The 111,975-nt window shown below is 64.1% G+C and carries 113 protein-coding genes, 1 tRNA gene, 1 pseudogene and 1 riboswitch (1 of these 116 only partly in view); of the genes and pseudogenes, 60 read left to right on the top strand and 55 right to left on the bottom strand.

Features of this window, described 5'->3' with window-relative positions:
- A protein-coding gene (locus CHB97_RS14930) for a regulatory protein RecX (protein WP_244559554.1) crosses the window boundary here: on the top strand, positions 1 to 22 show its 3' end. It extends 572 nt beyond the left edge of the window; only the last 22 of its 594 coding nucleotides appear in the window; its start codon lies off the left edge, out of view; its stop codon occupies positions 20 to 22.
- 4 nt (positions 23 to 26) lie between these two features.
- Here CHB97_RS14930 and ccmI read toward each other — a convergent pair whose 3' ends face one another.
- From ccmI to CHB97_RS14890, 8 genes are all read right to left on the bottom strand, one after another.
- On the bottom strand, positions 27 to 1,457 hold the full coding sequence (gene ccmI, locus CHB97_RS14925) for a c-type cytochrome biogenesis protein CcmI (protein ID WP_089288778.1): 1,431 nt from the start codon (positions 1,455 to 1,457) through the stop codon (positions 27 to 29).
- Positions 1,454 to 1,933 (bottom strand): cytochrome c-type biogenesis protein, encoded by a 480-nt coding sequence (locus CHB97_RS14920; RefSeq protein ID WP_256387127.1) that lies wholly within the window; start codon positions 1,931 to 1,933, stop codon positions 1,454 to 1,456. Before CHB97_RS14920 ends, ccmI begins: the two co-directional genes overlap by 4 nt.
- A 152-nt stretch (positions 1,934 to 2,085) precedes the next feature.
- On the bottom strand, positions 2,086 to 2,628 hold the full coding sequence (locus CHB97_RS14915; RefSeq protein WP_089288776.1) for a DsbE family thiol:disulfide interchange protein: 543 nt from the start codon (positions 2,626 to 2,628) through the stop codon (positions 2,086 to 2,088).
- A 15-nt stretch (positions 2,629 to 2,643) separates the two neighbouring features.
- Complete coding sequence (locus CHB97_RS14910) at positions 2,644 to 4,632, bottom strand: heme lyase CcmF/NrfE family subunit (protein WP_089288775.1); 1,989 nt, start codon at positions 4,630 to 4,632, stop codon at positions 2,644 to 2,646.
- Between the two features lie 107 nt (positions 4,633 to 4,739).
- A complete protein-coding gene (ccmE, locus tag CHB97_RS14905; protein ID WP_089288866.1) occupies positions 4,740 to 5,213 on the bottom strand; it encodes a cytochrome c maturation protein CcmE in 474 nt (157 codons plus the stop codon).
- A gap of 2 nt (positions 5,214 to 5,215) precedes the next feature.
- Complete coding sequence (ccmD, locus tag CHB97_RS14900) at positions 5,216 to 5,518, bottom strand: heme exporter protein CcmD (protein ID WP_244559553.1); 303 nt, start codon at positions 5,516 to 5,518, stop codon at positions 5,216 to 5,218.
- 13 nt (positions 5,519 to 5,531) lie between these two features.
- The gene (locus CHB97_RS14895; RefSeq protein ID WP_089288773.1) at positions 5,532 to 6,257 is read right to left on the bottom strand and encodes a heme ABC transporter permease; all 726 of its coding nucleotides are present in this window, start codon (positions 6,255 to 6,257) and stop codon (positions 5,532 to 5,534) included.
- A 90-nt stretch (positions 6,258 to 6,347) separates the two neighbouring features.
- Positions 6,348 to 7,139, bottom strand: a complete 792-nt coding sequence (locus CHB97_RS14890; protein WP_143270938.1) for a ComF family protein — start codon at positions 7,137 to 7,139, stop codon at positions 6,348 to 6,350.
- An 88-nt stretch (positions 7,140 to 7,227) separates the two neighbouring features.
- Here CHB97_RS14890 and CHB97_RS14885 point away from each other — a divergent pair, with 88 nt between their 5' ends.
- Positions 7,228 to 8,154 carry a methyltransferase domain-containing protein gene (locus tag CHB97_RS14885; RefSeq protein WP_089288772.1) on the top strand — a complete coding sequence of 309 codons (927 nt, stop codon included), beginning with the start codon at positions 7,228 to 7,230 and terminating at the stop codon, positions 8,152 to 8,154.
- Positions 8,155 to 8,161: 7 nt separating this feature from the next.
- Here CHB97_RS14885 and CHB97_RS14880 read toward each other — a convergent pair whose 3' ends face one another.
- Positions 8,162 to 8,536 (bottom strand): hypothetical protein, encoded by a 375-nt coding sequence (locus CHB97_RS14880; RefSeq protein WP_089288771.1) that lies wholly within the window; start codon positions 8,534 to 8,536, stop codon positions 8,162 to 8,164.
- 165 nt (positions 8,537 to 8,701) lie between these two features.
- On the opposite strand from CHB97_RS14880, the gene CHB97_RS14875 reads away from it, so the two are divergent.
- From CHB97_RS14875 to CHB97_RS25970, 3 genes are all read left to right on the top strand, one after another.
- Positions 8,702 to 8,908, top strand: coding sequence for a hypothetical protein (locus CHB97_RS14875; protein ID WP_089288770.1), 207 nt, complete (start codon positions 8,702 to 8,704; stop codon positions 8,906 to 8,908).
- 127 nt (positions 8,909 to 9,035) lie between these two features.
- A tRNA-Arg gene (locus CHB97_RS14870) sits at positions 9,036 to 9,112 on the top strand.
- A gap of 184 nt (positions 9,113 to 9,296) precedes the next feature.
- Entirely contained in the window at positions 9,297 to 9,968 is a 672-nt protein-coding gene (locus CHB97_RS25970) for a hypothetical protein (RefSeq protein ID WP_089288769.1), read from the top strand.
- A gap of 110 nt (positions 9,969 to 10,078) precedes the next feature.
- Here the strand turns inward: CHB97_RS25970 and CHB97_RS14860 are convergent, their stop codons facing one another.
- The gene (locus CHB97_RS14860) at positions 10,079 to 10,501 is read right to left on the bottom strand and encodes a MucR family transcriptional regulator (RefSeq protein WP_089288768.1); all 423 of its coding nucleotides are present in this window, start codon (positions 10,499 to 10,501) and stop codon (positions 10,079 to 10,081) included.
- Positions 10,502 to 10,597: 96 nt separating this feature from the next.
- Here CHB97_RS14860 and CHB97_RS14855 point away from each other — a divergent pair, with 96 nt between their 5' ends.
- Positions 10,598 to 10,846 carry a sulfurtransferase TusA family protein gene (locus tag CHB97_RS14855; RefSeq protein WP_089288767.1) on the top strand — a complete coding sequence of 83 codons (249 nt, stop codon included), beginning with the start codon at positions 10,598 to 10,600 and terminating at the stop codon, positions 10,844 to 10,846.
- Here CHB97_RS14855 and CHB97_RS14850 read toward each other — a convergent pair.
- Together CHB97_RS14850 and tsaB are read right to left on the bottom strand one after the other, a co-directional pair.
- Positions 10,843 to 11,349, bottom strand: a complete 507-nt coding sequence (locus CHB97_RS14850) for a GNAT family N-acetyltransferase (RefSeq protein WP_160105884.1) — start codon at positions 11,347 to 11,349, stop codon at positions 10,843 to 10,845. The two genes, CHB97_RS14855 and CHB97_RS14850, sit on opposite strands and share 4 nt — an antisense overlap.
- A gap of 1 nt (position 11,350) precedes the next feature.
- Positions 11,351 to 12,037, bottom strand: a complete 687-nt coding sequence (gene tsaB / locus CHB97_RS14845; protein WP_089288864.1) for a tRNA (adenosine(37)-N6)-threonylcarbamoyltransferase complex dimerization subunit type 1 TsaB — start codon at positions 12,035 to 12,037, stop codon at positions 11,351 to 11,353.
- Between the two features lie 128 nt (positions 12,038 to 12,165).
- Here tsaB and ddpX point away from each other — a divergent pair, with 128 nt between their 5' ends.
- Positions 12,166 to 12,717, top strand: a complete 552-nt coding sequence (gene ddpX, locus CHB97_RS14840; RefSeq protein ID WP_089288765.1) for a D-alanyl-D-alanine dipeptidase — start codon at positions 12,166 to 12,168, stop codon at positions 12,715 to 12,717.
- A gap of 226 nt (positions 12,718 to 12,943) precedes the next feature.
- Here ddpX and CHB97_RS14835 read toward each other — a convergent pair whose 3' ends face one another.
- The 5 genes from CHB97_RS14835 to hemE form a co-directional block, all read right to left on the bottom strand.
- Positions 12,944 to 13,534, bottom strand: coding sequence for a malonic semialdehyde reductase (locus CHB97_RS14835; protein ID WP_089288764.1), 591 nt, complete (start codon positions 13,532 to 13,534; stop codon positions 12,944 to 12,946).
- A 106-nt stretch (positions 13,535 to 13,640) separates the two neighbouring features.
- The gene (locus CHB97_RS14830; protein ID WP_160105882.1) at positions 13,641 to 14,735 is read right to left on the bottom strand and encodes a glucosaminidase domain-containing protein; all 1,095 of its coding nucleotides are present in this window, start codon (positions 14,733 to 14,735) and stop codon (positions 13,641 to 13,643) included.
- Between the two features lie 294 nt (positions 14,736 to 15,029).
- Positions 15,030 to 15,584, bottom strand: coding sequence for a NifU family protein (locus CHB97_RS14825; RefSeq protein WP_089288762.1), 555 nt, complete (start codon positions 15,582 to 15,584; stop codon positions 15,030 to 15,032).
- 85 nt (positions 15,585 to 15,669) lie between these two features.
- Entirely contained in the window at positions 15,670 to 16,719 is a 1,050-nt protein-coding gene (locus tag CHB97_RS14820) for a hypothetical protein (protein ID WP_089288761.1), read from the bottom strand.
- Positions 16,720 to 16,744: 25 nt separating this feature from the next.
- Positions 16,745 to 17,791 carry a uroporphyrinogen decarboxylase gene (hemE, locus tag CHB97_RS14815; RefSeq protein ID WP_089288760.1) on the bottom strand — a complete coding sequence of 349 codons (1,047 nt, stop codon included), beginning with the start codon at positions 17,789 to 17,791 and terminating at the stop codon, positions 16,745 to 16,747.
- A gap of 540 nt (positions 17,792 to 18,331) precedes the next feature.
- Here hemE and CHB97_RS14810 point away from each other — a divergent pair.
- From CHB97_RS14810 to dnaQ, 5 genes are read left to right on the top strand one after another with little or no spacing between them, the layout of a single operon-like run.
- The gene (locus tag CHB97_RS14810; RefSeq protein ID WP_089288863.1) at positions 18,332 to 19,213 is read left to right on the top strand and encodes a pyruvate, water dikinase regulatory protein; all 882 of its coding nucleotides are present in this window, start codon (positions 18,332 to 18,334) and stop codon (positions 19,211 to 19,213) included.
- Entirely contained in the window at positions 19,213 to 19,827 is a 615-nt protein-coding gene (locus CHB97_RS14805) for a nucleoside triphosphate pyrophosphatase (protein WP_089288759.1), read from the top strand. The genes CHB97_RS14810 and CHB97_RS14805 overlap by 1 nt, the downstream gene beginning before the upstream one ends.
- A gap of 13 nt (positions 19,828 to 19,840) precedes the next feature.
- Positions 19,841 to 20,689, top strand: coding sequence for a shikimate dehydrogenase (locus tag CHB97_RS14800; protein ID WP_089288758.1), 849 nt, complete (start codon positions 19,841 to 19,843; stop codon positions 20,687 to 20,689).
- Positions 20,686 to 21,360, top strand: a complete 675-nt coding sequence (coaE, locus tag CHB97_RS14795) for a dephospho-CoA kinase (RefSeq protein WP_089288757.1) — start codon at positions 20,686 to 20,688, stop codon at positions 21,358 to 21,360. The genes CHB97_RS14800 and coaE overlap by 4 nt, the downstream gene beginning before the upstream one ends.
- Positions 21,353 to 22,033 carry a DNA polymerase III subunit epsilon gene (gene dnaQ / locus CHB97_RS14790; RefSeq protein WP_089288756.1) on the top strand — a complete coding sequence of 227 codons (681 nt, stop codon included), beginning with the start codon at positions 21,353 to 21,355 and terminating at the stop codon, positions 22,031 to 22,033. The genes coaE and dnaQ overlap by 8 nt, the downstream gene beginning before the upstream one ends.
- A 53-nt stretch (positions 22,034 to 22,086) precedes the next feature.
- Here the strand turns inward: dnaQ and CHB97_RS14785 are convergent, their stop codons facing one another.
- The 3 genes from CHB97_RS14785 to CHB97_RS14775 form a co-directional block, all read right to left on the bottom strand.
- Positions 22,087 to 23,061 (bottom strand): quinone oxidoreductase, encoded by a 975-nt coding sequence (locus CHB97_RS14785; RefSeq protein ID WP_200819956.1) that lies wholly within the window; start codon positions 23,059 to 23,061, stop codon positions 22,087 to 22,089.
- Between the two features lie 109 nt (positions 23,062 to 23,170).
- On the bottom strand, positions 23,171 to 23,866 hold the full coding sequence (locus tag CHB97_RS14780; RefSeq protein WP_089288754.1) for a dienelactone hydrolase family protein: 696 nt from the start codon (positions 23,864 to 23,866) through the stop codon (positions 23,171 to 23,173).
- A gap of 71 nt (positions 23,867 to 23,937) precedes the next feature.
- Complete coding sequence (locus tag CHB97_RS14775; protein ID WP_089288753.1) at positions 23,938 to 25,980, bottom strand: thioredoxin domain-containing protein; 2,043 nt, start codon at positions 25,978 to 25,980, stop codon at positions 23,938 to 23,940.
- Between the two features lie 185 nt (positions 25,981 to 26,165).
- Here CHB97_RS14775 and CHB97_RS14770 point away from each other — a divergent pair, with 185 nt between their 5' ends.
- The 8 genes from CHB97_RS14770 (at position 26,166) to CHB97_RS14735 (ending at position 33,008) form a co-directional block, all read left to right on the top strand.
- Positions 26,166 to 26,426, top strand: a complete 261-nt coding sequence (locus tag CHB97_RS14770; protein WP_089288752.1) for a DUF6489 family protein — start codon at positions 26,166 to 26,168, stop codon at positions 26,424 to 26,426.
- Positions 26,423 to 26,791: a ferredoxin gene (locus CHB97_RS14765; RefSeq protein WP_089288751.1), complete on the top strand. Its 369-nt coding sequence runs from the start codon at positions 26,423 to 26,425 to the stop codon at positions 26,789 to 26,791. Before CHB97_RS14770 ends, CHB97_RS14765 begins: the two co-directional genes overlap by 4 nt.
- 46 nt (positions 26,792 to 26,837) lie before the next feature.
- Positions 26,838 to 28,154 carry a tRNA uridine-5-carboxymethylaminomethyl(34) synthesis GTPase MnmE gene (gene mnmE / locus CHB97_RS14760; protein WP_089288750.1) on the top strand — a complete coding sequence of 439 codons (1,317 nt, stop codon included), beginning with the start codon at positions 26,838 to 26,840 and terminating at the stop codon, positions 28,152 to 28,154.
- Between the two features lie 82 nt (positions 28,155 to 28,236).
- Positions 28,237 to 30,096 carry a tRNA uridine-5-carboxymethylaminomethyl(34) synthesis enzyme MnmG gene (gene mnmG / locus CHB97_RS14755; RefSeq protein WP_089288749.1) on the top strand — a complete coding sequence of 620 codons (1,860 nt, stop codon included), beginning with the start codon at positions 28,237 to 28,239 and terminating at the stop codon, positions 30,094 to 30,096.
- 66 nt (positions 30,097 to 30,162) lie between these two features.
- Positions 30,163 to 30,768: a 16S rRNA (guanine(527)-N(7))-methyltransferase RsmG gene (rsmG, locus tag CHB97_RS14750; RefSeq protein WP_089288748.1), complete on the top strand. Its 606-nt coding sequence runs from the start codon at positions 30,163 to 30,165 to the stop codon at positions 30,766 to 30,768.
- A gap of 45 nt (positions 30,769 to 30,813) precedes the next feature.
- On the top strand, positions 30,814 to 31,623 hold the full coding sequence (locus CHB97_RS14745) for a ParA family protein (protein ID WP_089288747.1): 810 nt from the start codon (positions 30,814 to 30,816) through the stop codon (positions 31,621 to 31,623).
- A complete protein-coding gene (locus CHB97_RS14740) occupies positions 31,616 to 32,512 on the top strand; it encodes a ParB/RepB/Spo0J family partition protein (protein WP_089288746.1) in 897 nt (298 codons plus the stop codon). Before CHB97_RS14745 ends, CHB97_RS14740 begins: the two co-directional genes overlap by 8 nt.
- A 70-nt stretch (positions 32,513 to 32,582) precedes the next feature.
- Positions 32,583 to 33,008 (top strand): nuclear transport factor 2 family protein, encoded by a 426-nt coding sequence (locus tag CHB97_RS14735; RefSeq protein WP_089288745.1) that lies wholly within the window; start codon positions 32,583 to 32,585, stop codon positions 33,006 to 33,008.
- A 9-nt stretch (positions 33,009 to 33,017) separates the two neighbouring features.
- Here the strand turns inward: CHB97_RS14735 and lnt are convergent, their stop codons facing one another.
- The 3 genes from lnt to CHB97_RS14720 form a co-directional block, all read right to left on the bottom strand.
- Complete coding sequence (gene lnt / locus CHB97_RS14730; protein ID WP_089288744.1) at positions 33,018 to 34,610, bottom strand: apolipoprotein N-acyltransferase; 1,593 nt, start codon at positions 34,608 to 34,610, stop codon at positions 33,018 to 33,020.
- Positions 34,611 to 34,692: 82 nt separating this feature from the next.
- A complete protein-coding gene (locus CHB97_RS14725) occupies positions 34,693 to 35,376 on the bottom strand; it encodes an HAD family phosphatase (protein WP_244559552.1) in 684 nt (227 codons plus the stop codon).
- A gap of 49 nt (positions 35,377 to 35,425) precedes the next feature.
- Complete coding sequence (locus CHB97_RS14720) at positions 35,426 to 37,000, bottom strand: diguanylate cyclase (protein ID WP_244559551.1); 1,575 nt, start codon at positions 36,998 to 37,000, stop codon at positions 35,426 to 35,428.
- Between the two features lie 284 nt (positions 37,001 to 37,284).
- Here CHB97_RS14720 and CHB97_RS14715 point away from each other — a divergent pair, with 284 nt between their 5' ends.
- The 3 genes from CHB97_RS14715 (at position 37,285) to rlmN (ending at position 41,321) form a co-directional block, all read left to right on the top strand.
- The gene (locus tag CHB97_RS14715; protein ID WP_244559550.1) at positions 37,285 to 39,519 is read left to right on the top strand and encodes a S9 family peptidase; all 2,235 of its coding nucleotides are present in this window, start codon (positions 37,285 to 37,287) and stop codon (positions 39,517 to 39,519) included.
- Complete coding sequence (locus CHB97_RS14710; RefSeq protein WP_089288741.1) at positions 39,516 to 40,016, top strand: hypothetical protein; 501 nt, start codon at positions 39,516 to 39,518, stop codon at positions 40,014 to 40,016. The genes CHB97_RS14715 and CHB97_RS14710 overlap by 4 nt, the downstream gene beginning before the upstream one ends.
- 105 nt (positions 40,017 to 40,121) lie before the next feature.
- Complete coding sequence (gene rlmN / locus CHB97_RS14705; RefSeq protein WP_089288740.1) at positions 40,122 to 41,321, top strand: 23S rRNA (adenine(2503)-C(2))-methyltransferase RlmN; 1,200 nt, start codon at positions 40,122 to 40,124, stop codon at positions 41,319 to 41,321.
- A 35-nt stretch (positions 41,322 to 41,356) separates the two neighbouring features.
- On the opposite strand, the gene CHB97_RS14700 is transcribed toward rlmN, so the two are convergent.
- Both CHB97_RS14700 and pip read right to left on the bottom strand, forming a co-directional pair.
- The gene (locus CHB97_RS14700; protein ID WP_089288739.1) at positions 41,357 to 42,412 is read right to left on the bottom strand and encodes a hypothetical protein; all 1,056 of its coding nucleotides are present in this window, start codon (positions 42,410 to 42,412) and stop codon (positions 41,357 to 41,359) included.
- 256 nt (positions 42,413 to 42,668) lie between these two features.
- Entirely contained in the window at positions 42,669 to 43,619 is a 951-nt protein-coding gene (pip, locus tag CHB97_RS14695) for a prolyl aminopeptidase (protein ID WP_089288738.1), read from the bottom strand.
- Positions 43,620 to 43,821: 202 nt separating this feature from the next.
- On the opposite strand from pip, the gene CHB97_RS14690 reads away from it, so the two are divergent.
- On the top strand, positions 43,822 to 44,067 hold the full coding sequence (locus CHB97_RS14690; RefSeq protein WP_089288737.1) for a hypothetical protein: 246 nt from the start codon (positions 43,822 to 43,824) through the stop codon (positions 44,065 to 44,067).
- A gap of 358 nt (positions 44,068 to 44,425) precedes the next feature.
- On the top strand, positions 44,426 to 44,818 hold the full coding sequence (locus CHB97_RS14685; protein ID WP_089288736.1) for a MarR family winged helix-turn-helix transcriptional regulator: 393 nt from the start codon (positions 44,426 to 44,428) through the stop codon (positions 44,816 to 44,818).
- A 264-nt stretch (positions 44,819 to 45,082) separates the two neighbouring features.
- Here the strand turns inward: CHB97_RS14685 and CHB97_RS14680 are convergent, their stop codons facing one another.
- Genes CHB97_RS14680 through CHB97_RS14670 form a run of 3 tightly spaced genes read right to left on the bottom strand, consistent with a single transcriptional unit; the run spans position 45,083 to position 48,413 of the window.
- Positions 45,083 to 45,733 carry a TetR/AcrR family transcriptional regulator gene (locus tag CHB97_RS14680; RefSeq protein WP_089288735.1) on the bottom strand — a complete coding sequence of 217 codons (651 nt, stop codon included), beginning with the start codon at positions 45,731 to 45,733 and terminating at the stop codon, positions 45,083 to 45,085.
- Between the two features lies 1 nt (position 45,734).
- On the bottom strand, positions 45,735 to 47,321 hold the full coding sequence (locus CHB97_RS14675; protein WP_089288734.1) for a DHA2 family efflux MFS transporter permease subunit: 1,587 nt from the start codon (positions 47,319 to 47,321) through the stop codon (positions 45,735 to 45,737).
- Between the two features lie 3 nt (positions 47,322 to 47,324).
- Positions 47,325 to 48,413, bottom strand: a complete 1,089-nt coding sequence (locus CHB97_RS14670) for an HlyD family secretion protein (protein WP_089288733.1) — start codon at positions 48,411 to 48,413, stop codon at positions 47,325 to 47,327.
- A gap of 236 nt (positions 48,414 to 48,649) precedes the next feature.
- Here CHB97_RS14670 and CHB97_RS14665 point away from each other — a divergent pair, with 236 nt between their 5' ends.
- Positions 48,650 to 49,102 carry a hypothetical protein gene (locus CHB97_RS14665; RefSeq protein ID WP_089288732.1) on the top strand — a complete coding sequence of 151 codons (453 nt, stop codon included), beginning with the start codon at positions 48,650 to 48,652 and terminating at the stop codon, positions 49,100 to 49,102.
- Between the two features lie 93 nt (positions 49,103 to 49,195).
- Entirely contained in the window at positions 49,196 to 50,569 is a 1,374-nt protein-coding gene (locus tag CHB97_RS14660) for a hypothetical protein (RefSeq protein WP_143270921.1), read from the top strand.
- 33 nt (positions 50,570 to 50,602) lie between these two features.
- Here the strand turns inward: CHB97_RS14660 and CHB97_RS14655 are convergent, their stop codons facing one another.
- The 8 genes from CHB97_RS14655 to secB all read right to left on the bottom strand — a co-directional run bounded on the left by CHB97_RS14655 (position 50,603) and on the right by secB (position 57,861).
- On the bottom strand, positions 50,603 to 51,538 hold the full coding sequence (locus CHB97_RS14655; RefSeq protein WP_089288730.1) for a hemolysin family protein: 936 nt from the start codon (positions 51,536 to 51,538) through the stop codon (positions 50,603 to 50,605).
- Between the two features lie 8 nt (positions 51,539 to 51,546).
- Positions 51,547 to 52,245: an rRNA maturation RNase YbeY gene (ybeY, locus tag CHB97_RS14650; protein WP_089288729.1), complete on the bottom strand. Its 699-nt coding sequence runs from the start codon at positions 52,243 to 52,245 to the stop codon at positions 51,547 to 51,549.
- Positions 52,242 to 53,270 (bottom strand): PhoH family protein, encoded by a 1,029-nt coding sequence (locus tag CHB97_RS14645; RefSeq protein ID WP_244559549.1) that lies wholly within the window; start codon positions 53,268 to 53,270, stop codon positions 52,242 to 52,244. Before CHB97_RS14645 ends, ybeY begins: the two co-directional genes overlap by 4 nt.
- Positions 53,267 to 54,652 (bottom strand): tRNA (N6-isopentenyl adenosine(37)-C2)-methylthiotransferase MiaB, encoded by a 1,386-nt coding sequence (gene miaB / locus CHB97_RS14640; protein WP_089288860.1) that lies wholly within the window; start codon positions 54,650 to 54,652, stop codon positions 53,267 to 53,269. Before miaB ends, CHB97_RS14645 begins: the two co-directional genes overlap by 4 nt.
- A 184-nt stretch (positions 54,653 to 54,836) precedes the next feature.
- Positions 54,837 to 55,592, bottom strand: a complete 756-nt coding sequence (locus CHB97_RS14635; RefSeq protein WP_089288728.1) for an SDR family NAD(P)-dependent oxidoreductase — start codon at positions 55,590 to 55,592, stop codon at positions 54,837 to 54,839.
- A 63-nt stretch (positions 55,593 to 55,655) separates the two neighbouring features.
- Positions 55,656 to 56,657: a GNAT family N-acetyltransferase gene (locus CHB97_RS26420; RefSeq protein ID WP_160105880.1), complete on the bottom strand. Its 1,002-nt coding sequence runs from the start codon at positions 56,655 to 56,657 to the stop codon at positions 55,656 to 55,658.
- A gap of 10 nt (positions 56,658 to 56,667) precedes the next feature.
- Complete coding sequence (locus tag CHB97_RS14625) at positions 56,668 to 57,243, bottom strand: XRE family transcriptional regulator (protein ID WP_089288727.1); 576 nt, start codon at positions 57,241 to 57,243, stop codon at positions 56,668 to 56,670.
- A 117-nt stretch (positions 57,244 to 57,360) separates the two neighbouring features.
- A complete protein-coding gene (gene secB, locus CHB97_RS14620) occupies positions 57,361 to 57,861 on the bottom strand; it encodes a protein-export chaperone SecB (protein ID WP_089288726.1) in 501 nt (166 codons plus the stop codon).
- A gap of 129 nt (positions 57,862 to 57,990) precedes the next feature.
- A riboswitch (SAM riboswitch) is annotated at positions 57,991 to 58,069 on the top strand.
- A gap of 87 nt (positions 58,070 to 58,156) precedes the next feature.
- Between secB and metZ the strand changes: the two genes are divergently transcribed.
- Positions 58,157 to 59,359: an O-succinylhomoserine sulfhydrylase gene (gene metZ, locus CHB97_RS14615; protein WP_089288725.1), complete on the top strand. Its 1,203-nt coding sequence runs from the start codon at positions 58,157 to 58,159 to the stop codon at positions 59,357 to 59,359.
- Between the two features lie 150 nt (positions 59,360 to 59,509).
- Here metZ and CHB97_RS14610 read toward each other — a convergent pair whose 3' ends face one another.
- The 4 genes from CHB97_RS14610 to CHB97_RS14595 all read right to left on the bottom strand — a co-directional run bounded on the left by CHB97_RS14610 (position 59,510) and on the right by CHB97_RS14595 (position 62,801).
- Entirely contained in the window at positions 59,510 to 59,866 is a 357-nt protein-coding gene (locus CHB97_RS14610) for a hypothetical protein (RefSeq protein WP_089288724.1), read from the bottom strand.
- 81 nt (positions 59,867 to 59,947) lie between these two features.
- Positions 59,948 to 61,132: an MFS transporter gene (locus CHB97_RS14605; RefSeq protein ID WP_089288723.1), complete on the bottom strand. Its 1,185-nt coding sequence runs from the start codon at positions 61,130 to 61,132 to the stop codon at positions 59,948 to 59,950.
- A 90-nt stretch (positions 61,133 to 61,222) separates the two neighbouring features.
- On the bottom strand, positions 61,223 to 62,281 hold the full coding sequence (locus tag CHB97_RS14600; RefSeq protein WP_200819955.1) for a 2-dehydropantoate 2-reductase: 1,059 nt from the start codon (positions 62,279 to 62,281) through the stop codon (positions 61,223 to 61,225).
- Positions 62,259 to 62,801, bottom strand: coding sequence for a DUF962 domain-containing protein (locus CHB97_RS14595; RefSeq protein WP_089288722.1), 543 nt, complete (start codon positions 62,799 to 62,801; stop codon positions 62,259 to 62,261). The genes CHB97_RS14600 and CHB97_RS14595 overlap by 23 nt, the downstream gene beginning before the upstream one ends.
- Before the next feature lie 115 nt (positions 62,802 to 62,916).
- Here CHB97_RS14595 and CHB97_RS14590 point away from each other — a divergent pair, with 115 nt between their 5' ends.
- Complete coding sequence (locus CHB97_RS14590) at positions 62,917 to 63,540, top strand: TetR/AcrR family transcriptional regulator (protein ID WP_160105878.1); 624 nt, start codon at positions 62,917 to 62,919, stop codon at positions 63,538 to 63,540.
- 83 nt (positions 63,541 to 63,623) lie between these two features.
- On the opposite strand, the gene CHB97_RS14585 is transcribed toward CHB97_RS14590, so the two are convergent.
- The gene (locus CHB97_RS14585) at positions 63,624 to 64,214 is read right to left on the bottom strand and encodes a bifunctional 2-polyprenyl-6-hydroxyphenol methylase/3-demethylubiquinol 3-O-methyltransferase UbiG (RefSeq protein WP_200819954.1); all 591 of its coding nucleotides are present in this window, start codon (positions 64,212 to 64,214) and stop codon (positions 63,624 to 63,626) included.
- 79 nt (positions 64,215 to 64,293) lie between these two features.
- Between CHB97_RS14585 and CHB97_RS14580 the strand changes: the two genes are divergently transcribed.
- The 11 genes from CHB97_RS14580 to CHB97_RS26830 all read left to right on the top strand — a co-directional run bounded on the left by CHB97_RS14580 (position 64,294) and on the right by CHB97_RS26830 (position 76,902).
- Entirely contained in the window at positions 64,294 to 64,902 is a 609-nt protein-coding gene (locus CHB97_RS14580) for a hypothetical protein (protein ID WP_089288719.1), read from the top strand.
- A gap of 105 nt (positions 64,903 to 65,007) precedes the next feature.
- Positions 65,008 to 65,484, top strand: coding sequence for a DUF1178 family protein (locus CHB97_RS14575; protein WP_089288858.1), 477 nt, complete (start codon positions 65,008 to 65,010; stop codon positions 65,482 to 65,484).
- 458 nt (positions 65,485 to 65,942) lie between these two features.
- Positions 65,943 to 66,212: a 30S ribosomal protein S15 gene (rpsO, locus tag CHB97_RS14570; protein ID WP_089288718.1), complete on the top strand. Its 270-nt coding sequence runs from the start codon at positions 65,943 to 65,945 to the stop codon at positions 66,210 to 66,212.
- A 391-nt stretch (positions 66,213 to 66,603) separates the two neighbouring features.
- On the top strand, positions 66,604 to 68,727 hold the full coding sequence (pnp, locus tag CHB97_RS14565; protein WP_089288717.1) for a polyribonucleotide nucleotidyltransferase: 2,124 nt from the start codon (positions 66,604 to 66,606) through the stop codon (positions 68,725 to 68,727).
- A 139-nt stretch (positions 68,728 to 68,866) separates the two neighbouring features.
- A complete protein-coding gene (locus tag CHB97_RS14560) occupies positions 68,867 to 70,015 on the top strand; it encodes an AAA family ATPase (protein ID WP_160105876.1) in 1,149 nt (382 codons plus the stop codon).
- Positions 70,012 to 70,587, top strand: coding sequence for a hypothetical protein (locus tag CHB97_RS14555; protein ID WP_089288715.1), 576 nt, complete (start codon positions 70,012 to 70,014; stop codon positions 70,585 to 70,587). The genes CHB97_RS14560 and CHB97_RS14555 overlap by 4 nt, the downstream gene beginning before the upstream one ends.
- Before the next feature lie 153 nt (positions 70,588 to 70,740).
- A complete protein-coding gene (gene ppa / locus CHB97_RS14550; RefSeq protein WP_089288714.1) occupies positions 70,741 to 71,274 on the top strand; it encodes an inorganic diphosphatase in 534 nt (177 codons plus the stop codon).
- Positions 71,275 to 71,650: 376 nt separating this feature from the next.
- Positions 71,651 to 74,785, top strand: a complete 3,135-nt coding sequence (locus CHB97_RS14545) for a M10 family metallopeptidase C-terminal domain-containing protein (RefSeq protein ID WP_089288713.1) — start codon at positions 71,651 to 71,653, stop codon at positions 74,783 to 74,785.
- Between the two features lie 82 nt (positions 74,786 to 74,867).
- Positions 74,868 to 76,079, top strand: coding sequence for a DUF2157 domain-containing protein (locus tag CHB97_RS14540; RefSeq protein ID WP_160105874.1), 1,212 nt, complete (start codon positions 74,868 to 74,870; stop codon positions 76,077 to 76,079).
- A complete protein-coding gene (locus CHB97_RS14535; RefSeq protein WP_089288711.1) occupies positions 76,076 to 76,582 on the top strand; it encodes a GDYXXLXY domain-containing protein in 507 nt (168 codons plus the stop codon). The genes CHB97_RS14540 and CHB97_RS14535 overlap by 4 nt, the downstream gene beginning before the upstream one ends.
- Positions 76,579 to 76,902: a putative quinol monooxygenase gene (locus CHB97_RS26830; protein ID WP_089288710.1), complete on the top strand. Its 324-nt coding sequence runs from the start codon at positions 76,579 to 76,581 to the stop codon at positions 76,900 to 76,902. The genes CHB97_RS14535 and CHB97_RS26830 overlap by 4 nt, the downstream gene beginning before the upstream one ends.
- Before the next feature lie 247 nt (positions 76,903 to 77,149).
- Here the strand turns inward: CHB97_RS26830 and CHB97_RS27095 are convergent.
- The 6 genes and pseudogenes from CHB97_RS27095 to CHB97_RS14500 all read right to left on the bottom strand — a co-directional run.
- Positions 77,150 to 77,602, bottom strand: a pseudogene (locus tag CHB97_RS27095) (RluA family pseudouridine synthase); the annotation flags it as partial.
- 239 nt (positions 77,603 to 77,841) lie between these two features.
- Positions 77,842 to 78,030 (bottom strand): hypothetical protein, encoded by a 189-nt coding sequence (locus tag CHB97_RS14520; RefSeq protein ID WP_089288708.1) that lies wholly within the window; start codon positions 78,028 to 78,030, stop codon positions 77,842 to 77,844.
- A 79-nt stretch (positions 78,031 to 78,109) separates the two neighbouring features.
- Positions 78,110 to 78,550, bottom strand: a complete 441-nt coding sequence (locus tag CHB97_RS14515; RefSeq protein ID WP_089288707.1) for a hypothetical protein — start codon at positions 78,548 to 78,550, stop codon at positions 78,110 to 78,112.
- Positions 78,551 to 78,641: 91 nt separating this feature from the next.
- Positions 78,642 to 79,616, bottom strand: coding sequence for an Hsp33 family molecular chaperone HslO (locus CHB97_RS14510; protein WP_089288706.1), 975 nt, complete (start codon positions 79,614 to 79,616; stop codon positions 78,642 to 78,644).
- Positions 79,613 to 80,530, bottom strand: coding sequence for an ornithine carbamoyltransferase (argF, locus tag CHB97_RS14505; RefSeq protein WP_200819953.1), 918 nt, complete (start codon positions 80,528 to 80,530; stop codon positions 79,613 to 79,615). The genes CHB97_RS14510 and argF overlap by 4 nt, the downstream gene beginning before the upstream one ends.
- Positions 80,527 to 81,696 carry an aspartate aminotransferase family protein gene (locus CHB97_RS14500; RefSeq protein ID WP_089288704.1) on the bottom strand — a complete coding sequence of 390 codons (1,170 nt, stop codon included), beginning with the start codon at positions 81,694 to 81,696 and terminating at the stop codon, positions 80,527 to 80,529. The genes argF and CHB97_RS14500 overlap by 4 nt, the downstream gene beginning before the upstream one ends.
- A gap of 329 nt (positions 81,697 to 82,025) precedes the next feature.
- Here CHB97_RS14500 and CHB97_RS14495 point away from each other — a divergent pair, with 329 nt between their 5' ends.
- The 9 genes from CHB97_RS14495 to CHB97_RS14455 all read left to right on the top strand — a co-directional run bounded on the left by CHB97_RS14495 (position 82,026) and on the right by CHB97_RS14455 (position 91,101).
- Positions 82,026 to 82,445 carry a polymer-forming cytoskeletal protein gene (locus tag CHB97_RS14495; protein WP_089288703.1) on the top strand — a complete coding sequence of 140 codons (420 nt, stop codon included), beginning with the start codon at positions 82,026 to 82,028 and terminating at the stop codon, positions 82,443 to 82,445.
- Between the two features lie 139 nt (positions 82,446 to 82,584).
- Positions 82,585 to 84,096: a pentapeptide repeat-containing protein gene (locus tag CHB97_RS14490; RefSeq protein WP_089288702.1), complete on the top strand. Its 1,512-nt coding sequence runs from the start codon at positions 82,585 to 82,587 to the stop codon at positions 84,094 to 84,096.
- A 10-nt stretch (positions 84,097 to 84,106) separates the two neighbouring features.
- On the top strand, positions 84,107 to 84,850 hold the full coding sequence (locus CHB97_RS14485) for a DUF599 domain-containing protein (RefSeq protein WP_089367453.1): 744 nt from the start codon (positions 84,107 to 84,109) through the stop codon (positions 84,848 to 84,850).
- 278 nt (positions 84,851 to 85,128) lie between these two features.
- The gene (gene murJ, locus CHB97_RS14480) at positions 85,129 to 86,700 is read left to right on the top strand and encodes a murein biosynthesis integral membrane protein MurJ (RefSeq protein ID WP_089288700.1); all 1,572 of its coding nucleotides are present in this window, start codon (positions 85,129 to 85,131) and stop codon (positions 86,698 to 86,700) included.
- Positions 86,701 to 86,801: 101 nt separating this feature from the next.
- Positions 86,802 to 87,803, top strand: coding sequence for a tryptophan--tRNA ligase (trpS, locus tag CHB97_RS14475; protein WP_089288699.1), 1,002 nt, complete (start codon positions 86,802 to 86,804; stop codon positions 87,801 to 87,803).
- Between the two features lie 272 nt (positions 87,804 to 88,075).
- The gene (locus CHB97_RS14470) at positions 88,076 to 88,693 is read left to right on the top strand and encodes a hypothetical protein (RefSeq protein WP_089288698.1); all 618 of its coding nucleotides are present in this window, start codon (positions 88,076 to 88,078) and stop codon (positions 88,691 to 88,693) included.
- A gap of 92 nt (positions 88,694 to 88,785) precedes the next feature.
- On the top strand, positions 88,786 to 89,703 hold the full coding sequence (locus tag CHB97_RS14465) for a sulfite exporter TauE/SafE family protein (RefSeq protein ID WP_089288697.1): 918 nt from the start codon (positions 88,786 to 88,788) through the stop codon (positions 89,701 to 89,703).
- Entirely contained in the window at positions 89,703 to 90,467 is a 765-nt protein-coding gene (locus CHB97_RS14460) for a TIGR02186 family protein (protein ID WP_244559548.1), read from the top strand. Before CHB97_RS14465 ends, CHB97_RS14460 begins: the two co-directional genes overlap by 1 nt.
- A 157-nt stretch (positions 90,468 to 90,624) precedes the next feature.
- Positions 90,625 to 91,101 (top strand): universal stress protein, encoded by a 477-nt coding sequence (locus CHB97_RS14455; RefSeq protein WP_089288696.1) that lies wholly within the window; start codon positions 90,625 to 90,627, stop codon positions 91,099 to 91,101.
- Here the strand turns inward: CHB97_RS14455 and CHB97_RS14450 are convergent.
- From CHB97_RS14450 to CHB97_RS14435, 4 genes are all read right to left on the bottom strand, one after another.
- On the bottom strand, positions 91,094 to 91,882 hold the full coding sequence (locus tag CHB97_RS14450) for an SGNH/GDSL hydrolase family protein (RefSeq protein ID WP_089288856.1): 789 nt from the start codon (positions 91,880 to 91,882) through the stop codon (positions 91,094 to 91,096). The genes CHB97_RS14455 and CHB97_RS14450 overlap by 8 nt on opposite strands.
- A gap of 104 nt (positions 91,883 to 91,986) precedes the next feature.
- Entirely contained in the window at positions 91,987 to 94,851 is a 2,865-nt protein-coding gene (locus CHB97_RS14445) for a [protein-PII] uridylyltransferase (protein ID WP_089288855.1), read from the bottom strand.
- Positions 94,852 to 95,015: 164 nt separating this feature from the next.
- Positions 95,016 to 95,549 carry a hypothetical protein gene (locus CHB97_RS14440; RefSeq protein ID WP_089288695.1) on the bottom strand — a complete coding sequence of 178 codons (534 nt, stop codon included), beginning with the start codon at positions 95,547 to 95,549 and terminating at the stop codon, positions 95,016 to 95,018.
- A 133-nt stretch (positions 95,550 to 95,682) separates the two neighbouring features.
- A complete protein-coding gene (locus tag CHB97_RS14435) occupies positions 95,683 to 95,967 on the bottom strand; it encodes a BolA family transcriptional regulator (protein ID WP_089288694.1) in 285 nt (94 codons plus the stop codon).
- 79 nt (positions 95,968 to 96,046) lie between these two features.
- On the opposite strand from CHB97_RS14435, the gene CHB97_RS14430 reads away from it, so the two are divergent.
- The 7 genes from CHB97_RS14430 to CHB97_RS14400 all read left to right on the top strand — a co-directional run bounded on the left by CHB97_RS14430 (position 96,047) and on the right by CHB97_RS14400 (position 105,477).
- Positions 96,047 to 96,976: a DMT family transporter gene (locus CHB97_RS14430; protein WP_089288693.1), complete on the top strand. Its 930-nt coding sequence runs from the start codon at positions 96,047 to 96,049 to the stop codon at positions 96,974 to 96,976.
- Between the two features lie 102 nt (positions 96,977 to 97,078).
- A complete protein-coding gene (locus CHB97_RS14425; protein ID WP_089288692.1) occupies positions 97,079 to 97,669 on the top strand; it encodes a J domain-containing protein in 591 nt (196 codons plus the stop codon).
- Between the two features lie 56 nt (positions 97,670 to 97,725).
- On the top strand, positions 97,726 to 98,730 hold the full coding sequence (cobS, locus tag CHB97_RS14420) for a cobaltochelatase subunit CobS (RefSeq protein ID WP_244559547.1): 1,005 nt from the start codon (positions 97,726 to 97,728) through the stop codon (positions 98,728 to 98,730).
- Positions 98,731 to 98,819: 89 nt separating this feature from the next.
- Positions 98,820 to 99,128 (top strand): hypothetical protein, encoded by a 309-nt coding sequence (locus tag CHB97_RS14415; RefSeq protein WP_143270916.1) that lies wholly within the window; start codon positions 98,820 to 98,822, stop codon positions 99,126 to 99,128.
- 294 nt (positions 99,129 to 99,422) lie between these two features.
- Complete coding sequence (gene cobT / locus CHB97_RS14410; RefSeq protein WP_244562551.1) at positions 99,423 to 101,348, top strand: cobaltochelatase subunit CobT; 1,926 nt, start codon at positions 99,423 to 99,425, stop codon at positions 101,346 to 101,348.
- A 189-nt stretch (positions 101,349 to 101,537) separates the two neighbouring features.
- Positions 101,538 to 102,833, top strand: coding sequence for an adenosylhomocysteinase (gene ahcY, locus CHB97_RS14405; protein WP_089288688.1), 1,296 nt, complete (start codon positions 101,538 to 101,540; stop codon positions 102,831 to 102,833).
- Positions 102,834 to 102,978: 145 nt separating this feature from the next.
- Entirely contained in the window at positions 102,979 to 105,477 is a 2,499-nt protein-coding gene (locus CHB97_RS14400; protein ID WP_244559546.1) for a PAS domain-containing sensor histidine kinase, read from the top strand.
- A gap of 50 nt (positions 105,478 to 105,527) precedes the next feature.
- Here CHB97_RS14400 and CHB97_RS14395 read toward each other — a convergent pair whose 3' ends face one another.
- On the bottom strand, positions 105,528 to 105,953 hold the full coding sequence (locus CHB97_RS14395; protein WP_089288686.1) for an NAD(P)/FAD-dependent oxidoreductase: 426 nt from the start codon (positions 105,951 to 105,953) through the stop codon (positions 105,528 to 105,530).
- A 169-nt stretch (positions 105,954 to 106,122) separates the two neighbouring features.
- On the opposite strand from CHB97_RS14395, the gene CHB97_RS14390 reads away from it, so the two are divergent.
- Complete coding sequence (locus CHB97_RS14390) at positions 106,123 to 106,584, top strand: Rrf2 family transcriptional regulator (protein ID WP_089288685.1); 462 nt, start codon at positions 106,123 to 106,125, stop codon at positions 106,582 to 106,584.
- A 195-nt stretch (positions 106,585 to 106,779) separates the two neighbouring features.
- Entirely contained in the window at positions 106,780 to 107,415 is a 636-nt protein-coding gene (locus CHB97_RS14385) for a Smr/MutS family protein (protein ID WP_089288684.1), read from the top strand.
- Between the two features lie 11 nt (positions 107,416 to 107,426).
- On the opposite strand, the gene CHB97_RS14380 is transcribed toward CHB97_RS14385, so the two are convergent.
- Together CHB97_RS14380 and CHB97_RS14375 are read right to left on the bottom strand one after the other, a co-directional pair.
- Positions 107,427 to 108,275, bottom strand: coding sequence for a 1-acyl-sn-glycerol-3-phosphate acyltransferase (locus CHB97_RS14380; protein WP_089288683.1), 849 nt, complete (start codon positions 108,273 to 108,275; stop codon positions 107,427 to 107,429).
- A gap of 192 nt (positions 108,276 to 108,467) precedes the next feature.
- Positions 108,468 to 109,283, bottom strand: coding sequence for a GNAT family N-acetyltransferase (locus CHB97_RS14375; RefSeq protein ID WP_089288682.1), 816 nt, complete (start codon positions 109,281 to 109,283; stop codon positions 108,468 to 108,470).
- Positions 109,284 to 109,675: 392 nt separating this feature from the next.
- Between CHB97_RS14375 and CHB97_RS14370 the strand changes: the two genes are divergently transcribed.
- On the top strand, positions 109,676 to 110,311 hold the full coding sequence (locus CHB97_RS14370) for a MarC family protein (protein ID WP_089288681.1): 636 nt from the start codon (positions 109,676 to 109,678) through the stop codon (positions 110,309 to 110,311).
- 10 nt (positions 110,312 to 110,321) lie between these two features.
- On the opposite strand, the gene CHB97_RS14365 is transcribed toward CHB97_RS14370, so the two are convergent.
- Complete coding sequence (locus CHB97_RS14365) at positions 110,322 to 110,876, bottom strand: tetratricopeptide repeat protein (RefSeq protein WP_089288680.1); 555 nt, start codon at positions 110,874 to 110,876, stop codon at positions 110,322 to 110,324.
- 302 nt (positions 110,877 to 111,178) lie between these two features.
- Here CHB97_RS14365 and CHB97_RS14360 point away from each other — a divergent pair, with 302 nt between their 5' ends.
- Positions 111,179 to 111,802: a glutathione S-transferase family protein gene (locus CHB97_RS14360; RefSeq protein WP_089288679.1), complete on the top strand. Its 624-nt coding sequence runs from the start codon at positions 111,179 to 111,181 to the stop codon at positions 111,800 to 111,802.
- Positions 111,803 to 111,975: the final 173 nt, after the last annotated feature.

Here is a 111,975-nt window from a genome sequence, read left to right as displayed (position 1 = left end):
GGAAGGGCTTTTGGACGCGTAGGCGTTTACTTGCCCAGCGCGTCCAGCCGGCGCTGCAGTTCCGGCCGTTCGGGGGCGTTGGCGGGCAGGCTGTTCACCAGTTTCTGCCAATAATCCCGTGCCTTGGCCGTGTCGCCCTGGTTGGCCGCCTGCTGGCCCAGATAATAGAGCGCCTGGGGGTTCTGCGGCTGCAGCGCCAGCACCTTTTCCATCGCGGCCAGGAATTCCGGCGTGGCCTGACCATCCGCCGTGTCCGGGGCCAGCAGGCGGGACAGGTCCAGCCAGGCCTCTACCCGCTTCGGATCGGCCTTCACCGCCCCGCGCAGGGCGTTGCGGGCGGCATCCAGATTGCCCTGAACCTCCCGCGCGCGGGCCAGCCGCAGCCAGCCTTCCACATCGCCGGGATTATCCATCAGCTTGGCTTCCAGCCCATCCACCATGGAATTGATGGTGGCCTGCTGATCCTCCGCCGACATGCCGGCCATAGCCTGCATCTGTTCGGCCGACAGGGCGGGGGCCGATCCACCGGCGCCACCGCCACCCCCCTGCATCGGCCCGCGCGGGGCCTGGGGGTTGGCGGGCGGCTTGGGCTTGGGCGTGATCGCCACCGGGTCCAGGCCGACGGATACCGCCGCCTGCTGGATCTGCTGCATCAGCAGCGGCAGCCAGGGGGCGTCGGCCGGGCTGTCGCCCACCAAGGCTGTCCAGCGGTCCAGCGCGCCCTTGATGTCGCCTGCCTGCTGGCGGGCCACACCCAGGTAATAACGCGCGCGCGGATTGTTGGGATCGGCCTTCACCACCTCATCAAACAGGCGGTGCGCCTCCTCCCCGACAATGCCGTCAGCGGCACTGGTCAGGGTTTCGGCCAAAGCACTCATCAATTCCGGGTCGCCCTGTGACAGGCCCAGGGCGCGGCGATAGGCCATGGCGGCATCATCGATCCGGCCCATGGCGGCATAGGTCTGGCCCAGCAGGGTCCAGCCGGCCTGATCATTGGGATTTTCCTGCAGCGTTTTTTCCAGGCTGGCCACGGCTTCCAGCACCTTTTCCGGCACCGCCCGCCCCTTGGGCCGTTCGGCGAAAATCTGGGCCGGCATGTTGGGATGGCCGGTGGGCAGATAGATGCCCAGCGCCACCACGGGCATGGCCAGGGTCAGGGCCAGCGCCAGCTTGCGGCTGGGCTTGGTGGCCTGGGTAGCAACGGCTTCCAGCTTATCCGCCTCCGCCGCCGCGGACAGCAGGCGGCGACCGATTTCCGCGCGGGCCAGCTTGGCCTGATCGGGCGTCAACACGCCGCGCGCCAGATCGCGCTCCACCTCGGCCACCTGCTGGGCATAGACGCCGCGGGCGAAGCTGGCCGCCTCCCCCACATCGCCGCTGGGGCGCAGCAGGGCGCGCACAAGCGGCAACAGCGCCAGCGCCGTCAGCGCCGCCGCGACAATCCAGAAACCAATCATGCCACAGGCCCCCGCTTTTCCGCTGTCCCATCCAGCAGGGCCTGCAGCCGTGCCTCTTCCTCATCACTCAACACGGTACCGGCGGATGCCTCCACCTCCTGCCGGCGCCGGCGGAGATAGACGGCGGTGCCCAGGCCAGCCACCAGCAGCACGGCAAACGGCCCCGCCCACAGCACCAGCGTGTAGCTTTTCAGCGGCGGGCGCAGCAGCACGAAATCCCCATACCGGTCGGTGACATAGGCCAGCACCTGATCATTGCTGTCGCCCGCCACCAGCCGTTCACGCACCAGCACCCGCAGGTCGCGCGCCAGATCGGCATTGCTGTCATCAATGGACTGATTCTGGCAGACCAGACAGCGCAGTTCCTTGGAAATCTCCCGTGCGCGGGCCTCCATCGCCGGATCGGCCAGCTTTTCATCCGGCATCACCGCAAAGGCGGGGGCGGAGAGCAGGGCGAGCGTCGTAATGCCAACCAGTGAACGGCGCTTGAGGGAAGAGAAAAAGCCGAGCCCAGCGAGGCAGGCCGCCGACCGGCGGCCCGCGCCACGTGGCGCGTAAGCCAAGGGCGCGGATGCGCCCGCCCGGCGCTTGAGGGAACAGAAAAAGATAAGGGAAAACAAACACTTCTTCATTTCGCCAGCTCCCGCAGCATCGGCAGGATCACGTTTTCCATATCCTGGGGCATCAGCGGGCCGACATGGCGGTACCGGATGCGTCCGGCCTTGTCGATCACATAGGTTTCCGGCACGCCATAGACGCCGAAATTGATGCCGACCCGGCCATCCTTATCAGCGCCAACGCTGGTATAGGGGTTGCCCAGCATGTTGAGGAAGGCTTGCGCCGCCTCGGGCTTGTCCTTGTAGTTCAGGCCACGGATGACAATCCCTTCTTCCCGCGCCAGCCGCACCAGCAGCGGATGTTCCACCCGGCAGGGGGCGCACCAACTGGCAAAGACATTGACCAGTTGCACCTTGCCCGTCAGGTCGGTGCTGGCCAGCCCCGGCCCGCCATCGATGCCAGCCAGATCGAACACCGGCACCGGCTTGTCGATCATGGTGGAAGGCAGCTTGGACGGGTCATGCGTCAGGCCGATGGCGAAATAGGCCAGCAGCACCAGGAAGATGGTGAAGGGCAGCAGCAGCAGCAGACGATGCTTGGTAACAGGCGACATGGTGCGGCCAGACCCTTATTCGGCGGGTTGCATGGTGGGCGGAACCGGGTTGGCGCGGCGCTGCGGCACGCCGACGCGCAAGCGCCGGTCGGACAAGGACAGCAGCCCGCCCAGCACCATCACCACCGACCCCAGCCAGATCCACGGCACCAGCGGATGGTGATAGAGGCGCACCACCCAGCCCTTGCCATCCGGGCTGGGTTCGCCCAGCACGGCATAGAGATCAGACACCAAGGTGGTGTGGATGGCGGCTTCCGTCGTCTGCATCCGCGCCACCGGGTACCAGCGGCGTTCCGGCGTCAGGGTGGCGATCACGCGGCCATCCACCCGCACGGTGAAGAAACCCATTTCGGTGGTGTAGTTCGGGCCCTTGGCCGGTGCCACCTTATCCAGCGTCAGTTCGTACCCGGCGACCGTGGCCTTGTCGCCCAGCGCCATCACCCGCACATCCTCCGTCAGCCAGAAGGAGGTGCCGACCATGCCGGCAATGGCAATGCCCATCCCGGCATGGGCCACCGACGTGCCCCAGGCCCCGCGCGGCAGGCCGCCGGCACGCGACAGGCTGTCGGAAAGCGGGATGCGGAACAGCTTCACCCGGTCGGCAATCTCCCACAGCGCCCCGGCAAAGGCCCAGGCGGCCAACCCGATGCCCACCAGGGCCATGACCGGCTTCACCCCATGCGCCCACAGGGCCACCATCACCGCCGCCACGGTGACAATCCCCGCCACCCAGAGCCGGCCCATGATGCCGGCCAGATCGGCCCGCTTCCAGGGCAGGAACGGCCCCACCGCCATGGCCAGCACCAGCGGCACGGCCAGGAACGGGATAATGGCGTTGAAATAGGGGGCACCGACGGAAATCTTATGCCCGAACACATCCAGCACCAGCGGCATCAGCGTGCCGATCAACACCACGGCGGTGGAAACCGACAGCAGCAGATTGTTCAGCACCAAGGCCCCTTCCCGGCTGATCGGGGCGAACAGGCCGCCCACCTTCAGCGCGTGCGCCCGCAGCGCGAACAGCAGCAACCCACCGCCGGTGGCCAGCCCCAGCAGGGCCAGGATGGCGACGCCGCGACGCGGATCGACCGCGAAAGCATGAACGGAGGTCAGCACGCCCGAGCGCACCAGGAAGGTGCCCATCAGGGAGAGCGAGAAGGTGAGAACCGCCAGCAGGATGGTCCAGGTTTTCAGCGAGTCGCGCTTTTCCACCACGATGGCGGAATGCAGCAGCGCCGTACCGGCCAGCCACGGCATCAGGGAGGCGTTTTCCACCGGGTCCCAGAACCACCAGCCGCCCCAGCCCAACTCGTAATAGGCCCACCAGGAACCCATGGCGATGCCCAGCGTCAGCGACGACCAGGCCACCAGCGTCCAGGGCCGCACCCAGCGGCCCCAGGCGGGATCAACCCGGCCTTCGATCAAGGCCCCCACGGCGAAGCTGAACGCGACGGAGAAGCCGACATAACCCAGATAGAGGAAGGGCGGATGGAAGGCCAGACCCGGATCCTGCAGCAGCGGGTTCAGATCATTGCCATCCGGCGGGGCCGGCAGGATGCGGATGAACGGGTTGCTGGTGGCCAGGATGAACAGCAGGAACCCCACCCCGATCAAACCCTGCACGCCCAGTACACGCGCCTTCAGCGTCGGCGGGATATTGCGCCCGAAGGCGGCCACCGCCGCACCGAACAGCGACAGCATGAAGATCCACAGCAGCATGGAGCCTTCATGATTGCCCCAGACGCCGGCCACCTTATAGAGCATCGGTTTCTGGCTGTGGCTGTTCTCCACCACATTCAGCACCGAGAAATCGGAGACGACATAGGCCCACATCAGGGCCAGGAAGGCGAGCGTGATCAGGCCCAACTGGCCATAGGCGGCCATGCGCCCCGCCTCCATCCAGGCGGCATTGCGCCGGGCCGCCCCCGCAAAGGGCAGCGTCCCCTGAATGATGGCCAGCAACAGCGCCAGCACCAGCGCATAATGACCAATCTCGGGGATCATGGGACGCTTCTCTCTCTGGAAAGGGCTTTGACCGGGGCCGGCCTGTCATCAGACCGACCCGTCGATGGAAAAGTCAGAACAGAAATGCCGCCATTGGCGACATCCCCTCACACGCCACCATTGCCGGCGGCAGGCTTGCTGCCCGGCGATTCCGGCCGGAACTGGCCGGATTTCTTCAAGGCGTCGGCCACTTCCTTGGGCATGTAATTTTCATCATGCTTGGCCAGGATTTCGCGGGCCTGGAACACGCCATCGGGACGCATCCGCCCTTCAGCCAGCACGCCCTGGCCTTCGCGGAACAGGTCCGGCAGGGCGCCGCTGAAGGTGACGCGCACGGTGGCGGCATGGTCGGCAATGACGAAATCCGTGGTGATGCCATCGCCTTGCTTGGAAACGGAACCCGCCTCCACCAGCCCGCCAACGCGGATCAGCCGGTCGCCCGGCGGCTTGGCCTGCAGGTCCGACGGCGAGAAGAAATAGGCCACATTCTCCTCAAACGCCGACAGGGTCAGCGCGGTGGCGGTGCCCAGGCCCAGCATGGCGATGCCCAGCAGGTAAAGCCGGCGCTTCTTGCGCGTCATCATCATTCGCCTCCACCAGCATCAGCGTCGGTACCATCATTCTGGCCGCCCTTGCTGCGACCACCGGTCATGGGCAGCATGGCAGCCCCTTCCCCACCATCACCACCCGCCGCCGCATCCGCCTTGCGACGGCGACGGCGCGGGTTCGCCGCCTCCAGTGCGGCCAGGGTGCGCTCACGCGACCGGAGGCCGGCCACACTGGCCACCAGCAGCACCAGCAGCAGCACCAGGGCCAGCCCATAGCTGCCCCATACATAGGGGGCATAGCCCCCCATCGCCAGAAACTCTTTCATCGTCTCAGACATGGTCCGCCGTCACTCACCCCTGGGCCGATGCGCGGGCCATGCGCAACGTCTGTATCTTGGCATCGGCCAGTTCCGCCCGCATCCGCAGGATGACCACAGCCACGAAATAAGTCTGGAAGGCCAGCGCCATCAGCAGCAGCGGCCACAGCATGTCCGGGTGGATGGTGGGGCCGCCCATGCGGAACACGCTGGCCGGCTGGTGCAGGGTATTCCACCAATCCACGGAAAATTTGATGATCGGCACATTCACCGCCCCGACCAGCAGCAGAATGCTGCCGGCCCGGTTGGCGCGCACGGGATCATCAAAGGCATTCACCAGGGCCATGAAGCCCAGATAAAGGAAGAACAGGATCAACACGCTGGTCAGCCGCGCATCCCACACCCACCAGGTGCCCCACATCGGCTCCCCCCACAGGCTGCCGGTCACCAGACAGAGCAGGGTGAAGCCGGCCCCGATGGGCGCGGCGGCGCGGGCATAGACCTCCGCCAGCGGGTGGCGCCAGACCAGGGCACAGGCGGCCGCCACGGCCATGCTGGAATAGGTGAACATGCTCATCCAGGCGGCGGGCACATGCACATACATGATGCGCACCGTGTCCCCCTGCTGATAATCGCCGGGGCTGTTGAACAAGGCCAGCCAGAGGCCGGCAATGAACAGCCCCACGGACAGCAGGGCCGCCCAGGGCAGAATGATGGTGGCCAGACGCAGGAAGCGGGCAGGATTGGCGAAGCGATGCATGATGGCCCTATGTAGCATGGGCGATGGTGTTTTCACACTGGCCCACAAATGCCCTGCGTTGATTTGATCCAGGACAATTTGGGCAGCACATCACGTGTCTTCAATGGGGTCCAGCCGCACAGGTTTCGGCACCCGCGCCAGGGTCAGCACATCGACACCCACAGCCCCCGCCCGGCGCAGCACGCGGGCACATTCGCCCACCGTGGCCCCGGTGGTCAGCACATCATCCACCAGCAGCACCCGCGCGCCCTGGATCCGGTCGCGGTGGCGCGGGTGGGCGGCGAAGGCCCCTGCGACATTGCGCGCCCGGCCCTTGGCCGTCAGCCCGCCCTGGCTGGGCGTGGCGCGGCGGCGGATCAGCAGATCGGGCACCACCGGCTTGCCCGTCAGCCTGCCCAGATGCAGCGCCAGCAAGGCCGACTGGTTATAGCGCCGGCGCAGCAGCCGCCAGCGATGCAGCGGCACGGCGGCAATCACATCGCACTCCGCCAGCAGGGCCGCGCCTGACCGCGCCATCCAGCGGGCAAAGCCGGGGGCGGCATCGGTGCGGTCGCCATGCTTGAAGCCCAGAATCAGGGGCCGGCTGGCATCATCATAGGAGAGCACGGCACGGGCCCGGCCGAATTGCGGCGGGTTGGCGATGCAGGCCCCGCAAAGCGCCGAGACCCCGGCATCATAATCAAACGGCAGGCCGCAGCAGGCGCAAAAGGGCGCATCGATGAAATGCATCGCCGTCCAGCAGGTGGGGCACAAGGTGCCGGGCGTGCCCACCCTGTCCCCACAGCCCAGACAGCGCGGCGGCAACAGCAAATCCAGGGCCGACCGCAGAAAAGCCTGCAGCGGCCCCCGCCAACCCTGAAGCGTTTCGACAATCTGGTTCATCCCGTCATGGTAGCATCGGGTGCGATACATCGCCAGACGCCCATTCGCCCGGTTGCCAAGGACGCCGCATCGGGATATGGCAAGGGGCATGAGCGACGCCGACACGATGCAGGTCTTCGACCGCCAGCTGGTCCGCCGTCACCGCGACCGCGCGGCGGCGACCATCGCCGACCATGATTTCCTGTTGCGGGAGGTGGGCAGCCGCCTGGCCGAACGGCTGGAACTGATCCGCCGCAGCTTCCCGCGCGTGCTGGATCTGGGATGCCATGGCGGGGAAATGGCGGGGCTGCTGCAGGGGCTGTCCGGCATCCAGCAGATCATCCAGGCTGACATCTCCCCCCGCATGGCCGGCGTGGCCGGTGCCGCCAATGGCACGGCTGTGCTGGCGGCGGATGAGGAACTGTTGCCCTTCGCCCCTGGCAGCTTTGACATGGTGGTGTCCAACCTGTCGCTGCATTGGGTGAATGACCTGCCGGGCAGCCTGATCCAGGTGCGCCAGGCCCTGCGCCCCGATGGGCTGTTCCTGGCCGCCATGTTCGGCGGCGACACCCTGTTTGAACTGCGTCGCGCCTTGATGGAGGCGGAAAGCGAGGTTCTAGGCGGGGTCAGCCCGCGCATCAGCCCGATGGCGGGCTTGCGCGATGCCGCCGGCCTGCTGCAGCGGGCCGGCTTTGCCCTGCCGGTGGCGGATATGGATACGCTGACCGTCTCCTATGCCAACCCGTTCCGCCTGTTGTCGGACCTGCGCGGCATGGGGGAAACCAATGCCGGCCTGTCCCGCCTGCGCCGCCCCATGCCCAGCGCCCTGCTGGCCCGCACCATGGAACGTTATGTGGAGCTGTTCGCCGACGAGGATGGCAGCGTACCCGCCACCTTCCAGGTGATCTTCCTGGCCGGCTGGTCACCCGATGCCAGCGTGCAGCAGCAGCCGGCTAAGCGTGGCAGCGCCAGCCACCGGCTGGCCGAGGTGTTGAGCGAGATCGGTCAGGGTCAGCCACCCGCCAAGCCGCATTGATCGCCCCTCAGGGGATCAGCACCACCTCGCCCTTTGGCGGTTCCGCCGGACTGATGCTGACGATCGGCGAACTGGTCGCCGCAATCCGATAGCCGGCGCCGTTATTGAAATAGGCATAGCAGATGGCCTGGAAGCCTGGGCCGGCTGCGGCCGGTTGCGTCTTCCCGCCGCAGGGCTGGCCCGCAATCGTCACCGTGCCCGGTGCGGCCAGGGTGACGCGGATCTGATGCACGCCCTCTCGTTCGGCGGTGTAGCTGCAGCTCTTGCCCTGCGGCGCGTCGAAGATACAGCCAGCGGGTTCCGTCGCGGCCGCCGCCACCGCAGAGGGCAAGCCGAAGCAGAGGCCAAGGCCGAGCAGCTTCCATCCATGGATCAGTTTCACGCTTCTCACTCCTTGCGCATTTGATTCCCGGCAATCCCGAACCGGCCATGCCCCCCTTATGAACAGTCCGATGGCCTGCCTTGATCCCCTGGAAATCGCTTTGTTGTTGTTCGCCCCCATGCTTAAAGACATGACAGAATGACGTTTAACGGGGTTTACAGTCCAATGGACAGCGCGGATGAGGATATTGTGGATCGTTTGCGGCGCCGCGCCACCCGGGCACGCGACCGCTATCCGGATGATGCCGATGATCCGACGACCCTGGTGGGCGGCCTGATCGCGGATTATGAGGCCGCCGCGAACGAGATTCAGCGGATGCGCGATGCCCTGAAGGATCTGTCACGCCAGGCCCTGCGGGTGATGCTGGGCTGAAAAAGAGGGGGGAAAGGCCGGTCACCGCACTTTCCCCCCGAATGCGTGAGAAAAATATTTGCAAGCCGGTTTCAATGCGCTATGGTCCGCGCCGCCCGCCCAGGAAGCCTGGGTCGATGGCCGGCATGGACCCGTAGCTCAGCTGGATAGAGCGCTGCCCTCCGAAGGCAGAGGCCGATGGTTCGAATCCATTCGGGTCCGCCACCTTCCCTTCAAATGAAATTGGGCAGGCTGAAATAGATCAGTCTGATAATGCGCCATGTGTTGGCGCATGACGCTTCTGTTCATTCCCGTGCCAAAGGGCCGATGCGGGGAAACGGAACAAAAATCATCTACATTCGATCAAAAATAGCTATGATATGCTCGTTATAATAGCAATGAGGGTAGAATGATCGATGCTTTGGATGATACGTCCTCTACCCAAACCAAAACCAGCCTGCTGTTCCCCTCCCAGCTTACGCCCTGGCGTTTGGTGGCGCCGGTTTTGAAGGGCATCGAAACAGCCAATGAAGCTTATAAACGGTGGTCGAGCGAATATTGGCTATCGGATGCCGGAATAGAGAATGTGATGCAAACACATGTCGCCGAAGCCTGTCATCAGGCATTGGTGGGCTCGACGATGCGCGTCCATCCCGAAGCACTCTATAAATATTTTTATGGCATAAACGGGGATCGTCGCCGTGCTGATATCATCATCAGCTGTAAAGGGGATAATCCCCTTGTTCATATTGAACTGAAACGAAAGCAGGATTGTGTGGGATCTGATGGTCAGCGCATCCGTGAGATTCTAATTACACGGCAAAACCGGCCCTGCAGAGACCTTAAAGGGGCCGTTTTTGGCGCCTTTGTGTTTCACCGCACCGGCCAGCGGCAGGAGAATCTGGAGCATATGGTTAATAAAATATATGAAGAATTCAAAGACGGTCTTGGCACAGACGAATTAAAATCAAAGTGGGATTGGTCCCACCTGGGTGGGATCGACATTAAGAAAGATGGAAAAATTACTCACTGGACCTGCGCAGCATTGGCGATTTCGGTCACCCGTGCACCAGTTGATTAGGTGTTGAAACCACTGTCCCGATGCATAAACGGCCATATGCATGATGCATATGGCCGCTGAACGCGATCACGGAGCAAAATACCCACGCGGATCAAATTACCAACCTGGGATCACTCATCCTCACCAGGACGGCGGGCGCGGGTGCCCAGACCGATCTGCTTGGCCAGACGGGAGCGCTGCTTGGCGTAATTGGGGGCAACCATCGGATAATCCGACGGCAGACCCCAGCGGTCGCGATATTCTTCCGGGCTCATATTATAGGCAGTCTTCAGATGCCGCTTCAGCATCTTCAACTTTTTGCCATCTTCCAGGCAGACGATATATTCCGGCGTCACCGACTTCTTGATCGGCACGGCCGGCTGCGGCTTCTCGCTCACCACCACCGGCTCGGTGCCGACGTTGGACAAGGTACGATAAACCTGCTCGATCAGGGCAGGAAGATCATGGATCGCCACTGTATTATTGGAGACGTGTGCCGCGACAATCTCTGTGGTGAGAGACAAAAGCTCGGGCTGGGAGGAAACGCTGTTCATCTATCTTTGCTCCGGACAAGGAACTCACACGTGATATAAGTCTTATTCTGGTGATGTGCAATAACGTTTTAAAGCGTGCCAAAAGGATGGCCTTTGATGAAAAACACTGTGAATCATTTTCTCGACATCACCAGCCTTGTCTGCCCAATGACATTCGTGCGGACAAAACTTGCCGTCGAAAAGTTACCCAAAGGTCAAGTCCTTGAAGTCAGGTTGAATTTCGGCGAACCGCTGCAAAATGTTCCCGCCAGTCTGCGTGAGCATGGATATGAGGTGGGTGAAGTTCAACCGGAAAATCCGGGCGAACTTACTGGCCCATACCGGATTTTTATCCGGAAAAACTAGCGGTTCTGCTCGGCAGGTGATTGTTTCCGCTCGGAAATACGCAAAGACATGACATGGGCATCAACAGTTGCGGCCCCTGTTCCGTAATAATTACGGCGCCGCCCCACCGTGGTGAAACCCTGCTTTTCATAGAGTTGGATGGCCGTGTGGTTGTTGACCGCCACCTCCAGGAAAACTGTTTCAACAGCATAGCCGGCCAGTATTTCCAGCCCATCCAGCAACAGCATCCGGCCCAGGCCCTGGCCGCGCCCATTGGGTAATACCCCGATGGTCAGCAATTCCGCCTCATCCGCCACGGCACGCCACATGGCCATTCCGCAGGCTTGGCCATCCCGGTGCAGCAGGCGAGTCAGAACACCGGGCATACCCAACATGCCGGCGATAGCGGCTTCCGTCCAAGGGGGTCCGCTGGTCTGCGGGTCAGCGAAAGCCTGTTGCTGAAGCACATCCAGCACCGGCAGATGCACCATGGTGGCTTCAATGATCTGCAAACCCATCGCCATGTCAGCGGCCCGGCAGGGTGACGTCAGGCGGGCGGATATACAACGGATCAGCCGGCCGCCCCGCAATGGCCGCCGCATCCAGGCGGGCGGCGATGCGGGCACCGGCCAACGCCTCCGCCCCGCCATGGGTGGTGACCACCTGCAGACCCGCCGGCCATGGCCCCAATGCCTCGGCTGCCCGCTGTGCAGCATCGCCAACAATGACCATTGGTTGTGGCTGAAACAGCCGGGCGGCGAAATCGGCCAGCAGGGCCGGCGCCATATCGACAGGCTCAGCCAGCGGGGTTCCATCGGCGGCAAAGGGCTGGAGGAACAGCTCCTCCCGGCGGCTTTCAATGGCGGCCAGGGCCTGCAGGCCTGCAGCGGCCGGTGGCAGGCCTGCCACCGCCACTTCCAGACTGGTGACACCGATCAGGGGACAATTGGCGGCCAGCGCGAAGCCGCGTGCGGCCGCCAGACCGATCCGCAGACCGGTAAAGGTGCCGGGGCCGACAGTGACCGCGATGCGGGCTATATCACCAAACCCCAGCCCGGCCTGCTGCAGGGTCTCCTGCACCAGCGGGACCAGACGTTCGGCCTGCCCGCGCTGCATCTCCTCTGCCCGCACAGCCAGGGCCCGTCCTTCGCCTTGTGACCAGAGCGCACAGGCGCAGGCGCTGGTCGCCGTATCCAGCCCCAGGGTGATCATGCCCAATCCAATCCCCTCAACGGCCCCATCGGGCCACCCTTTCCTATGACATTGACGGCACAGCACCCTGGCGAAAACCCACCTTTTGCCGCAAAAGGGGGCCAGACCAGCCCGGAGCCTGCAGCCCCATGCCCTTCGTGACCATTGCCCCGCCGACCTTCGATGTCGATCTCGATCTTCGCTATGCCACGGCGGATAATCTGACGGGAAGGCCCATCTTCGCGCGGCCGCTCTGCCTGCTGCACCCGCAGGCGGCCGCACGGCTGCAGGTCGCGGTTCGGCTGGCCGCAGCGCAAGGGCTTCGGCTGCATATTTTTGATGCCTATCGCCCACCGGCAGCGCAATGGGCTTTGTGGAATGCCCTGCCCGATCCCACCTTCATCGCCGACCCGCGCATCGGGTCCAGCCATGGCCGCGGGGTGGCCATTGATCTGACCCTGGCAACACCTGACGGTGACCTGCTGGAGATGGGAACCGATTTCGATGATATGCGGCCCATCGCCTATCATGGCGATACCAGCATCAGTGTTACGGCACAGCGTAACCGCGCCCTGCTGCTGGGCATCATGGCGGCAGCCGGCTGGCAGCATTATGCCTTTGAATGGTGGCATTACCAATTGCCCGACGCCGCCTCCTATCCGCTGGTGGAGGATGCGGCGATGGGGCCGGCCCTGATGTGATCACACCGGGGCCGGCCCCTGCTCATCCCTTAATGTCTGTCCGGAAAGTTTTCTTTTTTCAGAGTCTTACGCGATTTTACATTTTGCCTCACCGTCACCCCGGCGAAGGCCGGGGTCCAAGTTCGTAGAGCAATGTGCCTGTGATTCTGGACCCCGGCCTTCGCCGGGGTGACGGTGATCTTCCAACAAGGGTTTGATAATAAATGAAAACTCTCCAGCTAGACTCTTACAGAATCTGGCAGACATCCGCGAAATCAAAGCGTGGGCTGCGCGGATGCAGCCCAGCCGGATCGCCATAGCCCAGATTACACAGGAAATTCACCTGATAACGGCCATCGGGGAAGAAACTGGCATTGACCTGACCAGCATCGAACCCCGACATCGGCCCGCAATCCAGCCCCACCGCCCGGGCGGCCAGAATGAAATAGCCAGCCTGCAGGGTGCCATTGCGGAAAGCCGTGGCCGCCGCAACCGCCGGATCGCCGGTGAACCAGGATCGCGCATCCGTATGCGGGAACAGCCGCGGCAAATGGTCATAGAACTGGTTGTCATAGGCCAGCACGGCGACCACGGGTGCCGTCATGGTCTTGGCCAGATTGCCTTGGGACAAAGCCGGGCGCAGCTTTTCCTTGGCTTCCGCGCTGGTGAGGAACAGCACGCGCAAGGGGCTGCAATTGGCGCTGGTCGGCCCCCATTTCAGCAGATCATGGATACGGTGCAGCAGCGCCGGATCCACCGGCTTATCCAGCCAGGCATTATGGGTGCGGGCCTGGGTGAACAGCAGCTCAGCGCCGGCCTGATCAAGGGTATGGCTCATCTTGCATCCAGTCTGTTGGGTGCCACCGGGTTACGGTGGGAAAGCGGTTTATCAACGAAACCAGCCTCCCCCTTTATGACGGAACCTGCAGAAGGGCGGCAAGCCTTCAACGCCGCAGCGATGCTTCCATAATGCCGCTGCTCTTGCCCGGATTAACCACCAGTTCCATGCCGTCATCCCGCAGCACGGCATTATCGAAATCCCGCAACGCATTGGCGCGGATCAGCGATCGGATAGTCCGGACATAATCATTGCCCCGTTCCGAATAGCTTACCAGCGAATTGGCAAGCTGCAGGCTGTCCAGCGATTTGCCCTGGGCGCGCAGGCTGGCCCGCACCTGGCGGAACTGGGCATAGGCGCGGTGGGTGTTCAGGTTCTGGACATAGCTTTCGATGCTGGCCTTGGGCGCTACAAAGGAACGGTAACGATGGGTCTCCCCCTGCCGGCGATTGCGCGGCACGATGCCTTCATGTTCGGCATTCCAGGTCAATTCACCGAACAGCGCATTGCCCTTCTGGGCGAAGCGGGAGGTACCCCAGCCGCTTTCTTCCGCTGCCTGGGCCAGGGCCAGGGAAACCGGCACCACATCGACCCGCTGCAGCAATGCCTTCACATTGACCTCGCCCTCCGCCTTCAGCCCATAGCGACCCGCCAGTTCGGCCAGCCAGATGCGGTCAGCCTGGGACGGCGCATGGCCTGCAGCCTTCTGGGCCGCCAGTTTCTGCAGACGGTCCCGCTCCCGCTGGACCTGTTCATTGGTCAGCAGGATCAACGGCAGCAGCGTCTTCACAAAGACGGCCTTGCGTTCATCCGTGCTGTCCAGCTTCTTTATGCCGAGGGGCAGATCGCTGAGCACCAGACGCGGCACCTGCAGCTCACCGCTGCGAACGCCGTCAATATGGTAGTCGCGCTGCTGGAACAGATCCAACGCGCCCCGCGCATCCAGCGCAAAGGCCTGTTGAACGATCCTGGCCTCATCCCCCCCGGCCGGCTTTTCAGCCGGTGCTGACACCGGGACAGCGGCAAAAGCCGTAGCCGGGCGTAAAACCGGAAGGATGAATTCCCGCGCCGTCGCCTCCAGTGTCCGCCCGGATGCCCAGGTGAAAACAGTGGAAGGAATGATGACGGTAATCAGCAGGAAGACGGCACAAACAGCCGTATAGCGGGGGCCGGTATGGCCCTCGTTCGCGTCTGTCTGCATTGAATTTAAACCCCTTACTGTCCAAGCCGAAGGGAACAGTCCGCCCGCCATATCGTTTGGATATGGGGTGTGGCGCCCAGTTCCCGGTGCCGGAGCAAACTCCGTATTGGCCGATCACGCCCGAAATAAGGGCCGGCCGAATGCAAATGCACACGCCCCATCGGTGACGCCCTTCCTGGGCCTCAGCCACCGATCAAGAGGTGCCGGCGGGGCCTGAAGACCCCGGAAGGGCTTCGCCCACCGGCACTGCATTTACCTGCCAATTTAGTTCAAATTTTGGCAGTCGCGCAAACCTTATCTGATTTGCTGAACTTCGACAACCTCTGGGATGTAGTACCTCAACATATTTTCGATCCCAGACTTCAGGGTAGCGGTGCTGCTGGGGCAACCGGCACAGGCACCCTTCATCGTCAGATAGACGATACCGCGTTCAAAACCATGGAAAGTGATGTCCCCGCCATCCTGGGCAACGGCCGGACGGACCTTGGTATCCAGCAATTCCTTGATCTGGGCGACGATCTCATCGTCATCCTCATTCACCTGATTATCATCGGCCTGGGCCTGCAGCAGGACCGGCCGGCCGCTGGCAAAATGTTCCATGATGGCGCCCAGAATACCGGGCTTCATCACGTACCAGTCGCGGCCATCGGATTTGGTGACGGTGATGAAATCACCGGCCAGAAAGACACGGGTCACCCCTTCCACCGCGAACAGCCGTTCGGCCAGGGGGGAACGGCTGGTGGCATCCTGGCTGTCCGTGAAATCAGCCGTGCCGCTGCCCAGCACATCCCGGCCGGGGATGAATTTCAGGGTGGCGGGGTTCGGGGTTTCTTCGGTCTGGATGAACATTGGCAATAATTCCCATGGCGTCCCCCGGCATGGCCGGGATGTGGACCTGCTTTGCTGCCGAAGGTGGGACCGTTTGCCGATTTAATCAAGCACGCTCGCGCATGGCTGCCAGTTGCAGCCCCGCTGCAGGCGGGGCAAAGACGGCCGGGCTGCGATAAGGGCACAAGCTGTGTTCTCCAGGACACTGGCGGGCCCCGAAGCCGGCGCAGATACCCTCATGCCCGGCGCGGGCCTGCCGGACCAGATGGGTCTGCCAAGCCATTTCCAGGGCCGGATCGCCCGGCCCGACCAGATGCAGGTGCCGAACGCCCGCCTTTTCCGCCCAGCCCTGCAGACCTGCAGGCAGCGGGGTAAAGGGAAGTACCAGCACCGGCGTATCCAGGCCGGAGAGATGTTCCAGCGCCCCCCTTAGCCCCGGCAGACTGGTCGATGAGAGCGGTAGACCCGGCAAAGCCAGCTGGCACAATGTGACCCGACCGGGCTGCAGTCCCAATAAGGGCGATAACTCACGGGCCAGCCGGTCTGCCTGCCAGAGGGCGGGATCACCCTCCGCCGTTTCAAGGCCCCAAGGCAGCACCATCAGCAGCTGCGCACGGCCCTGCAGGCTGGCCGTCTCCAGCACCGGGGCGATCCGCCGCACCAGGGCCCGCAGCATCAGTGGATCGGTCGGGTGACAGCAAAGGCCCCGGTTGGCCTTACGGAAACCTGCAGCAGCCGTCAACCGGCGCCAGGCATCCATGGCATGGCCATTGCGCGGCGGGGTGTAAAACGGATCGGCCGGCAACAGCAGGGTTTCATCCGCCCGCCATGCCGCCACCTCATCCACCACCCGGCCCATTGCGGCATCGTCATGCAGCGGGGCCTGGAACAGCCGGACATCCCCCTGGTCCCACAGCTTTTCTTCCAGGGTTGTCAGCCAGGGGCCCTGGTCCGGTTCAGCCGGAAACAGGTCGCTGTCCGTCCAGCGCAGTGCCGCCAGCCGGGCCTTCAGCCGGCGGCGCCAGGGCGGCATTTCCGGCTGAAACGCCGTCAACAGGCGCTGCAGGTAGGCAAACACATCCGCCCGCTGCGCGGGCATTGCGTGGCGCAGCAGCACCACGGCAATGCGCCATCGGGGGGACGGATAAAGCGACATGGGCGCGGCCGTTTCCGAAAAGGGATCAAGCCTTTGTCGCAGGTTGCCAATCGCGGATCAAGCCTGCCAGCCGGGTCACATGTTCCGGCGGCGTCTCCTTGATGATGCCGTGACCCAGATTGAAGATGAACGGCCCCTGCCCCAGTTGATCCAGCAGCGACAGGGTGGCCTTCTCCAGGGCCTCCCCACCGGCCAGTAGCACCACCGGGTCCAGGTTGCCCTGCACCGCCACCTTGCCCTGCAGGTGGGCCGCCGCCCATTCCGGCGGGACCGAGGGGTCGAGCGAAACGGCATCCACACCCGTCTGTTCCACATAGGAGACGAGATTGAGACCGGCCATGCGCGGAAAGCCAATGATCGGTACCGTCGGATGCAGAGCCTTCAGCGCGGCAACAATGCGCCGGGTCGGTTCCACGGAATAGCGTTGGAAATCGGCGGCACTCAAGGCGCCGGCCCAGCTGTCGAACAGCTGCAGCACCTCCGCCCCGGCCTTCACCTGGGCGGACAGATAATCCACGGTGGCGGTCACCAGAATGTCGATCAGCCGGTCGAACCCGGCCGGATCGGTATAGGCGAAGCGCTTGACCTTGGCATATTCCTTCGACCCGCCGCCTTCCACCATGTAGCAGGCAACCGTCCAGGGCGAGCCGGCGAACCCGATCAGGGTGGTCCGGTCATCCAGGGCGGCCCGAATGCGTGACACGGTTTCATAGATGGGGGCCGCCCTGTCGTGCATTCCCTCCGGTTTAAGCCCCGCCAGACCGCTCGCGTCACGGATGGCGTCCAGCACCGGCCCTTCCCCCTCGGCGAAGCGTAGCCCCTGTCCCAGGGCCCAGGGGATGATCAGAATGTCGGAGAACAGGATCGCTGCATCCATGCCATACCGGCGCAACGGCTGCAGCGTCACCTCGCAGGCCAGTTCCGGGTTCAGGCACAGATCGAGAAATCCACCGGCCTGCGCCCGCACCTGGCGGTATTCCGGCAGATAGCGGCCGGCCTGACGCATCAGCCAGAAAGGCGGCGGGGTCTGGGTCTGTCCGGCCAGGGCGGCCAGCATCGGCTTGAACGTCATCTCGTCTTCTCGGCTGCACACGATTACGCCGGGGCGTGCCCGACATCCGGTTCCCGATCTCGGGGTCTCCACCCGACCTTATCCCATCCCTTCCCTATAACTCTTTATTTTTTTAGTTAGGATGTAGGTAAGAAGTAGGGCCTGTGGATAACGGTAATTCCCATTTGTCCGCATCTTTGTCCACAGGCTGGAAGGCCTGTTTCAGGTGTGGAAAAGTTCTGTGGAAAAGCGTGCGCACGATTGGTTCATTTTCCAGGGAAATCCTTGTTTCGCAGAGGCTGCGGATTCTGGGGATAAAAGTGCAGTCAGGCCCGATTCGTCCTTGATTCACCCATGGGTCTGCGAAACTCATCCCCCGTCCAGCAAGCGGACTCATGGAATCCGGGCTTACCTTGATTGAATCGAGGGCTTGGCGCATTTTGCCGACTTGTTCACAGATGCGCTCCCCTTTGTCCCCAGGATGGTCCCCTGCAGATGCCGACAACCCCGCCGCCCCCCATCCGCCCCCTGCCCGCCAGCCCGGCCAAACCGGCGGGGGAAGTGCGCAGCTTTCACCTGCATCTGGTTTCCGATGCGACAGGGGAAACCATCAATTCCGTCGCCCGGGCCTGCACCAGCCAGTTTGAACAGGCCGAACCGGTCGAACATTTCTGGAATCTGGTGCGGACCGAACGGCAGCTGGACATGGTGGTCGATGGCATCCGGGAAAATCCCGGCATGGTCATGTTCACCCTGGTGAATGACAAGCTGCGCCGCCGCCTGCAGGAAACCTGCCGGGAGCTGGGTATTCCCTGCATCCCGGTGCTGGATCCGCTGATCAATGCGCTGGCAGCCTATCTGGGGCTGGAAAGCCAGAGCAAGCCCGGCCGCCAGCACGCGCTGACCGCGCAATATTTTGACCGTATCGACGCGATGGATTTCGCCCTTAACCATGATGACGGGCAAAGTGCCTGGGGTCTGCATGATGCCGACGTCATTCTGGTCGGGGTCAGCCGTACCTCCAAGACGCCCACCTGCGTCTATCTGGCCAATCGCGGCATCAAGGCGGCCAATATCCCCTATGTCCCCGGCTGCCCCCTGCCGCCGGAACTGGACCTGTTGAGCCGGCCGTTGATTGTCGGTCTGACCAAGGATGCCGAACGGCTGGTGGCCATCCGCCGCAACCGGTTGCGCCTGTTGAACCAGGGCGACGACACCTCCTATGTCGATCCGGAAAAGGTGCGGGAAGAATTGATGGAGGCACGCCGGCTTTACACCCGCAAGGGCTGGCCGGTGATCGACGTCACCCGCCGTTCGATTGAGGAGACGGCGGCGGAGGTGATGATGATCCTTTCCCGCCGCCGCCCGCAACTGATGCCGCATGGGGTCGCCGTGGCCGCCGCCCCCTCGGCCCCTGCAGGCAAGACTGAGGAGGAAGCCTGATGTCGGCCTTTCTGTCAGCCGAACCGGTAATCCTGGCCTCCGCCAGCCCGTCCCGCCGCCGCATGTTGGAAGCCGCCGGGCTGGAGGTCCATGCCGAGGCCGCGCGGGTGGATGAGGAGGAGATGAAACATTCCGGCAAGGCCGCCGGGATGCGCCCGCCGGAGGTGGCTGAGGCGCTGGCCGACCTGAAGGCGGCCAAGCTAGCGCGCAAATATACCGGCCCCTATGTCATCGGCGCTGACCAGATGCTGGAATGCGATGGCGTCTGGTATGACAAACCGATTGATCGGTCCGATGCATTTACGCATCTGCGCGCCCTGTCGGCCCGCACCCATCGGCTCTATTCCGCCGTCGTGGTGTTTCATAATGGTGCCCGTGTCTGGCACCATATTGATCAGGCAGAACTGACCATGCGGCCTTTATCGGATGGCTTCATTGAACGCTATCTGGATCTGGCGGGTGACGCGGTGCTGGGCTGTGCCGGTGCCTATATGCTGGAAGGGTTGGGCGCCCAGTTGTTCAGCAGGGTAAAGGGTGATCATTTCACCATCCAGGGGCTGCCTTTGCTGCCTCTGCTGGATTTCCTGCGCGTGCGGCGTCTGCTGCCGGTTTAACAAAGGGACTTTGATGATGGTGACCGGCAAGGCGTTGCTGGCAGGTGTGATGGGCTGGCCGATTGGCCATTCCCGCAGCCCGTTGCTGCATGGATATTGGCTGAACCAGTATGGCATCGATGGTGCCTATGTGCCGCTGGCGGTACCGCCGGATCGGATTGAACAGGCTTTGCGTGCCCTGCCCGCCTTGGGTTTTCGCGGCTGCAATGTCACCGTGCCGCATAAGGAGGCGGTGTTCAGGCTGGTGGATCGGCTGGATGACAGTGCGCGGCGCATCGGGGCGGTGAACACGGTACTGGTGTTGCCCGATGGCTCACTGGAAGGCCGCAATACCGATGGGTATGGGTTCTGGCAGAGCCTGCAGGCCGGCGCCCCTGCAGGTTGGGATGTCGGCAGCGGTGCAGCGGTGGTGCTGGGGGCCGGTGGTGCTGCCCGTGCCGTGGCCGTGGCGCTGCTGGATGCCGGTGCCCCTGGCATCCGCCTGTTGAACCGCACCCGCGCGCGGGCAGAGGAACTGGCCAGCGATCTGGCCGATCCGCGTCTGCAGGTGCTGGATTGGGAAGACCGGGCCGAGGCCCTGCAGGGGGCGGCCCTGCTGGTCAATACCACCACCCAGGGGATGCAGGGTCAGCCGCCGCTGCAGATCGACCTGTCGTCCCTGCCCGGCACCGCCCTGGTGACGGATATCGTCTATACCCCGCTGATCACCCCCTTGCTGCAGGCGGCTTTGGATCGCGGCAATGCCATTGTCGATGGCTTGGGCATGTTGCTGCATCAGGCCCGGCCCGGCTTTCACGCCTGGTTCGGCACGGATCCGCAGGTGACGGATGATTTGCGCCGGCATGTGCTGGGGCTTGCATGATTGTTCTGGGACTGACAGGTTCCATCGGCATGGGCAAATCCACGGCGGCCGCGATGCTGCGTCGCCTGGGCTGTCCGGTGCATGATGCCGATGCCACGGTGCATCGGCTTTATGCCCGTGGCGGTGCGGCGGTCGCCCCCATCCAGGCGCTGTTTCCGCAAGCGGTGCGGGATGGGGCGGTAGACCGGGTGGCCCTTTCCACCGCCGTGCTGGGCAACCCGGCCGCCCTGCAGCGCCTGGAAGCTTTGGTGCATCCGCTGGTGCAGAAGGCGTCGCGCGACTTCCTGCGTCTGCAGGCAAAACGCGGCATGAAGCTGGTGGTGATGGATATCCCGCTGCTATATGAGACAGGCGGCCGGGCGCGTGTGGATCAGGTGCTGGTCGTCTCTGCCCCCCGCTTCCTGCAGCGCTCACGCGTGCTGGCCCGGCCGGGTATGGATGCGGTGAAGCTGGATCGTATTCTGGTTCGGCAGATGCCGGACGTGCTGAAGCGCCGGTTGGCGGATTATACCGTGCCGACCGGTTTGGGCCGGGCCGTCACCTTCCGCCATTTGGCCCATATCGTTAAAACCCTGCCTCTGCAGGCGGCTGGCCGGGTCTGGCCCCCACGCCGCCTGCCCCGTGATCGAATGTCCCCTTTCCTCAGCCGCTGGAAAAAGCCCCATGCGTGAGATTATTCTGGATACCGAAACCACCGGCCTTGATGCGCTGAATGGCGATCGGCTGGTGGAGCTGGGCTGTGTGGAGACGTTCAACCATATCGCCACCGGCAAGGTGCTGCACAAATATATCAACCCCGAACGCGACATGCCTGCAGAGGCAGAGGCAGTTCATGGCCTGTCTGCAGCCTTTCTTTCCGACAAGCCGGTCTTTGCCGAGGTGGTGGGCGAGTTTCTGGATTTCATCGGCGACAGTACGCTGGTGATCCATAATGCCAGTTTCGATATGGGCTTCCTGAATGCGGAGCTGGCGCGGCTGGGGATGCCCAAGCTGACCAACCCGGTAATCGATACGGTGAAGATTGCCCGCCGGCGCTTCCCCGGTGCTGCCGCCAGCCTGGATGCGCTGTGCCGCCGGTTTGAGATCGACAATTCCAACCGCACCCTGCACGGCGCCCTACTGGATGCCCAGCTGCTGGCAGAGGTTTATCTGGAACTGATGGGCGGTCGCCAGCCTGACCTTGTGCTGGCCGGTGGGCCGGCGTCGCAGGCGACGGATAGCGGCCCGGTGGTGATCAAACGCGTGGCGCGTCCCCCCCGCCCGCACGCGCCAACCGCAGAAGAGCTGGCGGCGCATGAGGCTTTTATCAAGGGCTTCAAGTCACCGCTGTGGCTGGCGGAGTGAGGTGTTTCACGTGAAACACCTCACGTTTCGTGTTTCTGAATGATGGATGTTGGTCACACCACCAACACCGTTGCCCCCGTCGTTGCCCGGCTTTCCAGTGCCCGATGCGCTTCGGCCGCATCCTGCAGGGCGAAGCGCTGATTGATGTTGACCTTCACCGTGCCGTCTTTCACCACGGCGAACAGGTCATCCGCCATGGCCAGCATCTCATCCCGTGTCCCGGCGTAATGGCCGAGTGACGGACGGGTGATGAACAGCCCGCCCTTCTTGTTCAGGATACTGATATCCACCGGCGGCACCGGCCCGCTGGCATTGCCGAAGCTGACCATCAGGCCGCGCCGTTTCAGGCAATCCAGGCTGCGGTCAAACATATCCTTGCCGATGCTGTCATAAACGACATCGACACCCTTGCTGCCCGTCAGTTCCCGCACCCGGGCCACCACATCTTCTTGCCGATACAGGATCGTATGGTGACAGCCATGGGCCTGTGCCAGGGCGGCTTTCTCTGCACTGCCCACGGTGCCGATCACCGTGGCTCCCAAAGCCTTCGCCCATTGGCAAACCAGCAGCCCCACCCCGCCGGCAGCGGCATGGATCAGGATCGTGTCACCCGGCTTCACCACATAGGTCTGTCGTAGCAGATATTGCGCTGTCAGCCCCTGCAGCAGCATGGCGGCGGCAGTTTCATCATCCAGCCAGTCCGGAAGCTTGATCAACCGATCCGCCGGGATCAGCCTTTGTTCGGCATAGGCCCCCAAGGGTGAATTGCCATAGCCAACCCGGTCGCCGGGTGCCAGATAATCCACTCCTGGCCCCACCGCCAGCACCACGCCCGCCCCCTCCATACCGGGGGTAAAGGGCAAGGGAGCGGGATAAAGGCCGGTGCGGAAATAGACATCGATGAAGTTCAACCCCACCGCCTTGTGCTCGATCAGCACTTCCCCCGCTGCAGGTTGGCCGACGGTCACGGGCTCCCAACGCAGCGTCTCGGGCCCGCCATGGCTGTGTACGCGGATGGCATGGGTCATCACTTCACTCCTGCGGAAAAGAAAAGGGCCGGCGCAATGGCCGGCCCTGATCATGCAAGCGGGAATACTCAGCCTCTGCGATGATCATCACAGGGCCTGTCCTTCATCATCACGCCAGGTTCTTGGCGAAGAATTCCGCCGTGCGGCCATGGGCAATGGTGGCGGCGCGCTCATCATAATGTTTGCCGCCGATGCGGGTGAAGGCATGGTCCTGGCCTTCATAGGTGTGGAGTTCCACCAGCGCGTTGCCGGCCAGCGTCTCGCGGATTTTGGCCTGAGCCTCGGGCGGCACGAAACCATCCTTCTCCGCAATATGCATCAGCAGCGGATGCACGATGGCGGACGCCTCACCCAGGCTGGCCTCAATGCCCACACCATAATAGCTGACATTGGCATCGGCGTCCGTGCGGGTGGCCATGAAATAGGCCAGCTTGCCCCCCAGGCAGAAACCGACGGAGCCGACCTTGCCAGTGACGCCGGGATAGGCGCGGATGAAATCCAGCGTGGCTTCCAGATCTTCCACGCCCTTTGTCTCGTTGAAACCCTGATAGAGTGAAAACGCCTTTTTCCATTCCTCTTCCGTCTGGTCGGTGATGGAAACGCCGGGTTCCTGGCGCCAGAACAGATCGGGGGCGATGGCAAAATAACCTTGCGCCGCGTACTTGTCGCAAATGGCACGCAGGTTGGCATTCACGCCGAAAATTTCCTGAATAACGATAATCGCTGCGCCCTCGCCCCCTGCAGGGGCGGCGAGATAGGCATTGAAGCTGCCGCCATCATTGGCCTGGATCGTAACCTCGGTCATGGGAAAAATCCTTCACAAGGTGGTGGTGAAAAAGGGTCGGATGAAAGCACTGACATAAGGGCCCCGACTATTTACGCCCCAAGCAGGCGACGCAGTTCTTCGGGCCCTGTCACGGGTAACGAACAGCTTTGCTGACGACATACATAAGCCGTCGCCAGATTGTTAACCATAGCCTTTCCCGTGGCTGGATGTCCGGGGGGAATTTCATCGCAGGCTGAAAAATGCAGGCTGATCAGGTTGGGCAAGGACAGGCTGTTGGACGCCTGCTGCAGGGCCTGCAGCCCTTGTTCCCCCGGTTGCCCGATCAGCACCAGTTGGATGCCGTTATGGCGCAGGTCAATACCATTCAGATAGGTTGCCAGGGGGAAGAAGTTCCGCCCCACCTCCCCGGCGAAGGCGGTGATCAGGGCGTCGGCCTGCTGGCGATATTCATCCTTGCCGGTCAGATACCAGAGGCGGCTGAACAGGCCAACCAGGGTGCCATTGCCTGCAGGCACGGCATTATCATGGGCATGACGGGGCCGCATGATCAGCCCTGCAGCATCATCGGCGGTGACGAAATAGCCGCCATCGGCATCATCATGGAAATGCTTCTGGATCAGGCCAACCCAGCGTTCGGCCTGATCCAGGAAGCGGCGGTCCCCGGTTGCCTCATACAGCGCCGTGGCGGCACGGGCCATATTGGCATGGTCTTCCAGCGTGCCATCATGCCGGGCACGGCCGTCGCGCCAGCTATGGTACAGCCGCCCATCCGGCCGGGTCATCTGACCGCTGACAAAGGCAAAGGCGGTGCGGGCGGCCCCCAGCCAATCGGCCCGGTCGAACAGAACCGCCGCCTTGGCCATGGCGGCGATCATCAACCCGTTCCAGTCGGCCAGCACCTTATCATCCCAACCGGGACGCACCCGGCCGGCGCGGGCCTGCAGCAGGATGGCGCGGCAGCGGGCCAATCTTTCTTCCGTTGCCGGATCGCTCAGCCCCGCCTGCCCCATGCGGGTCAGGATATTGTGATCTTCCCAATTGCCCTCTGCCGTTACCCCATAGGTCTGGCAGAACAGGTCCAGATCATCGGCGGGCAGCAGGCGTTGGATTTCCGACAGGCTCCAGACATAGAAGCGGCCTTCCTCCCCCTCGCTATCGGCATCCAGGGTGGCGGCGAAACCGCCGCCTTCGGCCACCATCTCCGTCAGCACCCAGCCGATGGTCTCCTCAATTCGGGTGGCCAGCAGCGGGTTGCGCGTCTCCGCCCAGACCAGGGCCATCAGCTCCACAAGCTGGGCATTGTCGTAGAGCATCTTTTCGAAATGCGGCACCAGCCACATCTCGTCGGTGGAATAACGGGCAAAGCCGCCGCCCAGATGATCATAGATGCCGCCCTGCGCCATGCAGGACAAAGTATGGGTGACGGCGGCGCTGAATTCCGGCTTACCGCTCAGCCGATAGGCCCGCCATAGCAGTTCAAAGATGGAGGGCTGGGGGAATTTGGGTGCCTCCCCGATGCCGCCCCAGCGCGGATCAATTTCGCGCACCAACTGACCCGCCACCTGCACCAGCGTATCGGGCCCGACATCGCTGCCCGGGCGCCCCTGGGCCAGTCGCAGCATGGCATCGCGCAATGCTGTGACATTGCGCTGAACCTTGTCCGGTTCCCTGGCATAGGTCGCGGCCACCCCGCGCAGTACATCGGGGAAACCAGCGCGGCCCCAGCGGGCCTCTGGCGGGAAATAGGTGCCACCCCAGAAAGGTTGCCCATCGGGCGTCAGGAACATGGTCAGCGGCCAGCCACCCTGCTGGCCCAGCAACGCCAAGGCCTGCTGATAGATCTGGTCAATGTCCGGCCGCTCCTCCCGATCCACCTTGATATTGATGAATAGCTGGTTCATCAGTTCGGCGATGGCCGGATTCTCGAAACTCTCATGCGCCATCACATGGCACCAATGGCAGGCGGCATAGCCGACCGACAGCAGGATGGGTTTTCCCTCCGCCTTGGCCTTGGCCAGCGCTTCTGGCCCCCAGGCCAGCCAATGGACGGGGTTGTCCTTATGCTGCAGAAGATAGGGGCTGGTCTCTTCTCCCAACCGGTTACCGCTGGTGCTGTTGGCGTTTGTGGACATTGATTCTCTCCTGCGGCGCTGCCACGCCGCTTCTCTTTTCGTCATTCTGCCAGACAAACGCGTCAGGCCCATGACTCTCATTTAGTTTATCCTTGTGTTGAACCCAGGGTGCGGGAAAAATCCAGCCCGAACCGGAACATGGCTGACGCACTCTGTTGCGCCAGCAACAGCGCGAAAGGTGCGGCATGAAGGTCACGATCGATATCGACTGTACGCCGGAGGAGGCGCGGACCTTCATGGGCTTGCCCGATGTGCAGCCCATGCAACAGGCGCTGATGCGGCAGATGCAGGATCAGCTTTCCGCCAACATCGCCGCCATGGACCCGGAAACCATGTTCAAGACCTGGCTGCCCATGGGGCTGCAGGGCTTTGAACAGTTCCAGAAATTAATGTGGTCGCAGATGTCCAACGCCATGGGCACCGGGCCGAAGGATGGCAAGAAGTGAGCGACGATCCCGCCCTGTATTTCCGTGCCCATGTGTTCTGCTGCACCAATGAGCGGGAGCCGGGCCACCCCCGTGGCTGCTGCCGCGAAAAGGGCGCGGATGAGCTGCGCGATTATATGAAGAAGAAGGCCACCGGCCTGGGTCTGGGCAAGCAGGTGCGCATCAATAATGCCGGCTGTCTCGACCGCTGCGAGCTTGGGCCTTGCTTGGTGATCTACCCGGAAGGGGTCTGGTACACGTTCCGTGACAAGGCCGATATTGATGAGATCCTGCAGACCCATCTGGTGGAGGGCGCGCGGGTGGAACGGCTGATGCTGCAGCCGCAGGACAAAAAGCCCGAAGATATTGCCGCCCGTCAGGGCTGAGCCCTTCCCGCCCGTTCCCTTCCATGTTCCACGTGAAACACCGCTGATGCAGGCCGATACGATTTTTGCCCTGGCCTCTGCCGCCGGCCGTGCCGGGGTGCAGGTGATCCGGATTACAGGCCCCGCTGCAGGCCCCACCCTGCAGGCGCTGGCGGGTACCCTACCCCGTCCGCGCATGGCCCGGCTGGCGGGCCTGACCGATCCGGCGACCGGGGAGCTGTTCGACAAGGCCCTGTTGCTCTGGTTCCCCGGCCCGGCCAGCTTTACCGGTGAGGATGTGGCGGAACTGCATCTGCATGGCGGGCGGGCGGTGTTGAACGCGGCCACCAGCGCCCTGACCCATCTGGGCCTGCGCGTGGCCGAACCGGGGGAGTTCAGCCGGCGGGCCTTTGAGAATGGCAAGCTGGATTTGACCGAGGCCGAGGCCATCGCCGATCTGGTGGATGCCGAAACCGCCGCGCAGCGCCGCCAGGCCCTGCGCCAGATGGAAGGCGCCTTGGGCCAGCTTTATGAGGGCTGGCGTCACCGGCTGACCCGCGCGCTGGCCCATCTGGAAGCCGATATCGACTTCCCGGAGGAGGATTTGCCCGGCGGCCTGTCCGACGCCGTGCGCCCGGTGGTGTTGGCCTTGGTGGAGGAGCTATCCGCGCATCTGGCCGATCAAGGCCGGGGGGAGCGGCTGCGTGATGGGATTTCCATTGCCATTCTGGGGGCACCCAATGCCGGCAAATCCAGCCTGATGAACGCGATTGCCCGGCGTGATGTGGCCATCGTCTCCAACCAGGCCGGCACGACGCGCGATGTGATTGAGGTGCAGTTGGATTTGGGCGGCTATCCGGTTTTGCTGGCCGACACGGCGGGCCTGCGCGATGCCGCCGATCAGGTGGAAAGCGAAGGCATTCGCCGGGCACTGGACCGGGCGGCCAAGGCGGACCTGAAACTGCTGGTCTTCGATGGCCTGTCCGATCCCGACCCGGCGACCCTAGCCCTAGCCGATGGCGATGCGCTGTTGGTGATGAACAAGGCTGACCAGCCGGGCGCCACCCCGCCGCTGTCCGCCCAGCCGGTGCTGCAGGTCTCCGCCCGCACCGGCGACGGCGTGCCGGCGCTGCTGCAGGCATTGACCGATGAAGTCTCCCGCCGCTACGCCCCGTCCGGTGCCCCGGCTCTGACCCGCGCCCGCCACCGGGCGGCGCTGGAGGAATGCCGGGAGAACCTGCAGCGGGCGCTCTCCGCCTCCCTGCCCGAACTGGCCGCCGAAGATGTCCGCCTCGCCGCCCGCGCCCTGGGTCGCATCACCGGGCGGGTGGATGTGGAAGAATTGCTGGACGTGATCTTCCGGGATTTCTGCATCGGGAAATAGCCCCACCCCAGCGGCGGCGCGCTATGACCCATGCGCACCCGCCGCTTTGACAGGCGAACCATTTCGCCGTATTTTCCGCCCCATGCAGAACTATGATGTGATCGTGGTTGGCGGCGGCCATGCGGGATGCGAGGCTGCCGCTGCGGCGGCGCGTGCGGGTGCCCGCACGGCGCTGGTGACCCATAAGATCGAAACCATTGGCGAGATGTCGTGCAACCCGGCCATCGGTGGTTTGGGCAAGGGCCATCTTGTGCGGGAGATCGACGCGCTGGATGGGGTGATGGGCCGTGTCACCGACCAGGGCGGCATCCAGTTCCGCATCCTGAACCGGTCAAAGGGCCCTGCCGTGCGCGGCCCCCGCGCCCAGGCCGACCGCAAGCTTTATCGCAACGCCATGCAGGCAGCATTGGCGGCACAGGAAAACCTGACCATCATCGCAGCCGCGGTGGAAGATCTGGTGATCGACGCCGCCGGCCATTGCGCCGGCGTGGTGACGGCGACGGGCGAAACCATCCGCGCCGGGGCCGTGGTGTTGACCACCGGCACTTTCCTGCGCGGCCTGATCCATATTGGCGAAGAGAAAATTCCCGCTGGCCGTGTGGGCGAAGCCCCGGCCCTCGGCCTGTCTGACACGCTGGAACGGGTGGGCTTTACCCTGGGCCGGTTGAAGACGGGCACGCCCCCCCGCCTGGATGGCAAGACCATTGACTGGGCGGGGCTGGAAGCGCAGCCGGGCGACATGCCGCCGCCGCCCTTCTCCACCCTCACCCGCGCCATCACCACACCGCAGATCGATTGTGCCATCACCTATACGACCGAGGCGGTCCATCGCATCATCCGGGAGAATATCCACCGGGCGCCGATGTATTCCGGCCAGATCGAAGGCATCGGCCCGCGCTATTGCCCCAGCGTGGAGGACAAGATTGTCCGCTTCGCTGACAAGGACCGGCACCAGATTTTCCTGGAGCCGGAGGGGCTGGACGATGACACGGTTTATCCCAATGGCATCTCCACCAGCCTGCCGCGCGATGTGCAGCTTGAAATACTCAAGCATATCCCCGGCCTGGAACAGGTGCGGATGATCCGGCCCGGCTATGCCATCGAATATGATTATATTGATCCGCGTGAGCTGACCCGCACGCTGGAAACCCGCCGCCTGCCCCGCCTGTTCCTGGCTGGGCAGATCAACGGTACGACCGGGTATGAGGAAGCGGCGGCGCAGGGGCTGATCGCCGGTATCAATGCCGCCTTGGCCGTTGCCGGTTCCGCCCCCTTCGTGCTGGACCGGGCGGAAGCCTATATCGGTGTGCTGATTGATGATCTGATCACGCGCGGCACCAACGAGCCCTACCGCATGTTCACCAGCCGGGCGGAATATCGCCTGTTGCTGCGCGCCGATAATGCCGACCAGCGGCTGACCGACCGGGGCCTGTCCATCGGCGTCATCGGGGCCGAACGTACCGCCCATTGGGCGGCGAAGAAGCAGGCGCTGGCCGAGGCGCGAGCCCTGTTCACCGGCCTGTCGGCCACGCCGAATGAGTTGGAGAAGCACGGGCTGCATATCAACAAGGATGGCGTCCGCCGCACGGCGCTGGACCTGTTGCGCTATCCAGAGATTGATTTCCCCCGCCTCTGCCAGGTCTGGCCGGAACTGAACAGCCTGTCGCCGGACATTGCCGAGCAGGTGGAAATTGATGGCAAGTACGCCGGATATCTGGATCGGCAGGAAGCCGATATCCGTGCCTTCCGCAAGGATGAGGCGCTGGAATTGCCGACCGATCTGGACCCGGACAGCATCGCCTCCCTCTCTGCCGAAATCCGGCAGAAGCTGCGCAATGCCAAGCCGGCGACCCTGGGGGCTGCTGCCCGTATTCCCGGCATGACGCCTGCAGCGCTGACCGCCCTGTTGCGCCATGTGAAGAAGCGGCATACAGCCGCTTGATCGCTTGACGACGGGGGGCCGGCTTCGTTATCGCTGGCCCCTGTTCCGTTGCCTTAGAGGATGCTGATGACCCCGGCGCAGTTCCAGGCCCGTTTCGGTGTTTCACGTGAAACACTGGACAAGCTGCAGGTCTATGAGGCCCAACTTCGCAAGTGGAACCCGGCCATCAATCTGGTGGCCAAGAGCACTCTGGATGATATTTGGGGCCGCCATCTGGCCGACTCCGCCCAGTTATTTGCGCTGGTCCCTGCAGGAACCCAGGTTCAGGTCGATCTGGGATCGGGTGCCGGCTTCCCCGGTCTGGTGCTGGCCATCATGGGGGTGCCGTCGGTGCATCTGGTGGAATCCGATGTACGCAAGGCCGCCTTTTTGCGGGAAACCGCCCGCTTGACGGGGGCTCCGGCCACCGTCCATGCCGTGCGGATTGAGGTGGCGGAGGTGCCGCCGGCGGATATTGTGTCGGCGCGTGCCCTGGCGGAACTGACCATGCTGTTGCCCTGGGCACACCGCCTGTTGAAAAAGGAAGGTGTTTGCCTGTTCCCCAAGGGCAAGACAGCGGAGGATGAATTGACCGCCGTGCGAGATTCCTGGAATATGCGCATTGAGCGTTTTCCCAGCCAGACTGACGCGGCGGGCACCTTGCTTCGCCTGTCCGACATTTCTCCGCGCTGATCCGCGTCACGCGCGCCAAACCTGAGGTTAACGAGAGTGTCGAGCATGTCTCTGCCCATTCCCGCCACCCGTGCCCATATCATCGCGCTTGCCAACCAGAAGGGCGGCGTGGGGAAAACCACCACCACCATTAACCTGGCCACCGCCCTGGCAGCGGTGGGCAAGCGCGTGCTGATCATCGATAATGATCCGCAGGGCAATGCCTCCACCGGCCTGGGCATTCCCCAGTCCAACCGCGAATTTGGCATTTATGATCTGCTGTTTGCCGACCTGACGGTGGAAGAGGTGGCGGTGACCACCACGGTCCCCGGCCTGTGGGTGGTGACGGCCAATGTCGATCTGTCGGGCGCGGAGGTGGAACTGGTCGGCGTCGAACGCCGGGAATTCCGCCTGAAGGACAGTTTGGAAAAATCCACCGGCGGCTTCGATTATATCCTGATCGATTGCCCCCCTGCCCTGGGCCTGTTGACCCTGAATGCGCTGGCGGCGGCGGATGCCGTGCTGGTGCCGCTGCAATGTGAATTCTATGCCCTGGAAGGGCTGTCGCATCTGATCCGCACCATCGAGCGGGTGAAGCGCGCTTTCAACCCCACGCTGGAAATCAACGGCGTGGTGCTGACCATGTTTGATCGTCGTAACAATCTCTCCGACATGGTGGCCGCCGATGTGCGCGGCTTCTTCGGGGAGAAAGTGTACGAGACAGTGATCCCCCGCAATGTGCGGGTATCCGAGGCGCCCAGCCATGGGAAGCCGGTGCTGCTGTATGACCACAAGTCAGCCGGCGCACAGGCCTATATCCATCTGGCGGGCGAGATGTTGAAGCGCGAGCGGAAGCGGCAGTTGGCTTATGGATGAACCGAAAAAGCATCAGCAGCGGACCGGCCTGGGACGTGGCCTTTCCGCCCTGTTCGGTGAAGCAACAGGTGGTGAGGAGGAACAGCAGGTGGATCGGGTGCGCCTGACCCGGCTGCTGCCCATCGACCATGTTCACCCCGGCAAATATCAGCCGCGCCGCAAGTTCGACGAGGATGACCTGTCGGCCCTGGTGGAAAGCGTGCGGGAGCGTGGCATCCTGCAGCCGCTGCTGGTGCGTAAAGATCCTGCAGCGGCACCGGGCGCGCAATCCTATGAGATCATCGCCGGTGAACGCCGCTGGCGGGCTGCCCAGTTGGCGGGCCTGCATGAAGTGCCGGTGTTGGTCCGCACGCTGACGGATCGGGAGGCGCTGGAAATTGCGCTGATCGAGAATATCCAGCGCGCCGACCTGACCCCGCTGGAAGAAGCCGAAGGCTTCAAGCGGTTGATGGATGAGTTTGAGCATACGCAGGAAGATCTGGCGCGCGCCGTCGGCAAAAGCCGGTCGCATGTGGCCAACATGCTGCGCCTGCTGGCCCTGCCCGACCCGGTGAAGGCGCTGGTGCAGGATGGCAGCCTGTCCATGGGCCATGCCCGCGCCCTGTTGACGGCGGCCGACCCGCTGGCCCTGGCGCAGGAGGTCATCAAGCAGGGCCTGAATGTGCGCCAGACGGAAGCGCTGGTGAAGCGCATGGCCGAACAGCCGGCCAGCGCTGCCCCTGCGCCAAAGGAAAAGGCGCCGGATACGGTGGCCCTGGAACGGGAAATGTCGCACGCGCTGGGGCTGAAGGTGACATTGTCCGCCAACGGGCCGAAGGGCACGCTGCAGATCCATTACCGCAATCTGGATCAGTTGGATGGGGTGCTGAACCGCATCCTGCGGCGGTGAGTTCCAAAGGGGCGCTTCGGCGCCCCTTTCTTTTATGGCAATAAAATCAATAAATTAAATGGAGGCTTCCATGGACAGCGAAAATCGGACCGGGGCCGAGGTTGCGGCTTTCTTTGATCGTTACAGCGCTGCCTTCGCCGCCTATGACGCGGCGGCCCTGACCGCCCTGTTTGACCGGCCGCTGACGGTGCTGACGGCGGCCCATCCGCTGACCCATGCCGATGATGCAGCGGTGCAGCACTATGTGGAGGCGATGTTCGCCACCTATCACGGCATTGGCCTGGCTTGGCCGGTGCCCGCCGCCGTCTGGGCCTGGCCCTGCGGCCCCGATCTGGCGCGGGCCGAGGTCTTGTGGCTGCTGCGCAGCGAGGACCGGGCGGAGATCATGCGCTTTTCCACCTCCTATGTGCTGCGGCGGGATGCGGCTGCCGGGTGGAAGCTGGCGGTGGTCATCGCCTATGAAGAACCGGGCAAGCTGCCGGGTTCGCAGGAATAGGCTGCGGTTTTAACCCAGCCGCCGCGTCAGCACCGCCAACCCGGCCACCAGCCCCATCAGCAGCGCCAGCATCCCATCCCCGAAACGGGCATAGGGCGTGACCGGGGCGGCCACGGGGAGAGCGGCATCCAGGTGGCCGGTCTCCCCCAGACCCAGCCGGGCGGTGACGCGGCCATAGGCATCGACCACCCCGGAAATGCCCGTATTGGCCGCACGCACCATCGGCAGCCCCTCCTCCACCGCGCGGACGGCACTGATGGTGAAATGCTGATAGGGGCCAGTGGAATTGCCGTACCAGGCATCGTTGGTCAGGTTCAGCAGCCAATGCGGCCGGTTCTCACCGGTGCGGGCGACATGGCCGGGGAAAATCACCTCGTAACAGATCAGCGGGCTGAACGCGGGCAGGCCCGGCAGGGTCAGGGTTTGCGGCCCGGGACCGGGGCTGAAATCACTGGCCGAGGCTGCCACGGCATTGATGCCGGCGGGCAGAAAATCCCGCAGCGGCATGTATTCGCCAAACGGCACCAGATGGAACTTGTCGAAGGTGGCGGTGATGGCGCCGCCGGCATCCAGGGCGAACAGGCTGTTATAATAATGTTCCGCCCCATCGGCCCCGCGTCCCACCCGCGGCGCCCCGGTGATCAGCAGACCGCCGGCCGGCGCGATGCGCCCCACCGTCTGGGCCAGCACGGCGCTGTCATTGCCATCGGCGGGGGCCTGCAGGAAATAGGGGATGGCGGTTTCCGGCCAGATGATATGGCTGACCTTCTCCCAGCCATCGGCGGCGGACAGGTTGATGGTCTGGCGGACATTGTTCAGCTTGGCATTGGGATCCCATTTTAAGGTCTGCGGGATATTGGGCTGCACCACGCGCAGGGTGACTCCGGGAACCGTCTCCAGCCCCTGCCCCGCCATCCGCCAGCCCCCCCAGCCGGCCAGCAGCACCAGCCCGGCCAGACCGGCGGCGGCCGGGCGGCGCCAGGTCGTCCCCACAGCCAGCGCCGGCAGGCTGGCCAGCAGCACGGTCAATAGCGACAAGCCATAGATGCCGGTGACGGAAACCGCCTGCAGCACCGGCTTCACCGGCCACCAGCCATAGCCGATCAGGTTCCAGGGAAAGCCGGTGAAGATATGGCCGCGCAGCCATTCCATCCCCGTCCAGCAAAGGGCGAAGACCAGCAGGGAGGCCACCGGCCCCAGCCCGAACCGCCCCACCAGCCAACGATGCAGCAGACAGCCCAACCCGACAAACACGGCCAGCAGGGCCGGCAGGCCCAGCACGGCGGGCGGCAGCATGAACCAGAAGCGGCCGATATCGACAAACAGCGCCACTGAAATCCAATAAAGCCCCGGCACATGATGGCCGAAGGCGAAGCACCAGCCGACCCAGAAGGTGCGCTTCGCCGTCCCCGCCCCCTGCAGCAGCCACAGCAGCAGCGGAAATGATACCAGCAGCAGCGGCAGCATATGGAAGGGCGGCAGGCTGGCCGTGGCCAGTGCCCCGGCCAGTGCTGCCAGCCCATAACGCCGCCAGCCGGTCAGTTCCTTGAGGCGGGTGGCAAGGCCGGCCAGCGGGCCGGCTTCAAGGGAAAGGGCGCTCATCTTCTCTCAAGGAACAATCGGCGGATGACCCATTCTATAGCGCAATTGCGGCATGATGGTGAGCGTCCACCGGTTTTTCCCCTCAAGGGCAGATCAGCCGCCGTACCCCGTGCAGATCATCGGCCACATACTGACAAAGGGCGGAGATTTCCGCCGTGGCGGGCAGCATGTCCGGCACCATCACCGCCATCATGCCGGCGGCATGGGCGGCGCGGATGCCATTATGGCTGTCTTCCAGCGCCAGACAATGGGCGGGATCAACCCCCAGCCGGGCGGCTGCGGTCAGATAAGGCTCCGGATGCGGCTTGCCGCGCGTCACATCATCGCGGGTAACGATGGTGCGGAACCGGTGATGGATGCCGACATGGCGCAGATGCTGGTCAGCCTTCAGCCGCCCGGTGGAGGTGGCGACGGCCAGCGGCATCCCGATCTGGTCCAGCGTGTCCAACAGATCGACCACGCCGGTCATCAGCTCCACATCGGCCAGCAGGTCGGTGACGCGGGGCTCAAACGCAGTCATGAAAGCGCGCAGATTGTCTTCACCGCCAAAAAAATCCCGCAGCAGGGTGACGGTTTCGGTCCAGGGGGTGCCGATGATGCCGGCGTAGAATTCCTCAGGCATCGGCCGCCCGATGGCGGTTGCCGTCTCCAGCGTTGCCAATTTCACATGCCGCTCTGTGTCGATCAGCAGCCCGTCCATATCAAAGACAACGGCATGGATGGGGCGCGGCAGGGCGGTGGTGGCAAGCATGGCGGACCTGGTCATGGAAACAGCCTGGGATGATCCATCTGTCAGAACGAAGGTGCCCTGGCTATCACGCCAGCGCCACCCGTGCCAGTTCCACACGATCACGGCCGCCCTGCTTGGCGGCATAAAGCGCCTGATCGGCCCGATCCAGCAACTGGTCCAGGCTTTCCGCCTCCCCACACCATTCGGCCACACCGATGCTGGCTGTCAGCGGGATGGCGACATTTTCATGCGGGATCGGGGTGGCGCCGATGGCTTGGCGGACACGTTCGGCTACGCGTTGGGCCATCTCCAGCCCGGTTTCGGGCAGCAGCACCACCAGTTCCTCCCCGCCATAGCGGGCAATGCAGTCATTGGTGCGCAATACGCCAGCGGCCCGTTCCACCGCCTGACGGATCACCGTGTCGCCGGCGGCATGGCCGTGATTGTCATTGACCAGCTTGAACCGGTCCAGATCGATCAGCAGCAGGGAAAGCTGGCGATGGTAACGCCCTGCCCGCTCACATTCCCGCAAGGCATGTTCCATGAAGCAGCGGCGGTTCATGATGCCGGTCAGGCTGTCGATGCTGGCCAGCCGTTCCAGCTTGGCATTCGCTTCCATCAGCTCATGCGTGCGTTCGGTCACCCGGCTTTCCAGCGTCTGGGTCATGCTGCGCAGATCGGCATTCACCCGGCGCAGCTTTTCATACAGCACGATATTGGCCAGACCGGCCGCCACCTTGGCCGCCAGCACGCCCAGCAGGTCGCAATCCAGCGGACCCAGCGGGCGGCCGCAATCCAGCAGGGTCAGGAACAGGCTGCCATCCGGCCCTGGCAGATAAAGCCCGGCACGTTGACCCGCCGCCCCCGTCTGGCGGGTGGCCTCCAGCTCAGCCAGGGCCTGATGCAGCGGATGGCCCGGCAGGGGCAGCGCTTCGCCCGCCCAGTTGCCGCTGGCGGCTACCGGCCGGTAGCGCGGCGCATCGGCGCTGTCATTCCCGTCGGTTTCCACCGCGCAGACCAACCCGTCAACCATTGTCCCCAGGATGGCGCCCGTCTGTTCCAGCACGGTCTGGGCATAGGCTTCCAGGCCCATATCCGGGCGCAGTCGGTCGTCCAGCGCAATCATCCGGCGCAGGCCATGCCGGTTGGTTTCAATGGCGACGATATCGTCAAAGGCGCGCAGGGCAGCAATAACGGTGGTGAACAGCTTCTGCGCCGTCAGCTCCGTCTTGGCCTTGTAATCATTCACGTCGTAATCAACGATCACCCGTTCTTCCGGTGCCTGACCGGGCTGGCCGGTGCGCAGGATCAACCGGACGGTGTGATTGCCCAGATCATCGCGGATGGCCCGCACCAGCCGCAGGCCGGCATCGTCGGTTTCCATCACCACATCCAGTAGCACCAGCGCCATGTCTGGTTGCGCTTTCAGGATGGTCAGGGCCTGGGCGGCGGAGAAGGCAGAAATCAGCTCCAGCGGCCGGTTGCGGAAATTAACCTTGCGCAGGGCATAGCGGGTGACGCTATGCACCTCTTCGTCATCATCGACGATCAGCACCCGCCAGGGGGCCAGCACGGTTGAGACCGGGGAAGCGGCGGCAGGGGTTGGCGCGCGCAGCGACCCATCTTCCGCGAACAGGAAATCATCCTCAACCCCGTCCACCGATAATCCCCCAACCGGTTGGTGCCTGCGCGCCCGTTCCAGCCCTTGCATCCGACAGGTTGTTCCCCCGCCGTTCCAGAAGCGCTGTTGCCGCGACGATTGTATGCAATCTGTAATCCGGGGGGAGTATAGCCGAATTTTCCTGAAATGCTTGTCCTTATTATCGCCATGCAGCATGGGGCGGGAAGCGAAAGGGAAGGAAATTTTCTTGCGTTGGCAAGGCACTGGCAGGAAGCAGGCGACGCGCATATCCTGTCCCCCTTCATCCACCCAAGGGGATCAGCATGTCAGGTTCGACGCGTGGCAATAAAGGCAAACCGGCAGTTCTCGCCCTGTTTGCCGTGCTGGTGGCGGGTGTCGCCACGGCCTATATCCTGACCCCGAACAAGCAGGCTGAGATGTCCGCCGATCACAATTCCCAGGCCACCGCGCTGCCGCCGCTGAAGCAGGGCAATTTCCCGGCCCCGCCCGTTGCCAAACAGGTTCCGGTAGAACATGTGCGCCATGGCGACACCTATATCGACCCTTATGACTGGCTGCGGGATCGCGCCTATCCCAAGGTCGATGACCCGGCGGTGCTGGATTACCTGAAGGCGGAAAACAACTATACCGAGCAGGTGATGGGTAAGGAGGAGGATGGCTTGCGCGCCAAGCTGTTCGCCGAATTAAAGGGTCGGGTCAAGGAAGATGACAGTGGTGTGCCTTACCGGCAGGGTGATTACATCTATCAGGGCCGCTATTCTGCCGGCCAGGATCACCCGGTTTATGTCCGCCGCCCGCAGGATGCTGCGGAAGGCAGTGAGACGGTCATCCTGGATGTCAACCAGCTGGCGGCGGGCAAGGGCTTCTTCGACCTGGGCGGGTTTGAACCCAGCCCCGATGGGCACTACCTCGCCTATAGCTATGATGACAGCGGGTCGGAGGATTTTGCCCTGGTGGTCAAGGATCTGACGACCGGGGAGCTGATCGGCCAGCCGATCCCCGGCACATCCGGTTCCATCGTCTGGGCGGCGGACAACAAGACCCTGTTCTATGTGCTGCGCGATGAGAATCAGCGGCCAAAAAAGGTGCTGCGCCACACGCTAGGCGCCGCCAATGACACGGATATTGAGGTTTATGAGGAGAAAGACCCCTCCTGGTGGGTGGGTATTTCTGCCAGCCAGTCCGGCCGCTTCATCGAAATTGGCAGCGGCACGCTGGTGGCCAGCGAAACCATGCTGATCCCGGCCGATCAGCCCGACGCCAAGCCCAAGGTGGTGATCCCCCGCCGGGACAATCACCTCTACAGCGTGGCCGATCAGGGCGACAGCCTGTGGATTCTGACCAATGACAAGCACCTGAATTTCCGGCTGGTGAAGGCGCCGCTGGCCGACTGGTCGGAAAAGAACTGGCAGGAGGTGATGCCCGCCTCTGACCGGCAATATCTGACCGGCCTGCTGGCGCTGAAGGATTGGCTGGTGGTGTTCGGCCGCCAGGATGGCAACCAGCAGGTCTGGGTGCGCGATGCCAAGGGCGATACCCATACCATCGCCTTCCCCGATGCCGCCTTCGCCGTGGCGGCGGCGAATAATGAGGTTTATGACACCGGCACGATTCGCCTGCGTTACAATTCGCTGGTAACACCACCCACCACCTATGATTACGATCTGGCCGCCCGCAGCCTGACCACCCGCAAGGTGCAGGAAATCCCCAGCGGCTATGATCCCACGCTCTATACATCGGAAAGCCTGATGGCGCCGGCGCGCGATGGCACGCTGATCCCCGTCTCCATCGTCTACCGCAAGGATTTCAAGAAGGACGGCAAGGCGCCGCTGCATCTCTATGGCTATGGTTCCTATTCCATCGCCATTGATCCCAGCTTTTCCAGCGCCCGCATCGGCCTGCTGGATCGCGGCTTCGCCTATGCCATCGCCCATATTCGTGGGGGCGAGGAAATGGGCCGGCCCTGGCACGATGCCGGCCGGGTGCTGAACAAGCCCAACACCTTCCATGATTTCATCGATGTGGCGCAGTTCCTGGTGAACCAGGGCTATAGCAGCCCCGGCCATATCTCCATTGAGGGCGGCTCTGCCGGTGGCACCCTGATGGGGGCGGTCCTGAACATGGCGTCGGATGGCATGTTCGCCGGGGCGGTAGCGCATGTGCCGTTCGTCGATGTGCTGAACACCCTGTTCGACGATACGCTGCCGCTGACCGCCAGCGATTATCCGGAATGGGGCAATCCCAATGACGAAGCCGTCTATAAGGTCATGAAGACCTACAGCCCCTATGACAATGTGGCCAAGCGGCCCTATCCGCCGCTGCTGATCACGGCGGGGCTGAATGATTACCGCGTCACCTATTGGGAGCCGGCCAAATGGGCGGCCCGGCTGCGGGTGATGAAGACGGATGATAATGTCGTGCTGCTGAAGACGGAGATGACGGCCGGCCATGGCGGCTCCAAGGGCCGCTTCGACAAGCTGAAGGAGGTGGCCTTGTCCCAGGCCTTCATCCTGCGCAGCCATGGCATCACAAAGTGAGTGATGCTCGCATTGTCGCCCGCTACCCCGCCTATGAGCAAAAGGCCGATGGCCTGCGCGCGGCGGTGGGGTTGGTGATGTCCGTCGGGCCGTTCCTGGTTACCACCCCTCACCCGGTCATTGCGGTGTTGGCGGGCGCCAGCGGGCTCCTGTTTCTGGTGCTCGCCCTGCGCACCCTATTGCGTCAGTTTCAAACCATCCATGTGGACGAGGTGGGGCTGCGCGTTGTCGGGTTATTGGAACAACGTATTGATTGGGATGACCTGGAAAAGGTCAGCCTGAAATATTACGCCACCAAGCACCACTGGTCCGGCGGCTGGCTGCAACTGGTTCTGGCGGGCGCTGGGCATCGGGTAGCGTTGGAAAACCAGTTGGATGGTTTCAATGCCATAGCCGCTTGCGTGGCCGAGGCCATATTAGAGCATGAGCTGGTGGTGGATAAGACAACGCGGGAAAATTTCCTGTCGCTTGGCCATTACCTGCCGGGGGATGATTGACGGGACTGCGGGGTGGGGTGGTGCCCGCCCCGCAGTGCCTGCAAGGCACCCTGACCGGCTGCGCCTTTGACAGAAGGCGCGTTCTGCCCCATCTATCGGCACATCATGGGTATCGAAAATCACAGCGACAAGTTCGCCGCCGCCCCCCGCGCGGACGGGCTGACCAATCTTGTTGGGCTTTCCCGCGAAGAGCTGGAGGCAACGCTGGTTGCCGCCGGTTTCGAAAAATTCCGCGCGCGGCAGGTCTGGCACTGGATCTACCATCGCGGCACCACCGATTTCGCGCAGATGTCGACGCTGGCCAAGCCGGCGCGGGAAAAGCTGGCGGCGCATTTCGTCGTCGACCGGCCCATCCCGATGAAGGCCCTGCTGTCGGAAGATGGCACGCGCAAGTGGCTCTGCCGCTTCCATGACGGGCAGGAGGTGGAGGCCGTCCACATCCCGGAGGAAGATCGCGGCACGCTGTGCGTCTCCTCCCAGGTTGGCTGCACGCTGACCTGCCGTTTCTGCCATACGGGCACCCAGCGCCTGGTGCGCAACCTGACGGCGGATGAAATTGTCGGTCAGGTTATGCTGGCCCGCGACGATCTGGGCGAATGGCCCAGCCCCCCGGATGGACGGATGCTCTCCAACATCGTCATGATGGGCATGGGGGAGCCGCTCTATAATTACGACAATGTCGCCAAGGCCTTGAAGATCATCATGGATGGGGAAGGTATCTCCATCTCCAAGCGGCGCATCACCCTGTCCACGTCGGGAGTGGTGCCGATGATGAAGCGGGCGGGCGCGGAATTGGGCGTCAACCTCGCCGTTTCCCTGCACGCGGTGAATGATGAGCTGCGCGACCGCATCGTGCCCATCAACCGCAAATACCCGATCAAGGAATTGATGGAAGCGGTGCGGACATATCCGGGCCTGAACAATGCCCGGCGCTGCACCTGGGAATATGTGATGCTGAAGGGCGTGAATGACAGCATGGCGGACGCGCGCGAGCTGGTGCGCCTGATCCGCGGCATTCCGTCCAAGATCAACCTGATCCCCTTCAACCCCTGGCCCGGTTCGCCGTTTGAACGCAGCGATTGGGACCAGATTGAGAAGTTCAGCGATTATCTGAACGAGGCCGGCTATGCCAGCCCGATTCGCCGCCCGCGTGGCGACGATATCCTGGCCGCCTGCGGCCAGTTGAAGAGTGAGAGCCAGCGGGCGAGCGCCTCCCAGCGTTCCGCCCAGTTGGAGCAGCACAAGATCCTGGCGGCCGAATATGCCGCCCAGATCGCAGCCAAGGAAGCAGCCCTGGCGCTGTGACCGGGTTGATAGGGGGAAGGACTTCCCTATCCCCATCAAGCCTCGTTGGCGGCCCCGTCGAAGGGGGAGAGCTGTTCGGGGAACAGGTCGGCCAGGGCGGCGGTGACCGGCTGGCAGATGCCCCGTTCCGTCACCAGCCGGTTGACAATATCAGGGGTCAATAAAGCCAGATCGGGGGCGGCGATGGCGCTGGGCCGCGCCGCCCGCCAATGGATGGCCCCGGCCGTCAGGCAGGCGATGACCGGCACACCGGCGGCATGGGCGGCCTGTGCCAGTGCCGCCTGATCCGGCCGTACCGCCAGATCGCCGGCGGGTGTGGCCCGTTCCACCGCCAGCCAGACCGCACTGACCGGCCCCGCCGCCAGCCGGGCCAAGGCGGTGGCCTGATCCAGTTGCTGATGGGCAATGCCCGCCTCTGCCAGTTCCCAGCCGGTCAGCGGGCTGGTGGTCAGGGCCAGGGGCGGCGGGGCCGGGGGCTCTGTCCCCTGCCCGATCCGGCTGCCGCTGATCCGCCAGAGATCATATTGTTCCTGCGCCAGGAACAAGGCAGCCGTGGCCGCCCCCCAGCCCATTGCCGACAGCCAGCCTGCAGGGGCGGCCAGCATCAGGGGGGCAGCTGTCCCTTCCCCGTTCCCCTCGCGCAGCAGCGGCAGGGCATGGCGGCCGATGGAGAGATGGTTTTCCTGATCCTCCTGCGCGATGGCGTCGGCCTCTGCCATGGCATTGTCGGCGCGTTCTGCCTTGGGGCTGATATCCAGCGCGTCGCGCACCCGGTCCAGCGCCCCGCGCAGCAGGGGGCAGCGGTGATCCAGCACCGCCAGCGTATAGAAAGCCGCCATCACGGCTGCCATGTCGGGGTCGCGCCGTGCCGCCAGGGCCAGCCCATAGGCGGCGGCCACGGCGCGGCGGGCGGGCCCCTGCACGCTGCCTTCCCGGATCGCCGCCAGAATATCCGCCACAGAGGCAGCCGTGCGCAGCGTCAGACGCTGCGGCAGGGCCCGCTGATCGATCAGGGCCAGGGATCGATCATCCGCCGCGCGCCAGATGGAGCGGTGGCGGGTGAAGGATGAGAGCTCTTGATCGGCCGACATGGCTTTCCTGCGCCGATGGACATTATCACAACGGCACGAAATCATGACCGATGGTCACGCTTTCGTGCCCCTCAATCGCCGGCGCCAACATCCGTTGGCTTGGCTCACGCGCGCATGGGCGCGCGGGCGCTCAACGCGCCAACCCAGCGGTGATGAGTACAACTCATCACCGCTGGGTATTGCCTGCAGCATTAACGCCCATCAGGCGATGGTCAAGTGACGCTTATCTGCATGTCGTGCAGAAAATTCAGCCACCTCAACGCAAGGTTTTGAACCGCTCCGTCGCCTGCACCAAAGCTGTGCGAATGCCCGGTTCCATGGCACTGTGCCCGGCATCCGGTACGATGATGTAATCCGCCTCCGGCCAGGCGCGGTGCAGCGCATCGGCCGTATTGATGGGGCAGACCACATCATAGCGGCCCTGGATAATCACTGCCGGGATATGCCGGATACGGTCGACATCGCGCAGCAGCTTGTCTTCCGGGGTCAGCATGTTGTTGCGGAAATAATGCGCCTCGATCCGGGCCAGCCCCAGCGCATGGGTATCCTCGCCCGAAGCGGAAACCAGTTCCGGGCTGGGCAGCAGGGTGGAACAGGCCCCTTCATACATGCTCCACACGCGGGCGGCCTGCATCCGCACCGACGGGTTATCGTGGGTCAGCCGCTTCCAATAGGCCTCCAGCAGGTCGTTCCGCTCTGCCGCCGGGATATAGCTGACGAAATTATGCCAGGCTTCGGGGAAGAACTGGCGCATCCCATAAAGGAACCAGTCAATCTCCGTCTGGCGCATCAGGAAGATGCCGCGCAGGATCAGGCCGATCACCCGGTCCGGATGGGCCTGGGCATAGGCGATGGAAAGCGTGGAACCCCAGGAGCCGCCAAAGACCAGCCAGCGCTTGATCCCCAGCATTTCCCGCAGCTGTTCCAGGTCGGCCACCAGATGCGGGATATCATTATCCCGCAATTCCCCCAGCGGGGTGGAACGGCCGGCGCCGCGCTGATCCAGAATGATGATGCGATAATGGGTGGGATCAAAGAAGCGGCGATGGGTGGGCGATGCCCCCGCCCCCGGCCCGCCATGCAGGAACAACACCGGCACCCCTTCCGGGTTGCCCGACTGCTCCCAATACAGCGTGTGGAGATCGTCCACCTTCAGGCGGCCGGTCTGAAAGGGCTCCAGCGGGAAGAAAAGATCGCCACGCGGCATGGTGGTATGGATCCGCTTGCTTGGGTTGTTTTGTGACAGTCTATGGCAAGCCGGGGGCCAATGGCAAACCATCCGACAGGCGGAAGGAACAGGATAGCGCACAGCATGGAAGCCCACCGCCCACCGCAGGGGCTGGCCCCTTGACGAGAAACATCCGATTACGGATGTTTCTCGCTCATGCATGAATTAAAGGACCATCCCCATGAGCATTCCCCTGTTTCTGGCCCGGCTGTTGGGATTGCTGCGGCCCCACCTCCGGCCCGACGATCTACCCGCCGTCATCCTGCGGGAATTTGATGGTGCCGGGCGGCATTTCACCGAAAGCCTGAGCAGCGGCCGCCATCGCCGGCCATTTTCGTTCCGTATGCATCCGATCTCGGAACTGACGGAATACCGGGACAGATTGTTCCTTGCAACCTTCCCGCAGATCGGCGATAGAGTCCGGTGAACCCTTCCCGCCACCCCCCAGCATAAGGAGCCAATTCGATGGACATGAATTTTAACTTTACCGGTACCGGGGACGCTGTGCGTTGCCGAACCGGCGCGCGACTGGTCGCCCAAAAAATTCCCCTCAACCAACAAACGATCTTTCGAACATTCGAGGGCTGTGATGAGCTTCTTCTTCTCTGTGGCCAAGGGGCCGAAATTATTCATTGAACTGGCCCGCTGGGCCGATCATGGCGCCCCCGGCGGACGCCGTTACGACCTCCGCCGCGAGAATGGCGAGCTGTTGATCTGGCTCGGCCGCCTGCATTTGATTTACACGCCGGCCCGTTGGCGGCCGCCGGCACGAGGACCAACAATACATGGCCGTAAACCACCCACAGACTGCCGGTTGGCATCCTGACGCGCTGGACCCGCTGGTCCGCGTCTTGGAGGCGTTGCGCGTGCTGGATCCGGATTTGCCGATCCAGTACGCCCTGTCCTTTCTGACCATCGCGCAGAATGAGGGTCTGTCGATCCGCGATCTGTCTGAACGGCTGGGCATTGCCCAGTCTTCCGCCTCCCGCAATGTGGCCGCCTTGTCGAAATGGCATAGTTTCGGCAAGGAGGGCCACGATCTGGTACAGGCGGAGGAAGACCCGCGGGAGCGGCGCCGCAAGATCATCACCCTGACCGACAAGGGCCGCGCCCTGGCGGCCCACCTGTCCGACCTGATCCAGCCGGAAGACAGCCCGCCGATCCGCCGGATGGCTTGAGGCTTGGGTCAATTTTATTGGGCTGCTGGGATGGCCCCCATCGGCCTTTTCCGGAGTGTTTGTCCGGAAAGTTTTCGTTCTTTCTCAACACGTTAATGTTCTGATCCCGTCACCCCGGCCTTCGCCGGGGTGACGGGAGCGCTTAAAGATAAGACGTGTAAGACGTTGAGATAACGTGAAACTTTCCGGACGGGTACTAAACTCTTTTTAAGGCCACGTGACAGTCGGAGACGCGGCCTCCCTACAAAATATTTGCCTCTATGCTCAATCCTTCGGCCCATAAGCGGCCATGAAGACCTGCACGGCGGCCTGGGCGCGGGCGCGCATCTGATCGGGGGTCATCTGCGCACTCTGTCCCAGCAGGGTACGCAGCTGCAGCTGGCCGTTGACCAGCCCGAAAAACTGTTCGGCGGCCAGTGTCGGATCGGCAATCCGCAGGCTGCCCGCCTCGCTCTGCCGGCGCAGGTAATCGGCCATGCGCTGCAGGGTCAGCAGCGGCCCGTTTTCATAGAAATGCGGGCCGGCATCGGGGGATTGGGTCTGGGTGCTGGCAGCAATGATCACCCGTACCAGACAGGGGTAATGCGGCCGGGTCAGCAGGTCCAGAAAGCGCATTCCCTGCGCTTCCAGCACGGCGGCGGGGCTGGCATTGGGGCCCATGCTGGTGATGGGTTCCACCAGCGCATCGCTGCGTCGGCGGACCATGGCTTCGAACAAGGCATCCTTGTTCTTGAAATGCTTATAGATCGTCTGTTTGGAGACGCCGGCCACCACGGCGATCCGGTCCATGCTGGCGCCATGGCCTTCCTGGATGAACACGGATTCCGCCGCCTGCAGAATGGCCTCCCGCTTGGCCGGGTCCATGGGGCGTCCGGCCCGGCGGGGGCCGGGGCAGCATTCCGCTTCCATCACCATCTCAGTGCGCCCCGGTATCCGACGCCCCGCGCAGCACGGGCCGTTTGACAAAGGGCAGGGTCAGCAGGGCAAGCGTGAACAGCACGGCCATCACCAGGAACAGGTCGGAAAAGGTCATTACATAGGCCTGTTTCTGCACGATACCGGACAAAACCGCCAGTGTGCCGGCATCGCTGCCGGTGCTGACCGTCAGGCGGTTGCCCACCTGTTCCATCCAGCCCTGCACCGCCGGCCGGGTCGGGTCCACCCAATCGTAAAGCACACGGGTGTGCAGGGCCAGCCGTTCGGTGATGATGGTATTGATGCCGGCCAGCCCGAAGGCCCCGCCCAGATTGCGCATCAGGTTGAACAGGCCCGCCGCATTCTTCACCGCCTGCGGCGGCAGGGTGCCCAGCGCCAGGGTGGTGATGGGGATGATGCAGAACATCAGCCCGGCCCCGCGCAGCATCTGCGGCAACAGCAATTCGTTGAACTGCCAATCCGCTGTCACCGGGACGGAGATATAGAAGCTGACCGCCAACAGGAAGAAGCCCAGGGCCAGCAGCTTGCGCACATCCATTTTGGCCGACAGCTTGCCGACAATGGGGGATGACAGGAACTGGCACAGACCAGTGATGACCATGGTGGCGCCGATCTGCTGGGCATTCAGCCCCCGGATCTGGCCCAGATAAAGCGGCAGCATATAAACCGAGCCATAAAGCCCGATGCCAATGATGAACCCATACAGGCTGCCAATGGCGAAATTGCGATCGCGCAGGGCCGACAGATCGACGATGGGTCGGCGATATGTCAGCATCCGCCAGAAAAACAGCACGCCCGCCACCCCGGCCAGGATGGAGAAGCGCACGATCTCCTCATCCTCGAACCATTGGTTCCGCGCCCCTTCCTCAATCACATATTCCAGGCTGCCCAGAAAGGTGGCCAGCAGCACGATGCCGATCAGGTCAATCCCGCTTAGCAGGCTGCGGTCACCCTTGTCGATATCGATGCAGTTCCACACCACGGCGCTGACCACCAGGCCGGGCAGCAGGTTGATCAGGAACAGCCAGTGCCAGCTGAACTGTTCGGTCAGATAGCCGCCCAGGGTGGGGCCGATGGTGGGGCCCAGCGTGGCCACCAGACCCACCACCACCGTTACCACCGCCCGCCGCGCCGGGGGAAAGGCGGTGAAGCTGGTGGCAAAGACGGTGGGGATCATGGCGCCACCGATGAAACCCTGCAGGGTGCGCCACAGCACCAGTTCGCCGATGCTGCCGGACTGGGCGCAGAGAAAGCTCATCAGCGTGAAGCCCAGGGCAGAGGCGGTGAACAGCACGCGGGTGGATAACAGCCGCGACAGAAAGCCCGAAAGCGGGATCATCACCACTTCGGCGATCAGATAGCTGGTCTGGACCCAAACAATCTCATCGGCACTGGCGGCCACGCCGGACTGAATCTGCGACAGGGAGGAGGCGACGATCTGGATATCCAGGATCGCCATGAACATGCCGAACACCATGGCGACGAAGCCGATCACGGTCCGCCGATTGATGGCGGCATCCGGGGGGGTGGCAGCGGCGGCCCCCCCTGTCACAGTTATGTCCGTCATGGCTCAGCGCTCCGCCACCTGGCCGTCGGCTTGGGCATCCGGCCCGTCGACGCCGATCAGATCCTTGCCGCCGGCGCGGGTATCCACCGCCACTTCCACCGACAGGCCGGGGCGCAGCCGGCCCGCCATCGGGCCGGTCCGGGGCAGGGAAATCCGCACCGGCACCCGCTGCACGATCTTGGTGAAATTGCCGGTGGCGTTCTCGGGCGGCAACAGGCTGAACTGCGCCCCCGAGGCGGGGGACAGGCTGGCGATGCGGCCGGTCACCGTCAGATCATGATAGGCATCCAGCTTGATGGTCACCGGCTGGCCTACGCGCAGCCGGTCAATCTGGGTTTCCTTGAAATTGGCGGTGACATAGGCCTCACTCACCGGCACCAGCGCCATCAGCTGGGTGCCGGCATTGACATATTGGCCGACGCGGGCGTTGTTGCGGCCGATGACGCCGGCCTTGGGCGCGCGCAGCACTGTCTTTTCCAGCTCGCTTTCCGCCAGCACCAGGGCGGCCTCTGCCTGGGCCAGATTGGCCTCTGCCTGTACCCGTTCGGTGCGCAGCACGGCGATCTGGTCACGCTCGGCCGCCAGGGCGGCCTGGGCGCGCTTCACCGCCGCCCCGGCCTTGGCGGCATCGGCCTGGCTGGTGGAAAGCTGCTGCTTGCTGGCGAAATCACGCGTGGCCAGGGCGGTATAGCGGCTGGCATCGGCCCCGGCCCGCTGCTGCTCTGCCTGGGCAGAGGCCAGGCTGGCCGTCGCCTGGGCGATCAGCGAATCTTCCAGCACCAGCCGGCTGTCAATATTGGTGATGGCCGCTGCCGCCGCATCGCGCTGGGCGCGGGCCTGATCCAGCCGGGCGCGGAAATCCCGGTCATCTAGGCGCAGGATGACATCGCCTTCCTTGACCTTCTGGTTTTCCACCACCGCCACCTGATCGATATGGCCGGCGACACGGGTGGAGAGCGTGATGATCTCCGCCTCCACATAGGCATTGTCGGTGCCTTCGATGAAGCGCCCCTCGCTCCACCAGTGCCAGCCGGCATAACCCACCCCCAGCAGCAGCGGCACCGCCAGGATCAGCCCCAGCTTCTTGTTCATGATCGGTCCCCCGGATGAATTACGGAACTGGACGGTCCAGTTTTGTTGAGAGGGTGCCGTGGGATCAGCCGCCCGTCAAATGAATAAATGGACTCATCAGTTTGATAATCACGTGAGCAGCCATGCCGGCGGGACATGCTGACCGGAAGGTCATGGGATTGCCCTATCGGGACCGGGGAATTCTTTGCTAGACAGACAGGGGTGTGGATGAACGGCAGAAGTCGGGACGGCAAACCATGCGGCGGCAAGATCAGGGCGCTATGACCGGGCAATCCTTGCCGGATCGCCGTCGCTTGCTGCGCGGTCTGCTGGCCGGCGGCCTCTGCCTTGCCCTGGTGGATACGGCCCCGGCACAGGCTGCGGAAGCGGTCGACCCGAAAATCCGCTTCATCAAATTCCCGCCCATTCAGCTGCCCGGCAAGGATCGGCTGGCCTATCTGCGGCTGCGCTTCACCCTGGTGGTGCGCGAAAGCGAACAGATGCAGCAGGAAGCCGATCTGGTGAATGCCTATAAGCCGCGGATCATCGGGCTGGTCACCGAACGGCTGCCGCAGGACAATCTGGTGGACCGGGATTCCGGGCCGGAACAGGTGAACCACCTGAAAGAATGGCTGCGTGATCTGGCCAACAATGTTGTCGGTCAGCCGGTGGTGGAAGAGGCGCTGATCGTCTCCATCCTTACCGGTTAACGGGCCACCCTCCTGCTCTATTGCGCACAGGGGCTTGCGCTGAAAGGTTAATTGCATTTCAATGGGTGAAATATCCCATTGATTGTGCTGCCCTTGCGCCCCCTTCCCGCCCTTGCCCTGCTTTGCTGTCTGCTGCTGGCCGCTTGTGGCGAGGGCATTACGCCCTTGCCACGCGGCACCGGTGGGCCGCCTTTGCCGCTGGCGCTGGGCACCCTTGTCGTTGATGTGCCGCGCGGCGGCAGCGTCGGTGGCTATGGTTTCGGCTTGCTCTGCCGTCCGCCCTTCAATGAGATCGCCTGGAATCAGCGCCCTTCCTGGGACACGCAGCTGTCGATGGCGGTGCGTGATGGCATGGCGGCGGGCGGCGCCCCGCTGGCCGATGACAAGCGCCATGGCCCCCTGCGCCCGGCCCAGCCCTGGGAACTTTCCGCCCGTATCACTGCGCTTACATTCGATCTCTGCCGCGCCAATGATTTCTGGTTCGATAAACCGATCGGGGAGACGGGCACGGCGACGGTATCGGTTGAATGGACCCTGCGGCGGGATGGAAGGCCGCCACAAGTGCTGACCAGCCATGGCCGGGGCGGCACCGATATTCCAGCCTCCGACGATGGCAAATTGCTGATCCTGGGCAATGCCCTGGCCGATGCCGCGCGCCAGCTGGCCAGCCGGCCGGATTTCCGGCGGGTGCTGGCCAACCCCGCGGCTGAAGACGGGATGGCGGCTGCAGGTGCGCCGGCAGCGCCCCCCACCCTGCCCGCTTCTGTTCTGCCGCCGCCTTCTGCTCCAGTTCCAGCACCGGCCATGATGGTGGCGTCCCTGCCCCCGTCTGCGCCGTCTCCCGCCTCCTTTGCCGAACCGGGGACAATGGATGCTGAGGGAGAGGCCGTGATGGATGCCACCCCGCCGGCGGTTGCCATCGGTGATCCGTTGCTGTCGGTGCAGACGCCTTCCCGCCAACGCCCGGCCCTGCTGTTGGGGCTGGACGGGCTGGCCCTGATGCCGCTGGACATGCAACCCGATTGGCTGGCTGCCGGGGCTGCCCCGGCCCTGCCGGTGCGCGGGGCGGGCGATACAGGCGGGCAGGCGGTGCCGCTGGCCTGGGACCGGCTGGCGGCGGCCATGCTGCTGCGGGTGGAGATGGGGGCGCATCCCCTGCCCGGCCTGGCGCCCGCCCGCCCGCGCAGCCCGCCGGTGGGCAGTCTGCTGCATCCGCCCGGCAAGCCCGACCGCACGGTGATGATCACCGCCCGGCGGGAGGAAGGGCCGCTGCCCATTTTATTACTGGATCTGCCGCCGGGGCTGGCCCCGCCCCCCTTCCTGCTGGATGATATGGGTCGGCTGGCGGCGGTGATCGCCGGTCCGGCCCTGCCGGGCGACCTGCAGCCCTATCACCCCGCCGGCCCCCTGCTGACGCGCCTGCGGGAAAAACTGCCCCCCGCGGGCGCGCCACAACCGGCCCCGTGATGCAATCCAGGGCGGGATCGGCCCGCCCCAGGCTCAGGCGCTTTTCGTCAGGGGCGTCGCTTCCCCGGTTTCCGATTCGGGCACGCGCAGGTTGCGCACCTTCAGCAGCTTGATGCGACGGGGATCGGCCTCAACAATCTCGAACACCAACCCGGAATCGTGCTGGAAGGTTTCCCCCGGCAAGGGCACGCGCCCCGCCATGGAGAAGACCAGCCCGCCCAGCGTATCGACATCCACCAGTTCGTCAGCATCGAAGAAGCGGCCCAGCTGCTCCTCGAACTCTTCCACCGGGATGCGGGCATCGACCAGCAGGGTGCCGTCGGGGCGGGGGACCAGGCGTTTCTGTTCCGCCTCGTCATGCTCGTCCTCAATCTCGCCGACGATCTCTTCCACCAGATCCTCGATGGAGATCAGCCCGTCAATGCCGCCAAACTCATCCACCACCAGGGCCAGATGCTGGCGGGCCTGGCGCATTTTCAGCAGCAGGTCCAGCACCGGCATGTTGGGGGTGACGATCAGCACGTCGCGGGTGATGGCCTGCAGCTCGAACGGTTTGCCGACGGCGACACAGGCCAGCACATCCTTGATATGGACCATGCCGACCACATCGTCCAATTCCTCCCGATAGACCGGCATCCGGCTATGGGCTTCGTCGGAAAAGCGCCGGATCAGGTCGGGCAGGGAAATATCCAGCGGCACGCCGACAATGTCGGCGCGCGGCACCATGGCATCCATCACCTTGCGGTGCCGCAGCTTCAGGATATTGGCAAGCAGGGCACGTTCGCCTTCCGCCATGGAAGGCTCGGTATCGCCCGTCTCCTCGATCAGCTCCTCAATGGTGCCGCGCAGCGTATCGCCGCCGCGCACCCCCAGAATGGAGCGCAACCAGCCGCGCAGCTGCTGGCTGAAGGAGGGTTGTTCTTCGGCCCCGTCCTCGCGGGGCGATCGACTGTCGCTAAGGTCGGCCATCTTCTTTATCAGTGGGTTGCTTGGGTGGTCCCGGCGTCGCCAGGATCATCATCATCCGGGGCGTGCCCGCCGCCGGCATAGGGATCGGCAATGCCGAACCCGGAAAGTATCTGCGTTTCCAGCCGTTCCATCTGTTCGGCCTCGCCATCCTCAATATGGTCATAACCCAGCAGATGCAGCACGCCATGGGTGACGAGGTGGGTCAGATGGTCGGCCAACGCCTTGTTCTGTTCCCCCGCCTCGCGCTCCACAGTTTCGAACGCCAGGATCACATCGCCCAACAATACAGGAACCGCCGGGCCGGGCGACAGGAAATCATCGCCCTCCCCTTCTTCGACGTCATCTTCCCCGTCCGGGTCGTCTTCAAATTCATCATCGGCGAAATCATCATCGCCGTCGCTGCCATCTTCGCCATCGGCGTGCAGCGCGAAGGACAGCACATTGGTCGGCTTATCCTTGCCGCGATAGGTGCGGTTCAGTTCATGCACCGTGTCATCATCGGCCAGCACCAGCGACATTTCTGCTGGTCCGTCGGGCAACAGGCCGGGTTCGGCGGTAAGCGCAGCCACCAGGGCGGCATGGGCCGCCCGCTGGCACAGGCCCTCAATATCGCTGATCCGGTCTTCCCAGCGCGGCTCCTCGATGCTGATCAGAATTTCCACGCGGTCGGCGCTGGCATCGGGGGGCGGGGGGGAAGCATTGCTCATTGCGGGTTGTCCGGTTTGCTGGCACGGGCCGCGGCATCATAGGCGCGCACGATGCGGCCAACCAGCGGGTGGCGCACGACATCCTGGTCGCTGAATTCCACGAACGACACGCCTTCCACCCCTTTCAGGATGCTCAGCGCTTCCTTCAGGCCGGATTTGGTGCCGGATGGCAAGTCGATCTGGGTGACGTCGCCCGTCACCACCATGCGGCTGCCCTCCCCCATGCGGGTCAGGAACATTTTCATCTGCATGGGCGTGGTGTTCTGCGCCTCGTCCAGAATGACGAAAGCGTGGGCCAGTGTGCGCCCGCGCATGAAGGCCAGCGGGGCCACCTCAATCACGCCGGTTTCGATACGCTTGGCCACCTGATCGGGCGGCAGCATGTCGTTCAGCGCGTCGTACAGCGGACGCAGATACGGATCGACCTTGTCCTTCATGTCGCCGGGCAGGAAGCCCAGCCGTTCGCCGGCCTCCACCGCCGGGCGCGACAGCACGATGCGGTCCACCTTGCCCTGCAGCAGCAGGCTGACCGCCTGGGCGACCGCCAGATAGGTCTTGCCGGTGCCGGCGGGGCCCAGGCCGAACACCAGTTCATTCTCGTTCAGCGCCTCCAGGTAACGGGCCTGGGTGGCGCTGCGCGGGGTGATGACGCGGCGTTTGGTACGGATGGCCCCGTTGGGGTCAGAGAGCTGTGCCAGCCCCTGGCCGGCGGACGGCAGATCGGCGCTGATCGCCATGCGGGCGGCGGCATCCACCTCCGCCGGGCCGACGGGCAGGCCGGCGCGCAACCGCTCCCACAGGGCCAAGAAGACGGTGCGCGCCGCATCCATGCCCTGCTGATTGCCGGCAATGGTCAGCACATTGCCGCGCGTCACCAGCTTGACGGCCAACTGGCGTTCGACGCGGGCCAGATATTGCTCATGCTCCCCAAACAGCAGGGGCAGCAGACGGTTATCGCCAAAGGCCAGTTCGATCCGGCCATCGCCATGCCCGGTCACCACCGGGGCGGAGGTCTGGGCGCTCAAGCCACCGCCTCCGCCGCAACCGGGGCGGCGTGTTGCGGGATCGGGTCGGCCAGATCGCCGGCCAGGCTGTTGGCATGGGCGCCATGGATGCGCACATCCACGATGCGGCCCATCAGATGGGAAGGTGCAAAGGCATGGACCGACTGCATGAAGGGGCTGCGGCCCAGCAACTGCCCCTCCAGCTTGCCCACCCGGTCGAACAGCACGCCGATGGTGCGGCCCACCAGCGACTGGTTGAAGGCCACCTGCTGGGCGTTCAGCAATTGTTGCACCGCCTGCAGCCGGTCATCCTTCACCGTCTCTTCCACCTGCCGATCCCCCATGGAGGCGGCGGGCGTGCCGGGGCGGGCGGAATATTTGAAGCTATAGGCCTGGGCGAAACCAATATCGTTGATCAGGCGCAGCGTGTCGGCGAAATCCTGATCCGTTTCACCGGGGAAACCGGTGATGAAATCCGATGACAAAGCCAGATCCGGCTGGCGGCTGCGCAGCCGGTCGATCAGGCGGCGATAATCGTCGGATGTGTGCTTGCGGTTCATCGCCGCCAGAATGCGGTCACTGCCCGATTGCACCGGCAGGTGCAGGAAGGGCATCAACTGCCCCACGCTGCCATGGGCGTCGATCAGATCGTCATCCATGTCACGCGGGTGGCTGGTGGTGTAACGGATGCGCTGCAGCCCGTCGATTTCCGCCAGCGCCCGGATCAGGCGGCCAAGGCCCCAGACCTTGCCATCCGGCCCGTCGCCATGGAAGGCGTTGACATTCTGGCCCAGCAGGGTGATTTCCACCGTGCCGCCGGCCACCATGCGCCGCGCTTCGGCCAGCACCTGGGCGACCGGGCGGCTATATTCCGACCCGCGCGTATAGGGCACGACACAGAAGGTGCAGAACTTGTCACAGCCTTCCTGCACCGACAGGAAGGCGGCGGGCCCGTGCTGGCGCGACCCTTCTTCCGGCAGCAGGTCGAATTTGCTTTCCACCGGGAAATCGGTATTCACCACCCCGCCGGCCCCGCGCACGGCGCGCGTCACCATTTCCGGCAGCTGGTGATAGGTCTGGGGGCCGAACACCATATCCACATGCGGGGCGCGCATCATGATTTCCGCCCCCTCGGCCTGGGCGACACAGCCGGCCACAGCCAGCACCATGCGCCCGCCCTCGGCGGCCTTGTCATTCTGCATCAGGCGCAGGCGGCCCAGCTCGGAATAAACCTTTTCCGATGCCTTTTCGCGGATATGGCAGGTGTTGAGGATGACCATGTCGGCACCTTCCGGCGCATCGGTCGGCTCATACCCCAGGGGTGCCAGGACATCGACCATGCGGTCGCTGTCATAGACGTTCATCTGGCAGCCATAGGTCTTGATGAACAGCTTCTTCTTCAACAACGCCCCCCGCCCTTGCCGACGGGGCCTTCCGGCAAAAGATGCACCATGGGTTCGGATACACTACCCGCCCCTTAACCCGCCCAAAATAGGCAAGCTGCTGCCTTAGTCAATAAGGCAGCGTCTGTGCAGAGGGGGTGGGTGGATTGCAGCGGCCAGTATCCCGGGCTGGGACCCGCCAAAATCACAGCATCACCGCCCCGCCGCTGGGGCTGAGGCACTGGCCCACCATATGCCGTGCCTCATCCGACGCCAGGAAGATGTAGGAGGGAACGATATCCGCCAGTTCGCCCAGCCGCTGGCTGGGCAGGGTGCGGCGCACCGCTTCCAGGCTGGCGCGAACAGCATCACTGCTGAGCTTGGGGTCAATGGCGCCGGGGGCCACGCAATTGGCCGTCACATTGCGAGCGCCGATATCATGTACCAGGCTGCGGGTGAAACCCAGCAGGGCCCCCGCTGCCGCACCATAGAGCGAATAGCCGGGCGCCCCGTGATAGGCGATGTCCGACACGGTGGTGATGATGCGGCCATAATCCTGATGGAACATCAGCGGCAACACCATGCGCGTCATCATGAAGGCGGAGCGCACATTGGCGGCCATCACCAGATCAAACTGTTCGGCCGTGGTATCCACCACCGGAATGGCCGGGCGCATCCCGGCATTATTGACCAGGATATCCACCCGCCCCAGCCCGGCCACCGCCGCTTCGGTCAGCATATAGGCGCCGTTGGGGCCGCTGATCTCCGTCATCAGGGCCACGGCGCGGCGACCCGACCGTTCAATCTGACGGACCAGTTCATTGGTGACGGGGCGCTGCGAGACATCTTCATATTGCAGCACCAGATGGGCACCTTCCTCCGCGAAGGCCCGCGCCACCGCGCGCCCCACCGGATTGCCGGCACCGGTGATCAGTGCCACGCGATCCTGCAGCCTTCCCATGTCCCAACGCTCCCAGACTATATGGAATCAAGGCGCCATGGTGCGCGGGTCGGGCCGGTGCCGTCAACCCGTGTGCTGCGGTGACAAGCGCTTCGCAAAACAGGCCGATTCAGCGCGGCCGACATAGGGGCCATAGTTACCGGTCACGCGGTAACCGTGGCGGCGGTAAAAGGCACAGGCCCGGTCATTGGCCCAGCGGGTTTCCAGCACCAGTTGGCGATATCCCAGGGTGCGGGCCTGCTGCTCCAGCCAGGCCAGCACGGCCGCCCCCACCCCAAATGACCCCGGTACTGCATACATCCGCTTGATTTCAGCGGTACCGGTCACGCCTTCCAGGGGGCGGATGGCACCGCAGCCCACCGGTTCCCCGTTCAACCGGGCCAAGGCGAAGGCGCTGCGCCCGGCCACGGCGTCCCAACCATCCAGCCCGCGCCGCCCATCACTGCCGAACCGGGCCAGCAGGTTGGCTGACAGGGCATCCAGCAGCGGCTGCACCGCCGCATCGTCTGGCTGGGCCGCTTCGATGGTCAAACCCGTGACCGGTTCCGGCAGAATCCGGTACATCACGCTGGTGGCGGAAATGAAATCACTGTCCGGGTCCTGGGCATAAAGCGGGATCTGTCCGACCAGCTGGAAGCCATGGGCGGCATAGAGCGGCTCCACCGTGCCGCTGCGCGTATCCAGCACCAGCAGGCGTTTGCCCTGGGTACGGGCGATTTCCACCGCGCGGCGGATCAACGCACCGGCAATGCCGCGATGGCGGGCGTCCGGATGGACCAGCAGCTTGCAGATTTCCGCCCGGTGGCGACCATTGGCCGGCATATCGGTAACCAGTTGTACCGTGCCCACCGTGCGTCCCTCCAGCGTGGCGGTCAGCAGCTGGCGGCCCCCGGCTTGCACCCCGGCAAACACGCCCTGCCAGAAACGGGTGGCATCGGCATCGGTGAAGGGCTGCACAAAGCCCACGGAGGCCCCGCCCTCCACACAGGCGCGCAGAATGCGGACAAGATCGGGCAGCAGCGCCGGCAGATCATCGCCGGCAACCTCACAAAGATCGTAATGCATGATGCTCCCTTCAGGGCCGGGTGATGGCGATCAGGTAACGGGCGGGCGCTTCCCCCAACACGGTGAAGCGCGACGTGCCGAACAGGCGGAAGCGCAGGCAATCCCCCGGCGCCAGCCGATAGGGCACGCCCTGCAGCATCAGTTCCAGCCCGCCGGACAGCATCCAGACATGCTGTTCCAGCCCATGCACTGGCGGTGCAGCGTAATCGATCACGGTGCCGGGGGGCAAAGTGCCCTCAATCAGTTCCGTATCGAAGCCATTCGCCGGTGGGGAAATGGAACGGCGGTGAAAGCCGGTGCCGGGGTCGATCCAGACTGGTTGCTGATCCGGGTGCAGCAGGCTGACCGGCTGGCTTTCCACCTCCGCCAGCAGGCGCGACATGGTGCGGCCATAGGCGGTGCAGAGCCGGCCCAGCAGGCTGGCCGTGGGGCTGGTCTCCCCCCGCTCCAGCCGCGACAGGGTGGCCTTGCTGACCCCGCTGCGGGTGGCCAGTTCATCCAGCGACCAGCCCTGTTCCTGGCGCAGTTGCGCCAGACGGGCAGCGAGGCGATCATCAAGATCAGGGGATGTGTCGTTCTGTTCCATAATTGAGAAAATATCCCAAATTCGGAACAGTAACAACAAAGAAAAAGGCGTCGGGGGATGCCCGACGCCTTTTCCCTGAACCTGCCGACACCGCAACCGGTGCCGGGGAGCCTGTGATCAGGCATTGCCCTGGGTCTGCGGCATACCCTGGCCCAGCACCTGACGGCGATACAGATCGACGAAGTCCAGCGGCTGCAGCAGCAGCGGCGGGAAACCGCCTTGGGACGTCATGTCGGCGATGATCTGGCGGGCGAACGGGAACAGCAGGCGCGGCCCCTCGATCAGCAGCACGGCGCGCTGCTGATCCTGCGGCAGCGGCGGCAGGGTGAAGACGCCGCAATAGACCAGCTCGGCGATGAAGGCGGTCATCTCCCCCATCGTCGCTTCCACGCGCAGGCGCAGCTGCACCTCCGCCACATTCTCGCCCAGGGCCTGGCCCTGCAGATCGACCTGCAGGTCGATCTTCGGCTGTTCGGTGGCCGCCATCAGGCTGCGCGGGGCATTGGGATTCTCGAAGGAGAGATCCTTGACATATTGCACATTGACGACGAGCGGCATGATCGGCGCGCTGTTGTCCTCGGCGGTATCGATGCCGTTGGCGTTGGTCTCGTCGCTCATGAAATGCCTGCTCCGGTTGGAATGCATCGGGGTTTAAGGATTGCCGGCGGGACTAGCACGGATAGGGTTTTTCGGCAATGGTGGCATCGCGCCGCTGCCGGCTTGACAGGCGGCGGCAGAGGGGCTTTAAAAGCCTTACGTGGTGATTTGTGACCGGATTGCAGGCCACGTTGAAAAGAAACTGCTAAAAGGTCGAAGCCATTGCCGCCGGGTTCCCCGGTCGATAGGGCCTCGATCCGCCGGTCGGGGCCTGTTTCATTTCAGGCCCGTGCTTGCATGAAGGGCCTTGGAAGCGATGGCACATGATCCGTCTGACAATCTGAACCCCGCCACCCTGCTGGTGCATGGCGGCACCCGCCGCAGCCAGTTTGAGGAGACGAGCGAGGCGATCTTCATGACCTCCGGCTATGTCTATGACAGCGCCGAGGCGGCGGAAGCCGCTTTCATCAATGATGGGTCGCGCTTCGTCTATAGCCGCTTCCGCAACCCGACTGTTGCCATGTTCGAGGATCGGCTGGCCCAGTATGAGGGCTTCCCCCGCTGCTTCGGCACCGGGTCCGGTATGGCCGCCGTCCATGCCGCCGTGTTCGGCCTGCTGAAGGCGGGCGACCGGCTGGTGGCCAGCCGCGCCCTGTTCGGCTCCTGCCTTTATATTGTCAGCGATCTGGCCAAGCGGTTCGGCATTGAAAGCGTGATCATCGACGGCACCAAGCCGGAGGAATGGGAAAAAGCCCTGTCGGTCCCGACCAATCTGGTCTTCCTGGAGACCCCCAGCAACCCGTGCCTGGAAGTGGTGGACCTGTCACATGTGGTGCCGCTGGCCCATAAGGCCGGGGCCAAGGTGGTGGTGGATAATGTGTTCGCTACGCCGGTGCTGCAAAAGCCGCGTGATTTTGGCGTGGATGTCGTTGTTTATTCCGCCACCAAGCATATTGATGGCCAGGGCCGCTGCCTGGGCGGCGCCATCCTGTGTGATGATGAGGTTGCCGCCCTGCTGGCCCCCTATCTGCGCCATACCGGCCCGGCGCTGAGCCCGTTCAATGCCTGGCTGCTGCTGAAGGGTCTGGAAACGCTGGAACTGCGCGTGCGCGCTCAGTCTGCCAGTGCGCTGAAGGTGGCCGCATTCCTGGAAAGCCACCCGGCGGTGGAACGCGTGCTCTATGCCGGGCTGGACAGCCACCCGCAGCGCGAATTGCTGAAGCGGCAGATGGATGGCGGCAGCAACCTGATCTGCTTCCATCTGAAGCCGTTCCAGGGCGATGCCAAGGCCGCCGCCTTCACCACCCTGAACAACCTGCGTGTCATCAAGATTTCCAACAATCTGGGCGACAGCAAAAGCCTGGCCACCCACCCCTTCACCACCACGCATCAGCGTTTGACGGTGGAAGAGAAGGCGACGCTGGGCATTGGCGCCGGCACCATCCGCCTGTCGGTGGGGCTGGAAAATGCCGACGACCTGATCAACGACCTGAAGCGCGGCCTGGATCAGTTGGTTTGATATTCATCTCCCTGGAGCGGTCACGATCCAGGGAGTTTTAGGTGCCGGCGCTGCCTCTTACCAATCCGCCGAGGGCGCGTATGCGCCCGCCCGGTGCATGGGGGAACACCAACTCTCCCTTGATCGGTCACGATCAAGGGAGAGTTGGTATCAGATCAGGAAACTGTCGGGATTGGGGATCGGCTTATTCTCGATCGCCTTCAGCAGGGCGAAGATGGTGCGCACCAGATACCAGACAAAAACCAGCATCAGGATCAGAAAACCGATGCCGATAAAACTGGTGGCAATGCCGATCAGGCTGGCAACAAACCCGATCCAGAAGGTGCGGATGGCGAAAGTCAGGTGACCGTACCAGATGTCGCTGCCCATCTCCCCCCGTTTCAGATAGGCGATGATGAGCGCGACCAGCCCGGTCAGGCCGACAAAGCAGCTGGCCACGTTCAGCGCATGGACGATGATGACCAGCTCACGCGATTTGGTCCCGCCCTCTCCCACAGAATAAGTCATGCTGGCTTCCCCATTAACCTTAACCCCGACTGATTGAACCCCGCATCGCCACGGGCGGCAAGGGAAATACAGCCGGCCGCCTCAATCCCCCGCCGCAGCGGCCGGCATGGGGCTGGATAAAGGCGGCAGGGCCAGCAGGCTGGCGGTGGCGGCCAGCTGCATCACCATCGCCCCGATGGCCAGCGTGATCAGCCCCTGACCCAGGAAGGGGGCGACAAGGGCGGTGCTGGCGGCGGCGAACAGGGTGATGGCCAGAATGACCAAGGCCGACGCCCGGTCATCATCCCCCCGCCCGGCCATCACCGCACGCAGGAAACCCGGCGGCCCGCGCAGGCCCAGCCCGATATTCATCGGCGCCAGCAGCAGCGGCAGCAGATGGGGATTGTTCCCGCCCGCCAGCGCATAGGCCAGCAGCAGCAAGGCCGAAACCAGGGCCAACAGGGTGCCGATCAGGATCAGCCGTTCCGCCCCGATCCTACCGGCCAGCGGCCCCGCCAGATTGGCGCAGAGGATGAACAGGGTGACGCCGATCATCTGCATCAGGATGAAATCCGCCATTTCGCCGCCCATGCTGTGGGTGATGACGGCCGGGGCGCTGAACACCACCACCAGCAGGCCGCCCAGCAGCAGCGACTGGGACAGGGCATAGCGCAGAAATACCGGGTCACCCAGCAGCCTGGGATATGAGCCCAGCGTGCGCGGCGCCGGCCCCGCCGGCAACAGGCCGCGCCCCGCGAACAGGCAGAGCGCCACCAGCACCGCCAGCCCACCCGTCACCAGAAAGGGCAGCCGCCAGCCGCCCAGCGCGACCAGCCCGGCACCGGCGAGCGGGGCCAGGGCGGGCGCCAGCGCCTCAATACTGCCCAGCGCGCCCAATGCCCGCATCGCCCCCTTTTCATCGAACAGGCGGCGGATCATGCCGGGCGCGAAAACGGCCGGCGCGCCGCCCAGCAGCCCTTGCAGCAGACGCAGCCCAATCAACACATCCAGATTTTCCACCGCTGCACAGGCCAGCGACAGCACCAGTTGCGACAGGATGGAAAACAGCAGTAGCCAGCGCCGGTCCACCCGCGTGCCCAGGCTGCCGAACAGCAGCAGGCCCGCCGCCGTGCCGCCAATATAGGCGGCGATCACCAATTGCGCCTTGGCCACCCCGCCATCAGGCCACAGCGCCATGTCCGGCAGAGCGGGCAGTACCAGATCCACCCCGGCAATGCCCAGTAATGTGCCCATGACTAGCAGGATGCAGACCAGAAGCCGCGCCATAAAAATCACCCAAAACAGAATAGTTCCGATATCGGATGTTTTATCTCCTGTCTTTCCAGCCCAGGTCAAGCCCTCTGTCACAATGCCGGCTCAGGGGCGGCTTACGGCGTCGGGGGCCAGATGGGGGGAACCGGCCCCGGCCCGCTCCGCCTGCCGCACCAGGGCCAGCACACGGGCGCAGGTGGGGGCGGCGCGGGCGGGGTCGTGGCCCAGCCGTTGCGCCAGGGCCAGCACAGCCCCCTGCAGGCGGTCAATCTCCGTCCGCCGGCCGCGCTGCAGATCTTCCCACATGGAAGACCGGGCCAGCGGGTCCATGCGCAGCATGGCACCAGCCAGCCGGCGGAACAGCCAATCCGGCAGGCGCAGCACAAAGGGCAGCAGGGCCGGCTTCACCCCGCTGACCTTTGCCGGGCGGATACCGGCCTGATGCAGCAGGGCCAGCGCCTCCGCCATCTGGGCGGCCAGCAGGCAGCGCCAGCGCCGGTCCGCCACCTGCTGCACCAGCGGCAGGCCGGACAGGGCGTTCAGGCCATTATTCAGGTTCAGCAGCAGCTTGCCCCACAGCACCGCATCCATGTCCGCCCTGCCGGCCACGGGCCAGCCGGGGACGTTCAGCGCTGCGGCCAGCCCCGGCAGATCATCGGCCAGCATCACCGTGCCGGATGTGCCGCGATGAAAGCGGCCATCCGGCATCTGCACAATATTGAAGGGCACCATGCCCGCCAGCACCCGCCGCCCCGGCAGCAGGGTGGCCAGCTGTTCGGCATTGCCGATGCCGTTCTGCAGGCTGATCACCGGGGCATCGGCGGGGGCGAAGGCGGCGATCAACTGGCCGATATCATCCGTATCGCCGCCCTTCACCGTCACCAGCACCAGCCCGGCATCCGCTATGGCCGCTGCCGGATCGGTGGCCAGCCGCAGGCTGCCGGGGGGCAACTGCCAGTCGGCCCCGTCCAGATCGGACAGGCGCAGCCCGCCGGCCAGCCGTTCGGCCAGCGACGGGCGCAGCAGCAGGGTGACGGGCAGGCCCGCCCGGGCCAGACAGCCGCCGGCATGGCAGCCGACCGATCCCGCCCCGGCCACCAGGATGCGGCGGCCGGGTGCCAATTGCCAGGGGCCCATCCGTTCAGGCCGGATGGTGGCGGGCATGGCCCTTTGCCGCGGGGCCGGCAATGCCGGATCGCACCAGCTGATCCACCTCCGCCTCAATATTTTTTTTGAAACCAAAGGCGAAGAAGCCCTCTGCCATCAGGAACAGCGGGGCCATGAAGATTTGCAGGATATTGGCCGTCAAGGCCGGCTTGTTGCCTTCAAACTTGTGGCCCAGCAGCTGCACGGCCCAGCCGCCGACAAAGGCCGCCACGCCAATGGCGGCGGCCGTGCCACCATCCATCCGGCTGACCTGATCAGCCAGCCAGACGGCCGGGATGGCCACCACCACCAGCGCCGCGCCGATCACCAGATCCAGGCTCAGGTAATACAGCGCCAGGGCCGCCACCAGCAGCATCCCCAGGCTGACATCCATCCCCGCAATCTCGAACCGGGCATAGGAGGCGGCCAGGATCAGCGAGAAGACGATGATCGGCACGCCGAAATAATGCGTCAGCCGGTTATGCGGGTGCTGGTGATAGGCGGCGTAGAACGCCATGGTGCGGGCCAGCCGGGTCATGTCGTGGTTCCTCCCTGGATGATTTTATAAAACAGACTGATTGGTTTGTTTTTACATCAGGTGGTGCGGCGTGGCAATGATGTTGGCGGGGATAAACAGCCGGGATATGGGAAAAATGGTGGAAGTGGCGGCCACACGCCGCAGTCAGCCGGAACGACGGGAAGAAATGCGGCGCCGGCTGGTGGCGGCGACGCTGGATGCCTTGGCGGATCATGGCCATGCTGGCGCCTCGCTTTCGGTGATCCTGGATAAGGCCGGGGTCTCCCGCGGGGCCTGGGCGCACCATTTTGATACCAAGGCGGAAATGCTGGCCCTGGCGGCGGAAGGGTTGCTGCGTGAAGCGGTGGCCAGTGCTGGCACCCTATCCCCCGCCATACTGCCGCCCGGCGACGGGCCGGCGGCGCTGGGCGCATTGCTGGAACAGGCCTGGGCCCGCTTCTATGAAGGCCGCCACCGCGACCTGTTGTTTGAGGTGGCGCTGGCCGCCCGCACGGATGCGGAGCTGAAACAGCGTCTTGCCCCCATTTTCAGCGATTTCATTACGGCCGTCGGGCAAAGCTGGGGACTGGCCCTGCGCCCCCGCCCCGGTGCGGGGGCGGCTCTGGCCGATCTGATGGTGCTGACCGTCTATATGCTGCGCGGCATGGCCATGCAGGAACTGGCCGCCGGCCCCAGCCCCGACCATGCCCGCCTGCGGGCCCTCTGGGCCGGGCTGCTGGCGGCGCAGATATCCTGCTAGAGCGTATTTCTGCTGATTGGAAACACGCTCTGGTTTTTCGTTTTCCGCAATCCCTTGCGCCGTTTCCGATTGACCAAAACCCGCTAAGCCAGCGGCAGCGGCACCGGTTCCGGGTCGCCCTGCAGGTCGGGTGCGGGGCCGGTGGGGCGGCGGGCGCACAGGCGCTGGATCACCGCCGCCTTGGGGCTGGATACTTCGCCCTGTTCGAAGGCCACCACCTGCAACCCCTCCGCCGCCGCCAGCCCCAGCAATTCGCCATTGCGCAGCAGAAAGCCGGGGCTGGACGGGCGGCCATGGCGCTGGTTGCCCATGGCAAAGGTTTCATAGATCAAGAAACCGCCGGGGCGGAGCGCGCCGGCCAGAGCCGGCAATAAGGGCCGGTGCAGATAATGGGTGACGATGATGGCATCGAACCCGGTCAGCTCGGCCGGCCAGGGGTTGCCATTTTCCAGATCCAGCCCCCGCAGGGTCACCCCCGGCCGGCCCTCCAGGTCGGCCACACCGCGCAGATCAATATCCACGCCCGTCACCGCACAGCCCCGATCCAGGAAGTGCCGCAGATGCCGCCCGCCGCCGCAGGCCACATCCAGCACACGGGCTCCCGCCCCAATCAAGGGGGCGAAGCGGGCCACCCAGGCGGATGCCGGGGCAAAGGGACGGATCGCGCTATCCATAAGAACACTCATCCAAGCTGGGGGCGCTGGCGTGCTTTTGCTACAAAAGAAGCGTGGCCGCAGGAGCCCTTGTACCATCATGCACGATGTCTTCCATCTTCACGATCTGGCCAATGATGCGCAGCACCGGCTGCTGCTTTACTGGCTGGATGTCGCCCGGCGGGACCGGTCGGTGCCGCTGGCCGCCTTTGATGAAATGCGCCTGCCGCCGTCGGTTCGGGCGAACTATGTGGTGCTGGGGCTGGGGAATGACGGTATCCGCAAGGCCCGCTTCCTGCGGACCGGCAGTGCCGTGCCGGTCAATCTGGGGGTGGACCCGGTCGGGCTGACGCTGGAACAGCTGATGCCCCCTTCCTATGTCAATGACATCGTGCCGGCCTATGCCATCTGCGCCAGCACCTTCAGCCCGCTCTCCAGCCTGGACCTCGTCACCTATTCCGATGGCTACAGCAAGCTGGTGCGCCGGCTGGTGCTGCCCATTGGGCGGACGGCGGGCTTGGGCGGGACGTGTGCGCAATATCTGCTGATGATCTATGCCCCTGCCGGCGGTGCGGACGATATGGCCGACGAGGTGCCGGGCCCCGGCCAATGCCGCACCATGCAGCGGGTGGATTCCGTCGGCATCGCCCTGTTCAAGGATGTGCCGCCGGAACCGGCCGCCCCCTGTTCCAACGATATCGGGCTGTGACCCGCCGTTCCGCAGCCCCCATCTGTTGATATCGGCATTGCCTGTTGCGCCGGTTCACGCCATCTATGATCGCGTGTGATGGTTTTTGACTGATTTTTGCTGGCCATGATCCTGTTCAACCTGAAATGCGCCCACGGCCACCGGTTCGAAGGCTGGTTCCGCAATGGTGCCACCTATGACGCACAGGCGGCGGCGGGGGAGATCACCTGCCCGGTCTGCGGCGATACCGGCGTGGAAAAGGCGCCGATGGCCCCGGCCATCGCCCGATCGGGCCGCAGCCGGGATGAACAGCCGGTGGTGCCAGCCGCAGCGGAGAACCCGACCGTTCCCGCCGCCCCCGCCAGCGATGCCGAACTGGCCCATCAGGCCGAGATGCTGCGCGCCCTGCGGGAAATCCGCCGCCAGGTGGAACAGAATGCCGAGAATGTCGGCGACCGTTTCGCCGATGAGGCCCGCAAGATCCATTATGGCGAGACGGAAAGCCGCGCCATCTATGGCGAAACCAGCCGGGAACAGGCCGAACAGCTGCGCGAGGAAGGGGTGGAGTTCGCCTCCATTCCCTGGGTTCCCGCCGGGAACTGATACCAAGAGCCATGGATCATGGCTCTTGGTATTCGTATGCTCCCTCAGACGCCGGGCGCTGCCTCCGGCAGCTCGGGCTTGACAGCGGGCACGTGCCTGCGGGCCGGCAGTCGCCGGCCTCCAAGGGTCATGTCCCATGCCCCTTGGTTGGTACTAATCTGCCTGACAGTTTAGCTTCAGGTGGTTGGAGGCCGGCGACCGCCGGCCCGCCGCCCATGCGGGGATGTCAGCCCCCAGCCCCACTGAATCCGCTTGACCCTATCGGTGCGATGGCGCATCAAACGCGCACCGTTGACGCCTGTTCGCGCGCGGGACCGTGCTGGACGACATCCCGGCCCGGCCCCGGTGGGAACGGGTGCGTACCTATTTGTGGGCCTTGCTGCCCCCAATCCACGTCAAGGGGCCGCCATTGGTGGCCGGGTGCGCTTTCCCTGAAATCATCTATGTGGAGACATGCGATGTCGATCACGGCTGAGCGCAAGACCGCGCTGATCGAAGAATACAAGACCAAGGAAGGCGACACCGGTTCGCCGGAAGTGCAGGTTGCCATCCTGACGGAACGTATCGTCAACCTGACCGAACACCTGAAGACCCACGCCAAGGATTTCCATTCCCGTCGTGGTCTGCTGGTGATGGTCGGTCAGCGCCGTAGCCTGCTGGACTATCTGAAGAGCAAGGATAAGTCCCGCTACGACACCCTGATCCAGCGTCTGGGCCTGCGCCGCTAGGGCCAGGGTTCCGGCCGTTGCCATCGCCGCTCCCGACCTGATCGGAAAGGTGCCATCGCCTGTGACAATGCCCGTCTTCTTCCGACGCTTTGCCCTTCCGGTCCGCTTTGGCGGGCGGGGGGATGGTGTCGCCGGGGAATGCGGGCTGGTCACCGGTGGCATGGGTGGTGATGGGGGCCAGATGGGGGCTTCGGCCCCTTATAGAGTTTGAGGACGGCCAGCCGGAACCTTTCCGGCTGGCCGTTTTCGCTTCCAGCCCGCCCCGATGGGGGGCTGGGGTGACCGGCAACGGTCACCGGCGTGAAGATTTAACAGGCGGGGCTGTCCGATTGGGCCCCGGCCCGGCGCCCAATCCGGGGTGTCACGGGTTTCGGATGGAAGGAACGATAAGATGTTCAAGGTCTTCCGTAAGGAAATGGAATGGGGCGGTCGCAAGCTGGTCATCGAGACCGGCAAGATCGCCCGTCAGGCCGATGGCGCCGTCATGGTCAGCTACGGCGACACGGTGGTGCTGGCCACTGCCGTTGGCGCCAAGTCCGCCAAGCCGGGTGTGGATTTCTTCCCGCTGACGGTGAACTATCAGGAGAAGGCCTTCGCCGCGGGCAAGATCCCCGGTGGCTTCTTCAAGCGTGAAGGCCGTCCGACGGAAAAGGAAGTCCTGGTCAGCCGTCTGATCGACCGTCCGATCCGTCCGCTGTTCGTCGATGGCTATCGTTGCGAGACCCAGGTGGTCTGCACCGTGCTGAGCCACGACCTGGAAAATGATCCCGACATCGTGGCCATGATCGGTGCCTCCGCCGCACTGACCATTTCCGGCCTGCCCTTCCTGGGCCCCATCGGTGCCGCCCGCGTTGGTTACGAGAATGGCCAGTTCATTCTGAACCCGACCATGGATCAGATGGATAATGCCACCCTGGATCTGGTGGTTGCCGGTACGCAGGAAGGCGTGCTGATGGTCGAATCCGAAGCCAAGGAGCTGTCGGAAGAGATCATGCTGGGTGCCGTGATGTTCGGCCACACCCAGTTCCAGCCGGTGATCGACCTGATCATCGACCTGGCCGAGGAATGCGCCAAGGAACCACGCGACATCGCCCCGCCGGCCTTCGACAAGGCCGCCGTCAAGGCCCGTATCCTGGAGGTGGCCGGTGCCGACGTGAAGGCCGCCTATTCGATCCTGGTCAAGCAGGACCGTTACGCTGCCGTTGGTGCCGCCAAGGACAAGGCCAAGGAAGCGCTGAAGGAAGAATTCGCGCCGGAAGCCATTTCCGAGATGTTCAAGGAAGTGGAAGCCGACATCCTGCGCGGTTCGGTCATCGAGACCGGCAAGCGCATCGATGGCCGCACCACCGTGGACATTCGCCCGATCGTGGCCGAAGTGGGCATCCTGCCCCGCGCCCATGGGTCGGCCCTGTTCACCCGTGGTGAAACCCAGGCGCTGGTCGTTGCCACGCTGGGCACCAACCAGGATGAGCAGATCGTGGATGCGCTGGAAGGCGAATACCGCGAAAATTTCATGCTGCATTACAACTTCCCCCCGTACAGCGTGGGTGAAGCCGGCCGCATGGGCAGCCCGGGCCGCCGCGAAATCGGCCATGGCAAGCTGGCCTGGCGCGCCATCCACCCGCTGCTGCCGTCCAAGGAAGATTTCCCCTACACGCTGCGCGTTGTGTCGGAAATCACCGAGTCCAACGGCTCCTCCTCCATGGCCACGGTCTGCGGCACCTCCCTGTCGCTGATGGATGCCGGCGCCCCGCTGGCCCGCCCCATCGCCGGCATTGCCATGGGCCTGATCAAGGAAGGCGACAAGTTCGCCGTTCTGTCCGACATCCTGGGTGATGAAGATCACCTGGGCGACATGGACTTCAAGGTCGCCGGCACCGAAGCGGGCGTCACCGCCCTGCAGATGGACATCAAGATCACCTCCATCACGGAGGAGATCATGAAGATCGCCCTGGCGCAGGCCCAGAAGGGTCGCATCCATATCCTGGGTGAGATGAACAAGGCGCTGAACACGGCGCGCGGCGAAGTGTCGGGCAATGCCCCGCGCATCACCGTGATCAACATCCCGAAGGAGAAGATCCGCGACGTGATCGGCTCCGGCGGCAAGGTGATCCGCGAGATCGTGGAGCAGACCGGCGCCAAGATCGACATCGAGGATGACGGCACCGTGAAGGTGTCGGCCGTGGACAGCAAGTGCTCCGACGCTGCCATCAAGTGGATCAAGGGCATCGTGGCCGAGCCGGAAGTGGGCGAGATCTATGACGGTAAGGTCGTCAAGGTCATGGATTTCGGCGCCTTCGTGAACTTCCTGGGTTCCAAGGATGGTCTGGTCCACATCTCCGAGCTGAAGAACGAGCGCGTGGCGAAGGTCACCGACGTGGTGAAGCAGGGCGATGCCGTGAAGGTGAAGGTGCTGGGCTTCGATGATCGCGGCAAGGTGAAGCTGTCGATGAAGGTTGTCGATCAGACGACCGGCGAAGACCTGTCCAAGAAGGACGCCCCGGCAGAGGGTTGATCCCTTTTGCCGTTGCGGCCCTGAATGGAACGTAAAGAAAGGCCGTCGGGGCAACCCGGCGGCCTTTTTCGTTGTCTGTTGGTGGGCGGTCGATAGGTCTGGTATCGTGGGATGTTCCAAGCACCTTGGGAAACCGCCCGTGATTACCCGCCTGCGCCTGAAGAATTTCAAGAATTTCGCTGATGTCGAACTGAAACTCGGCCCGTTCACGGTGATTCTGGGCACCAACGCCAGCGGGAAAAGTAACCTCCGCGATGCGTTCCGATTCCTTCATGGGATCGGGCGGGGGTATTCGCTGTCGGAGATTATTGGGGGAAAGACTGGCGGTGGAGGACAGGTTGAATGGGAACGGATGCGCGGTGCTATGCGTGAAATTTCACGCATTCAGGCCGAGACATCCGATGTAAGCTTTGATGTTACCGCAAAAATTTCAGGAGTAAATTCTATTTATCGTGCAAGTATAGAGAATTTTGATGGATTATTTCGTTTTATAAATGAGTACTTTGAATTAGATGGGCGTGAAATATTTAACTTTCATCAAAATGTATTCTGGGATTCCCCAGCGGTATCGACTATAAAAGATGAAATTGGTAGAAGTTTTACTATAAAAAATGAATTAAAAAGTATGCGATTCCATGAGATGGACTCAGCCACCGCGAAATTAGCCTCTCCGCCCGGTCAGAAAGTTCTCGGCGACCGGGGCGAGAACCTGCCCACCGTCCTGCAGGCCATCTGTGCCGATCCCGCGCGCAAAGAGACCCTGATGGAATGGGTGCGGGCCTTGACGCCAATGGATGTGGTGGATTTCAAATTCCGCAGCGATCTGAACGGCTTCATACAGCTTTATCTGGTGGAAAGCGACGGGGCCGAGATATCGGCGGTCAGCGCGTCGGATGGCACGCTGCGCTTTCTGGCCTTGCTGGCGGCCCTGCTGGGGCCGAACCCGGCCAAGCTCTATTTCTTTGAGGAGATTGAGAGCGGCATCCACCCGGCCCGCCTGCATCTGTTGATCGACATGCTGGAACGGCAGACGGCGAAAAGCGGTATTCAAGTTGTCACCACCACCCATTCGCCGGAATTGCTGTCGCTGTTGAGCGACGAGACGCTGAAATCCACGTCCATCGTCTATCGCCCGCCGGGCCGGTCGGATGCCATCATCAAACCGGTGCTGGATTTCCCGAATATCGACAAGCTGCGGGCAACCCAAGGGTTGGGGCGGCTTCACGCTGCCGGCTGGTTTGAGGATATTCTGAACGCCACCTTCGATGAAGAAGGTGATGCGGAATGAGCCTGCGCCTGATGATCATTCCGGAAGATTTCCGCAAGGACGAACATATCCTGAAACCCATTTTCAAGGCGCTGCTGACCACCCTGGGGAAGCCGCGTGCAACGGTGGAAGTCTGCAAAGATCCCCTTCTATGCGGCGTCAATGACTGCATGAAGAAGGACCGCTTGCAGGAGGTGTTTGACCGCTATGAAGGTATCTATCAGCACTACATCCTCTGTGTAGACCGAGATGGGGATGTAAACAGGCGGGCCAAGCTGAACCATCTGCAAGACCATTTCGCTGATGGCCGCGTTTTTCTGGCTGCCAATGCCTGGGAGGAATTGGAAACTTGGCTGCTGGCCGGGGTTGATCTGCCACGGGAATGGCGCTGGGCTGATATCCGCGCCGATATCAGCGTGAAGGAAAACTACTTCGAGAAACTGGCCCGGCGGCGCAACGTGACGGACGGGCTCGGTGGCGGACGCAAGCGACTTGGCGAAGAGGCAGCGCGAAACCTGGGTGCCATCCGGCAAAAATGCCGGGAGGATTTCGACGAACTGGCCCAGCGACTTCAGGCACGGCTGGGAATTTAGCCCCCCACGACCAAGGTAGATGCGGCGGAAATGCACAGAGGCTCTCCCTTTGCGCGGCCTTCATTTCGCACCCGCACTCCGATAGGATGCAGGCCGGTTCAAGGCGGGTGCCGCCCGTTCCTGTTGTTGTAAAGCTGCCAAGAAGGCCCAACGATGGATATCAGCAAGATCCCCTCCGGCAAAAACCTGCCCTGGGATATCAACGTCATCATCGAAATCCCGCAGGGCGGCCAGCCCGTGAAGTACGAGCTGGAAAAGGAAAGCGGCGCGCTGTACGTGGACCGTTTCCTGCACACGGCTATGTTCTACCCCGCCAATTACGGTTTCGTGCCCCACACCCTGGCGCTGGATGGCGACCCGATCGACGTGATGGTGGTGGGCACCACCCCGGTGGTCCCCGGTGTCGTGCTGCGGTCGCGCCCCATCGGCGTGCTGGTGATGGAAGATGATGGCGGCATGGATGAAAAGATCCTGGCCGTGCCGGTGGACAAGCTGCACCCGTTCTACAGCAACATCAGCAGCTATCGTCAGCTGCCGCAGATCCTGGTGGAGCAAATCGCCCACTTCTTCGAACATTACAAGGATCTGGAACATGGCAAGTGGGTCCGCATCGTCCGCTGGGACGAGGCCGACTTCGCCGCCAAGCTGATCCAGGAAAGCTTCGACCGTTACAAGGCGGAAGGCTGAACTGCCCGTCGAGCTTGAATGAAAAGGGCCGGGTACCTTTGGGTACCCGGCCCTTTTTTGTTTTGTCGTGCCCGACGATGAAACGGAAGCACAGAAAATCACCAAGTCATAAGAGTAAGCTGGAGAGTAAGCTAGTTTATTTTCTTTTTATAAAACTTTTTAAAATCATTATCCATTTCCATAAACATACACATGAAGTAAATAAATTTGTTTTAATGATTATTCTATGTAAAATTCATACAAGTGTAAATATTAAAGAAATAAAACAATTCGAAATGCACGGTACAATCTTGAGATTTTTCTCGTCTCATCGATAATAAAGCAGCCGATTTTCATATCGGTCATATACAATGGCGATGGGCATGGGGATTCTGAAATGAGCAATATTAGTGGCACCGCCGGCAACGATAGCCTGAGCGGCAGTTCTTCGGATGATGTCATTTCTGGTGGGGCCGGTAATGACACATTGCTTGGCGGGAATGGCGATGATCTGCTGTTGGGTGAAGCAGGAAATGACCGCCTTGTCGGCGGGGCCAATGCCGATACGCTGACAGGGGGTAGCGGGGCCGATCTGTTCGTTCTGGAGCGGCAGCGCAGCTATCCTTACAATAATGATCTGGTTACTGATTTTACCCAAGGCGAAGACAAGGTTGATGTCAGCGGCCTCGGTATCACCAGTTTTGATACACTGATGATATTGGCGAAAGCCCAGCAGGCAAACGATGGCAGCCAGGTAACGGTCATCAGCACGAATTACTACAATTATGCCAACAGCATGCAGATTACGGTCAACCGCACACAATTGACTGCGGCAGATTTCGTCTTTGCCACCACCCAAACTGCCCAGTCAATCGCGGGAACGACGGGCGATGATGATCTGTTTGGCGGCTTCGGCAATGATACGCTGACCGGCGGGGACAATAATGACCGGCTGTTCGGCGATGCAGGCAATGACCGGTTGGTCGGCGGGGCCAATGCCGACACGCTTTACGGCGGCGCCGGCAACGACGTGTTCGTATTGGAGCGCCAGACGGGCTATCCCTACAATTATGATACGGTTGCCGATTTCACCCAGGGGCAGGACAAGATTGACGTTTCCGGCCTGGGGATCAACAGCTTCACCACCCTGGCGCTGCTTGCCAGTTCGCAGCAGGGCACAGACGGTACGCTGACAACCCTGATCAGCACCAATTATTCTAACTACGGCAACACGCTGTCGGTCGGGATCAACCTGTCACTGCTGACGGCTGCGGATTTCATCTTCGCAACAAGCCAGGCTTCTCAGACCATCACCGGCACCAGTGGCATGGATGATTTGTTCGGCGGCACCGGTAATGACACACTGACGGGCGGCGGTGGGAATGACCGGCTGTTTGGCGACGCTGGCAATGATCGGCTGGTAGGTGGTGCCAATGCCGATACATTGTATGGCGGGGCGGGCAATGACGTGTTCGTGCTGGAGCGGCAATCAGACTATCCCTACAATTATGATACGGTTGCCGATTTCACCCAGGGACAGGACAAGATTGATGTCTCAGGGCTGGGCATTGTCAGCCTCGACACCTTGATGTTGATCAGCAGCAGTGGGCAAGCTGCCGATGGCACCCAGAATACGACGATCAGCACCAATTATTCGGGCTACGCAAACAGCCTGCTGGTCGGGGTGAACCGTAATCTGCTGATCGCCACCGACTTTATCTTCTCCGGGAACAGCACGGCGCAAAGCCTGACTGGCACCAGTAACAATGACGACCTTTTCGGTGGGCTGGCTGCAGACACGCTGATGGGGGGCACTGGTGACGACAGGCTATTCGGCGATGCAGGCAATGACCGGCTTGTCGGCGGTATGGACGATGACACGCTGTATGGCGGCGCTGGCAATGATGTGTTTGTGCTGGAGAAGGCAACCAGCTATTGGAACGATGATGTGGTCGCCGATTTCACCCAGGGGCAGGACAAGATCGACCTTTCCAGCCTGGGTATCCGCAGCTTTGCCAGCCTGCTGGAACTGACCACACAGCAAAGCGGCAACAGCACGGGTGCCTTGATCACGACCAGGAACGAGGGACGGGACAGCACGATGCTGCTGTCCGGTGTGAACAAGGGTCTGCTGACCGCTGCGGATTTTATTTTCTCCACCGAGAGCAATCCACTCACCTTGACCGGCAGCAGCTCTGAAGATGACCTGTTTGGCGGAGCAGGCAACGATACGCTCAGCGGTGCTAATGGCAATGACCGGCTTTTCGGTGACGCCGGTGACGACCGGCTTGCCGGTGGTGCCGGCAATGACACCCTCTATGGCGGTGATGGCACCGACAGTGCGGTGTTCAGCGGTGCCCGTGCCGGATATCAGATCACCACCAATAATGGTGTGCTGACCGTTACCGATACCTCGCGTACCGATGGTACGGATGTGCTGTATGGTGTTGAAAGGCTGATTTTCAGCGATCAGACAGTGACGGTGGACGTGCCCGTCCTGCCCACCCTTTCCATAACCGGCACCAGCGTGCGGGAAGGTCATGCCGGCACCAAGGTTCTTTCCTTCACCGTTTCCCTCTCTGACGTCAGCAGCCAGACGACCAGCTTCAACTTCGCCACCCAAGGGCTCACCGCGACGACAGGTGTGGATTTCCAGGCGGTGTCGGGCACCTATAGCATCGCCGCCGGCAGCCGCAGTACGGTGGTCAATGTTCTGGTCAATGGGGATATCACGGTCGAAGGCAATGAGACGCTGACCGGTATCATCAGCCAGCCCAGCGGGGCCACCCTGGCCACCAGTGCTGCCACCGGCACCATCCTGAATGATGATTTCCAGTCTGCCTTCTCCGCCGATGCCTATCGGGCCCTGAATCCCGATCTGTTCTATGCTTTCGGCAATGATGATACGGCCTTGCTGCGCCATTACGTCAATAATGGCCGGGGGGAAGGCCGCGCCACCAGCGGCTTTGATGCAGAGGCCTATGCCGCCCAGAACCCGGACCTGTTCAATGCCTTCGGCCTGGACAAGGTGGCGCTGACCAACCATTACCTCTATGCCGGCAAGGCGGAGGGCCGGTTGGCGGAAGGGTTCGATGCGCTGGCTTATGCGGCCCAGAACCCCGATCTCTATGCCGCCTTCGGCACCAATCATGCCGCCCTGGTCAACCACTATATCTATGCCGGCAAAGCAGAGGGACGGGTCACCGGCGGCTTTGATGCGGAGGCCTATGCCGCATTGAACCCCGATCTGTTCAATGCCTTCGGCCTGAACACCGAAGCCCTGATCAGCCATTATATCAATTACGGTCGGGGGGAAGGGCGCAGCGCCATCGGCTTCGACGCGGAAACCTATGCCGCGCTGAACCCGGACCTGTTCAATATTTTCGGGCTGAACCATGCCGCCTTGATCAACCATTATATCTATGCCGGCAAGGCAGAGGGCCGCGCGGCCTATCAATTGCCGACACCGGCATTGGCTATGATCGGCATGGCCGAGGATGCGGCCAGCATCAGCTACGACCTCGCCGCCTGAGGCTGATTACCCAAAGGGCCGGTTGCATACCGGCCCTTTGGCGCGTCACACTGGTCCCCTGATGACAGGGGACCAGTGTGGAATGATCAGGGGCGCGTGGCGGATGGGGGGCGGGCAACCAACCGCTGAAGCGGAATTGCCCGGCGGGCTGGTTCGGCAATTGACGGATTGGCAGGGGGCGGGGCTGATTGATGCCGATACGGCCAGCCGCATCGCCGCCTTTGAAGCCGCCCGCCACCGGCCACGCTTGCCGGCGGCCCTGGCCATTCTGGGCTTCTTCACCATGGCGCTGGGCATCATCGCCATCATCGCTGCCAATTGGGATGCCATCCCCATTGGTCTGCGCCTGGGCCTGCATGTGGCCCTTAATCTGGGGCTGGGCCTGGCCGCCTGGGTTTGGCGAGGGCGGGGGACGGCCAAGGGAATGCCGCGCTTCCGGCAGGAAGGCGCCTTGTTGCTGCTGTCGCTTTCCACCTTGGCCTTGATCGCCCATGTCGGGCAGAGCTTCCATCTGCAGGGCGATCTGGCCGGACTGCTGCGCGGCTGGCTGCTGCTGGTCACGCCCTTCACGTTGATGGCGGTGCGGGCGCCGCTGCATCGCTCCCTCTGGCTCAGCGGGCTGGTATGGTGGCTGTCGGTGGAACTGTCGGATTACTGGCTGACCTTGCATGAATGGCGCCTGTCCGGCACGGCGGTGATGCTGGCCTTCGCCCTGCTCTATGCCGCGCGTGTCCTGTCGCCACCGCTTGACCCTTCCTGGGCACGGCATATTGGCCGGGCGGCGGTGGCCACGCTGGTGGCGGCCACCAGCTTCGTGCTGCTGGTGCTGCGCCTGCTGCTGGATGCGGTGCCACCGCCGGCAATGGTCAATGATGCCACCATCGCCGCCCTGGTCGGCTTCGTCGCCATTGGCGGGGCGCATTGGCTCTGCCCGGCGGATCGTGCGGGCACGCGGCGGCTGTTCGGGCTGGCGTTGGCCCTGTCGCCGGGGCTGGCGGTGCTGCCCTTCATCCTCAGCCAGTCGCCCTCTGCCATCGTCACCGGTGTGCTGTTCTGCCTCTATTGGGTCGCGCTGGGGAAACTGGCGCTGGATGCGCAGCGGCCCGGCTTCTTCAAGCTGGCGGTGGCGCTGATCGCGTTGCGGGTCTTCATCTTTTATCTGGAGGCAACGGGCGGCCTGCTGGCCACCGGCTTTGGTCTGGTGATCGGCGGGGCAGTGCTGCTGGCCCTGGCGCTGGGCGCACGCCGTATCATGGCCTGGGGCACGGAAAAGGTGACGGAGGACGCACGATGAAGGCCGCCATGTCCCGCCCCGCCCTGCTGCTGCTGGCGGCTTTGCTGTTGCCCACCCTGGTGCTGGCCGGCTGGGCCGGGCTGATCGCCACCCGGCAGGCCGGCACCCCCAGCACGCGGGTGGAAATCCAGGGTTTTGACCCACGCGACCTGTTGCGCGGCCATTATCTGCAGGCGCGGCTGAAGCTGGGCCTGTCGCCCGGCGACGCGCCCGCCTGTGTCTGTGTGGAGCCGGAAAACGGCCCGCCGGGGCAGCCCGCCACCCGCCCCCTGGCATCGTGCCAGCCGCTGGAGGTAGGCTCCTGCCGCTATCCAATGGCCGATCCGCTGCGGGTCCTGCGCATCTATGTGCCGCAGGAAAAGGCGGCAGACCTGGACAGGCGGCTGCGCAAGGGCGAACAGAAACTCTCCGTCGCCGTGCATTTCCAGGGCGATGGGGAAATCGGGATCAGTGATCTGCAGGTGGACGGGGTGCCCGTCGCCGATATCAAAGGGGATGAATGATGGAGTTTGAAGGCAGGCTGGTGCGGCTGGCTGTGGCGCCCGATCTGGTGGCGGAATTTCTGGAACGCGTCTCCGCCAATGTGACGGGCAGCCGCCAGGAACCGCAAAACCTCACCTTCGGCTTGGCCCGCAGCCCGGAAGAGGAAGCGGACGGCCAGGCCATCTTCTATCTGTGGGAAGAGTTCAAGGGCGAGGGCGCCTTCGCCCACCATCACGGGACGGCGCATTTCCAGGCTTTCCGAACCTGGCTGGAGGGGCAGCAGCAGGCCGGGCAGATCGCGGTGCGCCGGCTGGTGACGCGGCCGCTGCTGCGGGACTAACCGGTTCCGGCCGGGGCGGGGGCGGCGGGTTCAGCGTGGCCGGATCTTCATCGCCCCAGCCGCAGGCCAGCAAGGCGGCCCGCATATGCGGCGGCACCGGCGCTGTCACCGTCACCGGGTCTTTCGTGGCCTGAATGGGCACGGTGATGGCGCGCGACAGCAAATGCAACGGCAGGCCCGTGCCATCGGGCCGCCCGCCATAGATCGGGTCGCCCAGCACCGGGCAGCCCAGCGACTGGGTATGCACGCGGATCTGGTGGGTGCGGCCGGTCTTCGGGTTCAGTTCCAGCCAGGCAATGGGGCCGACGCCCGGCAATTCCCCGCGCCCGCGCACCCGCCAGAGTGTGACGCTGGGCTGGCCATTCTCCTTGTCCGCCACCATGCGCCAGCCACGCTTGGCATCGCTGATCTTGTTCAGGGGCAGGTCGATCTTGCCGCTGTTATCCGCCGGCTGGCCGGCCACTACCGCCCAATAGGTTTTCGCCACCCGCCCTTCCTGGAACAGGATGCCCAGCTTGCGCAGCGCCTTGGGGTGACGGCCCAGCACCAGACAGCCGGCGGTATCACGGTCCAGCCGATGGGCCAGCGAGGGCGGGTTGGGAAAGCCGAAGCGCAAGCCATCGAAATGGCTTTCCAGATTATCGCCACCGCCCGGCCCGGCATGAACGGGGATGCCGGCGGGCTTGTCCAGCACCAGCATCAACCCGTCGCGGTACAGCAGGCGGGCCAGCAATTCTTCCTCGGTCATCATCATCCGGCGGGGTTGGGAGGGGGCTTTTCCCTCTAGCACGGGGCGGCCACTGTCTCCACCGCCTTGGCAGGGGGAGCTGCGGGCCGCCGACCGGCGGCCCGGCGCGCGTAGCCGCGTCAGCCCAGGCGGTGGATGTGCCCGTAAGGGCCCGGGAAAACATCAAGGGGCATGTCCCATGCCCCTTGATGTTACTGCGACGATCCGTCGCGGGCAAAGCCGATGGCGGCACGCATCAACCGCTCCAAGTCGCGGATGCGTTCGGCCTGTTTTGCCTGCAACAGCTGCTCCGGCGTCAGTGCCGGTGCCGGATTATCCACCTGCACGCGACGGCCCCCGCTGGCCATGTCGCGCCCATCATCACCCTCTTGCCCACGCATTTTCCGTTAAACCCCTGGAATTCCGCCATTCTGCCGGCAATCATCCCACCACCCCCATCCGGCAGGACCGCTGCGGTTCCTATTGTCGGGCAGGAACGGCCGGCAGGCAATTCTCGACAATGGTATAACAGGCGTCGCGGTCATCCTGATCCGGGGTGAAAAACAGACTGGCGACCTTGCCATCCCGCACGGTGAAGGTCGCCTCACAGCCATCGGGCGGGCGGCTGCCCACCGGCAGGCTGATGCCCAGCCCACCGCCAACATGCCGACCGCCACCGCCCAGGCCGATCTGCACGGAGGGGGCATCCTTCTGCCCGGCTGTGCGCTGATAGACATAGATGCGGGCGCCATCGGCGGCCGTTCCCTGGCGGTCGGGCACCCCGGCACAGGAAAACAGGGCTGTTTCTGCCATGCCGGCCAGCTGCGATGGGGCGGTGGCCCGCACATCCGTTCTGCCGGCACAACCACCCAGCAGCGCCAGGGCCAGTACCGCCCCGCCAAACCTGATCGCTGAGATCATCTTCCGCCAACTCCCGCAAAAGAAAGCCGCCCCATCCAGGCAGATGGGGCGGCAATCGGCAAAGGGCAATATTGTTGGTGTGATCGGCCGGTCAGAAGCCGCCGCCATACACCTTGTCCAGCGCCGCATCATCGAAGGCGTAGGTGGAATTGCAGAATTCGCAATTGACCCGCACCTCCCCGTCGACACGCAGATCGTCCAGTTCCGACCGGTCCAGGCTGCGCAGCACATTTTCCACCCGCTCCCGCGAGCAGCGGCAACCGGCCCGCAGGGCGGTGCGTTCGTAAATGCGCGGGCTTTCCTCGTGGAACAGACGGTAGATCAGGTCATTGGCCGCCAGCCCACCATCCAGCAACTCGGCCGCCGTCACCGTTTCCAGCAGAATGGCGGCGCGGTTCCAGTCTTCTTCCCGGCTGCCCTGGACATGTTCGGCCATCACGCCCGCCGTTTCCGGCGGCAGGGCCTGCAGCATGATGGCGCCGCCGACCCATTTGCCGTCCTTGTCCTTACCCACAAAGGATTTGATGGCGGTGGCCATCTGTTCGGACTGGCGGAAATAATGGCGCACGGCGTCAGCCATGGCGGCACCGCGCAGTTCCACAATGCCCTGATAGCGTTCGGTATGTTCGCCCTGGTCCACCGTGAAGGCGACATAACCCGCCCCCAGCAGCGACCCCAGATCGGCCTGGAAGCCCTTATGCTCCATCTGCGCCGCCAGCCGGTCGGCATCAAAACGGGCATAGCCGCGCATATCGCCGACCGAAGTGACGTCGGAGACGGTATAGGCGACCGGCCCGTCGCCCTTGGTCTGCAGGGTGAAAATCCCCTCATATTTCAGGGCAGAGGCCAGCGTTGTCGCCAGCAGGATGGTTTCCGCCAGCAGCGGCTGCACCTGCACGGGATAGGCATGACGGGTCAGGATCTCGTCCAGCGCCGGACCCAGCCGGACAAAACGCCCCCGGAAGGAGGCGCTGTCGAGCTGGAAGGGCTGGACGATATCGAATTCAGACGAAACAAGATCGGTATCGTGGCGGGGGCCGCCCGCCACGGGTTCAGACGAAGTCATCGGTCAAGGCACCAGGTCAGAATGCCCTTCTGGGCGTGCATACGGTTCTCCGCCTCATCCCAGACCGCTGATTGCGGGCCGTCGATCACGGCGGAGGTCACCTCCTCCTCCCGGTGGGCCGGGAGACAATGCATGAATATGGCGTCTTTTTTCGCCAGACCCATGACATGGGCGTTGACCTGATATGGCTTCAGCAGATTGTGACGGCGCTGACCGTCCTTATTGTGCATCGATACCCAGGTGTCGGTGACGATGGCGTCGGCATCCGCCGCCGCCACTTCCACGTTACGGGTGATGCTGACGCGGCCATTATGCTGGTGCACCCAGTCCATGGTGGCTGCCGGGGGGGACAATTCCTCCGGACAGGCGATGCGCAGTTCGAAATCGAACAGCACCGCCGCATGGATCCAGCTTTCGCAGACATTGTTGGCGTCGCCGGTCCAGCAGACCACCGCATCCTTGATGGAACCCTTGCGTTCCTCAAAGGTCAGGATGTCGGCCATGATCTGCACCGGGTGCGAACTGTCGGTCAGCCCGTTGATCACCGGCACGCTGGCGGCCGCCGCCATCTCATGCAGCTTCGCTTCATGATCGGTGCGCAGCATGATGATATCGACATAGCGGGACAGCACGCGCGCCGTATCGGCAATCGTCTCCCCATGGCCCAACTGGATTTCTTTGCCGGTCAGGCAGATCACCTCACCGCCCAGCTGGCGCATCCCCACCTCGAACGAGACGCGGGTGCGGGTGCTGGGCTTTTCGAAGATCAGCGCCAGGGTCTTGCCCAGCAGCGGCTTTTCCGCCCCGGCCCCGCGCTTCATCGTGGCGGCACTGTCCAGCATCCGGCGCAGGCTGGCCAGATCATGCTGGTGGATATCCAGAAAATGGCGAACCTGGCTCGTGGAACCCATCATGCGAACTCCCGGCAGGTCTTTTCCAAGATTTCCATCGCTTCGGTCACTTCCTTTTCGCCGATGGTCAGCGGCGGCAGGATGCGCACCACATTATCCGCCGCCCCCACGACCAGCAGGCCGTTTTCACGCAGGCGGGTCACCATATCGGCATAATTCACCACGCATTTCAGGCCAAGCATCAGGCCCTTGCCGCGTGCCTCTGCCAGAACGGTGGGATAGCGGGCGACCAGTTCCTCCAGCTTGCCCTTCAACAGGTCGCCGGTCTGGGTGACCTGATCCAGGAAACCGGGGGCGGTGATGACATCCAGCACGGCATTGGCCACCGCCATGGCCAGCGGGTTGCCGCCAAAGGTGCTGCCATGGGTGCCGGGCACCATGCCGACGGCGGCCTTTTCCGTGGCCAGGCAGGCGCCAACGGGGAAGCCGCCGCCAATGCCCTTGGCAATGCACATCACATCCGGTTCGATACCGGCCCATTCATAGGCGAACAGCTTGCCGGTACGGCCGACGCCGCACTGGATTTCATCGAAAACCAGCAGCAGGCCGAATTCATCGGCCGTGGCGCGCAGCGCCTTCAGATATTCAATGCTGGCCGGGCGGATGCCGCCTTCGCCCAGAATCGGTTCCACCATGATGGCGGCCGTCTCCGGCGTGATGGCGGCCCGCAGCTCGTTCAGGTTGTCGTAAGACACCTGATCGAACGCATCCAGCAGCGGGCCGAAACCGCCCACCATCTTTTCCGACTTGGCGGCCGCGATGGCGGTGGTCGAACGGCCATGGAAGGCCCCGCCCACAACGATGAAGCGGGTCTTTTCCGGGTGGCCGGTGTCATGATGGTACTTGCGCACCGTCTTCACCGCGCATTCCCAGGCTTCCACGCCGGAATTGGTGAAGAACATGGTGTCGGCAAAGGTCAGTTCCTTCAGCCGTGCGCCCAGCTTCTCCTGCCCCGCCACCCGGAACAGGTTGGAGGTGTGCCACAGCTTGCCCGCCTGCTCCGCCAGCTTTTCCACCAGATAGGGGTGCGCGTGGCCAAGGGCGTTCACCGCGATGCCGGCGGTGAAATCCAGGAATCGTCGGCCGTTGGTGTCCCACAGATAGGCGCCTTCACCCCGTTCGAACACGGTGTCGATCCGGGAATAGGTGGGCATCACGACTGGGATCACGGGACATACTCCTGACAGCAGAAAGTGTCGTGGCGGGCGGATGCGCGAAAAGTAAATTTCCGCCAGAGCGGCGACTATTGTTCGCACGCGCGGGGCCTGTCAACGCAACCGCGCGCATCCCTCTTGTGATACGGGCAAGAGGCGTTGCGGATTTAACCCTTTCAGCTTATGAATGGAGCCGAAACGACAGGTCAGGCGGGGGCATTTGACATTTCGGTGACGGGGGCAGGCCATGGTGCCGCATCCGGCCGAAATTGCTGTGGCCCCGTCGGCCGGATCAGGTGCGACATCCGGGTTTCCCAGCCCACAGGCGGAGAGTGCTCAAGGCTATGCCGAACGATATTCTGGACCCGCGCAGCTTCCAGCGCCCCGGCTTCAACGGCATCACCGAACCGGTGGCCGACGGCACCCCCGCCACCGGCGGCATCACCAGCATCGCCACCGAAGCGCGGATCGAGGGGGCGAAGATTTCCCACTGTCATACGCTGCATGTGGCGGGGCGGCTGGTTGATGTCACGCTGAGCGAGATCAAGATCCTGGAAGTGGCCGAGGGCGGCCATTTTGAAGGCACGGCCAAGGTGGAACAGATGCGCGTCAATGGCCGCGCCACCGGCACCATTGAGGTGACGGGCATGTTGTCCGTGGGTGAAACCGGCCAGGTGGAAGGCACCATCCGCTATGGCCGCATTTCCATCGCCGATGGCGGTGCCGTCACCGGCACGCTGCAGACCGGCAAGGCCGGCGCCTGAGTCTCTGCTTCTCCCATCTGTCCGCGATCTCCCCTGCGGACAGATGGGGCGACTGAATTGATTGTATTTTAGATATATTGTTGCGGAATACCGGTATAGTGTGCGGCCCTTGCCACGCCTTCTGCCGCTTGAGCCCCCGATGAGCAGCACACACACCACCGTCCCCCCCGCCGCCACCCCACCGGCCCGCGATCTGGAATTTTTGCGCCGGGAGCTGGGCCTGCACCGGCAATGGCAGGAAGGCAAGGGCGGCCGCCGTGCCGAGCTGCAATTCCAGGATCTGTCCGGGCTGAATCTGAAGGGTGCCCGGCTGGCAGAGGCGCGGCTGGCCGGGGCCAACCTGTCCAATTGTGTGCTGGAAGGCGTCGATCTCAGCCGGGCTGACCTGTTCGGGGCCGATCTGGAGGGGGCGGACCTGTCATCCGCTAACCTGACCGGGGCCGATCTGCGCGGGGCCAACCTGCACCGCGCTATCATGGCCGATGTTATTCTGCGTGGGGCCGATTTCCGGTCCGGCACGCTGACCGACAGCAGCGGCGCCAAGCGCCGTGACGGGGCGGCCGTGCTGACGGAGGCGCGGCTGGAACGCGCTATCCTCTGTGCCGCCAAGCTGACCGGTTGCGACCTGACCGGGGCGGATTTGATGGATGCCGACCTGTCCGGGGCTGACCTGTCAAAATGCGTGATGCTGGGGGTGGACCTGTCCGGCGCCAACCTGTCGGGCGCGCAATTGGCCGGCACCATGGTGGAGGCGGACATGCTGTCGCGCGGGCGGCACCTGCCCGATGGCGCCATGGCCGCCCTGGTTGAACCGGCGCGCCGTCCTGTGCCGGCCGTCGAGCTTGCCGCCATGGTCGATGCGCATGAAGCCTGGATCGACAGCGGCGGGGCACGCGGCGCCCGGCTGGATCTGGATATGGCCGAACTGGATGTGGCTGTGCTGCATGGGCGCAATCTGGCCGGCGCCCGGCTGCGCCGCTGCCGCCTGACGGGGGCGGACTGCGCCGACAGCCATCTGGAAATGGCTGATCTTTCCTACAGCGATCTGCGCGATGCCATGCTGGATGGTGCGGTGCTGGCCGGGGCGACGCTGCGCCGGGTGAACCTGGCCGGTGCCCATCTGGCCGGCGCCCAGGTCACCACCCAGCCCATGGCCGGCGGCCGCACCTGGCCCGCCAATCTGGAAGGGGCCAACCTGCGCGGGGCGGACCTGACCAACGCCGTGCTGGCCGGTGCCATCCTGCGCAAGGCCGATCTGGGCGGGGCCATCACCACGGGGCTGAACCTGCGTGGCGCTGACCTGACCGGGGCCACGCGCACGGCCGCCGGGGATGAGAATGCCCAGCGCCGCCGGTTGCGCCGGTTCAGCCAGCCGGTGTTGGTGGTGGGCAGCCGCAAGGGGGCCGCCAGAACGCGCAACTGGTCCTTTGGCGGCGTGGCGCTGGATGCCGACCCGGCCCTGTTCCGGGAGGGGGAGAGCATGACCCTGCTGATCGCCGCCCCCGGTGCCGGCGACCCGGTGCCGGTCTCGGCCGAGGTGGTGGCGATCGAGGGGGCCGAGCGCACCATCTCTTTGAAATTCGCGCCGCTGACGGCGGAACTGAAAAGCTACCTCAACGGGCTGGTTGCGCCCCGCTACCGAATGGGATGATGCTGGCATCATGATGCCGTCGATTGCCTTGCCCCCCCTGGATATTGCGGCCCTGGTCTGGTTCAGCCTGCTCTGGTGGGGCTATGGTTGGCTGACCGACCGCCGCAACCGCACGCCGGTCAGCCTGAACCAGCATATGCTGCGTATCCGCATCCGCTGGATGACCAACATGCTGTACCGGGACAACCGGGTGATGGACAGCATGTTGATCGGCCATCTGATCCATTCCGTCTCCTTCTTCGCCAGCACCACGGTGCTGGTGCTGGCCGGTCTGCTGGGGGTTCTGGCCTCTGCGGAAGCCTCGCACCAGAAGGTGATGGAGCTGGGCTTCACCATGCAGACGGACCGTTACCTGTTCGAGCTGAAGCTGGTGCTGCTGCTGGGCATCTTCGTCTACAGCTTCTTCTGCTTCACCTGGGCGGTGCGGCAGTTTAATTACACCATCGCCCTGGTGGGGGCCGCCCCGCTGGAGCCGGGGGACGAGGCCAATATCACCGCCAAGGCCGCCGCCAAGATGATGACGCTGGCCATCACCAGCTTCAACCGGGGCCTGCGCGGCTATTATTACGCCTTTGCCAGCCTGGGCTGGCTGGTGCATCCCTATATCTTTATCGCTCTGGTCACGCTGGTGACCTATGTTTTGTGGCGCCGCCAATTCCGCTCCGCCGCCTTCGACGCCATCGCGCGTTATTCCTCCCAGGGCATCGGCGACAGCCCCCCGCAGGCGCGTGAACGCCCGGGCAAGGGGATTTAACCCCAACCCGCCTTTTCCCCGCCTTGGTTTTGGGGTAAGCGGGGGCGACGAACGCGGCACCGACAAGAGAGCTTTTTGGCTCTCGTTGCCTCCTTCTTCACCGTCACCCCGGCTTTCTTCACCGTCACCCCGGCGAAGGCCGGGGTCCAGAATGGCAGGCATATTGATCTACGATCCTGGACCCCGGCCTGCGCCGGGGTGACGGATATGGTAGGGAAAGCCGGGCCGCCGCCGGCATCAACCATCCCCCCACACCCCATGAAAGCCGGTCACCCATCATGAGTTTCGCCCGCGCCATCGCCACGGTCGGTGGCATTACCATGGTGTCCCGTGTTCTGGGCTTTGTGCGTGACATGCTGATGGCGCGCTATCTGGGGGCGGGGCCGGCGGCCGATGCGTTTTTCGTCGCCTTCCGCCTGCCCAACCTGTTCCGCTCCCTGTTCGCCGAGGGGGCCTTCACCGCTGCCTTCCTGCCCATGTTCAGCGGCACCCTGCAGAAGGAAGGCCATGACAGCGCCAAGGGGCTGGCGGAAGAGGCATTGGCCTTCATGGTGGCCCTGCTGCTGCTGTTCAGCGCGGTGATAGCGCTTGCCATGCCGCTGGTCGTCTCCGTCATGGCGACCGGTTTCACCGACGATCCCGGCCAGTTCGCCCTGGCCGTTTCCATGTCGCAGGTGATGTTCCCCTATCTGGCGCTGATCTCGCTGACCGCTCTGCTGGGCTCCATCCTCAACGCGCTGGGCCGCTATGGCCCCTTTGCGGCGGCACCGGTGCTGTTGAACATCGTGCAGATCACCGGCCTGCTGGCCAGCCAGCCGCTGGGGCTGCCGGTGCATTGGGTGCTGGCCTGGGGTGTGCCGGTGGCCGGTGTGGCGCAACTGGTCTGGATGATCCTGGCCTGCCGGCGGGCCGGCATGGTGGTGCGGCTGCGCCGGCCCAAACTGACACCCCGGGTGAAGAAACTGTTCGCCCTGCTGGCCCCCGGCATCCTGGGGGCCGGGGTTTATCAGTTCAACCTGCTGATCGGCACCAATCTGGCCACCTGGCTGCCCACGGGGGCCGTCTCCTATCTGCAATATGCCGACCGGTTGAACCAGCTGCCCATGGCGGTGGTGGGCGTGGCGGTGGGTACCGCCCTGCTGCCCCTGCTGTCCCGCCAGATCACGGCGGAGGATCATGAAGGGGCGCGTACCAGCCTGTCACGCGGGATGGAGTTTGCTGCCTTACTGGGCCTGCCGGCGGCGGTGGCGCTGATCGCCATTCCCGATGCGCTGATCCATGTGCTGTTCGAAGGTGGGGCCTTTGGGGCCGATGCCGCCCGCGCCACGGCGGACGCGCTGCAGGCCTATGCCATCGGCATCCCCGCCTTCATCGCCGCCAAGATCCTCTCCACCGCCTATTTCGCCCGGCAGGATACCAAGGGGCCGGTGCGGGTGGCGGTGGTGGTGCTGCTGGGCAATGTCGGTGTGTCCCTGGCCCTGATCGGGCCCTTGGGCCATGTCGGGCTGGCGCTGGCACCGGGGCTGACGGCGTGGTTGAACGTGGCGCTGCTGGCCATCGGCCTGCGCCGGCGCGGGTTGCTGCAGCTGGACCCACGGCTGGCCGGGCGGCTGGCCCGCATCACGGCCGCCGCCGCCCTGATGGGGGGGCTGGCCTGGGGCCTGGGCTGGGCGTTGCAGCCCTGGCTTTACAGCACGGCCCCTGGGGTGAAGGTGCTGGCGCTGGCCGGGCTGATCGGGGCCGCCATGGTTGGCTATGGCTTGTTCTGCCTGGCGCTGGGGGCCGCCCGGCTGGGGGAACTGAAAGGTTTGCTGCGCCGTCGGGGCGGGGGCGCACCGCCAGCCGCTTGACCGGCATTGCCTGACAACGCCATATCTGCGGGCGACCGGTCCCATCGGGGGGCCGGCGCCCTCGCCCTCCACCAGCGAAACATCCTTCGGGAACCAGACCCATGAACCGCATTTTCTCGGGCATGCAGCCCACCCGCCAACTGCACCTCGGCAATTATCTGGGGGCTTTGCGCAACTGGGTGCGCCTGCAGCACGATTATGAGGCCATTTTCTGCGTTGTGGATATGCACGCCATCACGATCGACCATGATCCAGAGGTGCTGCGTTCCAACATCCGCGAAGTGGCGGCGGCCTATATCGCGGCCGGCATTGATCCAGAAAAGAACATCCTGTTCAACCAGTCGGCCGTGTCCGGCCATGCCGAACTGAACTGGATTCTGGCCTGCCATACGCCGCTGGGCTGGTTGAACCGCATGACCCAGTTCAAGGAAAAGGCCGGCAAGCAGAAGGATAATGCCGTTCTGGGCCTCTATGCCTATCCGGTGCTGATGGCGGCTGACATCCTGCTGTACAAGGCCACGCATGTGCCGGTGGGCGAGGACCAGAAGCAGCATCTGGAACTGGCGCGCGACATTGCCGGGGCCTTCAACCGCTATTACAAGCGCGAGGATTATTTCCCCCTGCCGGAACCGCAGATCCTGGGTGAAGCCACCCGCGTGATGAGCCTGCGCGACGGTACGAAGAAAATGTCCAAGTCGGATGAGAGCGAATATAGCCGCATCAACCTGACCGACGATGCCGACACCATCGCGCTGAAAATCCGCAAGGCCAAGACCGACCCGGAGCCGCTGCCGTCGGTGGTGGAAGGGCTGGAGGGTCGGGCGGAGGCCGCCAATCTGGTGACCATTTATGGCGCCCTGTCCGACCAGACCAAGGCCCAGGTGCTGGCCGACTATGGCGGCCAGCAATTCAGCGCCTTCAAGGGGGCGCTGGCCGATCTGGCCGTCGCCAAGCTGGCCCCCATCGCCGGCGAGATGAACCGCCTGCTGAGCGACCGCGCCGAACTGGACCGCATCCTGCAAAAGGGTGCCGAACGGGCCGGCGCCATTGCCGAGAAGACGGTGAATGAGGTGAAGGATATTGTGGGGTTGGTGCGGTTCTGACGGGGGCTTCCCCTGCCATCCGTTCCCTGCCATCCCGACTTTCGCCCATAAGCGCTAAGGTACCCCCTTGCACTGAAACGCTTTCCCCGCGAAAGCGGGGATCCAGGGGCCACATGCACTGCGCATCGGTGCCACTGGCCCCTGGACCCCCGCTTTCGCGGGGGAGGCAGCAAAGGTGCTAACCCCTGACTTAGCACCCAGGGGTGAAAGCCGGGATGACTGGGAAGAGGTAACAAACGTAGCTCCCCCCCCCCCAACCCACAGGCCCCCCAATGCCCACCATCCTGATCACCGGTTTCGCCCCCTTCCTGGGTCACGCCGTCAACCCGACATCCTGGCTGGCCGGCCGGCTGGATGGGGTGGTGATCGGTGGTGCCCATATCCGTGGCGTGGAACTGCCCGTCACCTTCACTGGTGCCGTGCCCGCCCTGCAGGCGGCCGTCACCGCCACCAAACCCGATGCGGTGGTGATGTTCGGGCTGGCCTATGAGACGGATGCCATCCGCCCCGAACGGCTGGCGCTGAACCTGGATGATGCGCCGGCCCCCGATAATGACGGCACCATCCGCCGCAACAGCCCCATCGATCCGGCGGGGCCGATGGGGTACTGGTCGTCGCTGCCGCTGGATGCCATGGCGGATGACCTGACCGATGCCGGCTTTCCGGTGAGGTTCAGCCGCGATGCCGGCGGCTATATCTGCAACCATCTGTTTTTCGGGATGCGGCATTGGCGGCCCGATCTGCCGGCCGGCTTCATCCATGTGCCCCCCTTCCCGGACGGGCTGAAGCCGGAAGATCGAGGCCACCGCACCGGCATGGCGCCGGATCGGCTGGAACAGGCGGCGCGCATCCTGCTGCAACGGCTGGCCGGTTCCATTTCAATCGCATGACAAAGCCGTTCCGGGGCCCTTTTACACTTGGGCTGCGCGCGGGGTAGGGGTAAGGTTTCCATAATCCCCCGCGCCGCAACAAAAACGGCATCATGCAGATTTACCTTCCCATCGCGGAACTTTCGGTCAATGCCCTGTTGATCCTGATGCTGGGTGGCGGCGTGGGTTTCCTGTCCGGCCTGTTCGGTGTGGGGGGCGGCTTTCTGATGACGCCGCTGCTGATCTTCATCGGCGTGCCGCCCGCCGTGGCCGTGGGCACCCAGGCCAACCAGCTTGTCGGCGCTTCCGTGTCTGGGGTGCTGGCCCATTGGCGACGCAATAATGTGGATGTGAAACTGGGCCTGGTGATGCTGAGCGGCGGGTCGCTGGGCACGGCGCTGGGCGTGTGGATTTTCGCCCTGTTGCAGGCCCTGGGCCATATCGATCTGGTGATCTCGCTCTCGTATGTGTTGTTCCTGGGCACGGTCAGCAGCCTGATGCTGTGGGAAAGCCTGGGCACCATGCTGCGCGGGCGCAGCACGGCCACACGGTCCAAGCTGCATCACCATACCTGGCTGCATGGCCTGCCCTTCAAGATGCGCTTTCCCCGGTCGCGGCTGTACATCTCTGCCCTGCTGCCGGCGCTGATCGGGTTTTTCTGCGGGCTGCTGGTGGCGATCATGGGCATTGGCGGCGGCTTCCTGCTGGTGCCGGCCATGATCTATATTCTGGGGATGCCGACGGCCCTGGTGGCCGGCACCTCCCTGTTTCAGATCATCTTCACCACCGGTATTGCCGCCTTCCTGCAGGCGGTGGGCAACCAGACGGTGGATATCATGCTGGCCCTGCTGCTGCTGGTCGGCGGCGTGGTGGGGGCGCAGTTCGGCACCCGCGTCGGGGCCAAACTGCGCGGTGAACAGGCCCGCGCCCTGCTGGCCCTGGTGGTGCTGGCCGTGGCGGTGAAGCTGGCGGTGGATCTGATTGTCCGACCGGAAGATCTGTTCTCCATCACCCTGCCGGGGGGGGCGTGATGCGGGGGCGTCGCCTGCTGGCCCTGCCCGCCGGCCTGCTGGCCGGCTTCATGCTGCTGCTGGCCTTGCGGGCCGATGCCTGGGGCCAATCGCTGGTGGCCGACCTGTCCAGCCACCTGATCGCCATCACCACCGGCTTTACCGGCACCGATGTGGTGCTGTTCGGTGCCGTGGATGGCGAAGGCGATGTCGCCGTGGTGGTGCAGGGGCCGGAAGGTGAGGTGACGGTCCGCCACAAGGACCGGGTGGCCGGCATCTGGATCAACACGGATGAGATTGCCTTTGCCCGCGTCCCCGCCTTTTACAGCGTGGCCCTGTCTGCCCCGCTGGATGGGGTGGTGCCGCCGGCGGTGCTGCAACGGCATGAAATTGGCCTGGATTATATCCGCCTGGCCCCGACGCAGAAGATCGACAAGGCGGAGAAACTGGCCGAATACCGCGCCGCCCTGATCCGCAACAAGCAGCGCATGGGGCTTTACGCCACAGAAGCCGGGGAGGTTTCCTTCCTCGGTCAGCGCCTGTTCCGCACCCGCATCCATTTCCCCGCCAATGTGCCCACCGGCACCTATACGGCGTCGGTCTTCCTGATCCGTGATGGCGATGTGGTCAGCGCCCAGACAACGCCGCTGCTGGTCTCTAAGATCGGCTTTTCCGCCAATGTGACGGAATTCGCCCAGCGCCAGTCGGTCTTCTATGCCGTTCTGTCCATCATGCTGGCCGTGACGGCCGGCTGGCTGGCTGGCATTATCTTCCGTAAACCCTGAAGAGTTTCGTTTTCCTCAATCGCCGGCGCCTGCATCCGCAGGCTTGGCTTACGCCGCACGTGCGGCGCGGCGGCAGTCGCCGCCGTACACCAAATCCCGCTGCGCGAAACGCAGCAGGATTTGGTATAAATCGGCCCTATGTCACCGGGAGAGGCCCATGAGCCAAGAGAAGCAAGCCCGTATCTTCCTGGTCGTCGTCGATGAGACGGAGGAAATGAGCGTGGCGCTGCATTATGCCGCCCGTCGCGCCCGCAACAGTGGCGGGCGTGTCGCCCTGTTGCATGTCATCCCGCCGGGGGAGCTGCAGCAATGGGGCGCCATCGAAGAATTGATGAAACAGGAACAGCGCGAAGAGGCCGAGCAGCTGTTGCAGCGGCTGGCCAAGGAGGTGGTGGATATTTCCGGTACCATGCCCACGCTTTATATCCGCGAAGGTCAGGCGTCCGAACAGCTGATGAAACTGATCCAGGAGGAGCCCAGCATCTCCATCCTGGTGCTGGCGGCCGGCACCGGGCGCGGCGGGCCGGGGCCGCTGATCAATTATGTGGTGGGTCAGATGTCCGGCAGCCTGCGCATCCCCGTGACCGTGGTGCCGGGTGCCCTGTCCGACACCCAGCTGGATGCCATTACCTGACCGGGGTTGACGGGGGGACGATGGCCGGGCTGGTGGGGGCCGGGGTCAGCGGCTGGGCCACCGGCGGGACGATGGCATCGGCCACCAGTTCCGCCAGACAGCGGTAACTGGCATCGGTCATGTGCAGCCCGTCGTGTGACAGCAGGGCCGCCCCCGACAAGGCCCCCGACTTGGCCCAATGCGCCATGGCGGCATGGCGCAGCAGCACGGGCACCTTCTCCTCCCGCCCGATGGTCCGCACTTCCTCCACATAGCGGGCATAGAGCGAACCGGGCGTGTCCTGCGGCAGATATTGCGGTTCCATCAGCATCACATCGGCCCCGCTGGCCCGCATCCGGTCCAGCCCGTCTTCTGTCATATCCTCAAACTGGTTCAGGTCGATGCGGCGCAGGGCATCATTGGTGCCGGTCTGCCAGATCACCAGATCGGGATCGGCGGCGATGACATCCTTTTCCAGCCGGACCATCATCTGGCGGACCGTATCGCCGCCGGTCCCCCGGTTCAGCACCCGCAGCGGCACGCCGGGCAGGCGTTGCCGCAGGATGGCCTCTAACTGCGCCGGATAGGCATTTTCGCGGGTGGAAGCGCCCACCCCTTCGGTGCTGCTGGACCCGAAGGCGACAATGGTGACCGGCCCGCCCTTGTTCAGCGCGGCGCGCAGCCGGCCCATGTCACCGGCAATCATGAAGGAACCCGGCATGGCACAGCGCGGGCTGGCAGCATGGGCCGCCACGGGGGAGAGCAGCAGGGCGGCCAGCAACAGGCACGGCAGACGACGCATCAAGGAAAAGACCTCTCCACCCATGGCGACAACCATGCCCAGTTGGTGATGAAGGCCCCAGCCTGACAGAGGATGGTAAAGAAATTCCCCCAAAGGCGGCCTTGTCACGCCGCCTTGCGCCGGCCGGGCTTGGCGGATTTCTCCGGCTCCCCCTCCGGATCGGCCAGGGCCGTCAGCAGGGCGGCACGGATGTCGGCCAGCTTGCGTTCATGGGTGACCTTCAGCCCGAAGACATCTTTCACATAGAACACGTCGATGGCGACATTGCCGTAAGTGGAGATTTTGGCCGAGGCAATCTGCAGGTTGGCCTGGGTCAAGGCGCGGGTCAGGTGGAACAACAGGCCGGGACGGTCCCGGCCATTCACCTCAATCACCGTATGGTTACCGGTGATGGTGTTATCCACCAGCACGCGGGGTGCCACCTTGAAGGCGCGCGCGCGGGCCGTCTGCACCGGGCGGCGCTTGGCCAGCTCATCCACCAGCCGCAGCTCCCCGGCCAGCACCTTGTCCACCATCACCGACAGGCGGGCCAGCTTGTCGCCACTGTCGAACGGACCGCCGCCGGCCGCCTGGATGGAGAAGACGTCCAACGCCATGCCATTGGTCATGGTGAAGATGCGGGCATCGACAATATCCGCCCCGGCCAGCGCGATGGCCCCGGCCAGACGGGAGAACAGGCCCGGATGGTCGGCGGTATAGACCGTCACCTCTGTCACCGCGCGGCCCCGGTCGATGCGGGTATCCAGCGTCAGCGGCGCCTTGCCGCGCTCGGCTTCCCGGATCAGGCGGGCATGGTGGGCCAGGGTTTCGGCGGTAAAGCCCAGCCAATAGGCCGGATAGGCCCGGCCCAGATGGGCGTCGATCTCCGCCGGCTGCCAATCGACCAGCAGCGGGCGCAGGCCTGCCTGGGCCGACAGCACCCGCCCGTCGCGCCCTTCCGGCAGTACGGTGCCGGACATCAGCTCTTCCGACCGGCGGTAAAGCTGGCGCAGCAGCGTCGCCTTCCAGTTGTTCCAGCGGCCGGGACCGACGGCGCGGATATCCGCCACCGTCAGGCAGAGCAGCAGCTTCAACCGTTCCGGGCTTTGCACCAGATCAACGAATTTGCGGATGGTGCCTTCATCATCCAGATCGCGTTTCAGGGCGGTGGCGGACATGGCCAGATGCCAGCGCACCAGCCAGACGACGGTTTCCGTCTCCTCCTCCGTCATGCCCAGGCGGGGGCAGAGTTTCTCCGCCACCTTGGCCCCCAGGATGGAATGATCCCCGCCGCGCCCCTTGGCGATGTCATGCACCAGCATGGCGACATAAAGGGCGCGCCTGGAATTGACGGTGTGGATCACCTCTGACGCCAGCGGCACCTCATCCTTCAGGTTGCCCTGTTCGATCTGGTGCAGGATGCCCACGGCGAACAGCGTATGCTCATCCACCGTGAAATAATGATACATGTCGAACTGCATCATGCCGACGATGCGGCCGAAATCCGGCACGAAGCGGCCCAGCACGCCCGCTTCATTCATGCGGCGCAAGGCCACTTCCGGGTCTTTGCGGGAAGAGAGGATTTCCAGGAACAGCCGGTTGGCATTCACATCGTCGCGCAGCTTCGGCCCGATGGCCGACAAGGCACGGGTGATGGCGCGCAGCGCATTGGGATGCACATCCAGATCCTGCTGCTGCGCCACCCGGAACAGCCGGATCATATCCACCGGATGATCGCGGAAATGCCGGTCCGACTTCACATTCAGGCGGCCGGCATCCAGGGTGAAGCCCTCTACCTCCGGCTTGGCGAAGCTGCGGCGCAGGAAGGCGAATCGGGGCGTGCGGCGGTTCTCATGCTCCAGATTGGCGCAGAAGATGCGGGTCAGATCGCCCACATCCTTGGCCACCATGAAGTAATGCTTCATGAACCGTTCAACGGCACTGGTGCCGGCATGTTCGGTATAGCCCAGACGGCGGGACATTTCCGACTGCATGTCGAAGGTCAGCCGGTCTTCCTGGCGCCCGACAATGTAATGCAACTGGCAGCGCGCCGCCCACAGGAAGCTTTCCGCCTTGGCGAAGCGCTGCGCCTCCTCCTGCAGCAGCACGCCCTTGGAGACCAGGGCCTGCACCTCATCGGTCTGATAGGCGTATTTGGCGATCCAGAACAGGGTCTGCAGGTCGCGCAGGCCGCCCTTGCCCTCCTTGATGTTGGGCTCCAGCATATAGCGGCTGCCGCCGATCTTGCGGTGCCGCTCCTTGCGCTCCGTCATCTTGGCGTCGATGAAGGCCGTCACACTGCCGGCAGCACCGATCACTTCCTTGGTGAAGCGCTTGCGCAGTTCCTTGTAAAGAACCGCCTCCCCCCACAGGAAGCGGGATTCCAGCAGGCTGGTGCGGATGGTCATGTCTTCCAGCGACAGGCGGATGCATTCATCCACCGAGCGCACGGCATGGCCCACCTTCCAGCCCAGATCCCACAGCAGGTAGAGCATATATTCCACCACCTGCTCCACCCTGGGCGTGCGCTTATAGGGCAGCAGGAACAGCAGATCGACGTCGGAGAAGGGCGCCATCTCCCCGCGGCCATAGCCGCCGATGGCGACGATGGCCAGCCGCTCGCCCTTGGTCAGTTCTGCGGTGGGATAGACATGGTCCAGGGTGAAATCGGCCAGCGCCTGCACGATGGCATCGGTCAGCCGGGCGGTCTGGTGTACGCAATCATCGCCGCGATGGGTGGCCTCAAACCGGGCGCGCACGGCCGTGCGCCCCTCTTCCAGCACATCCTTCAGCAGGGCGAGTGCGGGGCCGCGTAAACCATCGATGGAGCCATTATGGCCTTCCACCAGGGCGGCGAACCGCCGCCCGACGGCAGCCCGGTTGGGGATGATGGGGCGCGACCCTTCCGGCCGGCGGCTGCTGCCGCTGACTGCATCGGTGGTTGTGGCGCTGGTGGTGTGGGTGGAAAGAGAGGCGGTATCGGCAGGCATCTTGATGGTTCCGGGATCATCCCTGGTGCCCATTATGCCACGAAAGAAGTTAAACGGCTGCGACGTTCGCACGGCCATATGCCCCTGCCTCCCCGGACTATCCTTATTAACCGGGTTGACCCCGGCATTTTTGTGGCGCTGCAGCAGCGCCCGGCCCCTGACTGTCAGGCCCGTCTGGCGTGCAGGGCCGGCAATTGCCGCAACAGGCGGCGGGCATTCTCGTTGGTGGCCTTGTGATAGGGTTTCAGGCCCAGCCCCCCCAGGCGCGTCGCCTCCAGCACCAGATGGGCGCAGGCGATTTCAGCGATATTCAGGCTGGTTTCCACATAGCGGCTGCTGGCATGGCCCCAGCGCAGCGGATCGGGCAGACCCCAGCAGGCCAGCGCCCATTGTTCCATCGCCATGCCCTGCTGGCTGGCCCATTCCATGGCGGCATCGGCAATGGCCCCCATGCCGCCAGCCACAGCCAGATTAGCTTCCAGGGCCGCGCGCAGCTTTTCCGACACCATGCGGATGAATTCCGGATCGCGCAGCTGGTCGGGGTCCATCGCCGTTTCCGCCAGCCGCATCAGGCGTAGCGCAATGGTCTGCTGGGCCGCCCACAGGGTTTCACCCAGCACGACGGCCGTACCGGCAATCTCCGCCGCCACTTCCACGCTGCGGGCACTCGCACTGCTGGCCTTGGCTGATCTGGTCATGGGCTGTTCCCTTCTCGTTGGAACCGGCGGGCTCGCCAGCCACAGCTTTCAGCCTAGACCCTGTCATGTTGCACTGCAAAAAACCCTGCGACGCAACGACGCGCAGCAGGGTTGCAACTGGGGCAGGGGTGGTTCAGCCCTTCGCCGCCTCTTCCGGGGTCAGCGCCTTGATGGAAAGCGCATGGACCCGCTCGGCCAGTTCCTCCTTCACCACCTCATAGACCAGCCGCTGGCGGGCCACCCGGCCCAGCCCCCGGAACCGGTCGGAGACGATGGTGACGTCAAAATGCGTTTCCCCGCCGGGATGGTCGGCCCCGGCATGGCCGGCATGGCTGTGCGAGACATCCTTGATGACCAGGGCCTGGGGCCCTAAAGCCTGGGTCAGCTTGTTTTCCATCCGGGTCGCATAGACGGCCATGGCGGCATTCCTGTTCCTGCTGCGGCAAGGGGGCGGGCTGGCCGTTCCCCGATGATCGCCCAAGAGGTAGTCCAACATCATGGCCGATGAAAGCGCCAAGGCCCCCGCCAGCCCCCCATCCCGTCCGGTAACGCCGCTGGTGGCCGCCATCCTGCTGGGGTTGGTGATCCTGCTCTGGGGGGTGAACTGGCCGGTGATGAAGCGGGTGGTGGGGCAGATGCCGCCCATGCTGTTCGTTGCCGCCCGTCTGGCACTGGGTACGGCCACGCTGATCCCGGTGGCCTGGGCGGCAGGGCAGTTGCGGCTGCCGGACCGGCGTGACCTGCCGGTGCTGCTGTCGGTGGGGGGTTTGCAGATGACCGGCTTCATGACCCTGGTGACGCTGGCGCTGCAGCATGTACCGGCGGGCCGCGCCGGCATCCTGGCTTATACAACCCCGCTCTGGGTGGTGCCGCTGGCCCTGATCTTCCTGAAGGAGAAACTGTCGCCATTGAAGGTGGGTGGGTTGCTGCTGGGATTGGCGGGGGTGGCGGTGCTGTTCAATCCGGCCGCGTTTGACTGGTCTGACCCGGCCGTGCTGACCGGCAATGGCATGTTGATGGCGGGGGCGGCCCTGTGGGCGGTGAATATCGTCCAAGTGCGCGGGCACCGCTGGGTGGGCACGCCCCTGTCGCTGGCGCCCTGGCAGATGGGCATGGCCACCCTGCTGACCGGCAGTTTCGCGCTGGCCACAGAGGATGTGGCGCGCATCCAATGGTCGGGCGAGCTGGTCACCCTGCTGGTCTATAACGGCCCGCTGGCCACCGCCTTCTGCTTCTGGGCCATGGTGACGGTCAACCGCGCCCTGCCGGCCATCACCCTGTCGCTCTCCACCCTGGCGGTGCCGGTGGTGGGGCTGGCGGCATCGGCCCTATGGCTGGGCGAGGCAATGACAATCACCAACATCGCAGGGCTGGGCTTCATCGCCGCCGGGCTGGTTGCGGTGGCGGCGGCTGATTCGCGGCGTTAACCTTCGCCCTCCCGCAGGAGGGGGTGGCACCCGCACAAACGCCACCTTCTTTTCCATCCAGTTCCTTGCCAGCCCGCCGGCCCGCCCCCATACTCAGCCCCCATGCAGAAGAACCGCCCCAACCTGTCCTTTGATTTCCGGGAAACGCCCCGCAGCCAGCTGCGGCTGTGCGAACATCCCGGCTGCACGGGTCATGGGGAGTATCGCGCGCCTAAGGGGCGGGACAAGCTGAACGAATATTGGTGGTTCTGCCTGGATCATGTGCGGGACTATAACAAGTCCTGGGACTTCTATGCCGGCATGACGCAGGAGCAGATCGAAAAGCATCTGCGCCAGGATACCACCTGGCAGCGCCCGACCTGGCCCATGGGCGACTGGCGCACGCGGGAACGCAATACGCGCGACAAGATCTTCAATGGCGGCTTCGCCTTTGGCGCCGACTGGTCGGGGGAGGAGACGCAGAGCAAGCGCCAGCCCCCGCGCCCCAAGCCCCGCACGCCGGAGGAAGAGGCGCTGGCCGTGCTGGAGCTGCCGCCCGATGCCGATTTCGTCACCATCAAGACGCGTTACCGGCTATTGGCCAAACAGCACCATCCCGACGCCAATGGCGGCAGCAAGGAGGCGGAGGAACGGTTGAAAACCATCAACCAGGCCTACAACACCCTGAAGGCCGCCTTCGGCAGCGGGCAATAGCCGCCCCAACCACCCGACCGACCGACGACGAACCAGACCCCGCAGAACCGGAAATCATGGCACTCGATATGGCAACCCCTCCCCAGGCCACCCCGCACACGCTGCCCGATATCACCGTTTCGGTGCGTGACACGTTCGGCATCGACAGCGACATGGTGGTGCCCGCCTTCTCCACCGCCACCGAGCATGTGCCGGAGCGGGACGAGGCCTATCGTTTCGACCGCGAGACGACCATGGCTATCCTGGCGGGCTTTGCCTATAACCGCCGCGTCATGGTGCAGGGCTATCACGGCACCGGCAAATCCACCCATATCGAGCAGGTGGCCGCCCGGCTGAACTGGCCCTGCGTGCGCGTCAACCTGGACAGCCATATCAGCCGTATCGACCTGATCGGCAAGGATGCCATCGTGCTGCGCGATGGCAAGCAGGTGACGGAATATCGGGAAGGCATCCTGCCCTGGGCCCTGCAGCACGCCTGTGCCGTGGTGTTTGATGAATATGATGCCGGCCGCCCGGACGTGATGTTCGTCATCCAGCGCGTGCTGGAAGTGGAAGGCAAGCTGACCCTGCTGGACCAGAACAAGGTGATCCGGCCGCACCCGGCCTTCCGCCTGTTCGCCACCGCCAATACGGTGGGCCTGGGCGATACGACCGGCCTCTATCACGGCACCCAGCAGATCAACCAGGGCCAGATGGACCGCTGGAACATCGTCACGACCCTGAATTACCTGCCCCACGCGCAGGAGACGGAGATCGTGCTGGCCAAGGTGCCGGAATATAATACCGACGATAAGCGCGCTACCGTGGCCGCCATGGTGCGGCTGGCCGATCTGACGCGCGCCGGCTTCATCAATGGCGACATCTCCACGGTGATGAGCCCGCGTACCGTCATCACCTGGGCGCAGAATGCCGCCATCTTTGGTGGTGATGTCGGTTTCGCCTTCCGTGTCACCTTCCTGAACAAGTGTGACGAGGTAGAGCGCCCCGCCGTGGCCGAATATTACCAGCGCTGCTTCGGCCAGGAACTGCCGACCGGTGCCTTCAAGGGCACGCTGGTCTAAGACTGTTCATGCCGCCCGGTGGCGCGATTGCGGGGCCGGGCGGTTTCCATTACGGTGACCGTACGGGGCTTACCGAATGGGAGTTGAAGATGAAGAAAGTAATTTCCAGCTTGGCGGTTATGGTGCTGATGACCCAGCCGATGGCCGCCACCGCCTGGGCGCAATCCAGCCAGGACCAGGTGGCGACCAGCCCAGCCGCACCGGCGGCGCAGGCCCCGGCTGATCCGGATGCCAACCGGGAGATCTGCAAGGCAGAAACGACGACCGGGTCTCGTCTGGCCAAGAAAAAGACCTGCCGCACCAAGGCGGAATGGGATGAACATTACCGCCTGCAGCGGCAGGAAGCCGAACAGATGCAGCGCGGCGACATGGCCAACCGCACGCCGCGGGGCAACTGACCCGTCAGGCGGGCACCGACGGCACAGGTTGGGGCGATGGCAGGGGGTGATGGGCCCCTTACCATCTGCCAGCCGGCGGGTGGCCTGATGACAATAAGACCAACCCGCCGAGGGTTTGGCCCTTGGCGGGTTGGGGGCCGGCGACCGCTGGCCCGCGGGCTCCTGCCCGCGTAAGCCAAGGCGGCAGATGCCGCCGCCCGGCGACTGAGGGAACGCAAAATCTCCCTGGATCGGTCACGATCAAGGGAGATCTATATAATGTGAAAGATGATGACCCAGGAATCCCCCCTTGAGATGTTCAAGCGCGCCACCACCGCCACCGTGCGGGCGTTGGCGGATAATCGGGATGTCACGGTCGGCTTTTCCGCCGAACCACCTGGGTTGAATGGCAGCCGGGTGCGCGTGCCGCTGCCGCCGCGCGACCTGAACCCCAAGGATGTGGCCAATGTGCGCGGGGCCGCCGATGCCGCCGCCCTGCGCCTGCGCCACCATGATGCCGGCATCCATGCCAAACTGATGCCCAACAGTGAACAGGCCCGCCAGTCGTTCGAGGCGCTGGAACAGGCGCGCGTGGAGGCCATCGGCGCCACCGCCATGGCCGGTGTCGCCGCCAATCTGGAAGCCACGCTGGAAGAACGCTACCGGCGCATGGGCTTCGACAAGATCAATGACCGCGAACAGGCGAGCCTGTCAGAGGTGCTGCGCCTGCTGGCCCGTGAAGCCATCACCGGCGCCACCCCGCCCGCCTCTGCGGCGGGGGCGGTGCAGCTGTGGCGCGATACGGTGCAGCAGAAACTGGGTGGTTCGCTGGACAAGCTGGCCAGCCTGATCGAGGATCAGGAGGCCTATGCCCGCGCCGTGCGCCGCCTGCTGTCCGACATGGATATGGAGGTGGGTTCCGATCCGCAGGATGAGGAAGGGGCCGAAGATCAGGCCCCCGACAGCGCGCCGGATGGCGGCGGCCAGGATGATGACCTGGAACAGCAGGGCGGCCAGCAGGCATCCGGCGAAGATGAGCAGCAGCAGACCACCCAGCAGCGCCGTCAGGCCGCCCAGGAAGAGGCCGGCAGCAGCGAGGATGGTGAAGAAGGCGAGGGCGAACTGGCCGATGGGGACGGATCGGAAGATCCCGGCAACCCCGGCACCCCGCCGCCGCAATCCCGCCGGAACGAGCCGGACCCCGCCGCCTATCGCGCCTATACCACCGCCCATGACGAGGTGGTGGATGCCGCCGACCTGTGCGACCCGGATGAGCTGGCCCGCCTGCGCCTGATGCTGGATCAGCAGCTGCAGCACCTGCAGGGCATGATCTCCAAGCTGGCCAACCGGCTGCAGCGCCGCCTGCTGGCCAAACAGACCCGGTCCTGGGAATTTGATCTGGAAGAAGGGATGCTGGACGCGGCCCGGCTGGCCCGCGTCATCATCAACCCCACCACGTCGCTGTCCTTCAAGCGGGAGAATGAGACGGATTTCCGCGATACGGTGGTCACCCTGCTGATCGACAATTCCGGCTCCATGCGCGGCCGCCCCATCTCCATCGCGGCGATGAGCGCGGATATCCTGTCGCGCACCTTGGAACGCTGCGGCGTGAAGGTGGAAATTCTGGGCTTCACCACCCGGGCCTGGAAGGGCGGACAGGCGCGTGAACGCTGGATCGCGGCGGGCAAGCCACTGAACCCCGGCCGCCTGAACGATCTGCGCCATATTGTCTATAAGGGCGCGGATGCGCCCTGGCGGCGGGTGCGCAAGAATCTGGGCCTGATGCTGCGCGAAGGCATCCTGAAGGAGAATATCGACGGGGAGGCCCTGCTCTGGGCCCATAGCCGGCTGATCGGCCGGCCGGAACAGCGCCGCATCCTGATGGTGATCAGCGATGGTGCCCCGGTGGATGACAGCACCCTGTCGGTTAATAGCGGTGCCTATCTGGAACGGCATCTGCGCCAGGTGATCGACTGGATCGAAACCCGCAGCCCGGTGGAACTGGTGGCTATCGGCATCGGCCATGATGTCACCCGCTATTACCGCCGCGCCGTCACCATCATCGATGCCGAGCAATTGGGCGGCACCATGATGGAGAAACTGGCGGAGCTGTTCGACGAGGTGGGGGCCAAGCGGCTGGGCGCCTATGCCCCACCGCCGCAGCCCATCATCACCCAGGCCGATGCCCCCGCCCCCCGGCGGACCGGCTACGCCGCCATGATGGGATCGCGCGGCATGTGACCGGATGGACCGGCGGGACCGGTCCATCCGTATAGATGCACACATAAAGATATCTTTATGCTTGCCCGGTGCGTGGGCTGCTGTTACATCTGCCGGCAACGTGCGGTGGGGTGGCAAGCCCTTGCCTGCCCGCCGTCAGAACAGCTTTTCGTCACATCACCCGCAGCGTTGATACGCAGAGGAGCCGCCATGTCCGCCTTCACCGATTACAAGGTCAAGGACATCTCCCTGGCCAATTGGGGCCGCAAGGAGATCACCATCGCCGAGACCGAGATGCCGGGCCTGATGGCGCTGCGCGCGGAATATGGCGCCTCCAAGCCGCTGGCCGGTGCCCGCATCGTCGGCTGCCTGCACATGACCATTCAGACCGCCGTGCTGATCGAGACGCTGACGGCCCTGGGCGCCACCGTGCGCTGGTCTTCCTGCAACATCTTCTCCACCCAGGATCAGGCCGCCGCCGCCATCGCTGCCGCCGGCATCCCGGTCTTCGCCTGGAAGGGCGAAACGGAAGAGGAATTCTGGTGGTGCATTGAGCAGACGCTGCGCGGCCCCGATGGCTGGACCCCGAACATGATCCTGGACGATGGCGGCGACGTCACCCAGATCATGCACGACAAGTACCCGGAAATGCTGGCCGACATTAAGGGCCTGTCGGAAGAGACCACCACCGGCGTGCATCGCCTGTATGAGATGGTGAAGGCCGGCACGCTGAAGGTTCCGGCCATCAACGTGAATGACAGCGTCACCAAGTCCAAGTTTGACAACCTGTATGGCTGCCGCGAGTCGCTGGTGGACGGCATCAAGCGCGCCACCGACGTGATGGTGGCCGGCAAGGTTGCCGTCGTCGCCGGTTACGGCGATGTGGGCAAGGGTTCCGCCGCATCCTTGCGCACCCAGGGTGCCCGCGTTCTGGTGACGGAGATCGACCCGATCAACGCGCTCCAGGCCGCCATGGAAGGCTATCAGGTGGTGACCATGGAAGAAGCCGCCCCGCAGGGCGACATTTTCGTCACCGCCACCGGCAATGTGGACGTGATCACGCTGGATCACATGCGCGCCATGAAGGACCGCGCCATCGTCTGCAATATCGGCCATTTCGACAGCGAAATTCAGATCGCTTCCCTGCAGAACTATGTCTGGGACGAGGTGAAGCCGCAGGTGGACGAGGTGGTGTTCCCCGATGGCAAGCGCCTGATCGTGCTGGCCAAGGGCCGTCTGGTCAACCTGGGTTGCGCCACCGGTCACCCCAGCTTCGTGATGTCCGCCAGCTTCACCAACCAGGTGCTGGCCCAGATCGAGCTGTGGCAGAACCACGCCAATTATGAAAACAAGGTCTATGTGCTGCCCAAGCACCTGGACGAAAAGGTGGCCCGCCTGCATCTGGACAAGATCGGCGCCAAGCTGACCACCCTGACCCAGAAACAGGCCGACTATATCGCCGTGCCGGTTGCCGGCCCGTTCAAGCCGGATCACTACCGCTATTGATTGCAGGCAGGTGCCGGACCCTGCACCGCTGCTTTTGGAAACCCCCGCCGGCGCGATCCGGTGGGGGTTTTTTTATTAACGCCACCTTGATGATCGTGCGCGCGACACTTGCAACCCGTCGCCACCCTGGTCAAACTCCCGCCTTGTGAGGAACGCGATCGGCCCCTTCATCGCCATCGCCATGGCGGCCCTGCTGGGGCTGGCTGGCGTCGGGCTTCTGCTGCTGCCTTTCTGGAAGGCGGTGACGCCAATGGTCGGCCTGCTGGCGCTGGCGCTGCTGGCCATCATCCTGGCGGTGCTGCTGCGCATCCTGGCCTGGGGCCGGGCGCAGCAGATCGCCCTGGTGGAGGCGCGGGCCGAACAGGCCCGGCTGGCGGCCCTGGTGGATGCCGTGCCCGATGGCTGGTTCGCCCAGGCCGCCCCCACCGACAGCGGCGCCTCTGACCGGCTGGCCGTCTCCCCCTCCCTGCCCCGGCTGCTGGGGCTGGGCCGCATCAACCGGCTGGATGATATTGAACAGGCGCTGGCCCCCAGCGATGCCGCCGCCCTGCATGGTTCCTTCCGCCATCTGGTCGATAAGGGCCAGCCTTTCCAGATCACCGTGCGGCTGGCCGATGGATCGCGCATCTTCCAGGCCAGCGGCGGGCGCGGCGTGGGGGCCGCCGGCAGCGATGCCAGCGGGGTGGAAGGGGCGACCATCCATGTGCTGTGGCTGCGCGACATCACCCCCAGCGCCGCCGAGGCCATGCGCCGGGCCGAGCAGTTGACAGCGCTCAGGGATGATCATGCCAACCTGCTGGCCCTGTTGCAGAACCTGCCGGTACCGCTGTGGCGGCGCGGGGCCGATCTTTCCATCAACTGGTGCAACAATGCCTATGCCCGCCTGCTGGAAAGCCAGCCGGAGAAGGTGGTGCGCCAGGGGCTGGAACTGGCGGGCAGCAGCTTTGGCGACCCGCTGGCGCTGGCCCGGCAGGCGCGCGACAGCGGCGCGCCGGCGCATGACGACCGGTTCCTGGTGGTGGAAGGGGACCGCCGCCTCTACAGCTTGATGGAACTGCGGCTGGAGGATGGGTCGCAGCTGGGGCTGGCCATCGACCGGACGGAGGAACGGGCCTTGCGGGACGAGCTGGCCCGCCATATCGCCGCCCATGGCGATGTGCTGGACCAGCTGGGGTCCGCCATCGCCATTTTCGGCCCCGACACGCGGCTGAAATTCCACAATCAGGCCTATGCCAAACTGTGGGGGCTGGAAGGCGGCTGGCTGGCGGAGGAACCCGCCTATGGCGAGGTGCTGGAACAGCTGCGCGCCAGCCGCAAACTGACCGAAGAGGCGGATTTCCCGCGCTGGAAGAAACAGCAGCTGGGGCTGTTCACCTCCCTGATTGATCCGCTGGAAGAACTGGTACACCTGCCCGACGGGCGCACCCTGCGTTCGCTGGTGGTGCCGCACCCGTTCGGCGGGCTGATGTTCGTGTCGGAGGATGTGACCCATACGCTGGCGCTGGAATCCAGCTACAATACCCTGATGGCCGTGCAGCAGGAGACGCTGGATAATCTGGCCGAAGGGGTGGCGGTGATCGGCGGCGATGGCCGGCTGAAACTGTGGAACCCCGCCTTCCGCCGCCTGTGGAACCTGCCCGCCGCCGCCCTGCGCGGCGAACCGCACGCCAACCAGCTGGTGGAGGCGGTGCGCGGGCTGCTGGAAGATGGCGGGGAATGGGCACTGCTGCGCCGGCAGCTGGTGGAGCGGCTGCTGGACCGCAAGACGGAATCCGGCCTGCTGCGGCGGACGGACAGCACCGTGCTGCGCTATGCGCTGGTGCCGCTGCCCGACGGGGCCGTGCTGCTGTCCTGCCTGGATGTGACCGACAGCGACCGGGTGGAAACTGCCTTGCGCGCCAGCAACGAGGCGCTGGAGACGGCCGACCGGCTGAAGGCGGAATTCATCGCCAATGTCTCCTACCAGCTGCGCACGCCGCTGAACGCCATCATGGGCTTTGCCGAAATCCTGCATAACCAGTATTTCGGGCCGCTGAACAACCGGCAGCAGGAATATGCCAAGGGCGTGCTGGAGGCCAGCCGCCGCCTGCTGTCGCTGGTGAATGACATCCTGGATCTGGCCACCATCGAGGCCGGCTTCATGACGCTGGAGCGTGAACAGTTCGACGTGGCCCAGCTGGTGCATTCGGTGGCCGGGCTGACGCGCGACTGGGCGCGCAAACAGGCGCTGGAACTGAAGGTGGAGGTGCCGGATGGCATCGGCCGCCTGGAAGGGGACGAAAAGCGCCTGAAACAGGCCTTGTTCAATCTGGTCAGCAACGCCATCAAATTCACGCCGGCGGGCGGGCGGATCGTGCTGTCCGCCACGCGCCAGCCGGGGGAACTGGTGCTGGCCGTGGCCGATACCGGTGTCGGCATTGCCGATCATGACCGGGAACGGGTGCTGGATCGGTTTGAACGGGGCAGCGGGCAGGGCGGTGGTGGCAGCAACGGTGCCGGGCTGGGCCTGTCCCTGGTGAAAAGCTTTGTGGAACTGCATGGCGGCCGCGTCAGCATTGATGGCAATGGGCCCAGTGGCTGCATCGTGCGTTGCCATCTGCCCCTGTCCGACAAGCCGGCCCTGGCCGACATGGCCAGCAGCTAGCAGGGTTGAGGGAAGGGACCGGCGGGGGGCCTGTTCAGGCCCCCCGCAACTCAGAGCCCCAACAGGGAATGATGGGCCGCAAATGCCGCCATCACCCCGGCCGCTGATGCCAGCGTGCCATTATGCAGGGGGGACGCCACATCGCCGGCGGCATGGCAATAGGGGCAATGCAGGATGCCGGTGCCCCAGCGTTCCGCCATCCCCGGCAGATCGGGCAATTCATCGCGCGCGCCCATGGCCAGCACCAGCCGCCGGCCCTGGAAGCTCTGCCCATCGGCCAGGATGACCTGGAAATCATCCAGCCTACCGGCCGCCTGCTCCACCAGCCCCTCCACGCATGTCAGGGTGGGATAGGCGGCCAATTGCGCGCGGGCACCGGCCATAATGGCCCCCAGCGGCACCCCGTCCTGGCCCAGAAACCCATGGGACGCGGCGGCGAAGCGGTTACGCGGTCGGCCGGCATCCAACAGCAGCACCCGGCAGCTGCATCGCAGTAGAAAGGCCGGCAAAGCTGCCGCCGATGATAAGGACGTCGTGAAGCATGGTCACTTCTTTCATGAAGCTTTATAAGTTACATGATGGGGTGACGAGACGGCATTTGCAACTCTGCTTGTTACGAATACTGATTTCCGTTAAGCAGGAAGGATGCGAAGCGATAGCCGCCTTTCCCGAATGCTCCATGCGCTCATCCATATGGATCGGCTGCAGGGTGCCGCCACGTCCGAACTGCTGGCCGGCATGTTGAACACCAACCCGGTGGTGGTGCGCCGGACCATGGCGGGGCTGCGTGATCAGGGGCTGGTGCGGTCGGAAAAGGGCCATGGCGGGGGCTGGGTGCTGGCCCGGCCGCTGGACGGGATCAGCCTGCTGGATATCTACCGGGCCTTGGGTGAGCCGCACTTGTTCGCCATCGGCCTGTCAGCCGACAATCCCGATTGTCTGGTGGAACAGGCGGTCAACCAGAGCCTGGGCGACGCGCTGGCAGAGGCGCGGTCGGCCCTGCTGACACGGCTGGGGCAGGTGACGCTGGGGGATCTGGCACGCCAGTTCGATGCCAAGCTGCGGGCCTGTCAGGCGCACCTGCCCCCGCATCTGGGTGACGGCTGACCTGCCGCAGCCGCCATTGCCATCGGGCAGATGGCACCCATCTCCCGCAACGCCGCATGAAACATTGCCCCGCCGGGTTGCCGATGATACCAGCAGCGGCAGCCCCCCTTTGTGCTTGCCGGAAAACCACTTTGTCCTGTCCGTTTCCCCCTGTGCCCACCCTGTCCAAGCGCCCGCGCGGCGCCGGGGGGCGCCATGGCTGAGCGGCGGGGCAAGAAACCCAGTGCGGCGGATCTGGACCTGTGGCGCACCGTGATGCGCGATGCCGTGCCCCTGCGCGGGGCAAAACGCCGGCCCAAGGCGGCGGAAGAGGCTCCACCGGCACCGGTTGCCCCAGCGCCAGTCACCACACCTGCCCCCAGCCCCCGTCCCGCCCCTACCCCGCCACCCACAGCACCCGCGCTGGCGGAACGGCTGGCCGATCTGCTGCGCGGTGTGCCGCTGAAGCAGAAGGCGGCGGTGACGGTGCAGCTGGCCCCCACCGCGCTTGGCGCGCGCAGCGGTATCGATAAGCGCACGGATGAAAAGGTGCGGCGCGGCCGTCTGGCCATTGATGGCCGCATCGACCTGCATGGGCTGACACAGAGCGCGGCGCATGATGCGCTGATCGGCTTTGTCCGCCGCAGCCATGCCCAGGGCCGCCGGCTGCTGCTGGTGATTACCGGCAAGGGCGGGATGCCGCGCGGCGAAGGCGTGCTGCGCAGCGGGGTGCCGCGCTGGCTGCACGAAACCCCGACGCGCGATCTGGTGCTGGCGGTGCATCAGGCCCAGCCGCAGCATGGCGGCGGTGGCGCCTATTACGTCTATTTGCGCCGGCGGCGCGGGGAATAATAGAGAGACCTTCAGCCCGCTGCCGTGGCAGAGGCCGCAGGAAGTGCCGCATCATCATTCTCGGCCACCGGTTCATCCCGGCCCTTCACGGCGCGTTCCACACCGGCGGCCACGCTGCGCCAGCAATGCTCGGCCAGCGCCTTGCGGCTGCTGACATCGGCCAGGGAGACCGGGGGATGGAATTCCACCAGCACCCTGATGCGTCCGCCCAGCCGGGCCAGCTGCCACAGATGCGGCGGCAGTTCCATATCACCATACCAGGCATAAAGCGCCCGCCAGGCATGGCCCAGCGGCAGCCCATCCAGATGCGTGGCGGTGACGCTGACCGGCTGCAGGGTCAGTGGCTTGCCATCCACCTGGGTGGCGGCCACGGCGAACAGGGCCGTCTTGAAGGGAAGGGTGCGGTTGCCGTCGCTGCTGGTGCCTTCCGGGAACAGCACCAGCTTGTCACCCGCCTGCAGGCGCCCGGCGATGCTGTCGCGCTGTTCATCGGCGCGGTGACGCGCATTGCGATCCACGAAAACAGTGCGCTGCAGGCGCGCCAGTAGGCCGAAAAGCGGCCAGCCCCCCACCTCATTCTTGGCGACAAAGCTGGCCGGCAGCAGCGAACCCAGCACCGGAATATCGAGATAGGAGGAGTGGTTGGAAATAAACAGGGTCGCCCGGTCGGTCACCGGACGGCCCTGCATCACCACATTCAGGCCCAGAATCCGGCAGCAGAGCCGGTGATAGGCGACAGGAAAACGGGCATAGGGCCCGCCGAAACGCAGGAACAGCACCTGCAGCGGAATGCCCAGTGCGGTGACAATGGCATAAAGGCTGAGCCGCACAATGCCGCGGCCTGTCGATCCGATATCCATCTTGCCCGCCGCTGTCTTTGACCGTTGGTGTTATACCAATCCGCCGAGGGTTTGACCCTTGGCGGATTAGAGGCCGGCGACTGCCGGCCCGCGGGCCCATGCCCGCGTAAGCCAAGGGCGCGGATGCGCCCGCCCGGCGCCTGAGGGAACGCAAAATCTCCCTTGATCGGTCACGATCAAGGGAGATTGATATCACAGCAGGGACGAACCGCGCCGTTCGTAATGCCGCAGATATTTATCGGTGATCAGGTCGGTCTTCACCACGATGGAAACATCGGTGGTGTTGAACTGGTGATCCACCACAGCCCCTTCGCCGACGAAACCGCCCAGCCGCAGATAGCCCTTGATCAGCGGCGGTACCTCGTTAATCCCGCGGCGCGGATCAATCTCATGCTCATCCATCATCGCCATTTCGACATAGCGGTGCGGCAGGGCCACCGGACGCAGGGCCGGCGGGGCCAGATGATGGTAATAGAGATAGGAGAGCGGCAGGGCCAAAGCCTTCGGGTCGGTGCCCGGCAGGCTGGCGCAGCCGAACATCAGCTTGATATCGTAATGCGCGGCATAGGCGGCAATGCCGCGCCACAGCAGCTGCATGGTGCCCCTGCTGCGATAGGCGGGGTCAACGCAGGACCGCCCCAGCTCCAGCACCTCGCCCGGATATTCCTCAATCCGGGAGATATCGTATTCGTCCGACGAATAGAAGGAACCGGCCCGTGCCGCCGCCGCCCGGCGGATCAGCCGATAGGTGCCGACCACGCCGCTGGCCCCGACGCCGACATTATGGTCGATCACCAGCAGATGGTCGCACAGCTGATCGAACATGTCGTAATCGCGCCGCTGCGCTGCCATTTCCGGCGTCGGCCGGGCCTGCATCTCCTCATAGAAGACGCGGAAGCGCAGCATCTGGGCTGCATGGACCTCGGCGGCGCTTTCCGCCAGGCGGACCTCCAGATTGCCAGCGCGAAGCTCGCCGGAAATCAGGGCATCGGTGGTGATGTCAGCCATGTTCTCACATCGTCTGGGTCGCCGGCACGCGGTGCCGCACATCGAACCGCCCGTCCGGGCACCGCCCTTGTCAGAAGCGGCGGGCCAGGATGGATTATTCGGCCTTGTCACATTGCCATATCACAAAGCGCGGGCGCGCGGTCAACCAACTCCTACGCGGTATCACCCCCGATCATCAAAGTTTCATGGGCGTGACCCAAAACAATCAAACAAAACGGGCTGTTCCGCACGGATTTCCCGCAACAAATGGTATGAACCTGTGATCGGCAGGACACGGGCACCCGGCAAAAGAAAGGGGCTGCTGCCCAGCAGTTTGCCAGTCGATGGGCTTTCTTTTCCCCGGTTCAGCCATGCTATAAGGGGCTTTCCGCCCTTCGTCCGACGGAAGCGACATGGAAGCCTGGTCCGAATATTCGCGTTTTCTCATTGCCTTGTTTGCCATCCTCACGCCCTTCGCCGCCATCCCGATCTTTCTGGGCATGACGGAGGGGCGCACGCGGGAACAGCGCAACGCCATCGCCCAGTCGGCCGTGCTGACCGTGGCCACGGTGCTGGTCAGCTCCGTCTTTCTGGGCGATGCGGTGCTGACGGTGCTGGGCACCAGCCTGGCCAGTTTCCGTGTCGGTGGCGGCATCGTGCTGCTGCTGATCGCCCTGTCGCTGCTGAATGCCACCGTCTCGGCCGTGAAACATACCGTGCAGGAGGCCGACGAGGCCGGCCAGCGCACCGCCATCGGCGTGGTGCCCCTGGGCCTGCCGCTGCTGGCCGGTCCCGGTTCCATCTCCGCCGTTATCATCGAGGCGCAGCGCGGCCATGGCTGGGAACATTTCGCCATCCTGGTCGGCTGCATCCTGGCGGTCTGCGCCGGCCTGCTGGCCACGCTGCGGCTGGCCGTGCCGATCGGCAACAAGCTGGGCCAGACCGGCCTGAACATCATGAACCGTCTGACCGGCCTGTTGCTGGCCGCCGTGGCGGTGGAAATCATCGCCGCCGGCCTGCGCGCCCTGTTCCCCGGCTGGATGACCTGATGCTGGTGCTTCAGCCTGGGGCCGGCAGGGATGCCAGCCCCTTCAGGGCCAGCTTGGCCTGTTCATGGCCGGCATTGGCGGCCCGTGACAGCCAGATGCGGGCCGCGGCCAGATCCTGTGGCACACCGCGCCCTTCCCAATGCATCAGCCCCAGCCGATAGGCGGCTTCGGCCAGCGGCGGCTCCCGCGAGGGCAGGGGCAGGCCGGGGCGGACAGGCGGCGGCGGGGTGGCCGCCAGCCGGTAGAAGCGGGCCGCCAGATCATCATTGCGCCGCAACCCGCCGCTGCCATGGTCAAAGGCATCGGCCATCAGGAAGGCGCCGATGGTGCTGCCCTGGCAGGCATGGTCAAAGGCCACCGCGATTGCCGGACGGTCGGCAAAAGGCAGCGTGCCCGCCGCCACCCCGGCCCGGCGGATATCCACACAGGGATCAGCCATCCGGCATTGGTCCAGCCCGGCACAGACCATGGGGGTCGGGGCAGGGGCCGGCACGCAACCCGCCGCCAGCAGGACCAGCAGCAGGGGGGCACCCGCTTTCAGGCGGTGAACAATACCAACGGTCATAATTTACGACCGTTGGGACGGCGGCGACCGCCGCCGCGCCGCCCGTGCGGCGCAGCCAAGCCAGCGGAGGCTGGCGCCAGCGATTGAGGGGCACGAAAGCGTGACCCGCGGTCATGATTTCGTGCCGCTGGTATAAGGCGGGGACGGGACAGGGGCATGGCCGGTTCCTGCAACACTTTAAGGAACGGATGATAAGGCCGTCAGCCACCCCTTTCCAAGGGGACGAACCGTCCCATCACGGCTGATTGACAAAGCGCACGCCCGTGCTATTCCGGATGGGAAAACCATTGGGGGGACGATTTATGATCCGCGTGCATCACCTGAATATTTCCCGCTCCCTGCGCGTGCTCTGGCTGCTGGAGGAGGCGGGTCTGGATTATGAGGTGGTGCGGCACAAACGGGACGCCAAAACCATGCGCGCGCCGCTGGCGCTGCGCAATCTGCACCCGCTGGGCAAACTGCCCATCGTGGAGATGGATGGCCAGGTGCTGGCCGAAACCGGCCTGATCATCGAATATATCCTGGCCGCCCACGCCCCCCATCTGGCCCCGGCCGCCACGGATGCGCAGGCGCATTGGCGCTATCGCTATTGGATGCATTATGCGGAAGGCTCCCTGATGCCGCAGCTGCTGTTGAAGCTGATCGCCGGCAAGATGGGCATCCTGGCCCTGCCGATCCGCGGCATGGTGAATGAACAGGTGAAGCTGCATCTGGATTATGTGGAACAGGAAGCCGGCCGCAGCCCCTGGCTGGCTGGTGACCAGTTCAGCGCCGCCGACATCATGATGAGCTTCCCGCTGGAAGTGGCGGTTATGCGTGCTGGCCTGAATGCGCAGAACAGCCCGCATATCACCCGGTTGCTGCAGGCCATGCAGGCCCGCCCGGCCTATCAGCGCGCGGTGGCCAAGGCGGCGGACAAGGCCTGATCACCGCTACCCCTTTTGCGCTGTTTCCCCAATCAGCCTGGTTCCAGTGCTGGGGGCATTGCGCTGATCGTCTTCTAGTACTACAGTTGCGTTTGTTGTAATCGATAGTGGACGAGAGCGGCGTTTGCCTGATGTCTTCGCCTCCAGAGTGACCAGTCGAGGACGGCGTCGAT

The organism is Azospirillum sp. RU38E (assembly GCF_900188385.1).
GTDB lineage: Bacteria > Pseudomonadota > Alphaproteobacteria > Azospirillales > Azospirillaceae > Niveispirillum.
Note: the sequence above shows the minus strand (reverse complement) of the source record. Positions and strands in the feature narration are given on the sequence as shown.

Coding starts and splice junctions, on each gene's coding strand:
- ccmI (WP_089288778.1), bottom strand. CDS start 1,457: ATGATTGGTTTCTGGATTGTCGCGGCGGCGCTGACGGCGCTGGCGCTG.
- CHB97_RS14915 (WP_089288776.1), bottom strand. CDS start 2,628: ATGTCGCCTGTTACCAAGCATCGTCTGCTGCTGCTGCTGCCCTTCACC.
- CHB97_RS14910 (WP_089288775.1), bottom strand. CDS start 4,632: ATGATCCCCGAGATTGGTCATTATGCGCTGGTGCTGGCGCTGTTGCTG.
- ccmE (WP_089288866.1), bottom strand. CDS start 5,213: ATGACGCGCAAGAAGCGCCGGCTTTACCTGCTGGGCATCGCCATGCTG.
- ccmD (WP_244559553.1), bottom strand. CDS start 5,518: ATGTCTGAGACGATGAAAGAGTTTCTGGCGATGGGGGGCTATGCCCCC.
- CHB97_RS14895 (WP_089288773.1), bottom strand. CDS start 6,257: ATGCATCGCTTCGCCAATCCTGCCCGCTTCCTGCGTCTGGCCACCATC.
- CHB97_RS14890 (WP_143270938.1), bottom strand. CDS start 7,139: ATGAACCAGATTGTCGAAACGCTTCAGGGTTGGCGGGGGCCGCTGCAG.
- CHB97_RS14885 (WP_089288772.1), top strand. CDS start 7,228: ATGAGCGACGCCGACACGATGCAGGTCTTCGACCGCCAGCTGGTCCGC.
- CHB97_RS14875 (WP_089288770.1), top strand. CDS start 8,702: ATGGACAGCGCGGATGAGGATATTGTGGATCGTTTGCGGCGCCGCGCC.
- CHB97_RS25970 (WP_089288769.1), top strand. CDS start 9,297: ATGATCGATGCTTTGGATGATACGTCCTCTACCCAAACCAAAACCAGC.
- CHB97_RS14860 (WP_089288768.1), bottom strand. CDS start 10,501: ATGAACAGCGTTTCCTCCCAGCCCGAGCTTTTGTCTCTCACCACAGAG.
- CHB97_RS14855 (WP_089288767.1), top strand. CDS start 10,598: ATGAAAAACACTGTGAATCATTTTCTCGACATCACCAGCCTTGTCTGC.
- CHB97_RS14850 (WP_160105884.1), bottom strand. CDS start 11,349: ATGGCGATGGGTTTGCAGATCATTGAAGCCACCATGGTGCATCTGCCG.
- tsaB (WP_089288864.1), bottom strand. CDS start 12,037: ATGATCACCCTGGGGCTGGATACGGCGACCAGCGCCTGCGCCTGTGCG.
- ddpX (WP_089288765.1), top strand. CDS start 12,166: ATGCCCTTCGTGACCATTGCCCCGCCGACCTTCGATGTCGATCTCGAT.
- CHB97_RS14835 (WP_089288764.1), bottom strand. CDS start 13,534: ATGAGCCATACCCTTGATCAGGCCGGCGCTGAGCTGCTGTTCACCCAG.
- CHB97_RS14830 (WP_160105882.1), bottom strand. CDS start 14,735: ATGCAGACAGACGCGAACGAGGGCCATACCGGCCCCCGCTATACGGCT.
- CHB97_RS14825 (WP_089288762.1), bottom strand. CDS start 15,584: ATGTTCATCCAGACCGAAGAAACCCCGAACCCCGCCACCCTGAAATTC.
- CHB97_RS14820 (WP_089288761.1), bottom strand. CDS start 16,719: ATGTCGCTTTATCCGTCCCCCCGATGGCGCATTGCCGTGGTGCTGCTG.
- hemE (WP_089288760.1), bottom strand. CDS start 17,791: ATGACGTTCAAGCCGATGCTGGCCGCCCTGGCCGGACAGACCCAGACC.
- CHB97_RS14805 (WP_089288759.1), top strand. CDS start 19,213: ATGTCGGCCTTTCTGTCAGCCGAACCGGTAATCCTGGCCTCCGCCAGC.
- CHB97_RS14800 (WP_089288758.1), top strand. CDS start 19,841: ATGATGGTGACCGGCAAGGCGTTGCTGGCAGGTGTGATGGGCTGGCCG.
- coaE (WP_089288757.1), top strand. CDS start 20,686: ATGATTGTTCTGGGACTGACAGGTTCCATCGGCATGGGCAAATCCACG.
- dnaQ (WP_089288756.1), top strand. CDS start 21,353: ATGCGTGAGATTATTCTGGATACCGAAACCACCGGCCTTGATGCGCTG.
- CHB97_RS14785 (WP_200819956.1), bottom strand. CDS start 23,061: ATGACCCATGCCATCCGCGTACACAGCCATGGCGGGCCCGAGACGCTG.
- CHB97_RS14780 (WP_089288754.1), bottom strand. CDS start 23,866: ATGACCGAGGTTACGATCCAGGCCAATGATGGCGGCAGCTTCAATGCC.
- CHB97_RS14775 (WP_089288753.1), bottom strand. CDS start 25,980: ATGTCCACAAACGCCAACAGCACCAGCGGTAACCGGTTGGGAGAAGAG.
- CHB97_RS14770 (WP_089288752.1), top strand. CDS start 26,166: ATGAAGGTCACGATCGATATCGACTGTACGCCGGAGGAGGCGCGGACC.
- mnmE (WP_089288750.1), top strand. CDS start 26,838: ATGCAGGCCGATACGATTTTTGCCCTGGCCTCTGCCGCCGGCCGTGCC.
- mnmG (WP_089288749.1), top strand. CDS start 28,237: ATGCAGAACTATGATGTGATCGTGGTTGGCGGCGGCCATGCGGGATGC.
- rsmG (WP_089288748.1), top strand. CDS start 30,163: ATGACCCCGGCGCAGTTCCAGGCCCGTTTCGGTGTTTCACGTGAAACA.
- CHB97_RS14745 (WP_089288747.1), top strand. CDS start 30,814: ATGTCTCTGCCCATTCCCGCCACCCGTGCCCATATCATCGCGCTTGCC.
- CHB97_RS14740 (WP_089288746.1), top strand. CDS start 31,616: ATGGATGAACCGAAAAAGCATCAGCAGCGGACCGGCCTGGGACGTGGC.
- CHB97_RS14735 (WP_089288745.1), top strand. CDS start 32,583: ATGGACAGCGAAAATCGGACCGGGGCCGAGGTTGCGGCTTTCTTTGAT.
- lnt (WP_089288744.1), bottom strand. CDS start 34,610: ATGAGCGCCCTTTCCCTTGAAGCCGGCCCGCTGGCCGGCCTTGCCACC.
- CHB97_RS14725 (WP_244559552.1), bottom strand. CDS start 35,376: ATGACCAGGTCCGCCATGCTTGCCACCACCGCCCTGCCGCGCCCCATC.
- CHB97_RS14715 (WP_244559550.1), top strand. CDS start 37,285: ATGTCAGGTTCGACGCGTGGCAATAAAGGCAAACCGGCAGTTCTCGCC.
- rlmN (WP_089288740.1), top strand. CDS start 40,122: ATGGGTATCGAAAATCACAGCGACAAGTTCGCCGCCGCCCCCCGCGCG.
- CHB97_RS14700 (WP_089288739.1), bottom strand. CDS start 42,412: ATGTCGGCCGATCAAGAGCTCTCATCCTTCACCCGCCACCGCTCCATC.
- pip (WP_089288738.1), bottom strand. CDS start 43,619: ATGCCGCGTGGCGATCTTTTCTTCCCGCTGGAGCCCTTTCAGACCGGC.
- CHB97_RS14690 (WP_089288737.1), top strand. CDS start 43,822: ATGAGCATTCCCCTGTTTCTGGCCCGGCTGTTGGGATTGCTGCGGCCC.
- CHB97_RS14685 (WP_089288736.1), top strand. CDS start 44,426: ATGGCCGTAAACCACCCACAGACTGCCGGTTGGCATCCTGACGCGCTG.
- CHB97_RS14680 (WP_089288735.1), bottom strand. CDS start 45,733: ATGGTGATGGAAGCGGAATGCTGCCCCGGCCCCCGCCGGGCCGGACGC.
- CHB97_RS14675 (WP_089288734.1), bottom strand. CDS start 47,321: ATGACGGACATAACTGTGACAGGGGGGGCCGCCGCTGCCACCCCCCCG.
- CHB97_RS14670 (WP_089288733.1), bottom strand. CDS start 48,413: ATGAACAAGAAGCTGGGGCTGATCCTGGCGGTGCCGCTGCTGCTGGGG.
- CHB97_RS14665 (WP_089288732.1), top strand. CDS start 48,650: ATGCGGCGGCAAGATCAGGGCGCTATGACCGGGCAATCCTTGCCGGAT.
- CHB97_RS14655 (WP_089288730.1), bottom strand. CDS start 51,538: ATGGCCGACCTTAGCGACAGTCGATCGCCCCGCGAGGACGGGGCCGAA.
- ybeY (WP_089288729.1), bottom strand. CDS start 52,245: ATGAGCAATGCTTCCCCCCCGCCCCCCGATGCCAGCGCCGACCGCGTG.
- CHB97_RS14635 (WP_089288728.1), bottom strand. CDS start 55,592: ATGGGAAGGCTGCAGGATCGCGTGGCACTGATCACCGGTGCCGGCAAT.
- CHB97_RS26420 (WP_160105880.1), bottom strand. CDS start 56,657: ATGCATTACGATCTTTGTGAGGTTGCCGGCGATGATCTGCCGGCGCTG.
- CHB97_RS14625 (WP_089288727.1), bottom strand. CDS start 57,243: ATGGAACAGAACGACACATCCCCTGATCTTGATGATCGCCTCGCTGCC.
- secB (WP_089288726.1), bottom strand. CDS start 57,861: ATGAGCGACGAGACCAACGCCAACGGCATCGATACCGCCGAGGACAAC.
- metZ (WP_089288725.1), top strand. CDS start 58,157: ATGGCACATGATCCGTCTGACAATCTGAACCCCGCCACCCTGCTGGTG.
- CHB97_RS14610 (WP_089288724.1), bottom strand. CDS start 59,866: ATGACTTATTCTGTGGGAGAGGGCGGGACCAAATCGCGTGAGCTGGTC.
- CHB97_RS14605 (WP_089288723.1), bottom strand. CDS start 61,132: ATGGCGCGGCTTCTGGTCTGCATCCTGCTAGTCATGGGCACATTACTG.
- CHB97_RS14600 (WP_200819955.1), bottom strand. CDS start 62,281: ATGCCCGCCACCATCCGGCCTGAACGGATGGGCCCCTGGCAATTGGCA.
- CHB97_RS14595 (WP_089288722.1), bottom strand. CDS start 62,801: ATGACCCGGCTGGCCCGCACCATGGCGTTCTACGCCGCCTATCACCAG.
- CHB97_RS14590 (WP_160105878.1), top strand. CDS start 62,917: ATGGTGGAAGTGGCGGCCACACGCCGCAGTCAGCCGGAACGACGGGAA.
- CHB97_RS14585 (WP_200819954.1), bottom strand. CDS start 64,214: ATGGATAGCGCGATCCGTCCCTTTGCCCCGGCATCCGCCTGGGTGGCC.
- CHB97_RS14580 (WP_089288719.1), top strand. CDS start 64,294: ATGCACGATGTCTTCCATCTTCACGATCTGGCCAATGATGCGCAGCAC.
- CHB97_RS14575 (WP_089288858.1), top strand. CDS start 65,008: ATGATCCTGTTCAACCTGAAATGCGCCCACGGCCACCGGTTCGAAGGC.
- rpsO (WP_089288718.1), top strand. CDS start 65,943: ATGTCGATCACGGCTGAGCGCAAGACCGCGCTGATCGAAGAATACAAG.
- pnp (WP_089288717.1), top strand. CDS start 66,604: ATGTTCAAGGTCTTCCGTAAGGAAATGGAATGGGGCGGTCGCAAGCTG.
- CHB97_RS14555 (WP_089288715.1), top strand. CDS start 70,012: ATGAGCCTGCGCCTGATGATCATTCCGGAAGATTTCCGCAAGGACGAA.
- ppa (WP_089288714.1), top strand. CDS start 70,741: ATGGATATCAGCAAGATCCCCTCCGGCAAAAACCTGCCCTGGGATATC.
- CHB97_RS14545 (WP_089288713.1), top strand. CDS start 71,651: ATGAGCAATATTAGTGGCACCGCCGGCAACGATAGCCTGAGCGGCAGT.
- CHB97_RS14540 (WP_160105874.1), top strand. CDS start 74,868: ATGATCAGGGGCGCGTGGCGGATGGGGGGCGGGCAACCAACCGCTGAA.
- CHB97_RS14535 (WP_089288711.1), top strand. CDS start 76,076: ATGAAGGCCGCCATGTCCCGCCCCGCCCTGCTGCTGCTGGCGGCTTTG.
- CHB97_RS26830 (WP_089288710.1), top strand. CDS start 76,579: ATGATGGAGTTTGAAGGCAGGCTGGTGCGGCTGGCTGTGGCGCCCGAT.
- CHB97_RS14520 (WP_089288708.1), bottom strand. CDS start 78,030: ATGCGTGGGCAAGAGGGTGATGATGGGCGCGACATGGCCAGCGGGGGC.
- CHB97_RS14515 (WP_089288707.1), bottom strand. CDS start 78,550: ATGATCTCAGCGATCAGGTTTGGCGGGGCGGTACTGGCCCTGGCGCTG.
- CHB97_RS14510 (WP_089288706.1), bottom strand. CDS start 79,616: ATGACTTCGTCTGAACCCGTGGCGGGCGGCCCCCGCCACGATACCGAT.
- argF (WP_200819953.1), bottom strand. CDS start 80,530: ATGATGGGTTCCACGAGCCAGGTTCGCCATTTTCTGGATATCCACCAG.
- CHB97_RS14495 (WP_089288703.1), top strand. CDS start 82,026: ATGCCGAACGATATTCTGGACCCGCGCAGCTTCCAGCGCCCCGGCTTC.
- CHB97_RS14490 (WP_089288702.1), top strand. CDS start 82,585: ATGAGCAGCACACACACCACCGTCCCCCCCGCCGCCACCCCACCGGCC.
- CHB97_RS14485 (WP_089367453.1), top strand. CDS start 84,107: ATGATGCCGTCGATTGCCTTGCCCCCCCTGGATATTGCGGCCCTGGTC.
- murJ (WP_089288700.1), top strand. CDS start 85,129: ATGAGTTTCGCCCGCGCCATCGCCACGGTCGGTGGCATTACCATGGTG.
- trpS (WP_089288699.1), top strand. CDS start 86,802: ATGAACCGCATTTTCTCGGGCATGCAGCCCACCCGCCAACTGCACCTC.
- CHB97_RS14470 (WP_089288698.1), top strand. CDS start 88,076: ATGCCCACCATCCTGATCACCGGTTTCGCCCCCTTCCTGGGTCACGCC.
- CHB97_RS14465 (WP_089288697.1), top strand. CDS start 88,786: ATGCAGATTTACCTTCCCATCGCGGAACTTTCGGTCAATGCCCTGTTG.
- CHB97_RS14460 (WP_244559548.1), top strand. CDS start 89,703: ATGCGGGGGCGTCGCCTGCTGGCCCTGCCCGCCGGCCTGCTGGCCGGC.
- CHB97_RS14455 (WP_089288696.1), top strand. CDS start 90,625: ATGAGCCAAGAGAAGCAAGCCCGTATCTTCCTGGTCGTCGTCGATGAG.
- CHB97_RS14450 (WP_089288856.1), bottom strand. CDS start 91,882: ATGCGTCGTCTGCCGTGCCTGTTGCTGGCCGCCCTGCTGCTCTCCCCC.
- CHB97_RS14445 (WP_089288855.1), bottom strand. CDS start 94,851: ATGCCTGCCGATACCGCCTCTCTTTCCACCCACACCACCAGCGCCACA.
- CHB97_RS14440 (WP_089288695.1), bottom strand. CDS start 95,549: ATGACCAGATCAGCCAAGGCCAGCAGTGCGAGTGCCCGCAGCGTGGAA.
- CHB97_RS14435 (WP_089288694.1), bottom strand. CDS start 95,967: ATGGCCGTCTATGCGACCCGGATGGAAAACAAGCTGACCCAGGCTTTA.
- CHB97_RS14430 (WP_089288693.1), top strand. CDS start 96,047: ATGGCCGATGAAAGCGCCAAGGCCCCCGCCAGCCCCCCATCCCGTCCG.
- CHB97_RS14425 (WP_089288692.1), top strand. CDS start 97,079: ATGCAGAAGAACCGCCCCAACCTGTCCTTTGATTTCCGGGAAACGCCC.
- cobS (WP_244559547.1), top strand. CDS start 97,726: ATGGCACTCGATATGGCAACCCCTCCCCAGGCCACCCCGCACACGCTG.
- CHB97_RS14415 (WP_143270916.1), top strand. CDS start 98,820: ATGAAGAAAGTAATTTCCAGCTTGGCGGTTATGGTGCTGATGACCCAG.
- cobT (WP_244562551.1), top strand. CDS start 99,423: ATGTTCAAGCGCGCCACCACCGCCACCGTGCGGGCGTTGGCGGATAAT.
- ahcY (WP_089288688.1), top strand. CDS start 101,538: ATGTCCGCCTTCACCGATTACAAGGTCAAGGACATCTCCCTGGCCAAT.
- CHB97_RS14390 (WP_089288685.1), top strand. CDS start 106,123: ATGCGAAGCGATAGCCGCCTTTCCCGAATGCTCCATGCGCTCATCCAT.
- CHB97_RS14385 (WP_089288684.1), top strand. CDS start 106,780: ATGGCTGAGCGGCGGGGCAAGAAACCCAGTGCGGCGGATCTGGACCTG.
- CHB97_RS14380 (WP_089288683.1), bottom strand. CDS start 108,275: ATGGATATCGGATCGACAGGCCGCGGCATTGTGCGGCTCAGCCTTTAT.
- CHB97_RS14375 (WP_089288682.1), bottom strand. CDS start 109,283: ATGGCTGACATCACCACCGATGCCCTGATTTCCGGCGAGCTTCGCGCT.
- CHB97_RS14370 (WP_089288681.1), top strand. CDS start 109,676: ATGGAAGCCTGGTCCGAATATTCGCGTTTTCTCATTGCCTTGTTTGCC.
- CHB97_RS14365 (WP_089288680.1), bottom strand. CDS start 110,876: ATGACCGTTGGTATTGTTCACCGCCTGAAAGCGGGTGCCCCCCTGCTG.
- CHB97_RS14360 (WP_089288679.1), top strand. CDS start 111,179: ATGATCCGCGTGCATCACCTGAATATTTCCCGCTCCCTGCGCGTGCTC.